This is a genomic window from Alicycliphilus denitrificans (assembly GCF_044792555.1).
Classification (GTDB): domain Bacteria; phylum Pseudomonadota; class Gammaproteobacteria; order Burkholderiales; family Burkholderiaceae_C; genus Alicycliphilus; species Alicycliphilus denitrificans_A.
Map to the genome: position 1 here is coordinate 4,023,876 of NZ_CP126238.1, position 112,804 is coordinate 4,136,679.

The 112,804-nt window shown below is 68.6% G+C and carries 100 protein-coding genes (1 of these 100 running past the window's edge); 41 read left to right on the top strand and 59 right to left on the bottom strand.

What is annotated here, in order from left to right; genetic code table 11:
• Positions 1–89, bottom strand: partial view of a nucleotidyltransferase family protein gene (locus tag P7644_RS19125; protein ID WP_404300827.1) — the start only. The gene continues 664 nt to the left of window position 1, outside the view; only the first 89 of its 753 coding nucleotides appear in the window; the start codon lies at positions 87–89; its stop codon lies beyond the left edge, outside the window.
• A gap of 117 nt (positions 90–206) precedes the next feature.
• Between P7644_RS19125 and tkt the strand changes: the two genes are divergently transcribed.
• Entirely contained in the window at positions 207–2,264 is a 2,058-nt protein-coding gene (gene tkt / locus P7644_RS19130; RefSeq protein ID WP_404300828.1) for a transketolase, read from the top strand.
• 42 nt (positions 2,265–2,306) lie between these two features.
• Entirely contained in the window at positions 2,307–3,308 is a 1,002-nt protein-coding gene (gap, locus tag P7644_RS19135; protein ID WP_404300829.1) for a type I glyceraldehyde-3-phosphate dehydrogenase, read from the top strand.
• Between the two features lie 53 nt (positions 3,309–3,361).
• Here gap and P7644_RS19140 read toward each other — a convergent pair whose 3' ends face one another.
• The 14 genes from P7644_RS19140 to P7644_RS19205 all read right to left on the bottom strand — a co-directional run bounded on the left by P7644_RS19140 (position 3,362) and on the right by P7644_RS19205 (position 15,838).
• Entirely contained in the window at positions 3,362–4,615 is a 1,254-nt protein-coding gene (locus P7644_RS19140; protein WP_404299644.1) for an IS4 family transposase, read from the bottom strand.
• A 287-nt stretch (positions 4,616–4,902) separates the two neighbouring features.
• On the bottom strand, positions 4,903–5,247 hold the full coding sequence (locus P7644_RS19145; RefSeq protein WP_404300830.1) for an HPF/RaiA family ribosome-associated protein: 345 nt from the start codon (positions 5,245–5,247) through the stop codon (positions 4,903–4,905).
• A gap of 101 nt (positions 5,248–5,348) precedes the next feature.
• Positions 5,349–5,822 (bottom strand): peptidylprolyl isomerase, encoded by a 474-nt coding sequence (locus P7644_RS19150; protein WP_404300831.1) that lies wholly within the window; start codon positions 5,820–5,822, stop codon positions 5,349–5,351.
• A 100-nt stretch (positions 5,823–5,922) separates the two neighbouring features.
• Positions 5,923–6,981 (bottom strand): pirin family protein, encoded by a 1,059-nt coding sequence (locus tag P7644_RS19155; RefSeq protein ID WP_404300832.1) that lies wholly within the window; start codon positions 6,979–6,981, stop codon positions 5,923–5,925.
• Between the two features lie 195 nt (positions 6,982–7,176).
• On the bottom strand, positions 7,177–7,653 hold the full coding sequence (locus tag P7644_RS19160; protein WP_404300833.1) for a GyrI-like domain-containing protein: 477 nt from the start codon (positions 7,651–7,653) through the stop codon (positions 7,177–7,179).
• 118 nt (positions 7,654–7,771) lie between these two features.
• Complete coding sequence (locus P7644_RS19165; protein WP_404300834.1) at positions 7,772–8,776, bottom strand: SDR family oxidoreductase; 1,005 nt, start codon at positions 8,774–8,776, stop codon at positions 7,772–7,774.
• 150 nt (positions 8,777–8,926) lie between these two features.
• A complete protein-coding gene (locus P7644_RS19170; RefSeq protein WP_404300835.1) occupies positions 8,927–9,484 on the bottom strand; it encodes a DUF1439 domain-containing protein in 558 nt (185 codons plus the stop codon).
• 62 nt (positions 9,485–9,546) lie between these two features.
• Complete coding sequence (locus tag P7644_RS19175; RefSeq protein WP_404300836.1) at positions 9,547–10,281, bottom strand: tRNA-uridine aminocarboxypropyltransferase; 735 nt, start codon at positions 10,279–10,281, stop codon at positions 9,547–9,549.
• A gap of 6 nt (positions 10,282–10,287) precedes the next feature.
• On the bottom strand, positions 10,288–11,217 hold the full coding sequence (locus tag P7644_RS19180) for an amino acid ABC transporter substrate-binding protein (RefSeq protein ID WP_404300837.1): 930 nt from the start codon (positions 11,215–11,217) through the stop codon (positions 10,288–10,290).
• The gene (locus tag P7644_RS19185; protein WP_404300838.1) at positions 11,214–12,548 is read right to left on the bottom strand and encodes a dicarboxylate/amino acid:cation symporter; all 1,335 of its coding nucleotides are present in this window, start codon (positions 12,546–12,548) and stop codon (positions 11,214–11,216) included. Before P7644_RS19185 ends, P7644_RS19180 begins: the two co-directional genes overlap by 4 nt.
• 32 nt (positions 12,549–12,580) lie before the next feature.
• Positions 12,581–13,273 (bottom strand): glutathione S-transferase N-terminal domain-containing protein, encoded by a 693-nt coding sequence (locus tag P7644_RS19190; protein WP_404300839.1) that lies wholly within the window; start codon positions 13,271–13,273, stop codon positions 12,581–12,583.
• A 13-nt stretch (positions 13,274–13,286) separates the two neighbouring features.
• The gene (locus tag P7644_RS19195; RefSeq protein WP_404300840.1) at positions 13,287–14,048 is read right to left on the bottom strand and encodes a 3-oxoacyl-ACP reductase; all 762 of its coding nucleotides are present in this window, start codon (positions 14,046–14,048) and stop codon (positions 13,287–13,289) included.
• A 19-nt stretch (positions 14,049–14,067) separates the two neighbouring features.
• Complete coding sequence (locus P7644_RS19200; protein ID WP_404300841.1) at positions 14,068–14,460, bottom strand: VOC family protein; 393 nt, start codon at positions 14,458–14,460, stop codon at positions 14,068–14,070.
• 136 nt (positions 14,461–14,596) lie between these two features.
• A complete protein-coding gene (locus P7644_RS19205; protein ID WP_404300842.1) occupies positions 14,597–15,838 on the bottom strand; it encodes a Fic family protein in 1,242 nt (413 codons plus the stop codon).
• Here P7644_RS19205 and P7644_RS19210 point away from each other — a divergent pair.
• Positions 15,837–15,977 carry a hypothetical protein gene (locus tag P7644_RS19210; RefSeq protein ID WP_404300843.1) on the top strand — a complete coding sequence of 47 codons (141 nt, stop codon included), beginning with the start codon at positions 15,837–15,839 and terminating at the stop codon, positions 15,975–15,977. The two genes, P7644_RS19205 and P7644_RS19210, sit on opposite strands and share 2 nt — an antisense overlap.
• A gap of 572 nt (positions 15,978–16,549) precedes the next feature.
• Here the strand turns inward: P7644_RS19210 and P7644_RS19215 are convergent.
• The gene (locus P7644_RS19215; RefSeq protein ID WP_404300844.1) at positions 16,550–19,471 is read right to left on the bottom strand and encodes a DNA topoisomerase III; all 2,922 of its coding nucleotides are present in this window, start codon (positions 19,469–19,471) and stop codon (positions 16,550–16,552) included.
• Between the two features lie 107 nt (positions 19,472–19,578).
• On the opposite strand from P7644_RS19215, the gene P7644_RS19220 reads away from it, so the two are divergent.
• The 3 genes from P7644_RS19220 to P7644_RS19230 are packed head-to-tail and all read left to right on the top strand — an operon-like array spanning position 19,579 to position 21,662.
• Positions 19,579–20,118, top strand: a complete 540-nt coding sequence (locus tag P7644_RS19220; RefSeq protein WP_404300845.1) for an SET domain-containing protein — start codon at positions 19,579–19,581, stop codon at positions 20,116–20,118.
• Positions 20,115–20,954, top strand: coding sequence for a biotin--[acetyl-CoA-carboxylase] ligase (locus tag P7644_RS19225; RefSeq protein ID WP_404300846.1), 840 nt, complete (start codon positions 20,115–20,117; stop codon positions 20,952–20,954). Before P7644_RS19220 ends, P7644_RS19225 begins: the two co-directional genes overlap by 4 nt.
• Positions 20,955–20,963: 9 nt before the next feature.
• The gene (locus tag P7644_RS19230; RefSeq protein ID WP_404300847.1) at positions 20,964–21,662 is read left to right on the top strand and encodes an SPOR domain-containing protein; all 699 of its coding nucleotides are present in this window, start codon (positions 20,964–20,966) and stop codon (positions 21,660–21,662) included.
• A 13-nt stretch (positions 21,663–21,675) separates the two neighbouring features.
• Here the strand turns inward: P7644_RS19230 and P7644_RS19235 are convergent, their stop codons facing one another.
• The 10 genes from P7644_RS19235 to badH form a co-directional block, all read right to left on the bottom strand.
• Complete coding sequence (locus P7644_RS19235) at positions 21,676–21,822, bottom strand: hypothetical protein (RefSeq protein WP_404300848.1); 147 nt, start codon at positions 21,820–21,822, stop codon at positions 21,676–21,678.
• Between the two features lie 134 nt (positions 21,823–21,956).
• Complete coding sequence (locus tag P7644_RS19240) at positions 21,957–22,736, bottom strand: enoyl-CoA hydratase (RefSeq protein WP_404300849.1); 780 nt, start codon at positions 22,734–22,736, stop codon at positions 21,957–21,959.
• A 22-nt stretch (positions 22,737–22,758) separates the two neighbouring features.
• Complete coding sequence (aliA, locus tag P7644_RS19245; RefSeq protein WP_404300850.1) at positions 22,759–24,399, bottom strand: cyclohexanecarboxylate-CoA ligase; 1,641 nt, start codon at positions 24,397–24,399, stop codon at positions 22,759–22,761.
• A 134-nt stretch (positions 24,400–24,533) separates the two neighbouring features.
• The gene (gene aliB, locus P7644_RS19250; protein WP_404303254.1) at positions 24,534–25,703 is read right to left on the bottom strand and encodes a cyclohexanecarboxyl-CoA dehydrogenase; all 1,170 of its coding nucleotides are present in this window, start codon (positions 25,701–25,703) and stop codon (positions 24,534–24,536) included.
• A gap of 180 nt (positions 25,704–25,883) precedes the next feature.
• On the bottom strand, positions 25,884–26,864 hold the full coding sequence (locus P7644_RS19255) for a tripartite tricarboxylate transporter substrate binding protein (RefSeq protein ID WP_404300851.1): 981 nt from the start codon (positions 26,862–26,864) through the stop codon (positions 25,884–25,886).
• A gap of 12 nt (positions 26,865–26,876) precedes the next feature.
• Complete coding sequence (locus P7644_RS19260; protein ID WP_404300852.1) at positions 26,877–27,356, bottom strand: MaoC family dehydratase; 480 nt, start codon at positions 27,354–27,356, stop codon at positions 26,877–26,879.
• 74 nt (positions 27,357–27,430) lie between these two features.
• Positions 27,431–28,579 (bottom strand): CaiB/BaiF CoA transferase family protein, encoded by a 1,149-nt coding sequence (locus P7644_RS19265; RefSeq protein WP_404300853.1) that lies wholly within the window; start codon positions 28,577–28,579, stop codon positions 27,431–27,433.
• A gap of 91 nt (positions 28,580–28,670) precedes the next feature.
• Positions 28,671–29,039 (bottom strand): acetyl-coenzyme A synthetase N-terminal domain-containing protein, encoded by a 369-nt coding sequence (locus tag P7644_RS19270; protein WP_404300854.1) that lies wholly within the window; start codon positions 29,037–29,039, stop codon positions 28,671–28,673.
• A 20-nt stretch (positions 29,040–29,059) separates the two neighbouring features.
• The gene (gene badI, locus P7644_RS19275) at positions 29,060–29,842 is read right to left on the bottom strand and encodes a 2-ketocyclohexanecarboxyl-CoA hydrolase (RefSeq protein ID WP_404300855.1); all 783 of its coding nucleotides are present in this window, start codon (positions 29,840–29,842) and stop codon (positions 29,060–29,062) included.
• A 37-nt stretch (positions 29,843–29,879) separates the two neighbouring features.
• Positions 29,880–30,647: a 2-hydroxycyclohexanecarboxyl-CoA dehydrogenase gene (gene badH, locus P7644_RS19280; protein WP_404300856.1), complete on the bottom strand. Its 768-nt coding sequence runs from the start codon at positions 30,645–30,647 to the stop codon at positions 29,880–29,882.
• A 135-nt stretch (positions 30,648–30,782) separates the two neighbouring features.
• On the opposite strand from badH, the gene P7644_RS19285 reads away from it, so the two are divergent.
• Positions 30,783–31,289, top strand: coding sequence for a MarR family winged helix-turn-helix transcriptional regulator (locus tag P7644_RS19285; protein WP_404300857.1), 507 nt, complete (start codon positions 30,783–30,785; stop codon positions 31,287–31,289).
• A gap of 112 nt (positions 31,290–31,401) precedes the next feature.
• On the opposite strand, the gene P7644_RS19290 is transcribed toward P7644_RS19285, so the two are convergent.
• The 6 genes from P7644_RS19290 to P7644_RS19315 all read right to left on the bottom strand — a co-directional run bounded on the left by P7644_RS19290 (position 31,402) and on the right by P7644_RS19315 (position 38,309).
• Positions 31,402–32,475, bottom strand: a complete 1,074-nt coding sequence (locus P7644_RS19290) for an NAD/NADP octopine/nopaline dehydrogenase family protein (protein ID WP_404300858.1) — start codon at positions 32,473–32,475, stop codon at positions 31,402–31,404.
• Positions 32,472–33,452, bottom strand: coding sequence for a Bug family tripartite tricarboxylate transporter substrate binding protein (locus tag P7644_RS19295; RefSeq protein WP_404300860.1), 981 nt, complete (start codon positions 33,450–33,452; stop codon positions 32,472–32,474). The genes P7644_RS19290 and P7644_RS19295 overlap by 4 nt, the downstream gene beginning before the upstream one ends.
• 141 nt (positions 33,453–33,593) lie before the next feature.
• Positions 33,594–35,039 carry a sensor histidine kinase gene (locus tag P7644_RS19300; RefSeq protein ID WP_404300861.1) on the bottom strand — a complete coding sequence of 482 codons (1,446 nt, stop codon included), beginning with the start codon at positions 35,037–35,039 and terminating at the stop codon, positions 33,594–33,596.
• Between the two features lie 65 nt (positions 35,040–35,104).
• Entirely contained in the window at positions 35,105–35,779 is a 675-nt protein-coding gene (locus tag P7644_RS19305) for a response regulator (RefSeq protein ID WP_404300862.1), read from the bottom strand.
• A gap of 161 nt (positions 35,780–35,940) precedes the next feature.
• Positions 35,941–37,002 carry an alanine racemase gene (gene alr, locus P7644_RS19310; protein WP_404300863.1) on the bottom strand — a complete coding sequence of 354 codons (1,062 nt, stop codon included), beginning with the start codon at positions 37,000–37,002 and terminating at the stop codon, positions 35,941–35,943.
• Positions 36,999–38,309: a D-amino acid dehydrogenase gene (locus tag P7644_RS19315; RefSeq protein ID WP_404300864.1), complete on the bottom strand. Its 1,311-nt coding sequence runs from the start codon at positions 38,307–38,309 to the stop codon at positions 36,999–37,001. The genes alr and P7644_RS19315 overlap by 4 nt, the downstream gene beginning before the upstream one ends.
• 126 nt (positions 38,310–38,435) lie before the next feature.
• On the opposite strand from P7644_RS19315, the gene P7644_RS19320 reads away from it, so the two are divergent.
• A complete protein-coding gene (locus tag P7644_RS19320; protein ID WP_404300865.1) occupies positions 38,436–38,909 on the top strand; it encodes a winged helix-turn-helix transcriptional regulator in 474 nt (157 codons plus the stop codon).
• Between the two features lie 11 nt (positions 38,910–38,920).
• Here the strand turns inward: P7644_RS19320 and P7644_RS19325 are convergent, their stop codons facing one another.
• Entirely contained in the window at positions 38,921–39,403 is a 483-nt protein-coding gene (locus tag P7644_RS19325) for a MarR family winged helix-turn-helix transcriptional regulator (protein WP_404300866.1), read from the bottom strand.
• A 140-nt stretch (positions 39,404–39,543) separates the two neighbouring features.
• Between P7644_RS19325 and recA the strand changes: the two genes are divergently transcribed.
• Both recA and recX read left to right on the top strand, forming a co-directional pair.
• Positions 39,544–40,650, top strand: coding sequence for a recombinase RecA (gene recA / locus P7644_RS19330; RefSeq protein WP_404300867.1), 1,107 nt, complete (start codon positions 39,544–39,546; stop codon positions 40,648–40,650).
• 80 nt (positions 40,651–40,730) lie between these two features.
• Complete coding sequence (gene recX, locus P7644_RS19335) at positions 40,731–41,198, top strand: recombination regulator RecX (RefSeq protein WP_404300868.1); 468 nt, start codon at positions 40,731–40,733, stop codon at positions 41,196–41,198.
• Between the two features lie 97 nt (positions 41,199–41,295).
• On the opposite strand, the gene P7644_RS19340 is transcribed toward recX, so the two are convergent.
• The 5 genes from P7644_RS19340 to P7644_RS19360 form a co-directional block, all read right to left on the bottom strand.
• Positions 41,296–43,593 carry a DUF1631 family protein gene (locus P7644_RS19340; protein ID WP_404300869.1) on the bottom strand — a complete coding sequence of 766 codons (2,298 nt, stop codon included), beginning with the start codon at positions 43,591–43,593 and terminating at the stop codon, positions 41,296–41,298.
• Between the two features lie 56 nt (positions 43,594–43,649).
• Positions 43,650–44,603 carry a protein translocase subunit SecF gene (secF, locus tag P7644_RS19345; protein ID WP_404300870.1) on the bottom strand — a complete coding sequence of 318 codons (954 nt, stop codon included), beginning with the start codon at positions 44,601–44,603 and terminating at the stop codon, positions 43,650–43,652.
• Positions 44,604–44,696: 93 nt separating this feature from the next.
• Positions 44,697–46,595, bottom strand: a complete 1,899-nt coding sequence (secD, locus tag P7644_RS19350; protein ID WP_404300871.1) for a protein translocase subunit SecD — start codon at positions 46,593–46,595, stop codon at positions 44,697–44,699.
• An 88-nt stretch (positions 46,596–46,683) separates the two neighbouring features.
• Complete coding sequence (gene yajC / locus P7644_RS19355) at positions 46,684–47,016, bottom strand: preprotein translocase subunit YajC (protein WP_404300872.1); 333 nt, start codon at positions 47,014–47,016, stop codon at positions 46,684–46,686.
• A 193-nt stretch (positions 47,017–47,209) separates the two neighbouring features.
• Complete coding sequence (locus P7644_RS19360) at positions 47,210–50,839, bottom strand: indolepyruvate ferredoxin oxidoreductase family protein (protein WP_404300873.1); 3,630 nt, start codon at positions 50,837–50,839, stop codon at positions 47,210–47,212.
• A 177-nt stretch (positions 50,840–51,016) separates the two neighbouring features.
• Here P7644_RS19360 and P7644_RS19365 point away from each other — a divergent pair, with 177 nt between their 5' ends.
• On the top strand, positions 51,017–51,523 hold the full coding sequence (locus tag P7644_RS19365) for an Lrp/AsnC family transcriptional regulator (RefSeq protein WP_404300874.1): 507 nt from the start codon (positions 51,017–51,019) through the stop codon (positions 51,521–51,523).
• 142 nt (positions 51,524–51,665) lie between these two features.
• On the top strand, positions 51,666–53,393 hold the full coding sequence (locus tag P7644_RS19370) for an MFS transporter (RefSeq protein ID WP_404300875.1): 1,728 nt from the start codon (positions 51,666–51,668) through the stop codon (positions 53,391–53,393).
• Between the two features lie 108 nt (positions 53,394–53,501).
• Here the strand turns inward: P7644_RS19370 and P7644_RS19375 are convergent, their stop codons facing one another.
• Positions 53,502–54,647, bottom strand: a complete 1,146-nt coding sequence (locus tag P7644_RS19375; protein WP_404300876.1) for a murein transglycosylase A — start codon at positions 54,645–54,647, stop codon at positions 53,502–53,504.
• Between P7644_RS19375 and P7644_RS19380 the strand changes: the two genes are divergently transcribed.
• Both P7644_RS19380 and P7644_RS19385 read left to right on the top strand, forming a co-directional pair.
• Positions 54,646–54,768, top strand: coding sequence for a hypothetical protein (locus tag P7644_RS19380; RefSeq protein WP_404300877.1), 123 nt, complete (start codon positions 54,646–54,648; stop codon positions 54,766–54,768). The two genes, P7644_RS19375 and P7644_RS19380, sit on opposite strands and share 2 nt — an antisense overlap.
• A gap of 110 nt (positions 54,769–54,878) precedes the next feature.
• Positions 54,879–55,523: an OmpA family protein gene (locus P7644_RS19385; RefSeq protein ID WP_404300878.1), complete on the top strand. Its 645-nt coding sequence runs from the start codon at positions 54,879–54,881 to the stop codon at positions 55,521–55,523.
• A 49-nt stretch (positions 55,524–55,572) separates the two neighbouring features.
• Here the strand turns inward: P7644_RS19385 and P7644_RS19390 are convergent, their stop codons facing one another.
• The 4 genes from P7644_RS19390 to P7644_RS19405 are packed head-to-tail and all read right to left on the bottom strand — an operon-like array spanning position 55,573 to position 63,171.
• A complete protein-coding gene (locus P7644_RS19390) occupies positions 55,573–56,220 on the bottom strand; it encodes a response regulator transcription factor (protein ID WP_404300879.1) in 648 nt (215 codons plus the stop codon).
• A complete protein-coding gene (locus P7644_RS19395; protein ID WP_404303256.1) occupies positions 56,220–58,295 on the bottom strand; it encodes a nitrogen regulation protein NR(II) in 2,076 nt (691 codons plus the stop codon). The genes P7644_RS19390 and P7644_RS19395 overlap by 1 nt, the downstream gene beginning before the upstream one ends.
• Before the next feature lie 2 nt (positions 58,296–58,297).
• Complete coding sequence (locus tag P7644_RS19400) at positions 58,298–59,113, bottom strand: carbon-nitrogen hydrolase family protein (RefSeq protein WP_404300880.1); 816 nt, start codon at positions 59,111–59,113, stop codon at positions 58,298–58,300.
• The gene (locus P7644_RS19405) at positions 59,110–63,171 is read right to left on the bottom strand and encodes a YhdP family protein (RefSeq protein WP_404300881.1); all 4,062 of its coding nucleotides are present in this window, start codon (positions 63,169–63,171) and stop codon (positions 59,110–59,112) included. The genes P7644_RS19400 and P7644_RS19405 overlap by 4 nt, the downstream gene beginning before the upstream one ends.
• A 68-nt stretch (positions 63,172–63,239) precedes the next feature.
• Between P7644_RS19405 and glnE the strand changes: the two genes are divergently transcribed.
• Positions 63,240–65,969 carry a bifunctional [glutamate--ammonia ligase]-adenylyl-L-tyrosine phosphorylase/[glutamate--ammonia-ligase] adenylyltransferase gene (gene glnE, locus P7644_RS19410; RefSeq protein WP_404300882.1) on the top strand — a complete coding sequence of 910 codons (2,730 nt, stop codon included), beginning with the start codon at positions 63,240–63,242 and terminating at the stop codon, positions 65,967–65,969.
• Between the two features lie 77 nt (positions 65,970–66,046).
• Here the strand turns inward: glnE and P7644_RS19415 are convergent, their stop codons facing one another.
• Both P7644_RS19415 and P7644_RS19420 read right to left on the bottom strand, forming a co-directional pair.
• Positions 66,047–66,964: a LysR family transcriptional regulator gene (locus tag P7644_RS19415; protein WP_404300883.1), complete on the bottom strand. Its 918-nt coding sequence runs from the start codon at positions 66,962–66,964 to the stop codon at positions 66,047–66,049.
• Between the two features lie 20 nt (positions 66,965–66,984).
• A complete protein-coding gene (locus tag P7644_RS19420) occupies positions 66,985–67,116 on the bottom strand; it encodes a hypothetical protein (protein WP_404300884.1) in 132 nt (43 codons plus the stop codon).
• Here P7644_RS19420 and P7644_RS19425 point away from each other — a divergent pair.
• From P7644_RS19425 to P7644_RS19445, 5 genes are all read left to right on the top strand, one after another.
• On the top strand, positions 67,115–67,270 hold the full coding sequence (locus tag P7644_RS19425) for an NAD(P)-binding domain-containing protein (RefSeq protein ID WP_404300885.1): 156 nt from the start codon (positions 67,115–67,117) through the stop codon (positions 67,268–67,270). The genes P7644_RS19420 and P7644_RS19425 overlap by 2 nt on opposite strands.
• Before the next feature lie 33 nt (positions 67,271–67,303).
• Positions 67,304–67,714, top strand: a complete 411-nt coding sequence (locus tag P7644_RS19430; RefSeq protein WP_404300886.1) for a DoxX family protein — start codon at positions 67,304–67,306, stop codon at positions 67,712–67,714.
• A gap of 217 nt (positions 67,715–67,931) precedes the next feature.
• A complete protein-coding gene (locus P7644_RS19435; RefSeq protein WP_404300887.1) occupies positions 67,932–69,083 on the top strand; it encodes an efflux RND transporter periplasmic adaptor subunit in 1,152 nt (383 codons plus the stop codon).
• 9 nt (positions 69,084–69,092) lie between these two features.
• Positions 69,093–72,158: an efflux RND transporter permease subunit gene (locus P7644_RS19440; protein ID WP_404300888.1), complete on the top strand. Its 3,066-nt coding sequence runs from the start codon at positions 69,093–69,095 to the stop codon at positions 72,156–72,158.
• Between the two features lie 6 nt (positions 72,159–72,164).
• Positions 72,165–73,376 (top strand): HD-GYP domain-containing protein, encoded by a 1,212-nt coding sequence (locus P7644_RS19445; RefSeq protein ID WP_404300889.1) that lies wholly within the window; start codon positions 72,165–72,167, stop codon positions 73,374–73,376.
• A 487-nt stretch (positions 73,377–73,863) separates the two neighbouring features.
• Here P7644_RS19445 and P7644_RS19450 read toward each other — a convergent pair whose 3' ends face one another.
• Positions 73,864–74,478 (bottom strand): glutathione S-transferase N-terminal domain-containing protein, encoded by a 615-nt coding sequence (locus P7644_RS19450; protein ID WP_404300890.1) that lies wholly within the window; start codon positions 74,476–74,478, stop codon positions 73,864–73,866.
• A 113-nt stretch (positions 74,479–74,591) separates the two neighbouring features.
• Between P7644_RS19450 and purB the strand changes: the two genes are divergently transcribed.
• Both purB and P7644_RS19460 read left to right on the top strand, forming a co-directional pair.
• On the top strand, positions 74,592–75,971 hold the full coding sequence (purB, locus tag P7644_RS19455) for an adenylosuccinate lyase (protein ID WP_404300891.1): 1,380 nt from the start codon (positions 74,592–74,594) through the stop codon (positions 75,969–75,971).
• A gap of 70 nt (positions 75,972–76,041) precedes the next feature.
• Entirely contained in the window at positions 76,042–76,602 is a 561-nt protein-coding gene (locus P7644_RS19460) for a YaeQ family protein (RefSeq protein WP_404300892.1), read from the top strand.
• A gap of 27 nt (positions 76,603–76,629) precedes the next feature.
• Here P7644_RS19460 and P7644_RS19465 read toward each other — a convergent pair whose 3' ends face one another.
• From P7644_RS19465 to P7644_RS19480, 4 genes are all read right to left on the bottom strand, one after another.
• Positions 76,630–77,049 (bottom strand): DUF3717 domain-containing protein, encoded by a 420-nt coding sequence (locus P7644_RS19465; protein WP_404300893.1) that lies wholly within the window; start codon positions 77,047–77,049, stop codon positions 76,630–76,632.
• Between the two features lie 64 nt (positions 77,050–77,113).
• The gene (locus P7644_RS19470; protein WP_404300894.1) at positions 77,114–78,481 is read right to left on the bottom strand and encodes a sensor histidine kinase; all 1,368 of its coding nucleotides are present in this window, start codon (positions 78,479–78,481) and stop codon (positions 77,114–77,116) included.
• Complete coding sequence (locus P7644_RS19475) at positions 78,478–79,149, bottom strand: response regulator transcription factor (protein ID WP_404300895.1); 672 nt, start codon at positions 79,147–79,149, stop codon at positions 78,478–78,480. The genes P7644_RS19470 and P7644_RS19475 overlap by 4 nt, the downstream gene beginning before the upstream one ends.
• Positions 79,149–79,454, bottom strand: coding sequence for a PepSY domain-containing protein (locus tag P7644_RS19480; protein WP_404300896.1), 306 nt, complete (start codon positions 79,452–79,454; stop codon positions 79,149–79,151). Before P7644_RS19480 ends, P7644_RS19475 begins: the two co-directional genes overlap by 1 nt.
• A gap of 131 nt (positions 79,455–79,585) precedes the next feature.
• Here P7644_RS19480 and P7644_RS19485 point away from each other — a divergent pair, with 131 nt between their 5' ends.
• From P7644_RS19485 to P7644_RS19510, 6 genes are all read left to right on the top strand, one after another.
• The gene (locus tag P7644_RS19485) at positions 79,586–79,894 is read left to right on the top strand and encodes a PepSY domain-containing protein (RefSeq protein ID WP_404300897.1); all 309 of its coding nucleotides are present in this window, start codon (positions 79,586–79,588) and stop codon (positions 79,892–79,894) included.
• An 87-nt stretch (positions 79,895–79,981) separates the two neighbouring features.
• Positions 79,982–81,304 carry a ferric reductase-like transmembrane domain-containing protein gene (locus P7644_RS19490; protein ID WP_404300898.1) on the top strand — a complete coding sequence of 441 codons (1,323 nt, stop codon included), beginning with the start codon at positions 79,982–79,984 and terminating at the stop codon, positions 81,302–81,304.
• Positions 81,305–81,356: 52 nt separating this feature from the next.
• The gene (locus P7644_RS19495; RefSeq protein ID WP_404300899.1) at positions 81,357–81,665 is read left to right on the top strand and encodes a PepSY domain-containing protein; all 309 of its coding nucleotides are present in this window, start codon (positions 81,357–81,359) and stop codon (positions 81,663–81,665) included.
• Between the two features lie 93 nt (positions 81,666–81,758).
• The gene (locus tag P7644_RS19500) at positions 81,759–82,235 is read left to right on the top strand and encodes a DUF2271 domain-containing protein (RefSeq protein ID WP_404300900.1); all 477 of its coding nucleotides are present in this window, start codon (positions 81,759–81,761) and stop codon (positions 82,233–82,235) included.
• Positions 82,235–84,421, top strand: a complete 2,187-nt coding sequence (locus tag P7644_RS19505) for a PepSY domain-containing protein (protein WP_404300901.1) — start codon at positions 82,235–82,237, stop codon at positions 84,419–84,421. The genes P7644_RS19500 and P7644_RS19505 overlap by 1 nt, the downstream gene beginning before the upstream one ends.
• Complete coding sequence (locus tag P7644_RS19510) at positions 84,402–85,361, top strand: FAD:protein FMN transferase (protein WP_404300902.1); 960 nt, start codon at positions 84,402–84,404, stop codon at positions 85,359–85,361. The genes P7644_RS19505 and P7644_RS19510 overlap by 20 nt, the downstream gene beginning before the upstream one ends.
• A gap of 12 nt (positions 85,362–85,373) precedes the next feature.
• On the opposite strand, the gene P7644_RS19515 is transcribed toward P7644_RS19510, so the two are convergent.
• Positions 85,374–85,826, bottom strand: a complete 453-nt coding sequence (locus tag P7644_RS19515; RefSeq protein WP_404300903.1) for a hemerythrin domain-containing protein — start codon at positions 85,824–85,826, stop codon at positions 85,374–85,376.
• Between the two features lie 78 nt (positions 85,827–85,904).
• Between P7644_RS19515 and P7644_RS19520 the strand changes: the two genes are divergently transcribed.
• Positions 85,905–88,445: a cation-translocating P-type ATPase gene (locus P7644_RS19520; protein ID WP_404300904.1), complete on the top strand. Its 2,541-nt coding sequence runs from the start codon at positions 85,905–85,907 to the stop codon at positions 88,443–88,445.
• Here the strand turns inward: P7644_RS19520 and P7644_RS19525 are convergent, their stop codons facing one another.
• The 4 genes from P7644_RS19525 to P7644_RS19540 form a co-directional block, all read right to left on the bottom strand.
• On the bottom strand, positions 88,446–89,975 hold the full coding sequence (locus P7644_RS19525) for a catalase (protein WP_404300906.1): 1,530 nt from the start codon (positions 89,973–89,975) through the stop codon (positions 88,446–88,448).
• A 271-nt stretch (positions 89,976–90,246) separates the two neighbouring features.
• Positions 90,247–91,269: an SPFH domain-containing protein gene (locus P7644_RS19530; protein WP_404300907.1), complete on the bottom strand. Its 1,023-nt coding sequence runs from the start codon at positions 91,267–91,269 to the stop codon at positions 90,247–90,249.
• A gap of 85 nt (positions 91,270–91,354) precedes the next feature.
• Positions 91,355–91,657: a flagellar basal body protein gene (locus P7644_RS19535; RefSeq protein ID WP_404300908.1), complete on the bottom strand. Its 303-nt coding sequence runs from the start codon at positions 91,655–91,657 to the stop codon at positions 91,355–91,357.
• 8 nt (positions 91,658–91,665) lie between these two features.
• Positions 91,666–92,625, bottom strand: coding sequence for a LysR family transcriptional regulator (locus P7644_RS19540; protein WP_404300909.1), 960 nt, complete (start codon positions 92,623–92,625; stop codon positions 91,666–91,668).
• 87 nt (positions 92,626–92,712) lie between these two features.
• On the opposite strand from P7644_RS19540, the gene P7644_RS19545 reads away from it, so the two are divergent.
• Together P7644_RS19545 and P7644_RS19550 are read left to right on the top strand one after the other, a co-directional pair.
• The gene (locus tag P7644_RS19545) at positions 92,713–94,071 is read left to right on the top strand and encodes an aspartate aminotransferase family protein (protein WP_404300910.1); all 1,359 of its coding nucleotides are present in this window, start codon (positions 92,713–92,715) and stop codon (positions 94,069–94,071) included.
• 68 nt (positions 94,072–94,139) lie between these two features.
• Positions 94,140–95,657, top strand: coding sequence for a CoA-acylating methylmalonate-semialdehyde dehydrogenase (locus P7644_RS19550; protein ID WP_404300911.1), 1,518 nt, complete (start codon positions 94,140–94,142; stop codon positions 95,655–95,657).
• Between the two features lie 90 nt (positions 95,658–95,747).
• On the opposite strand, the gene P7644_RS19555 is transcribed toward P7644_RS19550, so the two are convergent.
• Positions 95,748–96,611 (bottom strand): FadR/GntR family transcriptional regulator, encoded by an 864-nt coding sequence (locus tag P7644_RS19555; RefSeq protein ID WP_404300912.1) that lies wholly within the window; start codon positions 96,609–96,611, stop codon positions 95,748–95,750.
• Positions 96,612–96,822: 211 nt separating this feature from the next.
• Here P7644_RS19555 and P7644_RS19560 point away from each other — a divergent pair, with 211 nt between their 5' ends.
• The 10 genes from P7644_RS19560 (at position 96,823) to P7644_RS19605 (ending at position 107,906) form a co-directional block, all read left to right on the top strand.
• Entirely contained in the window at positions 96,823–98,028 is a 1,206-nt protein-coding gene (locus P7644_RS19560; protein ID WP_404300913.1) for an ABC transporter substrate-binding protein, read from the top strand.
• 163 nt (positions 98,029–98,191) lie between these two features.
• Complete coding sequence (locus P7644_RS19565) at positions 98,192–99,052, top strand: branched-chain amino acid ABC transporter permease (protein ID WP_404300914.1); 861 nt, start codon at positions 98,192–98,194, stop codon at positions 99,050–99,052.
• A gap of 5 nt (positions 99,053–99,057) precedes the next feature.
• Complete coding sequence (locus P7644_RS19570) at positions 99,058–100,062, top strand: branched-chain amino acid ABC transporter permease (protein WP_404300915.1); 1,005 nt, start codon at positions 99,058–99,060, stop codon at positions 100,060–100,062.
• A complete protein-coding gene (locus P7644_RS19575) occupies positions 100,059–100,838 on the top strand; it encodes an ABC transporter ATP-binding protein (protein WP_404300916.1) in 780 nt (259 codons plus the stop codon). Before P7644_RS19570 ends, P7644_RS19575 begins: the two co-directional genes overlap by 4 nt.
• The gene (locus tag P7644_RS19580) at positions 100,835–101,548 is read left to right on the top strand and encodes an ABC transporter ATP-binding protein (RefSeq protein ID WP_404300917.1); all 714 of its coding nucleotides are present in this window, start codon (positions 100,835–100,837) and stop codon (positions 101,546–101,548) included. Before P7644_RS19575 ends, P7644_RS19580 begins: the two co-directional genes overlap by 4 nt.
• Positions 101,549–101,561: 13 nt before the next feature.
• The gene (locus P7644_RS19585; RefSeq protein WP_404300918.1) at positions 101,562–102,818 is read left to right on the top strand and encodes a Zn-dependent hydrolase; all 1,257 of its coding nucleotides are present in this window, start codon (positions 101,562–101,564) and stop codon (positions 102,816–102,818) included.
• Positions 102,815–104,281, top strand: a complete 1,467-nt coding sequence (locus tag P7644_RS19590; RefSeq protein ID WP_404300919.1) for a M81 family metallopeptidase — start codon at positions 102,815–102,817, stop codon at positions 104,279–104,281. Before P7644_RS19585 ends, P7644_RS19590 begins: the two co-directional genes overlap by 4 nt.
• 195 nt (positions 104,282–104,476) lie before the next feature.
• Entirely contained in the window at positions 104,477–106,786 is a 2,310-nt protein-coding gene (locus tag P7644_RS19595) for an NADP-dependent malic enzyme (RefSeq protein WP_404300920.1), read from the top strand.
• A 152-nt stretch (positions 106,787–106,938) separates the two neighbouring features.
• Complete coding sequence (locus P7644_RS19600; RefSeq protein WP_404300921.1) at positions 106,939–107,343, top strand: ribonuclease domain-containing protein; 405 nt, start codon at positions 106,939–106,941, stop codon at positions 107,341–107,343.
• Positions 107,344–107,480: 137 nt separating this feature from the next.
• Entirely contained in the window at positions 107,481–107,906 is a 426-nt protein-coding gene (locus P7644_RS19605; protein WP_404300922.1) for a barstar family protein, read from the top strand.
• Positions 107,907–108,099: 193 nt separating this feature from the next.
• On the opposite strand, the gene rsmA is transcribed toward P7644_RS19605, so the two are convergent.
• From rsmA to P7644_RS19620, 3 genes are read right to left on the bottom strand one after another with little or no spacing between them, the layout of a single operon-like run.
• Positions 108,100–108,867 carry a 16S rRNA (adenine(1518)-N(6)/adenine(1519)-N(6))-dimethyltransferase RsmA gene (gene rsmA / locus P7644_RS19610; protein WP_404300923.1) on the bottom strand — a complete coding sequence of 256 codons (768 nt, stop codon included), beginning with the start codon at positions 108,865–108,867 and terminating at the stop codon, positions 108,100–108,102.
• A gap of 8 nt (positions 108,868–108,875) precedes the next feature.
• Positions 108,876–110,258: a peptidylprolyl isomerase gene (locus P7644_RS19615; protein ID WP_404300924.1), complete on the bottom strand. Its 1,383-nt coding sequence runs from the start codon at positions 110,256–110,258 to the stop codon at positions 108,876–108,878.
• A gap of 50 nt (positions 110,259–110,308) precedes the next feature.
• On the bottom strand, positions 110,309–112,762 hold the full coding sequence (locus tag P7644_RS19620; protein ID WP_404300925.1) for an LPS-assembly protein LptD: 2,454 nt from the start codon (positions 112,760–112,762) through the stop codon (positions 110,309–110,311).
• Positions 112,763–112,804 lie beyond the last annotated feature (42 nt).

Below are 112,804 nucleotides of genomic sequence, written 5' to 3' on the forward strand. Positions count from 1 at the left end.
AGCAGGGGCTTGGGGGTGTGGTCGGTGAGCGGACGCATGCGCTCGCCGCGGCCGGCGGCCAGCAGCAGGGCGGGGGGCTGGGTGTGCATGGGCCGCACTGTAGTGCATCGCCCTACCCCCAGCGCCCCCATGACGGGGGGCATCCGGGGCAGGCCGGTAAAATGGCGGGCTTTGCCCCAGCCCCTTTTCCAGTGGAGCCACCCTACATGGCCAATGCACAACAAATGGCGAATGCGATCCGCGCACTCGCAATGGATGCCGTTCAACAAGCCAACTCCGGCCACCCCGGCGCCCCGATGGGCATGGCCGACATGGCCGTCGCGCTGTGGGGCCAGCACCTGAAGCACAACCCCGCCAACCCGCTGTGGGCGGACCGCGACCGCTTCGTGCTGTCCAACGGCCACGCCTCGATGCTGCTGTACTCGGTGTTGCACCTGACGGGCTATGACCTGCCGGTCAGCGAGCTGAAGAACTTCCGCCAGCTGCACAGCAAGACCGCCGGCCACCCCGAGCACGGCATCACCCCGGGCGTGGAGACCACCACCGGCCCGCTGGGCCAGGGCGTGACCAACGCCGTGGGCTTTGCGCTGGCCGAGAAGCTGCTGGCCAAGGAATTCAACCGTGACGGCCACAAGGTGGTGGACCACCACACCTACGTGTTCCTGGGCGACGGCTGCCTGATGGAGGGCATCAGCCACGAAGCCATCGCGCTGGCCGGCGCCTGGCGCCTGAACAAACTCATCGCGCTGTACGACGACAACGGCATCTCCATCGACGGCCAGGTCGCCCCCTGGTTCATCGACGACACGCCGGCGCGCCTGCGCGCCTGCGGCTGGAATGTGATCGGTCCCGTGGACGGCCATGACGCCGGCGCCGTGGCCGACGCCATCCGCCTGGCCAAGGACAGCCTGGACAAGCCCAGCTTCATCGTCTGCAAGACGGCCATCGGCCAGGGCTCGCCCAACCGCGCCAATACCGCCAAGGCCCATGGCGAGCCGCTGGGCGCGGACGAAATCACGCTGACGCGCAACGCCATCGGCTGGAGCCACGCGCCGTTCGAGCTCCCGGCCGACATCTACGCCGACTGGAGCGCCCGCGACGCCGGCGCCCAGGCCGAGGGCGAGTGGCGCCAGCGCTTCGACGCCTATGCCGCCGCCTATCCCGAGCTGGCCGCCGAGTTCACGCGCCGCATGGCCGGCGACCTGCCCCGGCATTTCGCCCAGACCGCCGTGGACGCCGTGGTGGCCGCGCACACCAAGGCCGAAACCGTGGCCAGCCGCAAGGCCAGCCAGATCACGCTAGAGGCCTTCACCGCCGCTCTGCCCGAGTTGCTGGGCGGCAGCGCCGACCTGACGGGCTCCAACCTCACCAACACCAAGAGCACGCCCGCGCTGCGCTTCGACGAGGCCGGCGAGGTGGTGCAGGCCGAGGTCACGCTGGGCGAGCAGACCGTCAAGGTCGGCGGGCGCCACATCAACTACGGCGTGCGCGAGTTCGGCATGGCCGCCATCATGAACGGCCTGGCACTGCACGGCGGCTTCATCCCCTACGGCGGCACCTTCCTCACGTTCAGCGACTACAGCCGCAACGCCATCCGCATGGCGGCGCTGATGAAGCAGCGCGTGGTGCATGTCTTCACGCACGACTCCATCGGCCTGGGCGAGGACGGCCCCACGCACCAGTCCATCGAGCATGCCGCCAGCCTGCGCCTGATCCCCGGCCTGGACGTGTGGCGCCCGGCGGACACCACCGAGACCGCCGTGGCCTGGAGCGTGGCCCTGTCCAACCGCAACAAGCCCACGGCGCTGCTGCTGTCGCGCCAGAACCTGCCCTACGCGCCCAAGAGCGACCTGGGCGACATCTCGCGCGGTGCCTACATCCTCTCCGAGCCCAAGGACATCGGCCTGAAGAAGAAAGCGCAGGCCGTGATCATCGCCACCGGCTCCGAGGTGCAGCTGGCCCTGGCCGCGCAAAAGCTCCTGGCCGAGAAAAAGATCGCCGTGCGCGTGGTCTCCATGCCCAGCACCACCACCTTCGACCACGAGGACGTGAAATACAAACAGCTGGTGCTGCCCGCCGGCCTGCCGCGCATCGCCGTGGAAATGGGCGTGACCGACTTCTGGTGGAAGTACGGCTGCGCCGCCGTGGTCGGCATCGACAGCTATGGCGAGTCGGCACCGGCCGGCGTGCTGTTCAAGCACTTCGGCTTCACCGCCGAGAACGTGGCCGACACCGTGCGCGTGGCGCTTTCGCGCAAGCGCTGACCCCTACAGGTTTTCTTTTCATCCATCCCTAGAGGCTTCATCATGACCATCAAGATTGGCATCAACGGCTTCGGCCGCATCGGCCGCAACGTGCTGCGCTCGGCGCTGCAGAACTTCTCCGACATCGAAGTCGTTGCCATCAACGACCTGCTGGAGCCCGACTACCTGGCCTACATGCTGCGCTACGACAGCGTGCACGGCCGCTTCAAGGGCGAGGTCGCGGTCGAAGGCAACACGCTCATCGTCAACGGCAAGAAGATCCGCCTGACGCAGGAGCGCGACCCCGCCAACCTGAAGTGGAACGAGGTCGGCGCCGACATCGTGATCGAGTCCACCGGCCTGTTCCTGGACAAGGCCAGCGCCGAGAAGCACATCGCCGCCGGCGCCAAGAAGGTGTTGATGTCGGCCCCCTCCAAGGACGACACGCCGATGTTCGTCTTCGGCGTGAACCACAAGACCTACGACGGCCAGGCCATCATCAGCAACGCCAGCTGCACCACCAACTGCCTGGCCCCCGTGGCCAAGGTGCTGCATGACAAGTGGGGCATCAAGCGCGGCCTGATGACCACCGTGCACGCCGCCACCGCCACGCAGAAGACCGTGGACGGCCCCAGCAACAAGGACTGGCGCGGCGGCCGCGGCATCCTGGAGAACATCATCCCCAGCAGCACCGGCGCCGCCAAGGCCGTCGGCGTGGTCATTCCCGCGCTGAACAAGAAGCTCACCGGCATGTCCTTCCGCGTGCCCACCTCCGACGTGTCGGTGGTGGACCTGACGGTGGAGCTGGAGAAGGAAGCCAGCTACGACGAGATCAAGGCCGAGATGAAGGCCCAGTCCGAAGGCGCGCTCAAGGGCGTGCTGGCCTACACCGAGGACAAGGTGGTGGCCACCGACTTCGTCGGCGAGACCCACACCTCGGTGTTCGACGCCGACGCCGGCATCGCCCTGGACAAGACCTTCCTCAAGGTCGTGGCCTGGTACGACAACGAGTGGGGCTACTCCAACAAGTGCCTGGAGATGGTGCGCGTGATGGCCGGCAAGTAAGCCGCCTTCTCCCCAGCTCTGCAAAAACGCGCCTTCGGGCTAATGCCAGTCAGTTAAGAGCTTGCTGGCATTTTCTTTGTGGGGAACTTGCTGCGAGATCGCTTGACCTCACGCGGGAAGCTTCGCCCGCTACGGCGTGCAGGAAGTACGAAGTAGCGTGCCTGTTCAAGCAGCAGTTGCAGGTGTCTCGGCAATGCTCCCGCGCGAGCCAGATGCACGGTGTTGAGTGCGCCAATGATGGCATGCTTGGCTGTGTGGAAGCTGATGCGTACCGGCTCAACCTTCACATGCTGGGCCATCAAGCGCATCCAGCGCCTGAGCAAGGTATGCGCAATCAATACGCCCCAGACCTCCTGTTTGACCAACTCCGGCTGCTTGCTGCGCAGCACGCCTGCGCCCTGTTGCAGCGACTGCTTGATCTCACGAAAGCCAAGTTCAATCTCCCAGCGCTGGCAATACATCTGTGCCAGTTGCGATGCGCCAAAGCGTTCGGAGTCGAGCATCGAGGTGATGAAGCGCCTGCTCTTGCCTTGCACCTCGGTCTGGATCAGGCGCGCTTGCCAGTGGCTTGGCAGTTCGGGGCAAAGTTTCCTGGCACGCTGCGAGATGGGCATGCGGATCAACCAGTCGCCCGCGCCCAGACATTGCACGACTTCATGGCGCAAGTTGTCTCTGGCCCGCATGAGCCAGTGGCGTTGCTCGCCTGCGCCCTGCCAGTCGAGCAGGAATGCCGCAGAGAAGTACGCCCGGTCAAACAAAGTGATGGAGTGATCCAGGCCACGCAGCCCAGCAGCAAGCGTCAGCTCCCCTTGGGTGTAGTCACCCAGTTGTGCATCGAGTAGTTCGTGGCTATCGGTGTCCAGCAGGCACACAGCCCGCACCATGGGCCAGGGCTGGGGACCGTACTGCGTCTGACCACTTCCCAGCACTTGGCGGTTGTCTGCGCTGTTGGGCGCAGACCAGACAACGCCATCGACGGCCAGCACGCGCAAGCGCTCTTCGTGCACGGGATGCGATCTGCCCCAGGCCTGCGTGAGCAGCGCAAACAAGTGCTCCAAGGGTTGCGAGCCCAGCCGCTGGCGAACCTGCACGCTGCTGCTGGGAGCTGGTAACTCTTGCCCCTCAAGGGTCAAGGCCATCTCCTGCACCACCTGCCACATGGGCATGTGGCGAAACAAGGCCAGTCCAATGACCAGCCAGATGGCGTGATCTGCAGGCAGCTTGCGCCGACGTATGGATGCCTTGCCGCTGGCATGCAGTGCTTGCTCGATCCACAGTGGATCAATCAGCGCGCCCAACTCAGTCATCGCGTGAGCGGGCAACCCTGCCCAGCTCTCATCCAAGGAGTTTTGCAGTACGGAAGTCAAACGAAAAAGGGAGCATGACGAACATGCTCCCTTTTTACCCGCCTGTGGCGATCTGCTGTCTTAACTGACTGGCATTAGCCTTCGGGCGCGTTTTTTCTGCGGCGCCCCACGGTGCGGGCAGAACGCAAAAAAGGCCGCAGGCACATGACATGCCTGCAGCCTTTTATGCCAAATAGCACTTAAAACCTTACGCAGAAAGCGCAGGCAGCTATCTATTCAATAGTGAATTACTCCGCGGTACGGATGGTTTCGCGCCCCTGACGGTCCTTGGCGCGCGTGATGTCGTCGCCCAGCGAGCGCACCAGCTTGTCCAGCGCGGCGGCAACGGCGTCGGCCACCTTGGCGGCCTCGGCGGTGGCGGCCACGGGCTGGCGGCCTGCGGGGCGGGCCTCGATCACGCAGCGCTTGTCGGCCGTACCGGACTTGCCCGCGTCCACATCGGACAGGAACACCTCCACGCGCGTCACATGCTCGCGAAAGCGGGCCAGGCGGGTGGCGGCCTCTTCCTGCGTCCAACGGATCAGCGAATCACCGCCCTGGATATGGTCGTTGGTGTGCACTTGGATCTGCATGTTTTCCTCCTTGGGTTGAAACCGGGCCTGCATGTCGGCCCTCGCTGTTCATCATGCCTCAGTCCGAGGGCTGCGGCTTGATTCGCATCAATCGTCAGATGTCAATGATGGTGCCCATGACCGCCATGCACATGGCGGTGGGCGATCTCCTCGGCCGTGGCGGCGCGCACCTCGGTGACCTTGCAGGCAAAGCGCAGGGCTTTGCCGGCCAGCGGGTGGTTGCCGTCCAGATGCACCACGGGGCCCTTGATCTTGACCACATGGAACATCTGCGGCTGGCCATCGGCGCCCGGCCCCTGCAGCTGGCCGCCCACCTTCACGCCGGGCGGGAATTCGCTCTTGGGGATGGTGCGCACCAGGGACTCGTCGCGCGCGCCGAAGGCGTCCTCCACGGCCAGGTCCACGGTGGCGGCATGGCCTGGGGCCTGGCCTTCGAGGGCGGCCTCGACCTTGGGGAAGAGGTTCTCGTAGCCGCCATGCAGGTAGGCCACATGGCCGGCGTCCAGCGGCTTGCCGGTGGCGGGGTCGGTGATCTTGTAGCTCAGCGTGACGGCGGTGTCTTTGGTGATGTTCATGGCTTAGGTGCAGTGATGACGGCGGCGCACCCGGGCGCCGCCGCGGGAAAGAGCGCCATTGTCCCGCACGCGGGCGGGGGCCCGCGCATCAGGCAGTGCATCAGGCCACGGGCAGCTCGTCCACCTGGCTGCCCGGATGGCGCGCAAAGCGCCGGTGCTCGGCCCCGTGCACCGGGTCGCTTGCGCCCCAGGGCCAGCCGCCGAACTGCGTGCGGCGGTAGTCCTGCAGGGCCTGCATGATTTCCTGCTGGCTGTTCATGACGAAGGGGCCGTACTGCACCACCGGCTCGGCTATGGGCCGGCCCTGCAGCAGCAGGCATTCGACGGTGTCGGCGCCGCTGTTGAGCAGCTCCAGCGCCCGTTCGGCCACGACCTCCAGCGCGGCGTGGCCGGCCTGCGGCTCGCCCGCGATCGTCAGGCCCGTGCCCACGAACCAGTAGAGCATGCGGCGCGTGCCCTGGCCGCACGCGGGCGGCAGGGTCCAGCGCGCGCCGGGTTCGAGCCTCAGCGTCCAGATGGCCACGTCGGCGTCGTCCTGCGCGGCCCAGGATTCGGGCGGCGGCGGCAGCGGCGCGCCCGCACCCTGAAGCGCGCCGGCGATCACGGTGACCGTGGTGCGCCGGCCGGCATCGTCCACATGTTCCAGGCGCGGGATACGCTCGTTCCACAGCATGGTGAAGTGCGGCTGCACCATCTTGCGGCTGGCGGGCAGGTTCAGCCAGATCTGGAACAGCTCCAGCGGGTTCGGCGCGTCGCTGGCCAGCAGCGGGAACATCTCCGAATGCTGTATGCCCCGGCCCGCGGTGAGCCACTGCACGTCGCCGCCGCCAAAGCGCGCGGCCGCGCCGAGCGAGTCGGCATGGTCGATGAGGCCCTTGCGCACCAGCGTCACGGTCTCGAAGCCGCGGTGCGGGTGGCCGGGAAAGCCGGGCACGCTGTCGCCGTGGTACATGGAAAAGCCGTCCTTGCGGCTGAAGTCGCTGCCTATCTGCCGCCCCTCCAGCGCCACGGCCTGCACGCCCATGGCGCCGTTGCCGGCGGGATAGGCGTCGTCGTGGTGGGCGCAGAACAGGAACGGGTCCAGCGTGGGCCACAGGGGGCCCAGCGGCTGGCGGTTCAGGACGGGACTGGCGGTACTGTTCACGGGGGTGCTGTTCATGGTGCGGGGCTTTCCGGGTCTGGGTATCGGCGGCACGCGGCGCGCCATAAAGTACATATGGGGCCGGCCGGCGCCTTGCCCAGCCACCAGTTGTGCAACACTGCGGCCCATGGCTGGAACGCTGGCACAAAAAATTCAAAGAAATATGCCTTAAATTCTTATCCAGCAAGCGCATAAAGCTCATTTTCAAGAGCATCAGGCGCGCTCTCCGGACAACGGCAGGTAGAGCTCGGTGCGCCAGGCGCTGGCATCGGAGCCGATCTCGGGGCCGGTGATGTAGCACTCCCACTGCTCGCCGGTGCTGGCCAGGCCCTGGGCCGCGATCCAGGCGCGCAGGTCGGCCCAGGCCTTCGGCAGGTCTTCGTAGTGGCCGCGGTACAGGGTGCGCGCCATGCGCATCGCCGGCCATTGGCCCGGGTAGACATGGCCCGCCGGTCGCACGGGGTGGTCCACGACCACGCCGACCTCGCAGTCGAAGCTGTCGGTCGGGCGGCGCAGGTGATGCGTGAACAGCGGGCCCATGGCCTGTGCGCCCTGGGCCTTGATGCGGTCGAGCAACTCGCGCACGCCGCGGCACATGGTGCATGACAGTTCTTCGCGCGGACAGCAGACATGCACCACGGCCGTGGTACGCGCGGGAGCCAGGTCGATGATCTGCGGTACGTCGATCATGATCGTCTCCTGCGCGCACGGAACAGTGCCGGGCGGCGGCGGTGCCCCCCGGGGCCTGCACTATCGTAGACCGCCAGCCTGCCTCACGTCTGTAGGAAAACGCCGGGCGCTTGTAACGTCAGCGCCTGCTGCGCCCCAGCCACCAGCCCGCGGCCAGGCCCACGGCGCCCAGCAGGGCCCACAGGCCGGCAGACCCGCGCCGGCGCCGGCGGTGGCCGCCGTCGATGGCGGTCTGCAGCGAGGGGTGAAACAGGTTGCCCTCGGTAAGAGGCGCGGGCGCGGCGTGGCGCAGCCCCTGGTCGCTGAGCCAGCGCAGGGCGCGCGCCGTACCCTGGGGCGCGAGCGCATGGGCCAGCCGCCCGGGCAGCGCGCCCAGGCCCAGCCAGGTGACGGCGCGCGGCTGCGGGCTGTCGGCCAGATCGACGATGGCCTGGGCCACGGCGCGCGGGTCCACCATGGGCAGCGGCGCGCCCAGGCGCCGGCCCGTGTAGTTGGCGCCGTGCGACAGGCCGGGGGTGTCCACCACCGTCGGCGCCACGTCGCAGACATGCACGTGCGGCAGGTCGGCCATCTCGGCGCGCAGGCTCTCGGACAGGCCGCGCAGGCCGAACTTGCTGGCCGCATAGGCCGCGGCATAGGGCGTGGGCAGCCAGCCGCCCAGCGAGATCAGGTTCACCAGCAGGCCGCGCCCCTGGGCACGAAAGCGCGCCAGGGCCGCGTGCGCGCCATGCACATGGCCGAGCAGGTTGGCCTCGATCACGCGGCGGTGCGCCGCCAGCGGCACGCCCTCAAAGCGCCCCACGGCCCCCACGCCCACGGCGTTGACCCAGATGTCGATGCGCCCGAAGTAGCGCACGGCCTTGTCGGCCAGGGCCAGCACGGCATCGGCGTCGGTCACATCGGTGGGAATGCCCAGCGCCTGGCCGCCCTCGGCGCGGCAGGCCAGCGCCACGGGGGCCAGGGTGTCGGCATTGCGCGCCGCCAGCACCAGGCGCGCGCCACGCCGCGCAAAGGCCAGCGCCGTGGCATGGCCTATGCCGCTGGAGGCACCGGTGATGACCACCACCGGCTCGGGCGGGGCTGCGGGCAAACGGATCGGTGCGGCGGATGGGATCTGCGTCATATGCGGTGCGAGTGGCAGTGGCAAACCCCTTCTTTGTAACTGCTGCACCACGGCCACGGCGTAGGACAGTACCCGCGCCTATGGTTTTCAAGCCAAAACCGATTCCAGCGCATATGCGACAAGCGCCAAAAGCTATCAATACAAGAGTATTCAGGACAAGGGCTTGGGCCCGAAGCGCACCTGCAGCCCGCGCGGCGTGACGCTGATGCTCTCGGGCTGCAGGCCCAGGCGGTCGATGGGCGCGAGCTCCTTGTCACGCAGCTGGTGCAGCACCACCCCGCGCAGCGACTGGTCCGCCAGCTGCCGGGCGTAGCGCTGCAGCAGCGCCCCCGCCTGGGGCGCCAGGCCGTCCAGGCGCAGCGCGTTCACCTGCAGCCCGTGGGTGCGGATGCTGCGGTCCTCGGGCTCGTAGCGCAGGCCGAAGTCCACGTCGAGCCAGCCCGTGTAGCGGCGCGCCAGCAGGGGGCCGGTGGCCGCCAGGTCGAGCACGGCGTTGAGCTGGTTGCGCTCGGGCAGCAGGGTCAGGTGCGGCGCCTGCAGCTCCAGGTCCAGCAGGCCGGCGAGCGGATAGCTGCGCGGAAAGCGCCCGGCCAGGGCCTGCTGCAGCTGCTGGCGGCTGATGGCGTAGCCGGGCTGGGCGCTGGCGCAACCGGCCAGCAGGGCCAGGGCGGCGCCGGCCATGTGGTTCAAAAGAAGTCTGCGGCGCATGGTGGTGCAGGTAAAACGCCCGATTGTGCTGGCGTCTGCGCCGCGCAGTGCAAGCAGTTGCGTCAAGCCTGTGCGGCCATGAGCGCACGCAGCTGCTGGTGCGCGCTGCTGTCCAGATCCACGGGGCGCTGGTTCTTGGCGAGCAGGTAGCGCTCGCTGTAAACCTCCAGCCAGGCCTGCAGCAGCGCCCCCGCCGGCGCCTCTCCGGCCTGCTCCAGGCACAGCGCCGCCACCTCGGCGGTGCAGAAATGCGCGCCGCACCGGGAGCGGCGCAGCCGGTAGCGCGAGGCCTGGTCGCCGTGCAGGCTGAGCACCGGAAAGCGCTCCAGGTAGGGGCTCTTGCGGAACATCTTGCGCGCCTCGGGCCAGGTGGCGTCCAGCAGCACGAACAGCGGACGCCGCAGCACCGGGCCGGCCGCGGGCGCCAGCTCATGCAGCACGCGCCCGGGGTCGACGAACTCGCCCGGGAACACCACATAGGGTTGCCACTGCGGATCGGCCAGCAGCGCCAGCAGGGCGGGATCGACCTCGGTGCGCGCCCAGCCAAAGGCGTAGGTGTCGGCCACCACGTCGGCCACCAGCCAGCCGGTGTTGCTGGGTTTGAGCGGCTCGGTGTCGTGCATCAGCAGGCACAGGCCGGCGCGCGTGGCAAGCTGCTGGCGCAGCGCGCACTGGCAATGGCTGGTGACCAGGCGGCAGTCCGGGCAATGCACCAGGCGCGAGCCGCCGCGTGCCTGGAAGGGTTTGGCGCTGCGCGCCAGGCGCTCGGCGCGCAGCCGGGAGACGGCGTGGGGCATGGAGGGCTACTCGACCTGCGCCGCCGCCAGGCTTTGCACGATGGCCTCAAGCTGCGCGCTCATCGGCAGGTTCAGGCGTTGCTGGCTGCCGGGCAGCTTCTGCAGGAACCAGCGCCGGTACTGGCGGTCGATCTCGCCGTCCCGCGCCAGCAGGCGCAGGCTGTCGGTCACGAGCTTGGCCAGCTGCGGGTCGCCGCGCCGGAACATGATGGCGTAGGGCTCATAGGACAGCAGCTCGCCCACCACGGCCAGGCGCCTGGCCGCGCCCGGGGTTTGCGCCACCAGCCCGTGCAGCAGCACGTCGTCGGTGGCGAAGGCGTCGGCGCCGCCGCTCTCCACCAGCGCAAAGGCCTGGGCATGGTCGGGCGCGACAACGATGACCATGGGAATCCTCAGGCGCTGCGACAGGCGGCGCATGACCTGCTCGTTGGTGGTGCCGGCCGTCACGGCCACCTTCTTGTGCGCCAGGTCGCGCCAGTCGCGCAGGCCCTCGCCCTTGCGCACCAGCAGGCGCGTGCCGGCGACAAAGATGGTGGGCGAGAAGGCCACGCTCTTCTGCCGCTCCAGGTTGCTGGTGGTGGAGCCGCATTCCAGGTCGGCCTGGCCCGAGATGATGGCCTGCATGCGCGTGGCCGGGGTCACCGGCACCCAGCGTATCTGCAGGGGTCGCTGCACCGCGGCTTCCACGGCGCGCACCAGGGACTTGCACAGCTCGATGGAGTAGCCGATGGGCTGGCCGCGCGCGTCCAGGTAGGAAAACGGCACCGAGCTGTCACGGTAGGCCAGCGCAATCGAGCCGCTGGCACGCACCTGGGCCAGCGTGCCCGTGAGCGCCTGGGGCCCGGGGTTGGAGGGGCTGCTGTCGGCGTCCTGCGCCTGCGTGGCCAGGGCCGCCAGCAGGGGCGCCGCGCACAGAAAGCTGCGTAAGGCCTTCATGCGAGGTCCGGCCCGGGAATGGGGTGGGCGCGCGCGGCGGCTTCCTCGTCCATGCGGCGCGCATGCTCCTCGGCCTCGGCCTCGGGCAACAGCTGGTCCTCCCACTTGGCCACGACGGCGCTGGCAATCGAGTTGCCCACGGCGTTGGTGGCCGAGCGGCCCATGTCCAGGAAGGTGTCCACGCCCAGGATCAGCAGCAGGCCGGCCTCGGGAATGTCGAACTGGTTCAGCGTGGCGGCGATCACCACCAGCGAGGCGCGCGGCACGCCAGCCATGCCCTTGGAGGTGAGCATGAGGATCAGCAGCATGGTGATCTGCGTGGCCAGCGACAGGTGGATGTCGTACGCCTGGGCGATGAACAGCGTGGCGAACGTGCAGTACATCATGGAGCCGTCCAGATTGAACGAGTAGCCCATGGGCATGACGAAGCTGGAGATCTTGCGCTTGACGCCGAAACGGTCCAGCGCGTCCAGGATCTTGGGGTAGGCGGCCTCGGAGCTGGCCGTGGCGAAGGACAGCATGAAGGCCTCCTTGATCAGCACCATGAGCCTGAAGATGCGCGGCCCCAGGAAGGTGAAACCCGCCAGGATCAGCAGCGCCCACAGAATGAACAGGCCCAGGTAGAAGTCGCCCATGAACACCGCAAACTTCAGCAGGATGCCCAGGCCGTTCACGGCCACCGTGGCCGCCATCGCCGAGAGCACGGCCAGGGGCGCGAGCTTCATCACGTAGCCGGTGATCTTGAGCATGACATGCGCCAGCTCGTCGATGGCCGCCACCAGGGTCTTGCCCTTTTCGCCCAGCGCCGCCAGGGCCACGCCGAAGAACATGGAGAACACCACGATCTGCAGGATCTCGTTGTTCGCCATGGCCTCGGCAAAGGACTTCGGCACCAGGTGGTTGATGAACTCCTTGAGCGTGAACTTGGCGGTGGCCAGATTCGTGGCCGCGCCCACGTCGGGCAGCGGCAGGCCCAGGTTGTGGCCCGGCTGCAGCCAGTTGGCCAACACCAGGCCCAGCACCAGCGAGATCAGCGAGGCGGTGACGAACCACAGCATGGCCTTCATGAACACGCGCCCGACCGAGGCCGCATCGCCCATGTGCGCAATGCCCACCACCAGCGTGGAGAACACCAGCGGGCCGATGAGCATCTTGATCAGGCGCAGGAACACGTCGGACAGGATGGAGAGGTAGCCCGCGACCTCCTTGGCGGCCTGCTTGTCGGGGAAGTTGACGAAGACGAAATAGCCCACGGCTATGCCCACCAACATGGCGACGAGTATCAAATATGCAGGCGGAATACCCCTTTTCTGCGGAATGCTGGCGGTCATGGTGAATCCTTGTGGGATGCGATAAGGTTTTACTAAATGGGGATCTGCAGCCCGCGCTGCACGGCAGGACGCGCCGCAAAGGCGTCAAGCGCGCGCTGCACCCGGGGAAAGTCGGCCCAGCCGACCAAAAGGGCGGCATTGTAAAAACCCACGAGGTTGCGCACCCAGGGAAAGACCGCCATGTCGGCAATGGTGTAGTCGCTGCCCATGATCCAGTCGCGCCCCGCCAGGCGCTGCTCCAGCACGCCCAGCAGGCGCTTGGATTCCGCCACGTAGCGGCCCAGCGGGCGCTTGTCCTCCCAGTCCTTGCCGGCGAACTTGTGGAAGAACCCGAGCTGCCCAAACATGGGCCCCACGCCGCCCATCTGCCACATCAGCCACTGCAGCGTCTCGTAGCGCGCGGCCGCGTCCTGCGGCAGGAACTGGCCGGTCTTCTCGGCCAGGTAGATCAGGATGGCGCCGGACTCGAACAGCGCCAGCGGCCGGCCGCCAGGCCCATTCGGGTCGAGGATCGCCGGGATCTTGTTGTTGGGGTTGAGTGCCAGGAACTCCGGCGAGAGCTGGTCGTTGGTCTCGAAGCTCACCAGGTGCGCCTCGTACGGCAGGCCCGTCTCCTCCAGCATGATCGACACCTTCACGCCGTTGGGCGTGGGCAGGGAATACAGCTGCAGCCGGTCGGGGTGCGCAGCCGGCCATTTGGCCGTGATGGGGTGGGTCCATGCCATGGGCAACTCCTTTTCAGTCCTTCACGAGGCCGCAGTCCACCACCAGGTTCTGCCCGGTCACGGCGCGGCCCCAGGGCGAGAGGAAGAACAGCACCGCGTCGGCAAACTCGGCAGGCGTGGTCACGCGGCGCAGCGGGGTCAGGCCGGCGATCAGGTCGAACACCGCCGCGGGCGTGGCGCTGCTGGCGTCGGTGGTGCGCAGCAGCCCGCCCGAGACCATGTTCACCGTGATGCCGTCCGGCCCCAGGTCATGCGCAGCCGTGCGCGTGAGCGACAGCAGCGCGGCCTTGGCCGCCGTGTAGTCGTGGTAGGGCACCACCGGGTTCTGGAACAGGTTGGTGCCCACGTTCACGATGCGCCCGAAGCCCTGCGCGCGCATGGCGGGCAGCGCCGCCTGCATGGTGTTGAGCGCGCCCTTGACCGCGCCCTCGATCTGCTGGCTGAAGCGCTCCCAGGCAATGTCACCCAGCTTGGGGCGCGCATCGCCGTCGAACGAGAACTGCGCCAGCGCGTTGTTCACCACGGCGCTGACCGGCGCGCCGGTGCGCTCGCGCGCGGCGGCAAACAGGCGCTGCACGGCGGCGGCATCGGTCACATCGGCCTGCAGCGCGATGGCGCGCGGACCGAGTTCGTCGGCCAGCGCCTGCGCGGCGGCATCGCTGCGGTGGTAGTTGATGACCACACCCGCGCCCTCGCGCGCCAGCGCGCGGGTGATGGCCTGGCCCAGCCCCCGGGCGCCGCCCGTGACCAGCACCCATTGTTCAGACAGTTGCATGCGTGAACGCTCCGGGGGCTCAGGCGGCCTTGGGCGGGCGGTGCAGCAGGCAGAGCTTGTTGCCGTCGGGATCGCGCAGGTAGGCCAGGTACACGCCACCGGCGCCGTGCTCGCCGCGCCAGCCGGGCGGGTCTTCACAGGTCACGCCGCCAGCGGCCACGCCCGCGGCGTGGGCGGCATCGGCCTGGGCGGGCGACTGGGCCACGAAGCCGAGGGTACTGCCATTGCCGTGGCTGGCCGGCTCGCCGTTGATGGGCGCGGTAATGCCAAAGGTGTTGCCCGCGTGGCTCCAGAAGGTGCGGCCCCTTTTGTCGGTAAACCCAGGCTTGGCACCCAGCGCGCCCAGAAAGGCGTCGTAGAACTTCTTGGATTGGTCGAGGTCGCTGGCGCCCAGCATGACGTGGTTGAACATGGTCTATCGGTCTCCTGTGGGGTGAATCCACCATCGGCATGGTGGGCCCCTATCGTAGTGGCCCACGCCGGCGGCTGCAGGTCGCCCGGCGGACAGCCTGCGCTTTGGGGGCCCTTTACGTGGCGGGACAAGCGGGTCACTCCACCGCGGGCTGCGTCCACCCCGGCACGGCGATGCCATAGCGCGTGGCCTTGCCTTGTCCGCTGACCCACAGCAAACCCTTCGCCACCAGATCGGCCAGATCCCGCGTGGCCGTGGGCTTGCTGGTGCTGGCAAGCCTGGTGTACTTGTCGGCCGTGAGGCCGCCCAGAAAGCCGCCGCCCAGCTCCACGCTGCCAGCGGCCAGCAGGCGCTCCAGCACCTTGACCTGACGCGGATTCACCCCGGCCTGCACCATGCGGACACGGAACGCGGCCTTGTCCACCACCTGCCGCACCACGGCCTGCGATGCGATGCAGCCCTGCACGAACGTCTGCACAAACCACAGCACCCAGGCCGTCACATCGGTGGTGCCGCGCTGCGCGGCGTTGAGGGCATCGTAGTAAGCGCCCCGGTTCACCAGCATGCGGAGCGCCACGCCGAAGATGGGCGCGGAGAAGGGCTGCGGTGCAGCCTGGCGGTGCGCCAGGTCTTGTGCCAGCGCCATGTCTGCCAGCGCACGCCCCAGGCGGCCGTTGCCATCCTCGAACGGGTGCACCGTTTCAAACCACAGATGCGCGAGCGCGGCGCGCACCAGGCCATTCACCCCCGCGCCGCTGCCACTTGGCGCACCCGGCGCTGCCGGCCGGGTGGCTTCAAACCAGGCCAGGAACCGCCCCATCTCGGCCGCTACCTGGCGCGATGGCGGCGCCTCGTAATGCACCACCTCGCGCCCCAGCGGGCCGCTCACGATCTGCATGGGGTCTGCGTGATCGCGCCAGCGCCCTACGGCAATCCGCTGGATGCCCGACGTGCCCCCAGGAAACAGTGCCGACTGCCAGCGCCACAGCCGGTCGGCATCCAGCGGCGCAGCGCATTGCGCCACCGCATCCTGCATCACATCCACCAGCCCCTCCACCGAACGATCTGGCGCAGAGGCCGCCGCATCATCCAGCCCCAGCCGCCGCGCCACGGACGAACGGACGGCCTGCAGCTCGAACCGCTGCCCCTCGATCTGCGCCGTGGCCAACGCCTCTTGCGCCCACAGATCGCGTGCAACCTCCTGCGCGGGCACCAACCCAATGGCATCCAGCAACCCCAGCAGGCGGCCCTGCTCCACCCGCGCGGATTCCAGAGCGGGCGCCAGCACGGCCCCGTCAACCACCAAGGCAGGCCAGTCGGGCTGCTGCCACAGGTAGCGTGGCCGGGATGGGGAGTGGGGGGTGGAGTCTGGTGTCATGAGCCGCATTCTAGGAAATACGGCTCAAATTGCGAGCCGAAATCCTCAATATGCGGATCATGAAGGGCAAGAAAGCGGCAACCAACGAGTGCAATCAGCGGGCGGTGAGTACCAAGCAATCATGGTTCAAATTGCCTGATTAGGCACATGCCTCAGATCACCGTCATTCCGGCGAAAGCCGGAATCCAGGAGCCTCGCAGCACTCAAACCGCTGGATTCCGGCTTTCGCCGGAATGACGTGGCGTTTGTTGACCGAGTGCTGTCTGAGATATGTCGCTAATCAGATCAAATTGCCTCTGTCGCTCATGGGGTGAGCGCTGAACGCCATCAATAGCGAAGCATTGGCGCGAAACGCCCGAGTACAACGCCAGCAGCCCCGTCAGGATCAGGGCCTCCTTGTTGCATGAAGGCTCTGAGCAGTTGATGGGATCTGCAGCGACAGGATTTGGCGCGATTCGAGAAATCGCGCCAAGTAGAAGGCGCAATTTTCTGCAGCAGGCTGGCTGGTTGCCCAATGATGCTGCTCCCCCTATCGGCCAGAAGCGGGCGTAGGCTCGGGGACGAGGCGGGTGATCCTGCACCAGACCTGCGCGACCCAGGGGCGGCGTGGGGCGCCCACCGGTCGGCCGTCCATCAGGCCGCTGCAGCGCCCGCGATGGCCATGGCCGCCATGGGTGCCCCAGACGATGCGCTCGCCGCGGCTGCGCGGCGTCAGGCCAGGTGCTGGCCCAACACCCCGGCCAGCTCGAACATGCCGATGCGGTCCTTGCCGAACACCGCCCGCAGCTTGTCGTCGGCGACGATGGTGCGCTTGTCCTGCGGGTCCTGCAGGTTGTGGGCCTTGATGTAGTCCCACATCTTCTTCACGGCCTCGGGGCGTGCCACGGGCTCGGCGCCGATCACGGCGGCCAGCTGGGCGCTGGGGGCCTTGCCGGCGGCGGCGCTGGCCTTGCGCGGGGCCTTGGCCGCGGCCGTCTTCTTGGCGGCGGGTTTTGAGGTTTTTTGCGCTGTAACGCCCGTACCACGCGCGCTGGCAGCTCCTGTTTTTGCAGCAGCCGTCTTGCGCGGCGGGTACTTGGATTCGCGCTGCTCGAACTCGAAGTTGACCTTGCCCGCCTCCTTGTCCCAGGCCAGGAAGGCCTTGAACGCGCGGCGCGTGCGCATGCTGACGAACTTGTCCAGCAGGTCGGTCTTGCCGGTGGCCAGCAGCTTTTCCATCTGCGCGCGCTCCACGGGCTGCTGCAGGATGATCTTGCCGCTCTTGAAGCTGCAGGACGACGTGGGCTGCTGCGCCGTGGGCACGGACTTGGCGCACACATAGTTGGCGCCATGCTCGTACACGGGGGCGCCGCAGCTGGGGCAGGCACCTAAGCTTTGCTGGCCGGCAAAGTCCACCAGCTCGCCCGATTCCTCGGCGTTCTTATCGTCGCCGAAGTCGAATTCGAGCTTGTAGTTGCCCGCCTCCTCGTCGCGCGCGATGGTGACCTCGGCGGTGAAGGGCCAGCCGGCCTTGGAGCGGAAGCCCTCCAGCGGGCCGATGCGGCGGTCACGCAGGAGTTGTTCCGCTTCGGCGGTTTCAAACGTGCGTCCCGCGGGCGACTTGCCGAACGAGAAGCCGCAGCCCTCGCCGCTGCCGCCGGCCCCGGTGCAGGCATAGCGGCGGTAGTTCTCCTTGACCACGCCGCCGCAGTTGGGGCACGGCGTGGCCAGGGTGGCGTAGTCGCCGGGGATGGTATCGCGGTCGTATTCCTTGGCCTTCTTGACCAGCTTCTCGGTCATGGCCTGGATCTGCTGCATGAAGGCCTCGCGGCTCAGTTGCCCCTTTTCCATCTGCGCGAGCTTGTACTCCCACTCGCCGGTGAGTTCGGCGCGGCACAGCTCCTGCACATCCAGGCCGCGCAGCAGCGTCATGAGCTGGAAGGCCTTGGCCGTGGGGATCAGCTCGCGGCCCTCGCGCAGCATGTATTTCTCGGTCAACAGGCCTTCGATGATGGCCGCGCGCGTGGCGGGCGTGCCCAGGCCCTTTTCCTGCATGGCGCTGCGCAGTTCCTCGTCGTCGATCTGCTTGCCGGCGCTCTCCATCGCGCCCAGCAGCGTGGCTTCGCTGTAGCGGGCGGGCGGTTTGGTCCGCAGGCCCTTGGCCTCGGCGAACTCGGTGTGCGTCATCTCGCCGGGCTTCACGGGCACCAGCGGCTGGCCCTTGTCGCCGGCCTTGCCGTCTTCGACCTCATTGGCCGCTTCCTTGCCGTAGATGGCCAGCCAGCCGGGCCTGACCAGCACCTTGCCCTCGGTCTTGAACGAGTGGCCCACCACCTGGCTGATGCGCGTGGTGACCTGGTACTCGGCACTGGGGAAGAACACCGCCATGAAGCGGCGCACCACCAGGTCGTAGAGTTTCTGCTCGGCCTCCGACAGGCCGTGCGGCGCCTGCGTGGTGGGGATGATGGCGAAGTGGTCCGACACCTTGCTGTTGTCGAAGATGCGCTTGCTGGGCCGCACATAGCCGTCGTCCAGCGCCTGCTGGGCATAGGGCGCCAGGTGGCGCATGCCGCTCGTCGCCAGCATGGCGAAGGTGTTTTGCGCCACGGGCAGGTAGTCCTCGGGCAGCGCGCGCGAGTCGGTACGCGGGTAGGTCAGGGCCTTGTGGCGCTCGTACAGCGCCTGGGCCAGGGCCAGCGTGGTCTTGGCCGAGAAGCCGAACTTGCCGTTGGCCTCGCGCTGCAGGCTGGTCAGGTCGAACAGCAACGGGCTGGCCTGCGTGGTGGGCTTGCTCTCCTCGGTGACCGTGGCGGCCTTGCCGCGCACGGCGTCGGCGATCTCCTTGGCCTGGTGGTGCGACCAAAGCCGGTCGGCGCGGGCCTCGGGGTCTTCGCTCTTCTTCCACTTCGGGTCGAACCACTTGCCCAGGTATTCGCCGGCCTCGGCGTGGAAGCCGGCGTGGATTTCCCAGTAGTCGCGGCTGACGAACTTGCGGATCTTTTCCTCGCGCTCCACCACCAGCGACAGCGTGGGCGTCTGCACGCGGCCCACGGTGGTCAGGAAGAAGCCGCCGTCGCGCGAGTTGAAGGCCGTCATGGCGCGCGTGCCGTTGATGCCCACGAGCCAGTCGGCCTCGGAGCGGCTGCGCGCGGCATGCGCCAGGCCCTGCATCTGCGCGTCGCTGCGCAGGTTGTCGAAACCGTCGCGTATGGCCTGCGGCGTCATGCTCTGCAGCCACAGGCGCTTGACCGGCTTGCCCAGCCCGCCCTTGGCGCCGCCGGCGTACTGCTCGATCAGGCGGAAGATCAGCTCGCCCTCGCGGCCCGCGTCGCAGGCGTTCACCAATTCCGTCACGTCCTTGCGCTTGGCCTGCTTGACGACCGCGGCCAGGCGGCTCTTGGTCTTGTCCACGGGCTTCAAGTCGAAGTACGGCGGGATCACCGGCAGGTGGGCAAAGCTCCACTTGCCGCGCTTGACGTCGAACTCCTCGGGCGCCTGGATTTCCACCAGGTGGCCCACGGCGCTGGTGACCACGTAGCGTTCATTCTCGAAATGGTCCTCGTGCTTGTCGAACTTGCCGGCGACCGGCGTGAGGGCGCGCACGATGTCCTGCGCCACCGAGGGTTTTTCTGCAATTACCAGGGTCTTGGTCATTTGTGGGTCAATTCCGCCATACCGCGCCATATCGGCGCTTCTACAATCCGCTGCTTGCGCGCGCACGCGCACGCATGTGTGCCTATTCAAATTAACAGAGTTTCGCCATGCCTCGCTCCACCGTCACCGCAGTGCCCCCGACAGCCACAGGGCGGCGCATCCAGACGCGCCGCTCGGGCGTGCACGGCAAGGGCGTGTTCGCCGTGCAGGATATCGCCGAGGGCGAGGTCATCATCGAATACAAGGGTCAGGTCATCAGCTGGCAGGAGGCGCAGGACCGGCACCCGCACGACCCGGCGCACCCCCAGCACACCTTCTACTTCCATGTGGATGACGATCATGTGATCGACGGCAAGTACGGCGGCAACTCGGCGCGCTGGATCAACCACAGCTGCGACCCGAACTGCTTTGCCGACGAGCAGGATGGCCGCATCTTCATCACCGCGCTGCGCAACATCCGGGCCGGCGAGGAGCTGAACTACGACTACGGCCTGATCATCGAGGAGCGCTACACCAAGAAGCTCAAGGCCGAATACCCCTGCTGGTGCGGCAGCCCGAATTGCCGCGGCACGCTGCTGGCCCCCAAGCGCGGCTGGGCACCGCCGGGCCTGGAGCAGAGCCCACAGCACAAGGGCCGGCGCACATGACAACGACACCCGCGCAATGGCCGGCCGAGGCCATCTGGCAGGCGGTGGCGCCGCTGCTGCCCGGCTTCACCGTGGAGGTGCTGCCCACGGTGGACTCCACCAGCAGCGAACTCATGCGCCGCGCACGCGCAGGCCGGCAGGAGCCCACGCTACTCGTGGCCGAGGCGCAGACCGCCGGGCGCGGCCGCCTGGGCCGCGACTGGCACAGCAGCGCCTACGAGGGCACGGGCGTGGTGCCGGCCCTCACCTTCTCGCTGGGCCTGCCGCTGGCGCCGCGCGACTGGTCGGGACTGTCGCTGGCCGTGGGAATCAGCGTGGCCGAGAGCCTGCAGCCCACGCTGCCCGATGTCGGCAGCGGCCGCCCCCGCATCCTGCTCAAGTGGCCCAACGACCTGTGGCTGCAGGACGAGCGCAAGCTGGGCGGCATCCTGGTGGAGACCGCCTCCTTTGGCCAGCAGGCCGGCGCCTCGGACAGCCAGCGCTACGTGGTCGTGGGCATAGGCCTGAACGTGCTGCCCGTGCTGGCCCAGGGGCTGCGCACGCCGCCCGCCTGCCTGCGCGAGGTGGACGCCACGCTCACGGCGGCCAGCGCCCTGCAGCGCATCGCCGCCCCGCTGGTGCAGGCCCTGCTGGGCTTTGCCGAGGCCGGCTTTGCGCCCTTTCAGGCGCGCTTTGCACAGCGCGACCTGCTGGCCGGGCGCGCGGTCACCCTGAGCGACGGCTGCCAGGGAACGGCCCATGGCGTGACCGAGGACGGCACGCTGCTCGTGCACACCGCGCGCGGCATGCAGGCCGTCAACAGCGCCGAGGTCAGCGTGCGCCCCGCGGAAGGTTGAGAGGCCGGGATGTTGCGCCTTGCCGTCGTGCTCCTGCTGCTGGCCAACGCCGGCTATTACGCCTGGTCGCATGGCCTGCTGCAGGCCTGGGGCCTGGGCCCGGCCAGCCAGGCCGAGCCGCAGCGCCTGCAGCAGCAGATAGCGCCGCAAAACCTGCGCCTGCTGCCGCCCGAGCACATGGTGCCCGAGCCCAGCGCACCACCGGCCAGCAGCGCACCGCCGGCCAGCACAGCCAATGACAGCGCCGCGTCCGCCGAGCCCCTGGCCTGCCTGCAGGCCGGCGTCTTCGACGCGCGCCAGGCCGACGCGCTGCGCCAGGCCGCGGCCAGCCTGCCTGCGGGCAGCTGGAGCCTGGAGCCGGTGCCGGTGCCCGGCCGCTGGATGGTCTACATGGGCCGTTTTGCCGACGAAGACGCCCTGGCCAAGAAGCGCGCCGAGCTGCGCGCGCTCAAGATCGCCTACGACCGCCCTGGCCCGGCACTGGAGCCCGGCCTGTCGCTGGGCCGCTACTCGACCGCGGAAGGCGCGCTGCGCGCCCTGGCACAGCTGGGCGAGCAGGGCGTGCGCAGGGCCCGCGTGGTGCAGGAGCGTGGGGACACGCCGAACTATACGCTGCACCTGCCCGCCGTGAGCGAGGCGCAGCGCGCCCAGGCGGAGGCCGCGCTGCGCACCGTGCTGGCCGGCAAGACACTGCGCCCTTGCGGGTGAACGGGCATAGGGGCTAGCCGATATAGGCGCCCAGCATGTACAGCGCGCCGTGGGCGAAGTTCACCACGCGCCGCAGGCCGTAGATCAGCGCCAGGCCCGAGCTCATCACGATGAGCAGCGCCCCGTACACCAATCCGTTGAAGAGATTGATCGTCAGCATGTTCTTGTCTCCTGGTCTGGACTCTCGTGGCGCGCACCGCGGCCATCGGAGCTCCCTTCGTTTGCTATGCTATTTGTAGCTATTGGCGCTTTATTTCATTGGCTTTTAAACATGAAACACTTGGAAAAAACGCCTCAGCGGTGCGCGAAGGCCGGCTTGCGCTTGTCCAGGAAGGCGTGCATGCCCTCGTGCGCGTCGCTGCTGGCGAAGCGCCCGTAGAGCGCGCGGCGCTCGAACAGGATGCCCTCGGTCAGCGGGCTTTCCCAGGCGCGATTCACCGACTCCTTGATCGCCACCAGCGCGGGCAGCGAGAACGCGGCGATCTGCGTTGCCAGGACCAGGGTGCGCTCCAGCAGTTCGGCGTCGGGCACCACGCGCGAGACCAGGCCGTAGCGGTCGGCCTCCTGCGCGTCGAGCATGCGGGCCGAGAGGCACATGTCCATGGCCTTGGCCTTGCCGATGGCGCGCGGCAGACGCTGCGTGCCGCCCGCGCCGGGCAGCATGGCCAGCTTGATCTCGGGCAGCGCGAAGCGCGCCGACTCGGCCGCCACGATGACGTCGCAGGCCAGCGCCAGCTCGCAGCCGCCGCCCATGGCGTAGCCGGCCACGGCGGCGATCACGGGCTTGCGCACGCTGCGGATGGTTTCCCAGTTGCGCGTGATGAATTGGCCCTGGGTGACGTCCATGAACGTCAAGTCAGCCATGGCCTCGATGTCGGCACCGGCGGCGAAGGCCTTCTCGCTCCCCGTGATGACGATGGCGCCGATGCCGGGGTCGGCGTCGAAGGCCAGGAGGGCCTCGCCCAGGGCGTCCATCAGGGCGTCGTTCAGGGCGTTGAGCTGCTGGGGCCGGTGCAGGGTGATCAGGCCCACGCGGCCTTGCGTTTCCACGCGGAGGGGGCGGTCGTCCGTCATGCGGTGTCTCCGGTGGGGCGGGTCAGCCCTGGGCGCGCATCAGCTCGCGCAACTTGAACTTCTGGATCTTGCCGGACGGCGTGGCCGGCATGGCGTCGGTGACCTCCAGGCGCTCGGGGATGTACTGCAGGGCCACCTTCTGGCCCTTGAGGTACTCCACCATGGTGGGCAGGTCGAAGGTCTGGCCCGGTTTCGTCACCACCACGGCGCAGGCGCGTTCGCCCAGGCGCTCGTCGGGGTAGGCCACGATGGCGGCCATGGCCACGGCGGGGTGGCGGTACAGCAGCGACTCGATCTCGACGACCGGGATGTTCTCGCCGCCACGGATGATCACGTCCTTGCTGCGGCCGGTGATGCGGATATAGCCCCGTGCGTCGATGCGCGCCAGGTCGCCGGTGTCGAACCAGTCGCCGGCATCGGTGCCGTTGAGGTGCGCGCGCTTGAGGTAGCCGCCGAAGTTGGAGCACGAGCACAGCATCAGGCGGCCGGCCTCGCCCACGGGCAGATCCGTGCCGTCGCCATCGACCACTTTCACTTCCACGCCGGGCAGCGGGCAGCCGTCGGTGGAGAACGAGCGCTCGTCGTCGTCGTCGAGCTGGGTCAGCGTGACCGCGCCGTTTTCCGTCATGCCCCAGGCGGAGACGATTTTCGCGCCGAGAGCGGCACGCGCCTGCTCCACCAGCGGCCCCGGAATGGGCGCGCCGGCACACAGGAAGATGCGCAGCGTGGGCACGGCCTGCTGGGTCTCGGTCACCGTCTTGGCCAGGTCGGTCAGGAACGGTGTCGAGGCCATGGTGAAGGTCACGCCCTCCTTCTGGATCAGTTCGATCGCCTTCCTGGGCTCCCAGATGTCCTGCAGCACCACGCTGGCCTTGAGCATGACGGGCATGATCAGCCCGTACATGAAGCCGGTCTGGTGGGCCATGGGCGAGGCCATCAGGATGACGTCCTCGGCATCCAGGTGCAGCCGCTGGGCGTAGGGGATGATGTTGGCCATCACGGTGTTGGCCGTGTGCATCACGCCCTTGGGCTCGCCGGTGGTGCCCGAGGTGTAGATGATCTGGGGCACGTCGTCCGGGCCGGGGCGGTGGCGCGTGAGGATGTCCTGCGCGTCCGGCGCGTTCTCCCACTCGGGGCCGCTGAGCAGCGCCTCGAAGCTGTTGGGGCCGGTGCCGTCCACCACCACCAGGTGCTGCAGGTGCGGCAGGCTGGGCCGCAGGTCGGTGATCATCTTCTCGAAGTCGAAACCCCGGAACACCTTGGGCGCGATCATGACCTTGGCCTCGCCATGCTTGAGCATGAACGACAGCTCGCGCTCGCGGAAGATGTGCATCAGCGGGTTCATCACCGCGCCGATGCGCGAGCAGGCCAGGTAGACCAGCGTGAACTGCCTCCAGTTGGGCAACTGGCAGGCCACGATGTCGTTCTTGCCCACGCCCAGCCGCGCCAGGCCCACGGCGATGCGGTCGGCCATGCGCGCCAGCTCGGCATAGGTGAAACGGCGCATTTCGCCGGTCTCGACCCGCAGCGCAGTCAGCGCGAGCTTGTCGGGGCAGGCGGCGGCGCAGGCATCGAGATCATTGTTGATGGTGCGGTCGTGCCAAAGGCCCTGGGCGATCATGCGCTCACGGCGCGGGGGCAGCCGTACGGCGTCGAATTCCATGGTGTGTTTCCGGTGGTGTGTCTTAAAAACAGGAGCGCTTCGCGCTTGTCAATAAAGGATTTCAGGCACTTTTCTTATTTAAAACCTGCTAATACAAGCTCTGTCAGCTATCTTTTTTGATAGCGCCGGTGGCCTCATGCCGGCACGAACTTCCGCCCCGCCCGCGTGCGGGCGATGATGGTCTTCATGATCTGGGCCGTGCCGTCGCCGATCTGGAAGCCCAGCACGTCGCGCAGGCGCTGCTCCATCAGGCCCCGGTCGTAGCCGCCGTGGCCGAAGCACAGCAGGCACTGGTGGATCACGTCGTAGGCCAGCTTGGGGCCCCACCACTTGGCCATGCCGGCCTCGGCGGTGTGGGGCAGGCCCTGGTCCTTGAGCCACAGGCCCTGCAGGCACAACAGGCGTGCGCCCTCGACCTCGGTGTCGTACTGCGCGAGCGGGTGCGTCACGCCCTGGAAGGCCGAGAGCGGCTGGCCGAAGGCCTGGCGCTCGGTGATGTATTTCCAGGTTTCCTCCAGCGCCACGCGCGCCACGGCCAGGCACTGCAGGCCGATGAGCGAGCGCGAGAAGTCGAAGCCGTGCATCACCTGCACGAAGCCCTTGTTCTCGTCGCCCAGGCGGTGGCTAACGGGCACGCGCACGTTCTCGAAGAAGATGGAGCCACGCCCGATGGCGCGCTGGCCGTGGCAATCGAAGCGGTTGGTGGTGATGCCGGACGTGTTCATGGGCACCACCAGAGCCGTCACGCCGTGGGCGCCGTCCTCGGGTTTGCCGGTGCGGCCGAACACGACCGCGATGTCGGCCTGGTCGGCGGCGGAGATGGAGGTCTTTTCGCCATTGAGCACGTAGTGGTCGCCGTCGCGCTCGATGCGCAGGCGCAGGTTGGCGGCATCGGACCCGCCGCGCGGCTCGGTCAGCGCGATGCAGCAGATCGCCTCGCCCCGCGTGAGCTTTTGCAGCCAGGGGCCGACCACCTCGGGGTTGCCGTACTTGGACAGGATCTGGCCGTTGAGCGACGCCAGCAGGTTCAGGTACGAAAAGCTCAGGTCGGCGCGGGCGATTTCCTCGTGAATCACGCCCGCCGCGAGACAACCCAGCCCCAGGCCGCCGAACTGCTCGGGCAGCTCGGGGCAGATAAAGCCCAGCTCGCCCATCTCGCGCAGCAGTACGCGGTTCAGGTCACGGGTCTGGTCGCGCTCCAGGAAGCCGGGCTTGACGCGTTCTTCGGCGAAGCGGCGGGCCGTGTCGGCCAGGGCCTGCAGGTCTTCGTCGATGTAGGGGTTCGGGTTCCTAGGGGTCTCCAGGTCTGGTGCGTGATTTCGCGTACTGGCGCAACTCGGGCTGGGGCTGGCTTTTCAGCGCATCGGCGCCTTCGTGCGCTTCTTCGGCACCACGCTGCCCGCGTGGCGTGGCGTAGCGGACCGGGCAGAGGGGCTGCGTTTCCTGCATCTGGGCGCTGCCAAAGTCCGCCGTTCAAAGGTGCCTCAGTTGGCAGACGCACCCGACAACACGATGACGCGCTTCCATTTGTCGATCTCGGTGGCCATGTAGGTTTTGAATGCCTGTGGCGTCGTGATGGTTTTTTCGATCGCCAGCCCTTGCGCGGCCAATTGGTCGACGACGGATTTGTCGAGCAGGATTTCCTTGACGGCCTTTTCCACGCGTTCGGTAATCTCGGGCGGGGTATTGGCGGGCGCCAAAATGCCATACCAGGTCGTGGCCGAATAACCGGGTTGGCCCGATTCGGCGACGGTCGGAATGTCGGGAGCGGCCGCCAGGCGCGACGGGCTGGTGACCGCCAGCGCACGCACCTTGCCGGACTTCACGTGCGGCAGCAGGGTGACGAAGCTGGACACCATGACCTGGACTTCTCCCGACAACAGCGCCGGCAAGGCCTGGCCCGCGCCTTTGTAGGGAATGCGGACCATTTTCACATCCGCGTTCATGTTCAGCATCTCGGTGGCCAGATAGGTGATGCTCGAACTGGAGCCATACGCTAGTTCCGGGGTTTTGGTTTTGGCGTAGGCGACCAGTTCCGAGATGGTTTTGGCCGGAACAGACGGGTGAACGGCCACGATGTTCGGAGAGTCGCCGATCAAGACAATGGGGGTGAAATCCTTGAGCGAATCGTACGGAGCGGTTTTGTAGAGCGTGGCATTGATGGCGTGGGTGGCTGGGGCCAGCAAAAGCGTGTAGCCATTGGCGGGGGATTGCGCGACTTTGGTGGCGGCAATGACGCCATCGGCCCCAGGGCGGTTGTCGATGACGATGGGCGTTCCCAGCACTTTGCTCAGCGGCTGCGACAGGATGCGGGCAATCGCATCGGCGGGGCCGCCCGCTGAAAAGCCGATGACCAACTGGATGGGCTTGGACGGGTAATCGGATGCGGAGTGGCTTGGGCCCGCCAGTCCCAGAAGCAAGCCGAGGTAAATGGGAGTGCGGCGGAAAATACGGGTGAATTTCATTTATCTCTCCAATCAATGGCTTTCCACGGTGATCTTTTGGGGATCTCCTGCGAGCAGGCGTTTTGCGGTATAGGTGCTTACGGTCACATCGTGCTGATTTACAATGGAGACGGTAGAGGTAACCACCGCGCGTCCATGTTTGGAGGTCGGTCGGATATGCTCGATGCGCACATGGCCGTGAATGGTGTCGCCCACGCACACGGGCGCTAAAATCTTTTTTTCTATTTCGAGCAAGGCCATGCCCGTGCCCTGGATCATGCCCTGGACCAGCAGCCCCTCAATCAAGGTATAGGACAATGCGCCGGGCACCACGCGGCCCTGCATCGCGCCTTTGTGTTGGATGTCGGTGAAGATGATTTCTGTCATTCCGGTCAGAGTGATGAAATTCATCAAATCGGTTTCGGTAATGCTTCTTCCGTAGGTGATAAATTCTTGGTCGACATGCAGGTCGTGCCAGTAATATCCGCGACCGAGCAAAATAGGGGATGCCATGGTTGTCTCCTTTGTATTTAAGTAAATGGGCAAATTGTTATTTCGGAATGACGATTCCGAACAAATCGAAAAACTCAGTTCAATGGATGGAAAATGCCATCGAGCACTTCGCGCGTGTGTTCTCCCAGTCGGGGAGGCGGGCCGTTGTGGGCCCTCACTCCATCGAAAAGCACCGGTGCACCTGGGAAGCACAGCGCGCCCATGGACGGGTCGTTGAGGTGCTGGAAAAAACCCACGGCCTGCAAATGCGGGTCGCTCAATAAATCCTCGGGTTGGTTCACGACGGCGCCGGGCACCTGCAGTTCTTCCAGGATCGCCAGCCACTCTGCCGTGGTTTTCTGCCACAACACGGTTCCCAGCGACTGGTAGACAAAGCCGGAGTGCTCGCTGCGCGCCGAAATGCTAGCAAAACGCGGGTCGGCCGCAAGATCCGCATGCCCTGTGGCGGTCAGCAGTTCTTTCCAGTGCCTGTCGGTATAGGGCATGACGCAGATATAGCCATCCAGGGTGGCGAACGGTTTACGCCATGGGGCCAGTGCACGGGGATAACCCATTTTCTGGTCGTGCGCCGGAAAGTTGGCGCCGTACATGTGCTCCACCAGGGTAAATGCCACCATCGACTCGAACATGGGCACTTCCACGGTGCTGCCGACCCCGAAACGTTCGCGTTTGACCACCGCCGCCAGAATCGCACTGGCCGCCAGGGTTCCGACGGTCTTGTCGGCCAGGATGGTCGGGGTGTAGCGCGGCTCGTCCGCGCCATGGCGTTGCGCAAGGGCCGCCATTCCCGACATTCCCTGAATGACATCGTCATAGGCCGGTTTTCCGCCATAGGGCCCATCCTGGCCAAAACCATTCAGGCTCACATAAATCAAGGTGGGATTGTGCGAGAGAAGTTCGTCGGGTGTGATGCCCAGCGCCTGGAGTTTCTGCGGGCGGATATTGTGGACAAAAACATCCGCGGACCGCACTAGGGCATAGAAATCTTCTTTGCTGGCAGGGTCCTTGAGGTTCATGGTGACGCTTCTTTTCCCCCGGTTGACCCCCATGAACAAACTGGCCATGTTGTTTTCAACGGAAAACCCTGTGCGGCGGGAATCGTCGCCTTCCGGCGGCTCTATTTTGATGACGTCCGCTCCATATTCCGCCAGGATCTGTGTCGCATAAGGCCCCATGACGACATTGCACAGATCAATAATTCTGATTTTTTCCAGGGGTAACATATATTGTTTTATAGAGTGGGTGGTTATGAAGGTAAATGTGGCGATGCTGCGTCGCAAAGCTTGGGGGTGCATGCCGGACCAGGCTTTGCGCTCAACGCAGCGTTATCGGGGTGCCGTCCTCACCTTCCCAGATCAAAGCCTCTTGCGTGTAGCGCTCCGTGCCCCGGCGCCGGTCGATGCAGTTGAGCACCACGTTGGTGGTGCCGCCCACGCACCAGCGGGCGAAGGGCAGCCCCTCGCCCAGGTCCAGCACCTGTTCGCAGGGCTGTTCAAACCGGTAGTCGAGGAAGCGGATCAGCGCGTCATGGAACCAAGCCGGGTCGGCGCTGGCGCGCTCGTTGAGTGCTTCGAAACTGTCGACCCCGAGCGCCCGCATGAAGCGCGTGAGGTTGGCGTTGTCCACCGTGCGGCGGTCGGGCCACCACACAGCGCCGGACGAAGGGAGGGCATCGGTTGGCATGGCGCGCTTTCCGGTCGGGCTTACTTGGCGTACTTGCGGAACTCGGGCTTGCGCTTGTCCTTGAGCGCGTTGACGCCCTCGCGCGACTCTTCCGTGTCGTAGTACAGCTTGAGCGCGTACATGCCCAGGCCCGCGATGCCGGCCTGGTGGGCTGTGTCGGCGTTGAAGCTGCGCTTGGCGATGGCCAGGGCGGTGGGGCTGCGCTCGCACAGTTCCTCGCCGATCTTCTGCACCTCGGCGTCGAGCTGGTCGTGCGGGAAGCAGAAGTTGGCCAGGCCCATGGCCACGGCCTCGGCGCCGCTGTAACGACGGTTGAGGTACCAGATCTCGCGCGCCTTCTTCTCACCGACCACGCGGGCCAGGAAGGCCGTGCCGTAGCCGGGGTCCACCGAGCCCATCTTGGGGCCCACCTGGCCGAACTGCGCCTTGTCGGAGCAGATGGTGAGGTCGCAGATCGTGGCCAGCACGTTGCCGCCGCCGATGGCGAAGCCCTGCACACGAGCGATCACGGGCTTGGGCACGTCGCGGATGGCGGTGTGCAGCTCTTCCATCGGCAGGCCGATGGTGCCGCGCCCGTCGTAGTTGCCGTTGTGGGCGGACTGGTCGCCGCCCGTGCAGAAGGCACGGTCGCCGGCGCCGGCCAGCACGATGGCGCCCACGCTCTTGTCGTAGCCGGCCTTGTTCAGCGCGCGGATGATTTCGTCGCAGGTCTGGCCACGGAAGGCGTTCATCTTGTCGGCACGATTGATGGTGATCCAGGCCACGCCGTTGCGCACTTCGTACAGGATGTCTTCGAAATTCATGGTGTTCTCCACGGAAGGGGGTAAGGGTGTTGGCTGGTCAGCCGTGCATGGTCAGGCCGCCCGAAACGCTGAGCACCTGGCCGGTGACAAAGCTGGCGTCGTCGCTGCCCATGAAGGCGATTGCCGATGCCAGGTCGTCGCCCTGGCCCAGGCGGCCCAGGGGAATGGCGCTCTTGAACGCCTCGATCAGCTTGGCCGGATCGCGCGCGCCCTCGGCCACGCCCGCCAGCAGGGCGGTGTCGGTCGGGCCGGGGCACACCACGTTCACGGTGATGCCGTGGCGCGCATGCTCGCGCGCCAGCGTCTTGGACAGCGCCACCAGCCCGCCCTTGCAGGCCGAATACACGGCCTCGCCCGACGAGCCGCCGCGCGCCGCGTCGGACGCCACGTTCACGATGCGGCCGTATTGGCGCTCTGCCATGCCTGGCAGCACGGCATGCAGCATGTGCAGCGCCCCGGTCAGGTTGATGGCAATGAGCTTGTCCCACTCCGCCGGTACCGTCTTCACGAAGGGCTTGAAGATGTCCCAGCCGGCGTTGTTCACCAGCACGTCCACGGGGCCCAGCTGCGCCTGCGTGGCCGGCACGGCCGCGTCCACCTGGGCGCGGTCGGTGATGTCGCACTGGAAGGCGGCAGCCTGGCCACCGGCGGTGCGGATCTCGGCCACCACCTTTTCAGCAGCGGCCAGGTTCATGTCGTACACCGCCACCTTCGCGCCTTCCACCGCGAAGCGGCGCGCCGTCGCGCCGCCGATGCCACCACCACCACCCGTCACGACGACGGTCTTGCCTTGAAATCTTTGCATTGCGTTCTCCAGGGGTTGCCAAGCTTGCTATCGTTGGTTTTTGCGCCGCTTCTTGCCTGCGCATTTAAGTAAATGTATTGTCATACCCGCCCCCGAGAACGCGCAAGCGCCGCATGGCGGTTTTTAAAAGAAATAATGGTTTTCCCTATGAAAAAACAGCTGGATACCCGGATGGACCTGGCCAACAGGGTCTTCTTCCGCCTCTATCAATGCGCAAATATGTTGCATAAAACCGGTACACGGGCAGTGGAATCCGAGGGCCTGACGACGCAGCAGTGGGCGGTGCTAGGCGCTTTGTCCAGGCCCCAGGTGGCCGAGGGGATGAGCATTGGCGATCTGGCCCGCTACCTGATGACGAGCCGGCAGAATCTCTCGGGGCTGATCGGCCGCATGGAACGCGACGGGCACATCGCCTGCGCACCCGACCCGCGCGACCGCAGATCACGCCTGGTCACGATGACCGACTCGGGCCGCCAGGTCTGGCTGGTGGAGGCACAGCCCAAGATCCACGGCTATTACGAGCAGGCGCTCGACGGCTTCTCGGTGAACGACATCGCCCACAGCCTGCACTACCTGCTGAAGCTGCTGGAGAACATGCAGCGCATCGACAACGCGCAGGGCGGCAACCGCGAGGGGGAGTGAGCGGTGGGGCGGCGCGCCCCGCGTCGATCGGGGCCCGCCCGGCGCAGGACGAGATGCATGGCGCCGCCGTGACCACGCCCTGTTCGGCGTCGGCTCGGTCGGCGGGATTGCTCTAGCGCAGGCGCGCCAGCAGGCCGTCGAAGGTCTCGGTGCGCAAGCCCAGCGCGTCGATCAGGTCGTTTTCCGCGCGCAAGTTGCGGCCGGTGATCAGGCTGGCGGCCTCGATCATGGTCTCCGTGCACGGCATGGGCATGCCGGCGATGCGCGCCAGCACGCTGGAAAACACCAGGCCGTAGGGCACGTCCTCGCCCAGGAAGCGCGTGCCCACGTCGGTCGGTCCCGGCGGGCCGCCGCGGCTGGCGTGCAGCTCGGCGGCGATGTCGGCCAGTTGCGCGGAGCGGGTGTTGAAGGACTTGGCGAAATGCTCCTCGATGGAGCGCACCTGCAGGCCGAAGGCGCGCGCCAGCGCGCGGCGCTCGGCATCGAGCCGCACGATCACCGACGCCACATGCGGCGTCATGTAGTGGTATTGGGGCCAGTGTTCCGCGCGCTCGATGCGCGTCCAGTTGAACACCGCCAGCGGCGCATGCGCCACGGGGTTGATGTTCGTGAGCGCGCTGGCCAGCGCGTTCGCGTCCTCGTCGAACACGTCGCCGAACAGCGCCTGGCACAGCTGCCTGGCCTGCGGCAGGGCCGACTGCGGCAGCGTGGAGATACCCAGGCGCGTGCGCCGCGTCATGACCTTGACCTCGGTGGGCGCGGCGCGGCGCGCCGTCAGCGTGGTCGTGCCCATGCTGACCACGGTGATGTCCACGCCCCGGCCCTTGGCCAGCTCGTACACATACAGCGCCGACAGCGAACTCATGGAGCTCACCAGCAGCGTCTGGCCGCTCTTCAGGTGCGGCGCCAGGGCGTCGAAGACCGCCTTGTGGCCGTTCACGGGCACGGCGATCAGCAGCATGTCGGCATGCCGGGCCAGTTCGGCGGCCGATTGCGCGAGCTGCACCTCGAAGCCGCCCTGGACCACGCCCGTGGCCTGCAGAGCGCAGCGCGCCGGGCCCGCAAGCCCCGTGCCGCGCGGCGACCACAGCGTGACGCCAAAGCCCGCCTGCCGCAGCCAGGCGGCGCTCGCCAGGCCAATGCCGCCGACCCCGGCGACGCCTACATGGACGCCTTCGCGCCTCACTCCTGGATTCCTCCCTGCTTGATCACCTCGGCCCAGCGCTGGGTGTCCGTCTTGATCATGCGCTCCAGCTCGGGCGCGCCGGCGCAGATGGACAGGGCGCCGAGCTTGTCGAACTGCTCATGGATCGCGGGCGACTGGCAGACGGCGAGCAGCTCGGCCTCCAGCCGCTTGAGCATGGCCGGCGGCGTCTTGGCGGGGGCCAGCAGGCCGGCCCACACCGGCACCTCCATGTGGCCCAGGCCCGTGGCCTCGGTCACCGTGGGAGCGCCCTGCAGGCTGGCGATGCGGCGGCCGGTGAACGTGCCCAGCACGCGCATCTTCTTGCCGGTGACCATGGCCTCGGCCGAGGCCACGCTGGTCACGATGAAGTCCACCTGCCCACCCATCACATCGGTGATTGCCGGGCCCGCGCCACGGTAGGGCACGTGCAGCAGTTTCACGCCGGCGCGCTGCGCCAGGTACTCGCCCGTCAAATGGGTGATGGTGCCGTTGCCCGTGGAGGCAAAGCTGACCTTGCCCGGATTCTTCTTGGCGGCATCGAGCAGCTCGGCCAGGGTCTTGAACGGGCTGGCGGTGCGCACCGCCACGGTCATCGGCGTATCCACCAGCATCGCCACCGGGGCGAAATCCTTGGCCGCGTCGTAGGGCAGCTTGCTCAGCAGGCTGGGGGCGATGGAAATCGCGCCGCCGCTGGCCAGGAACAGCGTGGTCCCGTCCGGCGCCGCCTTGGCCACCGAATCGGCAGCGATCACGCCGCCCGCGCCGGGCTTGTTATCGACGATGACCGGGATGCCAATGCGCTCGGCCAGCTTGCTACCGATGGCGCGGCCGACGATGTCCTGGGCCCCGCCCGGCGTGAACGGCACGACGATGTGGATCGGCTTGGTGGGCAGGTCCTGGGCCTGCGCGGTGGAGACTCCGCCGGCGGCCATGACGGACAGGGCGGCAAATACTGAGACAAGGGTTCTCTTCTTCATGGTCATCAGGGTCCGGGAAGCACGATTGAGGAGGCGGGGGCCCGCAGGCCGGAGGGTTGGAGCGTGATTGCGCTCTTACAAAAAGGCGCAATTTTGCGTCACGGCAACCCATGGCAGAAACATTTTTTCTCCCATTCGACGTCACCCACCGGAGCTGCTGGCGGCAAAGCGCACGCTGAAGCGCGCACCCGGCATGGCTGCGCCCGGGCGCACCTCTTCCAGCAGCACCTCGGCGCCATGCTGGCGCGCGATCTCGCGCACGATGGGCAGGCCCAGGCCAGAGCCGTCGGCATCGGTGCCCAGCGCGCGGTAGAACGGCTGGAAGACCAGCTCGCGCTCGGCCTCGGGCACGCCGGGGCCGGAATCCTCCACCTGCAGCAGCACCACCCGGGCGAAGGTATCGGGCAGCACGCGCGCCGTGACCATACCGGGCCGCTGCGCGCTGGAGGGCGTGTAGTTGATGGCGTTGTCCACCAGGTTGCGCACCAGCTCCTTGAGCAGCGTGGGGTTGCCGTCCATCCACACGCCGGGCGTGCCGGGGTCGGCGCCGTCGTAGCCCAGGTCGATGTGCTTGTCCATGGCGCGCGGCACGCTGCCCTCCACCACCTCGATCACCAGGCGCGCCAGGTCCAAGCGCTGGCGCTGCACCACGGCGCTGCCGCCCTCGGCGCGCGCCAGCGCCAGCAGCTGGTTCACGGTGTGCGTGGCGCGGATGGACGAGCGCCCGATCTGCTTGAGCGATTGTTTGAGCTCCTCGGTGCTCGTGCCCTCGCGCTGCGCCAGGTCGGCCTGCATGCGCAGGCCGGCCAGCGGGGTCTTCAGCTGGTGCGCGGCGTCGGCCAGGAAGCGCTTTTGCGTGGCCATGGACTCCTGCAGCCGCTGAAGCAGGTCATTCACCGAGTCCACGAGCGGCGCCACCTCCATGGGCACGGCCTTGTGATCGAGCGGCGACAGGTCGTCGCTCTTGCGCGCGCGGATGCGCTCCTCCAACTGGTGCAGCGGCTTGATGCCGCGCACCAGAGCCAGCCACACCAGCAGCACGGCCAGCGGCAGGATGACGAACTGCGGCAGCATCACGCCCTTGATGATCTCGGTGGCCAGCACGCTGCGCTTGGAGCGCGTCTCGGCGACCTGCACCAGCGCCGCCGGCGCACCGGGCAGGGGCACGCGCACCCAGATATAGGCCACGCGGATGTCTATGCCGCGCAGCTCGGCGTCGCGCAGCCGCACGTCGCCGGAAAACAGGCGCTCCTCGGGCGGCGGCGGCGGCAGCTCGCGCTCGCCCGACAGGTACTCACCATTGGGCCCGAGCACCTGGTAGTAGACGATGTCGGACTCGTCGGCGCGCAGGATCTCGCTGGCGGGCTGGGGCAGGTTGAACAGCACCCGGCCCCCCTGCACGGTGACGAGCTGGGCCAGCGCATGGGCGTTGTATTCGAGCGCCCGGTCGAAGGGCTTGTTCGCCAGGCCCTGGGCCACGAGCCAGGTGAGCGCCAGGCTCACCGGCCACAGCAGCAGCAGCGGGGTGAGCATCCAGTCCAGGATTTCGCCAAAAAGGGAGCGCTGCTCGCGCTGGAAGATTTTCACGATTTGAGTGTTTTTAGCCTAAAACGCCCGTACAACAAGCGCAACAAGCTATCAACATAAGAGCATCAGCCAGAAATCTTTTCCAGGCAGTAGCCCAGGCCGCGCACGGTGGCGATGCGGATCGGGCCTTTTTCTATCTTCTTGCGCAGGCGGTGGATGTAGACCTCGATGGCGTTGTTGCTCACCTCCTCGCCCCACTCGCACAGGCGCTCGACGAGCTGCTCCTTGCTCACCAGGCGGCCGGCGCGCTGCAAGAGCACCTCCAAGAGGCCCAGCTCGCGCGCCGACAGCTCCACCATCTTGCCGTCGATGGTGGCCACGCGCCCGGCCTGGTCGTAGACCAGCGGGCCGTGCTTGATGGTGGCGCTGGTGCCGCCCATGCCGCGGCGCGTGAGCGCGCGCACGCGCGCCTCCAGCTCCGACAGTGCGAAGGGCTTGGCCATGTAGTCGTCGGCGCCCAGGTCCAGGCCCTTGACCCGCTCCTCGATGCTGTCGGCCGCGGTGAGGATTAGCACCGGCAGCGCCGAACCGCGCCCGCGCAGGCGCTTCAAGACCTCCAGCCCGTGCATCCTGGGCAGGCCCAGGTCCAGGATCAGCAGGTCGAACTCGTGGTTGGTGAGCAGCGCGGCATCAGCCTCGCTGCCGCTGGCCACATGGTCCACGACAGCGCCCGAGCCGCGCAGCGTGCGCAGCAGGCCGTCGGCCAGTACCTGGTCGTCTTCGGCGATGAGGATGCGCATGGGTGGTGTCTCCTAGAGTCCGCGGGGCACCGGCAATGCGGCCTGGCCCCATGGCCGATTCTAGGAGCTATGGCCGCGCCCGCCTTCGACCGGCGCCGGCCCGACGAGGGGTGGCTGACACGGGTGCCGCACGGTTTCTGACCGTCGCTTGAACGATGGGGTTACTGGTACTCCCGCCGCACCCGCTTGACATTGCACAGCAGCTCATAGGCGATGGTGCCCGCCGCCGCAGCCACGGTGTTCACACTCACCTGCCGCCCCCACAGCTCGACCTGCGAGCCCGCTCCGGCCTCGGGCAGATCGGTCAAGTCCACCGTCAGCATGTCCATGGCCACGCGGCCAATGATGCGGCTGGCGCGGCCATCGACCGCCACCGGCGTGCCCGTGTGCGCCGCGCGCGGGTAGCCGTCGGCATAGCCCAGGGCCACCAGCCCCACGCGCGTGAGCCGCTCGGCGATGAAGCTGCCGCCATAGCCCAGGGCCTCGCCCGCGGCGATCCAGCGTTCGGCGAAGACCTCGCTGGTCAGCTGCATCACGGGCTGCAGCACATCGGAAGGCGTGCCGCGCGGGTCGGCGCCGTAGAGCATGATGCCGGGCCGCGCCCAGTCCTGGTGCGCACCCTTCCAGCCCAGCACGCCGGCCGAGTTGGCAATGCTGCGCGGCCCGGGCAGGCCCCGCGTGGCAGCCTCGAAGACGGCGAGCTGCCTTTGCGTTGCCGGGTTGTCGGGTTCATCGGCCGAGGCCAGGTGCGTCATCAGCGTGGTGCCGGCCACCTGCCCGCAGTCGGCCAGGCGCTGCCACAGGGCCCGGGCCTCGTGCGGCGCCACGCCGGCGCGGTGCATGCCGGTGTCGATCTTGAGCCAGGCCTGCACGCGTGCACCGCCGCGCAGGGATTCGAGCATGCAGAGCTGCTCTTCCTGGTGCACCACCAGCCACAACCCATGCCGCTGCGCCAGCTCCACATCGCCCATGCCGAAGGCACCCTCAAGCACCAGGATGGGCTGCTGGATGTCCGCCTCGCGCAGCGCCATGGCCTCCTGCACGAAGGCCACGGCAAAGGCGTCGGCCACGCCGGCCAGGGCCTGGGCGCATTCCACGGCACCGTGGCCATAGGCGTTGGCCTTGAGCGTGGCCGCCACCTTGCCGCCATGCGCGGCCTTGGCGTGGGCGTAGTTGGCGCGCAGCGCGGCCAGGTCGAGCTGCGCCAGGGCCGGGCGGCTCATGCCGCGCTGCCGGCCGCAGTCCGCCCATGCAGGGCCGGGGCGCTGCCCAGGTAGCGGTCCACGGACAGGCCTTCGGTGGAGATATCGGTCTTGCGCCCGGTGACGATGTCGGCCAGCAGTTGGCCCGAGCCGCAGGCCATGGTCCAGCCCAGCGTGCCGTGGCCCGTGTTCAGGTACAGGTTCTTATGCGGCGTGCGGCCGACGATGGGCGTGCTGTCGGGCGTCATGGGGCGCAGGCCGGTCCAGAACTCGGCGCGCGCAAGGTCACCGCCGGGGAACAGCTGGCGCGTGACCATCTCCAGCGTGGCGCGGCGCTGCGCCCGCAATGTCTTGTCGAAGCCCGACAGCTCGGCCATGCCGCCCACGCGGATGCGATTGTCAAAGCGCGTCAGCGCGATCTTGTAGGTCTCGTCGAGCACCGTGGAGACGGGCGCCAGCGCCTCGTCCTGGATCGGAATGGTGAGCGAGTAGCCCTTGACCGGGTAGACAGGGATGTCCAGCCCGCTGGAGAGCAGCAGCTGGCGCGAATAGCTGCCCATGGCCAGCACATAGCGGTCGGCCTTGACCACCTCCCGGTCCGGCGTGGCCAGCTGCACGCCATTCACCGCGCCCTGGCCGTCGAACAGCAGCCAGTCGACGCTGGTGCCAAAGCGGAACTTCACGCCCAGTTCCTGCGCCATGCGCGCCAGGGCGTTGGTGAACTTGTAGCAGTCGCCGGTCTCGTCCTGCGGCAGGCGCAGGCCGCCGGCGATGGGAGCGCCGGCCCGGGCCAGCGCCGGCTCAGCCTGGCACACGCCCTTGGCGTCGAGCAGTTCGTAGGCGATGCCGCATTCCTTGAGCACGGCGATGTCGCGCCCGGCCTGCTCCAGCTGTTTTTGCGCGCGGAACAGCTGCAGCGTGCCGGCCTGGCGCCCCTCGTACTCAATGCCGGTGTCGCGGCGCAGCTGGGCGATGCACTGGCGGCTGTAGTTGGACAGGCGCAGCATGCGCTCCTTGTTCACGGCGTAGCGCTCGGCCGAGCAGTTGCGCAGCATCTGCGCCATCCAGCGCAGCTGGAACAAAGAGCCATCGGGGCGGATGGACAGCGGCGCGTGCTTTTCGAACATCCACTTCAGCGCCTTGGTCGGGATGCCGGGCGCGCCCCAGGGCGTGGAGTAGCCGAACGAGACCTGGCCCGCATTCGCAAAGCTGGTATCGAGCGCCGGCCCCTCCTGGCGGTCGATCACGGTCACTTCGGCGCCGGCACGGGCCAGGTAGTAGGCGGTGGTGACGCCGATCACGCCAGAGCCCAGGACTACAACTTTCATGGCTTGTCTCCGATGTTCGATGAATGATCGTGACTTTATGGATTTTCATGCTAATCTTTTGCTGAAATTAAGCCTTTAAACAGCAATGTTTGCTGTTTTGATTCAAAAATTCCCTCCTTTGCAGCAATGTCTGAACTCGACTCCATAGACCGCCGCATCCTGGATCTTTTGCAGCAGGACGGCCGCCTGACCATGACCGAGCTGGGCGAGCGCGTGGGCCTGTCCACCTCGCCCTGCTCGCAGCGCGTGAAGCGCCTGGAGTCCCAGGGCGTGATCACCGGCTACCACGCGCGCGTGAACCCCGCGGCCCTGGGCAAGAACCTGCTGGTGTTCGTGGAGATCACGCTGGCGCAGAAGTCCGAGCAGATCTTCAAGAAGGTGCGCGACGAGCTGCAGAACATGCCCGAGGTGCTGGAATGCCACCTGATCTCGGGCAGCTTCGATTACCTGGTCAAGGCACGCCTGGCCGGCATGTCGGAATACCGCAGCCTGCTCGGGTCGATACTGCAGCAGATGCCCGTGCCGGCGCAGTCCAACAGCTATGTGGTGATGGAGGAGGTCAAGGAGAGCTTCGTCGTGCCAGTGGATCGGGGCCGATAACCGCAGGGCCATCAGCCGTTCGCATAGGCCTCCAACCCCAGCGCCACGACGGTGGCAACCTCATCCCCCACCTCGGCACGGAATTCCGCTTCGGCCTGCGCCACGGCAGCGCGAAAGGCCGCCAGCCAGGCCAGGCCCGCGGGCGTGAAGCACACCCGCCGCGCGCGCGCATCGTGCGCGTCGTCCTCGCGCGTGACCAGGCCCCAGGCCTCGCATTGATCCACCAGCTTGGCCATGGACTGCTTGGCCATGCCCGCGCGCTCGGCCAGGTCGGTCAGGCGGTCACCCTTCAGCGAGAGATGCCGTGTGATGTGAATATGCGCGGCGCTCACCTGCTCGCGCGCCGCCAGGTTGGACAGCGCCAGCGGCACCTGCACATCGCGCGCCATGAGCTGCAGCACGCGCGCGTCAAAACGGCGCAGGGCATGGCCCAGCAGCCGGCCCAGATGGGTCAGGCGCCAATCGTCGCCATGAAGGGGCTGGAGCGGATTCATGGACGCATATTGTCAGGCAAACTGACTAAAAATATCTTCCGGATAGAATGCGAGCACCCTAAACTACTGTTCACACATACAGACTGTTGATCGAAACAGTTTCACCCGAAAGCACTATGGCCACCAAGAGGAGCAATTCCATGGACACCACCGTCAAGACCGCCGTCGACCAGAGCGAAAAGGCCAAGGCCCTGCAGGCCGCGCTGGCCCAGATCGAGAAGCAGTTCGGCAAGGGCACCATCATGCGCCTGGGCGAAGGCGAGCAGGTGCAGGACATCCAGGTCGTCTCCACCGGCTCGCTGGGCCTGGACATCGCCCTGGGCGTGGGCGGCCTGCCGCGCGGGCGCGTGGTCGAGATCTACGGACCGGAGTCCTCGGGCAAGACCACGCTGACGCTGCAGGTGATCGCCGAGATGCAAAAGCTCGGCGGCACCTGCGCCTTCATCGACGCCGAGCACGCGCTCGACACCCAGTACGCGCAGAAGCTCGGCGTGAATCTGAACGACATCCTGATCAGCCAGCCCGATACCGGCGAGCAGGCGCTGGAGATCGTGGACAGCCTGGTGCGCTCCGGCGCGGTGGACCTGATCGTGGTGGACTCGGTCGCCGCCCTGGTGCCGAAGGCCGAGATCGAGGGCGAGATGGGCGACGCCCTGCCCGGCCTGCAGGCGCGCCTGATGAGCCAGGCGCTGCGCAAGCTCACGGCCACGATCAAGAAGACCAACTGCATGGTCATCTTCATCAACCAAATCCGCATGAAGATCGGCGTCATGTTCGGCAGCCCCGAAACCACGACGGGCGGCAACGCGCTCAAGTTCTACGCCTCGGTGCGCCTGGATATCCGCCGCACCGGCACCATCAAGAAGGGCGACGAGGCCATAGGCAACGAGACCCGCGTGAAGGTGGTGAAGAACAAGGTCTCGCCCCCGTTCAAGCAGGCCGAGTTCGACATCCTGTTCGGCGAGGGCATCTCGCGCGAGGGCGAGATCATCGACATGGGCGTGAACGCGCGCATCCTGGAGAAGAGCGGCGCCTGGTACGCCTACAACGGTGAAAAGATCGGCCAGGGCCGCGACAACGCGCGCGAGTTCCTGCGCGAAAACCCCGGCCTGGCCGTGGAGATCGAGAACAAGGTGCGCGACAGCCTGGGCATCGCCCTGCTGCCCACCAGCGGTGCGGCGCAGGCGCCCGAGGACAAGCCCGCGCGCGGCAAGAAGGCCGACAAGGCCGCCGAGGCCGAGGCCTGAACGGTGCCTTTAATTATTGGTAAAAATTACCTCTAACGCTTGCCCATTAAGCGTTAGCAGCTACTTTTTACAGAGCATTCATGGGATTTGCCAGGCTCTCGCTCAAGGCCCGCGCGCTGCGCCTGCTGGCGCAGCGCGAGCATTCGCGCAGCGAGCTGGAGGCCAAGCTCGGCCCCCATGTGCAGGAGGGCGAAGACCTGGCCGCACTGCTTGATGAGCTGCAGGCCAGGGACTTCATCAACGCCGAGCGTGTGGCCGAATCCGTGCTGCACCGCCGCGCCCCGCGCTTCGGCAGCCAGCGCGTACTGCAGGAGCTGCGCCGCAAGGGCCTGGATGAAGAGCTGGTGCGCGCCACCGCCGCGCAGCTGGCCGGCACCGAGCTGCAGCGCGCCCGTGCCGTGTGGCGCCAGCGCTTTGGCGGCGCCCCGCCCGCCAGCACGCCCCAGGAGCGCGCACGCCAGATGCGCTTTCTGGCCGCGCGCGGCTTCGCCGCCGACGTGGTGCGCCGCGTGGTTCAAGGCGCAATGCGGGGCGACGACGGCGAGTAGCCAGCGGCGACTGCGGCCGGGCATGAAACCGCGTGATGCGCCGAAGGCCTCTGTTCAGCGTCGGGAAGAGAGGAGGAGAGCCGGCGGACGGCTGCGTTTACTCGAATAAGCGCTCGGGATTGGCGTCGAGCTTGGTGAGCGCATCGCGCGTGGCGCGCAGGGTCAGGCTTTCCTCCTCCTGCGCCACCAGCAGCCCGGCCTGGAGGTAGGCCCCCAGGCGCTTGAGCTGCAGCAGGTAGCTGCTGCCATCCATGGCCGCAAACAGGTGCAGCTGCTTGCGCCGGCTGTGCCAGACATACTGCACATGCGCCGACGCGCCGTTGTGGTCCACCGTGAACCAGACCCCCAGCGGCAGCCGCTGCGCCCAGGCCAGCACATCCTCCGGCACCGGCACGCCGTTGTCAGCGATGACGTGGATGGCCGAGGCGTCTATGCCCAGCAGCAGCTCGATGTTGTCGGCACTCAGCGGCATGTCGCCCAGCATGTCCTCGCTGATGAAGTCCTCCAGGTTCGCCAGGCGCCTGGCCATGGCGTCGATATGCTCCTGCGCGATGGACGCCGTCTTGGACAGGAAGGCCTCGGCCAGGGTGTCGGTGAGCAGCTTGATCTGCGCATCCTGCGGCGCGCCCGTCACGCCGGTCAGCACCAGGCCCTGGCGCAGGCGCTGCAGCAGCGCGGGCAGCTGCTGTATGACGCGGGTGCGGTCGGCGCGATTGGGCTTGGCGCTGGCGGCCCACACCAGATCCACTGCCGCCTGCTTGTAGGCCACGGTGTCGGCATGCTGCGGGCCGTCGCGCACGGCCGACATGGCCAGCACCTCGGCCCAGGACTTGAACAGGAATTCACGGATCTCGTCGCGCACCGGCATGTCCTTGAGCAGGTTGCGCAGCTCGATGGTGTACTGGATCGCCAGCGTCTCGCGCTGCTCGACCTGCTGGGCCACGCTGACGATGCGCGAGGTGCTCTGGCGCTCGGTCAGGAACTTGGCGAGGAATTTCTCGAACTCGGCGAGCACCAGTTCGAATACGCGCTTGCCGGTCTCTGGGTATTGCTCGATGACCTGCACGATGCGGCGCACCTCGGTCTCCAGCGCCGTGCCGCCGATGGCGCTGGCGTCAAAGCCGAGCACGCAGGAGCCCATGCGGTCGATGAGCTGGCGCGCGGGATGGGCGAGATCGCTGAAGAACTCGGGCTCGGCCAGGGCCACGCGCAGCACCGGCACCTGCAGGCGCGCAAACCACACGCGCACCGCGGGCGGTATGCGGTCCTCGCTCAGGATGCTCTGGAACATCAGCGCCACCACCTCGATGATGGCCTTTTCGCTGGCCGTGCCGGCCTTCTTCTTGAATTCGGCCGCGCGCTCGCGCACCACCTGGGCGACATGCACCACGGCCTGCGGGCTGTAATCCTCCACCAAAGTGGCCATGTCGCTGTAGTACAGGTCGGCCGCCACACGCTCATCGGCCAGCGCATGCACCAGCGCCGGCGAGGCGGGCGGGGCCTGCGCCATGTCGCCGCCCGTGAGCGGCAGCGTCAGCAGGCGGCGCAGCTGCACCATGACCCCCTGGGCGCGCTGGCGCGCGTAGGCCAGCGGGTTGGCCAAGCCGGCCGCCCCGGGCCGCGCACCGGCCTTGGGTGCAGGCATGGCGCCGGGTTGCGCCACCAGGGTGGCGGGGAAGGGCGTCTCGCGCCCGAGCGTGGCCCCGCCACTGTCCGGACCCAGGGCGCCGTGCCGGCTCGCTCCCGTGCCCAGGGGGCGGCGCACCAGCGCACGCAAGCCCTCGGCCGCTGCCACGCCCTGTTGGTCATACAGCCTGGCCAGCGCCTGGTACTGCGCCAGCGCCAGCTCGCCGAGCTGGCGCTGCAGGGGATCGAGCACCAGCTGCATGTCCTCGCGCTTGAGACCCGCCTCCAGCCACGGCTCGACAAGCCTCAGGCACAGGGTCTCGGGGCGCAAAACGTCGCGGCCGGACAGCTCACGGCCCTCCAGGTACTGGGTGCGCTGGCGCGCGGCATCGAAGGGCGCGCCCACATGCTCGACCACGGTGAGCGCGATGCGCGAGGCCAGCAGCTTGTTCTCGACCACATCGTCGCCAACCAGCTCCAGCCCGCCGTCCAGCGGCATGGCCGCGGTGGCGGACTGCGGCAGGAGTGCCTCGCGCCAGGCGCGCGTGACGAGCTCGATCCAGGCCTTGCGGTGGGCCTGGTAGCTCATCCAGGCATCGCGGCGCTGCTGCATCTCGCGCTGCGTCGCGGTCTGGCCCATGAGCTCGGTCAAGAACTCGTGCACCCTGTTGTCCAGCGCCGGCAAACCGGCGCACAAGCCTTCCACGAAGCGTTGGCGCGCCAGCTGGGCCAGGCGCCGGTGATCGGTGGTGGTGGGCTTGAGATCCATAGGCCCTCGATATTAGCCGCAGCGCCTACGCCGCCGTGGTGCGCGCAGGCAGGTGTTCAGACGACGGCGCCGGAATTCGGATCGTTGGGGTCGTCCTCCTTGCGCACCGAGGCCTTGACCAGATCCTCGCGCTTGACGCCCAGCCACATGGCGATGGCCGCGGCCACGAACACCGAGGAGTAGATGCCGAACAGGATGCCGATGGTCAGCGCCAGCGCGAAATAGTGCAGGCTGGGGCCGCCGAAGAAGAACATGGACAGCACCATGGCCTCGGTCGAGGCGTGGGTGATGATGGTGCGGCTCATGGTCGAGGTGATGGCGTGGTCGATGACCTCGTGCGTGCTGAGCTTGCGGAACCTGCGGAAGGTTTCGCGGATCCGGTCGAAGATCACCACCGATTCGTTCACCGAGTAGCCCAGCACCGCCAGCACGCCGGCCAGCACCGAGAGCGAAAACTCCCACTGGAAGAACGCGAAGAAGCCCAGGATGATGACCACGTCGTGCAGGTTGGCGATGATGGCCGCGACGCCGAACTTCCACTCGAAGCGCAGCGCCAGGTAGATGACGATCCCGAGCACCACCATGCCCAGGGCCATCAGGCCGCCGTGCACCAGCTCCTCGCCGACCTGCGGGCCGACGAACTCGGTGCGCCGCAGCGTCACCCCGGGATCCTGCGCCTTGAGCGCCGCCAGTACCTGCTCGCTTTGCTGGGCCGAGGTCACGCCCTTTTGCACCGGCAGGCGGATCATCACGTCGCGCGAGGTGCCGAAGTTCTGCACCACCACGTCGGGATAGCCCAGCGCCGCCACCTGGTCGCGCACCTTGCCCGTATCGGCCGTCTGCTGGTAGGCCACCTCCATGACGGTGCCGCCGGTGAACTCCACCGACAGGTGCAGGCCGCGCGTGACCAGGAAGAACACCGCCAGGGCGAAGGTGATGAAGGAAATCGCGTTGAGCACCAACGCGTATTTCATGAACGGGATGTCTTTTTTGATGCGGAAAAATTCCATGACTTCTTATCCTTGTGCTGGAATTTTCAGAGGAGGCTCATATGCGCGCAGCGCATGTGATGCTGGAACTAAAGATTCCACGATGCCTTCCCCTTAGTCGTTGCTGGAGCGGCCGGCCACGGAACGATGCCCGTCGCCCTCCGGCTTCCAGACCTGGCCGATGGCCACGCTCTTGAGCTTTTTCTGGCGCCCGTACCAGAGGTTGACCAGGCCGCGCGAGAAGAACACGGCCGAGAACATGCTGGTCAGGATGCCGATGCAGTGCACCACGGCAAAGCCGCGCACCGGCCCCGTGCCGAAGGCCAGCAGCGCCAGGCCGGCGATCAGCGTGGTGACGTTGGAGTCCAGGATGGTGGCCCAGGCGCGCTCGTAGCCGGCGGCAATCGCCGCCTGCGGGGCCACGCCCGCGCGCAGCTCCTCGCGGATGCGTTCGTTGATGAGCACGTTGGAGTCGATGGCCACCCCCAGCGCCAGCGCCATGGCGGCGATGCCGGGCAGGGTCAGCGTGGCCTGCAGCATGGACAGCACGGCAATCAGGAGCAGCACGTTCATGCCCAGGGCCACGGTGGAGAACACGCCGAACAGCATGTAGTACACGCACATGAAGGCCGCAATGGCCGCCATGCCCCAGACCACGGAGTGGATGCCGCGGTCGATGTTGTCCGCGCCCAGGCTCGGGCCTATGGTGTATTCCTCGATGATCTCCATGGGCGCGGCGAGCGAGCCGGCGCGCAGCAGCAGGGCCGTGTCGTTGGCCTCGGCGGTGGTCATGCGGCCGGAAATCTGCACGCGGCCGCCACCGATCTCGCTACGGATCACCGGTGCCGTGACGACCTCGCCCTTGCCCTTCTCGAACAGCACGATGGCCATGCGCTTGCCGATGTTCTCGCGCGTCACGTCCTTGAAGATGCGCGAACCCTTGGCGTCCAGCGTCAGGTTCACGGTGGGCTCCTGGGTCTGGCCGTCAAAGCCCGGCTGCGCGTCAGTCAGGTTCTCGCCCGTGAGGATGACCTGCTTCTTGACGATCACGGCCTGGCCGTTCCTGTCCAGGTATTTCTCGGCGCCGAAGGGCACGGGGCCGGTGCCCAGCTCGGCGGCGCGCGCCTCGGTGCCCTCGTCCACCATGCGCACCTCCAGCGTGGCGGTGCGCCCCAGGATGTCCTTGGCCTTGGCCGTGTCCTGCACGCCGGGCAGCTGCACCACGATGCGGTCCAGGCCCTGCTGCTGGATCACGGGCTCAGCCACGCCGAGCTCGTTGATGCGGTTGTGCAGCGTGACCATGTTCTGCTTCAGGGCCTGCTCCTGCACCTTGCGCAGGGCCTCGGGCTTGATGGTGGCGCGCAGCTGGAAGCCCTCGCCATTGGGGCTGCTGACGGCCACCAGGTCCGGGAACTGGTCGGCGATCAGGTTGCGCGCCGCAGTCAGCGTGGCCTCGTCGCGCACGCGGATGTCCACGGCCTGGCCATCGCGGCTGATGCCGCCGTGGCGGATGTTCTTCTCGCGCAGCGTGGTGCGCAGGTCGCCCGCATAGGACTCGGCCTTCTTCGTCAGCGCCGCCTGCATGTCCACCTGCAGCATGAAGTGCACGCCGCCGCGCAGATCCAGTCCCAGGTACATGGGGCGGGCGTTGATGGCGGTGAGCCAGTCGGGCGAGCGCGACACGAGGTTCAGCGCGACGATGTAGGCCGGGTCGGCGGCGTCGGGTACCAGCGCCTTCTGGATCGCATCCTTGGCCTTGAGCTGGTTGTCCGGCGTGTCAAAGCGCGCGCGCACGGAGTTGCCGTCCAGAGACACGGTATCGGGGCTCACGCCCGCGGCCTTGAGCACCTCCTCGACGCGCTGCTTGAGCGCCGCATCGACCTTGATGGAGGTCTTGGCCGAGGACACCTGCACGGCAGGCGCCTCGCCGAAGAAATTGGGCAGGGTGTACAAGGCCCCTATCAGCAGCACGACCACCAGGATCGCGTACTTCCAGACCGGATAACGGTTCATGATCGCGCTCTTCAATACCTATGGGGTGGCGGGCCTGCACCCATCCACCCCAAGAAAGCAGGCCCGCAGGCCTAGGGATAGTGCCGGTTTACTTGACCGTGCCCTTGGGCAGCACCTGGGTCACGGCGCTGCGCTGCACCTGCACCTGCACGCCGCTGGCGATCTCCAGCTGGATATAGCCCTCGGACAGGCCCGTGACCTTGCCCAGCAGGCCGCCGGCCGTGGCCACCTCGTCGCCCTTGGCCAGGGCGTCGATCATGGCGCGGTGCTCCTTCTGGCGCTTCATCTGGGGCCGGATCATGATGAAGTACAGCACCACGAACATCAGCACCAGCGGCAGCATGCCGGTGAGCGAGCCCATCAGGCCCCCCTCGGCGGCGGCGGCGGGTGCGGTCTGGGCAAAGGCGGAAGAAATAAACACGGGAGAAACTCCACTCAAACAGGGGATGGATGGTCCGACACGCCCCGCGGGGCCTGCCGCGAGGGCAACGGGTGATTGTATTCGGCACGCAGCCGCCGCCATGCGGCAAGGCCCGCAGCGCGCCGGGACTTGCATTAAAAATGGCGGCAGCGCTTATCAGTAAAGCGCTGGCAGCTATGAAAAATGATGTACTTCAGGCCGTTTTACGGGGCACCTGGGCCGGGGCGCGCCAGCGGTCCATGAGGGCAAACCACTTCTTGCGCGCCGCCTGCAGGTGGCGCTGCTTCACATGGCCATAGCCGCGGATGTCCTCGGGAGTGCGCGCGATCTCCACTGCCAGCGCCAGCCGCTCGGCCGTCAGGCCCGTCAGCAGCTCGTCGATGCAGGCGCGGTATTCCTGGATCAGGGCGCGCTCCGTCCTGCGCTCCTCGGTCCTGCCGAAGGGGTCGAGCGCCGTGCCGCGCAGGCCCTTGAGCCCGGCCAGCAGGCCCAGGGCCTTGCGCATCCAGGGGCCGTAGGCCTTCTTGATCGGGTGGCCCTGGTCGTCCTTGCTGGCCGTTGCCGGCGGCGCGAGGTGGTGGACGATCCGGTAGTCGCCCTCGAACATGTCACCGATCTTTTGCGTGAAGGCCGCATCGGTGTGCAGGCGCGCCACCTCGTACTCGTCCTTGTAGGCCATGAGCTTGAACAGGTAGCGCGCCACGGCCTCGGCCAGGCGCGTGCCCTGGCCCAGCTTCTCCTCGGCCGCGCGCACCTTGTCCACGAAGGCCTGGTACTCGGCCGCGTAGGCGGCGTTCTGGTAGCCGGTGAGGAAGTCCACGCGCTTGGCGACGATCTCGACCAGGCCGGGCTTTTTCACGAACTGGATCACTTGCGCCGCCTGCTGGGCTGACGAGAAAAGCGCCTGCACCGCGGCCAGGTCGTGCGCGCAGCGCCGGCCCCATTCGAAGGCCGCCTGGTTGTTCTGCACCTGCACGCCGTTGAGTTCCATGGCGCGCATCAGCGCTGCATGGGACAGCGGCACGCGGCCCTTCTGCCAGGCGTAGCCCAGCATCAGCGGGTTGGTGTAGATGCTGTCGCCCAGCAACTGGCTGGCGGCCTGCTCGGCGTCGAACACGCCCAGCAGCTCGGGGCCCACGGCGGCGGCGATCGCGGCCTCGCAGCCCTCGGCAGGGAACTGCCAGTCGGGGTTGTGCACGAAGGCCGCGGCGGGCGTGCCGTGCGTGTTCAGCGCCACGAAGCTGCGGCCCGGCTGCATCACGGCCAGCGTCGCCGGGTTGGCGGCGACGATGGGGTCGCAGCCGATCACCAGGTCGGCCTTGGCCGTGTCCACCTTGGTGGTGTGGATGTCCTCGGGGCGGCGCGCGATCTGCACATGGCTCCAGGTGGAGCCGCCCTTTTGCGCCAGGCCCGCCGCATCCTGCGTGACCACGCCCTTACCCTCCAGGTGCGCGGCCATGCCCAGCAGCGAGCCGATGGTGATCACGCCCGTGCCGCCCACGCCGGCGACGACGATGCCCCAGGCGGCATCCAGCGCCGGCAGCGCGGGCTCGGGGACGGGCGGCAGGCTGGCGAGCTCGCCCCGCTTCTCCTTCTTGGGTTTCTTGAGCGATCCGCCCTCGATGGTGACGAAGCTCGGGCAGAAGCCCTTGACGCAGGAATAGTCCTTGTTGCAGCTGTTCTGGTTGATGCGGCGCTTCCTGCCAAAGTCGGTCTCCACCGGCTCCACCGACAGGCAGTTGGACTGCACGGAGCAGTCGCCGCAGCCCTCGCACACCAGCTCGTTGATGAGCACGGTCTTGGCCGGCGTGGCCAGCTTGCCGCGCTTTCTGCGCCGGCGCTTCTCGGTGGCACAGGTCTGGTCGTAGATCAGCGCGGTGCAGCCGGGGGTGTCGCGCAGCTCGCGCTGGATGCGGTCGAGCTCGTCGCGGTGGAACACCTGCACGCCCGGCGGCAGGTCGTTGAGCAGCTCGGGGTGGCCGGCGCGCGCGGCGTTGGCCGGGTGCGTGCGGCCGTGGTACTTCTCGGGCTCGTCGGTCACCACCACCAGCTTGGCCACGCCCTCGGCGCGCAGGCTGTGGGCGATCTGCGCCACCGAATGGCCCTCGGGCCGCTCGCCCACCTGCTGGCCGCCAGTCATGGCCACGGCGTCGTTGTAAAGAATCTTGTAGGTGATGTTGGCGCCCGCGGCTATCGCTTGGCGGATCGCCAGCAGCCCGCTGTGGAAGTAGGTGCCGTCGCCCAGGTTGGCGAACACATGCCGGTCCTTGGTGAACGGCGCCTGGCCCACCCAGGTCACGCCCTCGCCGCCCATCTGGGTGAAGGTGCTGGTGTTCCGGTCGGGCATCCAGTTGGCCATGTAGTGGCAGCCGATGCCGGCCACCGCGCGCGAGCCCTCGGGCACGCGCGTGCTGGTGTTGTGCGGGCAGCCGCTGCAGAACCAGGGCATGCGCTCGCCGGTGTCGGCAAGCTTGGTGGCCAGGCCGCGTTCGCGCGCGGCGATCACGGCCAGGCGCTGGTCCATGCGCGCAGCGATGTCCTGGGGCACGCCCAGTTTTTTCAGCCGCCGGGCGATGGCCTTGGCGATGATGGCCGGCGTCAGGTCGGCCTGGGGGCGCAGCAGCCAGTTCTGGCTCGGGTTGGGCATGCCCCATTCGCCGCCGCTATGGTCGCCCTCGACCTCGTCGAACTTGCCCAGCACGTCCGGGCGCACGTCGGCGCGCCAGTTATAGAGCTGCTCCTTGATCTGGTATTCGATGACCTGGCGCTTTTCCTCCACCACCAGGATCTCCTGCAGCCCTTGCGCGAAGTCGCGCGTGATGCCGGCCTCCAGCGGCCAGACCACGTTGACCTTGTGCACGCGTATGCCCAGCTGGCGGCAGGTGGCGTCATCCAGGCCCAGGTCCACCAGGGCCTGGCGCATGTCGTTGTAGGCCTTGCCGCTGGCAATCAGCCCGAAGCGGTCGCTCGGACCCTGGACCACGTTGTAGTTGAGCCGGTTGGCACGCACATAGGCCAGGGCCGCATACCACTTGTAGTTCATCAGCCGCGCCTCCTGCTCCAGGGGCGCGTCGGGCCAGCGGATGTGCAGGCCGCCCGGGGGCATGGCGAAGTCCTCGGGCAGCACGATGCGCACGCGCTGCGGGTCCACCGAGATGCTGGCCGACGACTCCACCACCTCCTGCACCGTCTTCAGCCCCGACCACAGGCCCGAGAAACGGCTCATGGCAAAGGCGTGCAGGCCCATGTCCAGGATCTCCTGCACGCTCGATGGAAAGAACACCGGCAGACCGCAGGCCTTGAAGATATGGTCGCTCTGGTGCGCGGCCGTGCTGCTCTTGCTGATGTGGTCGTCGCCGGCCACGGCGATCACGCCGCCATGGCGCGCCGTGCCGGCCATGTTGGCGTGCTTGAACACGTCGCAGCTGCGGTCCACGCCCGGCCCCTTGCCGTACCAGATGCCGAACACCCCGTCGTACTTCTTCTGCTCGGGGTACAGGTCCAGCTGCTGCGTGCCCCAGACGGCCGTGGCGCCCAGCTCCTCGTTCACGCCGGGCTGGAAGACGATGTGGTGCTCCGCCAGATGCTTGCGCGCGCCCCACAGCGCCTGGTCGTAGCCGCCCAGCGGCGAACCGCGGTAGCCGCTGATGAAGCCCGCGGTGTGCAGCCCCGCGGCCGCGTCGCGCTGGCGCTGCAGCATGGGCAGGCGCACCAGGGCCTGCACGCCGCTCATGAAGGCGCGCCCCTGCTCCAGGGTGTACTTATCCTCTAGGGTGACCGTCTCCAGCGCGCGGCGCACATGTTCGGGCAAGGGGGCATTCATGCTTTTGTCTCCGTGGGTGTTTTGTGTTGTTCGGCCTCATGGGCGCGGCGCATCGGCCGGTGGCGGGCGGGCACAGGCCATGGCGCGCAGTGTATGCTTTAGCTATTGATATGTGTTTGCTTTATTTGCCGTGTTTATCCGGATGCAGGAAAGAATCTTTCCTAAAACAATCAAAAAATGGAAACTCTTGATAAATACGACCTGGCCATACTGGGCGAGCTGCAGCAGGACGCGCGCCTGACCAATGCCGAGCTGGCCCAGCGCGTGGGCCTGTCGGCCGCGCCCTGCTGGCGCCGCGTGCGCGCGCTGGAGGAGGCCGGCTTCATCCGCGGCTACCGCGCCGAGATCGATCGCCACAAGATCGGCCTGGGCGTGCTGGCCTTCGTGCGCCTGGATGCCGAGCGCAGCACGGGCGACCTGACGCGCACCATGGAGCAGGCCATAGCGCAGATTCCCGAGGTCGTGTCCTGCCACTACATCAGCGGCACCGGCACCTTCGAGCTGCAGGTGGTGGCGCGCGACCTGGACAGCTTTTCGCAGTTCGCACGCACCGTGCTGCTGAACCTGCCCAACGTGAAGGACATGCACACCAGCTTCTCGCTGGGCGAGGTCAAGGCCGGCGGGGCCCTGCCGCTGGCCCACCTGGAGCCGGCCAAGGCCGCTGCACGCGCCGGCACGGCCTGAAACATCGCTATCAATTACATTGCTTCTTGCGCTTTACAGACAAGCGTTTGAGTCGTTTTTAAACCTGAATTTCCGAGCGCCACCAGTGGCTGCCGGACCAGCCATGGCGCGACCGATCCATCCCCGCGACAATGCTGAACCCATGCCGCCACCACCAGCTTCCGACAGCGGGCCCCAGGCCCCGACCGCCGCCGTCCCTCCCGATGCAGCGCCGGATACGCCCAACTACGCCTCGGACATTGCCGACGCCGCCGAGGCCGCGGCCGCCGCGGCGCTCAAGAGCAGCGCCGCGCAGCGCTCGGACACCTCGGCGCTGGCGCCCCTGTCGGTGCCGGTGTTCCGCATGCTCTGGCTCACCTGGGTGGTGGCCAACATCTGCACCTGGATGAACGATGTCGCCGCCGCCTGGCTCATGACCTCGCTGACCACCTCGCCCACGCTGGTGGCGCTGGTGCAGACGGCCTCCACCCTGCCGGTGTTCCTGCTGGGACTGCCCAGCGGGGCACTGGCCGACATCCTGGACCGGCGGCGCTACTTCATGTTCACCCAGTTCTGGGTGGCCGCCGTGGCGGTGCTGCTGTGCGTGGCCGTGCTGCTGGGTGGCCTGAACGCCTATCTGCTGCTGGGCCTGATCTTCATCAACGGCATCGGCCTGGCCATGCGCTGGCCGGTGTTTGCCGCCATCGTGCCCGAGCTGGTGGAGCGCCACCAGCTGCCCGCGGCGCTGGCGCTCAACGGCGTGGCGCTGAACGCCTCGCGCATCGTCGGCCCGCTGGTGGCGGGCGCCATCATCGCCAGCGCCGGCAGCGCCTGGGTATTCGTGCTCAATGCCGTGCTGTCGCTGCTGGCCGGCTTCACCATCATGCGCTGGCGGCGCCAGCACACCCCCAGCCCACTGGGGCGCGAACGCCTGTTCAGCGCCATGCGCGTGGGCTTGCAGTTCGTGCGCGAGTCGCCGCGCATGCGCGCCGTGCTCTGGCGCATCACCGTCTTCTTCCTGCACTCCACCGCCCTGCTGGCGCTGCTGCCCCTGCTGGCGCGCGAGCTGGACGGCGGCGGCGCCGGCACCTTCACCGTGCTGCTGGCCGCCATGGGCGCCGGGGCGGTGAGCGCGGCGCTGTTCATACCGCGCCTGCGCCAGATGATGTCGGCGGACGCGCTGGTGCTGCGCGGCACCCTGGTGCATGCGCTAGGCATGGGGCTGGTGGCGGTCGCGCCCTCGGTGTACGTGGCGGTGCCCGCCATGGTGCTGGCCGGCGCGGCCTGGGTCAGCACCGCCAACTCGCTCACCGTCCGGGCCCAGCTGGCGCTGCCCAACTGGGTACGGGCGCGTGGCATGTCGATCTTCCAGATGTCCATCATGGGCGCCATGGCCACCGGCGCCGCGCTATGGGGGCAAGTGGCGGGCATGAGCAGCGTGCATGTCAGCGTGGGGCTGGCCGCAGTGACCGGCGTGCTGGCCATGGTCCTGGTGCTGCGCCTGGTGCGTGACCGCCATGGCGACGAAGACCTGAGCCCCTCGCGCGCCTTCAAGGTGCCCCAGGCCGAAACCACGCCGGACGCCGGCCTGCGCCTGGTCACGAGCATCGAGTACCTGATCCACCCGCCACGCGCGGCGGAGTTTCGCGCCGTGATGCAGGAAAGCCGCCGCGCACGCCTGCGCCAGGGCGCCCTGAGCTGGGAGCTGCAGCACGACATCGTCGACCCGCGCCGCTACGTGGAGCGCATCGTGGACGAGTCCTGGACCGAGCACCTGCGTCGCTTCGACCGCGTCACGGCCTCCGACGTGGCGCTACGTGACCGCAAGAACGCCTTCCATGTGGGCGATGCGCCGCCCGTGGTGTCGCGCTACGTGGTCGAGGGCGATTGAGGTGCTCTTCTATCGATAGCTGCCTGCGCTTGCCATTAGGTTATTTCAAGCACATTTACGATTGAAACGACCTGACGGCATGCGTCAGAAGCTGCATTTTCAATAGCATCATCTCGGCCACAGGGCCCACAGACGCAGGTTCTGCTTCAGGCGCCCGGCGATGTCGCCCGCCTCCTGGCCCCAGCCCGTGAAATAGTCGGCGCGCACGGCGCCCAGGATGGCGCTGCCCGTGTCCTGCGCCAGCACCAGGCGCGACAGCTGGGCCGTGGGCCCGCTGGAGGCCAGCCACACGGGCGTGCCGTAGGGGATGCTCTGGCGGTCCACGGCGATCGAGCGCCCGGGCGTGAGCGGCACGCCCTGCGCGCCCTTGGGGCCGAAGGCGGCATCCAGCGCATCCAGCGGCTCCTCGCGGAAGAACACATAGCGCGGGTTGGACCACAGCATCTCGTTCACGCGCTGCGGGTTTTGCGCCACCCAGGCGCTGATGCCGGGCCAGGTGGCGTCGCGCACCAGGCCCTGGTCCAGCAGCCACTTGCCCACGCTCCTGTAGGGCTGGTCGTTGGTGCCGGCATAGGCCAGGCGCACCAGGCGCTGGCTGCCGTCGGCCTCCTGCACGCGCAGCCGGCCCGAGCCCTGGATGTGCAGCACCAGGGCCTCGACCGGGTCGCGCACCCAGGCGATGGCGCGGCCGGCCAGCTGCGCCTGCGCCTCGCGCAGGGTCTCGATCTGCTGGCGCGTGTACCAGGGTTTGCGCGTTGCCAGATCGGCCGGAGGCGCATACAAAGGCACACCAAAGCCATTGCCCGGCTGGCGCGCGGCGTCCAGATACGGCTCGAAATAGCCGGTGAGCAGGCCGTCGGCGCTGCCCTCCAGCGACTCGATGCGATAGGGCTGCAGGCGCTGCATGATCCAGCCGCGCTGCTCCCCGGGGCTGGCGATGCTCAGGCGGCGCACGTCGCCGCACAGCGGCGCAAAGGCCGGCGCCGGACGCTCGCAGCTGCGCAGCCAGGCGTTCCAGGCCTCGTGCAGGGCATCGGCGTCAAAGCCGGGCAGCTCGCTCCAGGCCACGGGCACCCAGCGGCTCTTGGCCTGCGTGAGCGTGCCCGGCACGGCCACGGGCGCAGCCGGCGCGGGCGCCGGCCGCGCGGACGGTGCGGTCGGCGCAGGCGGGGCGACAGGCACGGGCGTGGAGCAGGCCGCCAGGATTCCTACAATCAGTGCGGTAACAAGCAGGCGCGGGAGACAAACATTCATGGGGCTGATTTTGCTTGAGGCGCTGCTGGCGCTGGTGATCCTGGTCGCAATTGTCTGGTGGACCATGTTCTCGGGCCGCAAGCGCGGCGAGCCGCCGTCCTCCCCGGACAACGAGGATTGACCATGGTTGGCGCCCGCCAGGCCCCGCCCGGCACCAAGTCTTACAGCCGGCGCCGGTCGCAGCGGCTACGCTTGCAGGCGATGAACATCCATGCCTACAAGGAGCGTCACATGCGCCACTCTCTTCTCATCATCAGTACCGCCGCCGCCGTCCTGCTGACCACCGGCTGCGCCGAAATGTCCGACACCCAGCGCCGCACGGCCATGGGCGCCGGCGCGGGCGCCCTGGGCGGCGCCGCCATCGGCGCCATGTCCGGCAACGCGGGCCGGGGCGCCGTGATCGGTGCGGGCGTGGGCGCTTTAGGCACCTACATCTGGTCGCAGCACATGGAGAAGCAGAAGCAGGAGATGCAGGCCGCCACGCAGGGCACGGGCGTGACGGTGTCGCAGACGGCGGACAACCAGCTCAAGCTCGATATCCCCAGCGACATCTCGTTCGCCACCAACCGCGCGGACATCGAGGCCAACTTCCGCCCCATCCTGGACCGCTTTGCCGAGGGGCTGCGCAACAACCCGAATGCCGAGGTGCGCATCGTCGGCCACACCGACGCCACGGGCAGCGACGCCATCAACAACCCGCTGTCGCTGGACCGCGCCGAGAGCACGCGCAACTACCTCACGGCCCGCGGCGTGAACGGCACGCGCATCCAGGTCGAGGGCCGCGGCTCACGCGAGCCCATTGCCAGCAACGCCACGGCCGATGGCCGCGCACGCAACCGCCGCGTGGAGATCTACGTCGGTGAAAGACAGGGCTGAAAGGGCTTAAACCCTTGCCAGTCAAGCGCTGACAGCTATCAAAAATACCCTACGCCTGCGGCGCGGCGCGCAACAGGTTGGCCAGCTCCACCGCCGACTTGACCTGCATCTTGTCGAACACGCGCGCGCGGTGCACCTCCACCGTGCGCACGCTGATGTCGAGCTGGTCGGCGATCAGCTTGTTGGGCAGGCCCTCGACCACCAGGCGCATCACGTCACGCTCGCGCTCGGTCAGCTCGGCCAGCCGGTCCTGCAGCTGGTGGCGCGTGCGGCAGGCCTCGATGTGCTGCGCCGACAGTTCCAGCGCCGCCTGCACCCGGTCCACGAGCTGGTTGTCCGAGAACGGCTTCTCGCAGAAGTCGAAGGCACCGCGTTTGACCGTGGCCACGGCCGTGGGCACGTCGGCGTGGCCGGTCAAAAAGATCACCGGCATGCCGGCGGTATCGCCGCGCGCCACCATGTTGTCGAACAGGGCCAGGCCGCTCATGCCGGGCATGCGCACGTCCAGCAGCAGGCAGCAGGGCTGGCGCAGGGCCAGGCCGCGCGTGGCGCGCTCGGCCAGCATGAGCTCGAAGGCCTCGGCGCTGGCGTAGGCCTCGCTGAACACGCGGCGCGAGCGCAGCAGCCAGGCCAGCGCCTCGCGCACCTCGGCGTCGTCGTCCACGATGTACACGGTGGCGTTGGCGGTGGGCTCCATCAGTCGTCGGCTTCCTGAAATGCGGGCAGGGTAAAGGTGAATACGGTACCACGCGGCTGGCGCTCTGCATGGTCCAGAAAGCCGCCATGCTGCTCCACCACGGTACGGCACAGGCTCAGGCCCAGGCCCAGGCCCATGCCCTCGGCGCGCGTGGTGTAGAACGGCGTGAACAGGTGCTCTGCCACGTCCTGCGGTATGCCGACGCCCATGTCGGCCACGGAAAACTCCAGCCAACCCCTGGCGGCATTGGAGGCCGCGCGGCGCACGCGCAGGTCCAGGATGCGCGGGTGGATCTGCGGGTCATCCATGGCCTGCATGGCATTGCGCGCCAGGTTCAGCAGCACCTGCTCGACCATGGTGCGGTCGCACAGCACGGCGGGCAGGCCCGGCCTGATGTCCAGCAGCACGCGCACGCCGATCTTGTGCGCCTGCAGCCGTATCAGCGGCAGCACGGCATCGAACAGCTCCTGCGCCGTGACCGACTCGCGCGACTGATCGCGCCGGCGCACGAAATCATGCACGCTCTTGATGACGCGGCCCGCACGCTCGGCCTGCTGCGCAATGCGCTGCACCCCCACGCGCAGGTCGGCCAAATCCTGCGGCGACGGCGGCTGCGACGCCTGCGCCGAGCCCAGCAGGTTCAGCGAACCCGTGGCGTAGCTGGCAATGGCCGCCAGTGGCTGGTTCAGTTCGTGGCTCAGCAGCGAGGCCATCTCGCCCACGGTGGCCAGCCGCGCCGTGGCCTGCAGGCGCTCCTGCGTGGTGCGCGAGAGCTCCTCCACGCGGCGCTGCTCGGTCACGTCGAGGAACGAGCCCATCCAGCCCGTGTGCAGGCCCTGGGCGTTGATCAGCGGTGCCTCGTAGATCATCACCGACAGGCGCGTGCCATCCTTGCGCATGAAGGTCGCTTCATAGCCCTCGCGCGGCGGATCGTTGCGGCCCGCCATGCGCACGCTCTGGCGCTCAGCATATTCCCGGGCATGCTCCGGGGGCCAATACGGCGGCGAGACCTGGCCCACCAGCTCGGCCGCCGAAAACCCCACCATGTCGCAAAAGGCCGGGTTCACATAGGTGATGCAGCCATTGATGTCGCGCGCGCGCAGGCCGGTGACCAGCGAATCCTCCATGGTCTTGCGAAACGCCAGCGCCTCGCCCAGGTCACGCTCGGCGCTCAGGCGGCGCCGGTTGTCGCGCACCAGCACCACCAGCACCGACACCAGGGCAATCGACATGGCCGTGACCAGCGCCGTGAGCACGTTGGGAAAGACGCTGGGCGCGGCATGCCAGCCGTCCATGCGCAAGATCAGCGTATTGCCCGGCAGGTCGAACAGCTGCTGCGCCGTGAACATGCGCGTGCCGCGGCGCGTGGCGCCCACCATGGCCAGGCGTGTGCCGTCGGCCTCGGTGAACGACACCTCCTGCGTGCGCCGCATCCCGGGCGCCACCAGGTCCTGCAGCACGGTCTGCAGCGAGTAGGTGGCAACGACGAAGCCGCGTGCCTGCCCATCGTTGACCAGCGGCAGGCAGACCTCCATCATCTCGGCGCCCACGCCCTCCGGCAGGGGCTGGAAGTAGCTGCTGGAGTAGGACGGCCCGGTGATGCGCCGTGCGTTGGTGCAGGCCAGCGCGGTTTCGGAATGCATGCTGGCGCCCATGGCCGGGTCGCGGTGCTGCGGACGGTAGGGCGATTCGGCATGGGCACGCAGCTGCAGCAGGCTGTCGCGCCACTCTATGCGCACCAGTTCGCGGTGCGCGGCGAGCAGCACCGCCGCGCGGCTCTCCCACGAGGCCAGGTCCGGATCGCCCGCCTGCAGCGCCTGCAGGTTCTGCAGGTTGTGCGCAAAGGCATTGCGTATGTCGGACACGGCATCCGCCGTGTCGCGCTCGAGCCGGGTTTGCACCTCGCCCGCCTCATAACGGCCGGCCAGCCACACCTGCGTGACCAGCATGCCGGCCACCAGCACGACCAGCAGCGCCCACAGCGACCAGCGCCGCCATGCCCCCGCCCAGCGGCGCCAGCGCCGCGGCAGCTGGCCCAGCGGCTGATCGGTGACGGCATCCTCCTCGTAGTGCATATTCACAGAACGCGATGCGCCAGCGCCGGCAACTGGCTGCGTAGCCGGCGCAGATGCGCGGCGTCCAGATCCCCGAGCACCACCCCGGCGCCTTCGGCCTGCTGCGCCAGCACCTGGCCCCAGGGATCGACCAGCATGCTGTGCCCCCAGGTGCGCCGGCCGTTCTCATGCGTGCCGCCCTGGGCCGGTGCCAGCACATAGGCCAGGTTCTCCACGGCGCGGGCGCGCAGCAGCAGCTCCCAGTGCGCACGCCCCGTGGTGTAGGTGAAGGCGCTGGGCACGAGCAGCAGCTCGACGCCGGCGCGCGCATGCGCGCGGTAGAGCTCGGGAAAGCGCAGGTCGTAGCACACGGAAAGGCCCACCTGCCAGCGCCTGCCGTCGCGCGCCGTGAGGGCAAAGCGCACGCTGTCCGCCCCGGCCTGGATCACGCGGGCCTCGTCGAAATGCTCGCGGCCATTGTCGAAGCGAAACAAATGGATCTTGTCATAGCGCGCCACGCAGGCACCCGCAGGCGAGAACACCAGCGAGCTGTTGTACACGCGCGCCGGGTCGTCACCCGCCAGGGGCAGGGTGCCGCCGACGATCCACAGGCCCAGCTCGCGTGCGGCCACGGCCAGAAAATGCTGGATCGGCCCATCGCCCATGGGCTCGCGCAGGGCCAGCTTGTCTTCGTCGCGCCGCCCCATGGCGCAGAAATACTCGGGCAGCACGGCCAGCTCGGCCCCGGCCCGGGCGGCCTGCTCGAGCAGGCGGCGCGCGGCGTCCAGATTGGCCTGCAGCGCCACGCCCGAGACCATTTGCAAGGCGGCGACTTTCATGGTTTTTCTCCTGGGGCGGGGGGGGGCTTGCGTTGCTGGATGCGCTCCACGCGCGGCTCGTCCCAGGTGCCGTCGATGCGGAACTCCTGCGTGGCCGCCTGGATCAGCGGCCCGCGCAGGAATACCTGCGCCAGGAAGCTGCCCAGGCCCACCACCGGGTTGATGGCCGTGGCCACCAGCGAGGCCGTCATGGCGTTGATCTCGGGCACCACGACCACATGCAGGTCCTGGGTCTCGCGCTCGATGTCGGCGCTGCCCTCCATGAGCACGGCGGCGTTCACACCCTTCATCTGCAGGTTGTTGGTGGTGGCCACGCCCTTGTCCACATGCACGTCGCCGCGCACGAAGTCAAAGGCAAAGCCCTCGCTGAACACATCGCGGAAATCGAGCGCGAAGCGCCGCGGCAGCGACTGCAGGCTGAGCACGCCCAGCAGCTTGGCCAGGCCCGGGTCGGCCTTGAGGAACTGGCCCGCCTCCATGTTCACGTTCATCTGCCCCGTCATGCTGCGGTAGTCGGGCGACAGGGGCGAACCCTGCCAGCCCACCCGGCCCGCAATGCGCCCCTGGCCGCGGCGCAGCACGCCATCCATGCCAAAGCGCGCCAGCAGCGCGCCCGAGTCGCGTATGTCGAGCTCGAAATCCATGCTGGTGCGCCGCCGCGTCTGGCTGCCCGCGCCGCCGAGCAGCGCCCAGTTGCCGCTGGAGGTGAATGTCGCCTCGGGCGCCGCGAGGTTGAACCTGGCCAGCCGCCATTCGCGCTGGCCGTCCTCGGTGGCGCGGTTGCGCGCCTCGATATCCATGCGCCCCAGGCGCCGGCCGCGCAACTCGAAGTCCTGCACCACGATGTCCAGCGCCGGCAGCTTGCCCGGCTGCTGCGCATCGAGCAGTTCATTCACCTGGGCGTCCGCCGCCTGCGGCAGGATCAGGCGCGCCAGGCGGGCGTACAGCAGATCCTGCGACTCCCCGCCCAGGGCGGGGCGGTACTCGACATAGCCATCGAGCTCACGCGCCGCCACGTTGGCGCGCCAGACCGGGCCCGCGTGCGAGATGCCGGCCACCACCTGATGCAGGTTGCGCCCATGCAGCGTGAGCGTGGACGCGCGCAGGGCCAGGCGATCGGGCAGGTAGTCCTGCGCCTCCTGGCCTGGCGCAGCCTCCGGCTGTCCCTGGACCGCGCCGGCTGGCGGCATGTGCTGCGCGAGCAGCGCGCTCCAGGCATCGGCATCGAGCTCATCCAGCACGGCATTTGCCCTCACACCCTGCTCCGGCAGGGGTGTGGCCTGCGCCGCGGGCAGGCCCACGTCCACCGCGCCGCGCAGCACGCGCACCTGCGCGCCATCGAGGGCGCGCACATAGGCCAGGCGCAGCGCATCGCCCAGCTCCAGCGTCATCTGGTCCTGCAGCGGGGCACTGTCCGAGGCCGCCGCCTCGCGCGTCAGCCGCTTGTCAAAACGCACGACCAGCGGCGCCGCCGCCGACTTGCCCAGCGGCGGCGGTGCGGCCAGGGCCATGCCCGCCAGGTCGCTCGTGACCTGGATCTCGGCCACGCCGCGGCGCACGCCCAGGGCCAGGGCATAGGTACTGCTGCCGCTGGCGTGGCGCGCCAGCTGCGACAGCAGCCCCAGCTGCGTGGACTCGCGCAGCCCCTCGGCCGTGGCCGTGCCGCGCGCGCGCACGCGCACCGCCGACTCGCCGGCCGGCGCGACAGCGTTCATGCCGCCCTCCAGCCGCACCTCCCCGCCCAGCGCCCGGCCCTGCACGCCGGCCAGCGTGAAGCCGGTCTCAGTGAACTGCACCACGCCACGCGCGCCGCTCACCGTGGGCGCCTCGGGCACGAAGCGCACTTCGTTGCCGGCCAGGGTCACGCCGCCGCGCACCCTGGATTGGGCCAGCTTGCTCAGGGGCAGGCGCAGGCCCAGCTGCAGGTCGGCCATGCCGGTGGCCGCGGCCTGGTCCAGCGCACCTTCGGTGAGCTGCGCGATCTGCGAGCCGCGCACCAGCCCCAGCATGTCCTGCAGCGGACCGCGCACCTGGGCATCGACCTCGACCACGCTGTGCTCCAGGTCGGCGATCCTGGCGCCCACCTTTTGCACGCGCAGCGCGGGCCGGCCCGCAAAGCTGCCCGTGGCATTGCGCACCAGCATGCTGGCGCGGTCGAAGACCAGCTCGCCGCTCAGCTCCGCCAGGGCCGGCCAGGGGCGGTCGCCGGGTTCCAGCAGGCTGGGCGGCACGTAGCCGTAGACCACATCCTTGACGCGCGCCGCGATGTGGAACTCCCCCAGGCGCGGCGCGTGGCCATAGGGGAAGTCGTGCAGGTCGCCCTTGACGCGAAACTTCACCTCGGTTGCGCTGCCCGCGGCAATGGCGTCGCGCACGTAATGGCGCGTCTCGGCGGGAATGGCCAGCGGCAGGTAGCGGTGCACGCGCGTGCCGTCGGCGCGCGACAGGCTGCCCGACAGTTCCAGCACGCCCGGAAAGCGCGAGCGCGCGGGCGATGCGGCCGGGTCTGCCGTGCGCCAGGCCAGGCGCGCCTCGCCCTGGGCGTCGGCATTGGCAAAACGCAGGTCGCCGGTCTGCACGGCAATGCGCTGGCCCTCGATCTGCCAGCGCACCGTGGCCGAGAGCCGCTGCACGGGCACGACCGGATCCTCGAACACGCCGGGCAGCAGCAGCCGGCCGTCCGCCATGGCCAGCTCCGCCCGCCCGCCCTGGTGCGTCAGGTCCAGCTCCAGGTCGGCGCCGCTCAGGCCCGCCGTCACGGGCACCTGGTCCTGCGCGGCCAGCGTCAGCCCCGTCAGCTTGGCGCGCAGCTGGTACTGCCGGGGCTGCGCCAGGGGCCCGTGCCAGCTGGCCCGCAACTGCTGCGCCACGCCCTGCGGCGCATAGGCCCGCAAGGCCTGGTGCACGGCCGCATCCAGCGGCAGGCGGCCGGCGATCTGCGCCACGGCGGCCAGGTCCAGCCGGTCGGCCTGCAGCTCGCCCTGCTCCCGCCCCGCCTGATCCGCGCCGGTGTGGCGCAGGAACAGCTTGCCACCAGGCCAGCGCAGGCCATCGTCGGCCTGGAACTGCAGGTTGTCGCTGCTGAGCTCGAAGCCGCCCTCCAGCCAGCGCCCGCCCACACGCCCCGTCACCGTGTGCAGCACCAGTGGGCGCAGATCCTGGCCCAGCGTGGCATTCACCTCGCCCAGCGCCATGTCCACCGTGACAGCGGCCGGCTCGCCGCGCTGCACGTCGACCCAGGCGCGCAGCGCGCCATGGCCCCGGGCCACCTCCAGCGCCCCCAGATCGGCATATTGGTTCAGCCGCGAGACATCCACATGCCCGAAGGCCGCATACAGCTGGCCGCTCCAGCGCCGCCAGTTGCCGCCATGGGTGGTGAGCAGCGGCTGGCGGAACCGGCCGCGCAGCGTGAAGCGCTCGCCCCAGTCGGGCGGCGGCGTGGCATCCAGGCGCACGGAATGGCGCCAGGCGCCGTTGCGCAGCACCAGGTCCACCCGGGTCAGCGCCAGCGGCCCGGCCCCGCTCTGCTCGTCACTCCAGCGCAGCGTGCCGCCCCGGATCGCGACCTCAGGCTGCGCAAACAGCCAGTCGGCGGCATCGCTGTCGCCCCGGGCATCCTGGTGCAGCGCCAGCCCGGCGACGGTGATGCGGCCATCCGCCGCGCGGCGTATATCCAGCTCCGGGCCTTCGATATAGATCTGCTCGAAGCCCAGGCGCAGCAGCGAGCGCGGCGACAGCGCCAGCACCACACGCGGCAGCTGCAAGGCCTCGCGCCCCTGGGCATCGAGCAGGGCCACGCCGGACAGCTCCACGGTGGGGAAAATCCCCTCGCTGCGCGCCGTGATGGCGCCAATGCGCACGGGTACCCCCAGGACGCGCCGGGCCTGTGCCTCCAGCTGGGGGCGGTAGTCGCCAATACGCGGCACAATCCAGCCATGCAGCCCCCCCCAGGCCGCCGCCAGCAGCAGCCACAGGGCCACCAGCAACCCGAACCCCCATCGTGCACAGCCCGCCACGAGTCTGAGCAGGCGGGAGGGGTGGGATGGCGGCTCTGTCATGTCAGGTGGAATCGATGGCAGGAATTATGACCCGCACATCCCCCGGGAGTTCAGCCGTAGACGTTGCCATGCAGATGCCTTTGACCGCCCCCGCAGCCTCCCGCGAACCGCTCTCGCAGCATTCGCGCTTTTTCCAGCGCCTGGAGCGCCGCTATGGCGCCGATCTGGCGTTGCTGCCACCGGGCGTGCCCGACCACGCCACCCTGGGCCAGGCCTGCGACGCCCTGCTGGCACGCGGCCATGACCTGGGCGCGGCGCTGCGCATCCTGCGCCAGCTGGTGCTGCAGCGGCTCATCCGCCTGGACTGCGACCAGGGTGCTCCGCTTTCCGACATCACCCTGCCCATGACCGCGCTGGCCGAACTGGCGCTGGACCGCGCCTGCCGCCAGGCGCGCGCGGAGCTGGACGCGCGCCACGGCGCGCCGCGCGGCCCCCAGGGCCAGCCGGTGCAGCTGTGGGTAATCGGCATGGGCAAGCTCGGGGCACGCGAGCTCAATGTGTCCAGCGACATCGACCTGATCTACGTCTACGAGCATGACGGCGATACCGCCGGCCTGGAGGGCGGGCGCGGCAGGCTCTCCAACCACGAATACTTCGCGCGCGCCGTGAAGGCCATCTATGCCCTGGTGGGCGACACCACCGAGCATGGCTTCGTGTTCCGCGTGGACCTGGCGCTGCGGCCCCACGGCAACTCCGGCCCGGCAGCACTGTCGCTCTCGGCGCTGGAGGACTACCTGCAGGTGCATGGCCGCGAGTGGGAGCGCTTTGCCTGGCTCAAGAGCCGGGTCGTGGCACCGCTCGATTGCATTGCCACGGCGAACGTGCAGGCGCTGCGCGGCGTGGTGCTGCCCTTCGTGTTCCGCCGCTACCTGGACTACAGCGTGTTCGATGCGCTGCGCACGCTGCACCACCAGATCCGCGACCATGCGGCCAAACGCAGCGCCGGCCGGCCCGAGCGCGCCAACGACGTGAAGCTCTCGCGCGGCGGCATCCGCGAGATCGAATTCACCGTGCAGCTGCTGCAGGTGGTGCGCGGCGGCCAGTACCCCGAGCTGCGCCGCCGCCCCACGCTGGAGGCGCTCGCGCGCCTGGCGCACGCCGGCCTGATGCCCGCGCAGACGGCCGAGCAGCTGGCCAGCGCCTACATCTTTCTGCGCCGCGTGGAGCACCGCATCCAGTACCTGGACGACCAACAGACCCATGTGCTGCCCACGCGCGACGAGGACCTGGCCTGGATCGCCCACAGCATGGGCCTGGATTGCTGCGATTTTTTGCGCGAACTGGATGCCCACCGCGAGCTCGTGGCGCAGGAGTTCGACACCCTGCTGGGCGGCACGCAGCACCAGCGCTGCAACAACGGCTGCGGCAAGGCACGCAGCGCCGAGACGCCCGCCCCCGACCTGGAGGCGCTGCTGGAGCAGTTGCCGCCCGCCCTGCGCGAGCGCGTCGCCGAATGGCGCGGCAACGCCCGCGTGCAGGGCCTGCGCGACGAGGCGCGCACCAGGCTGCTGCGCATCGTGCAGCGCACCAGCAGCTGGCTGGCCGAGGGCCGGGTGGGCGAGGACGCCGCCGTGCGCCTGGTGGGCTGGCTGGAGCCGCTGCTGCGCCGCGAGAGCTATCTGGCGCTGCTGCTGGAGCGCCCCCTGGTGCACGAGCGCCTGCTGCACCTGCTGGGCGCGGCCAAATGGCCGGCGCGCTACATGCTGCAGCACCCGGGCGTGATCGACGAGCTGGCCAGCGACGCCCTGCTGTCGGAACGCTTCGTGGCCCTGGATTTCGAGCACGAGCTCGCCCTGCGCCTGGCGGCGCTCAAGTCCACGGGCGAGGACGACGACGAGAACCTGCTCGACCTGCTGCGCCGCGCCCACCACGCCGAGACCTTCCGCACGCTGGCGCGCGACGTGGAGGGACGCCTCACCGTCGAGCAGGTGGCGGACGACCTCTCGGCCCTGGCCGACAGCGTGCTGCGCGTCACGGCAGAGTGGTGCTGGAGCCGGCTGAAAAACCGCCACCGCGAGGCGCCGCAGTTCGCCATCATTGGCTACGGCAAGCTCGGCGGCAAGGAGCTGGGCTACGGCAGCGACCTGGACATCGTCTTCGTCTTCGACGACGACCATGATCTCGCCCCCGAGGTCTACGCTGCCTTCGTGCGCAAGCTCATCAACTGGCTCTCGGCCAAGACCGGCGAGGGCGACCTGTTCGAGATCGACACCCAGCTGCGCCCCAACGGCAACTCCGGCCTGCTCGTGACCAGCTTCCAGGCCTATGCCGACTACCAGCAGCAGCGCGGCAGCAACACCGCCTGGACCTGGGAGCACCAGGCCATGACGCGGGCGCGCTTCGTGCTGGGCAGCGAGCAGCTGCGCGCGCGCTTTGACGCCGTGCGCCAGGCCGTCATCAGCGCGCCACGCGACGCCGCGGCCCTGCGCAGCGAGATCACCGCCATGCGCCAGCGCATGCGCGCCGCCAACCCCGTGCCGGCCGGGCAGTTCGAGGTCAAGCACAGCCCGGGCGGCATGCTGGACGTGGAATTTGCCGTGCAGTACCTGGTGCTGGCACACAGCGGCGCCCACCCCGAGTTGCGCGACAACAAGGGCAACATCGCCCTGCTGCAACGCGCCGAGGCTGCCGGCCTGCTGCCCGCGGGCGTGGGCCACGCCGCCGCCGACGCCTACCGCACGCTGCGCCAGGTGCAGCACCGCGCCCGCCTGAACGAGGAACCCACGCGCGTGCCGCCCGAGACCCTGGCCGCCGAACAGGGCGCCGTGCTGGCGCTGTGGCGCGCGGTGTTTGGCTGAGAAAACTCTCTTATTGATAGCTACTAACGCTTACTACATAAGCGTCATAGGCACTTTTATCTATTGATACTGCGCCCTCATGACCCCTGCGCGGCGTCCGGGGCGCCGCCGCGCGCGGCGAAATGGGCCGCCAGAAAATCAATCAGCAGCCGCACCTTGGCCGACAGGTTCTTGCGCGTCGGATAGACCGCGTAGATGCCGAGCTCCGTCGAGCGGTACTCGGGCATGAGCTCGACCAGCGTGCCCGCCGCCAGGTCCTGCCCGACCAGGAAGCCAGGCTGAAGAATCACGCCCTGGTGCGCCAGCGCCGCCGCGCGGCAGGTTTCGCCATTGTTGGTGTGCATCCAGGGGCGGGTACGCACGCTCACCGGCCCGTCCGGCCCCTTGAAATGCCACTCGTCCCGGGTGGCGAAATGGCTGTACGCAACCACCTGGTGCGCCGCCAGGTCCGCCGGGTGCCGCGGCGTGCCATGCTGCTGCAGATAGCGCGGCGAGGCGCACAGGGTCATGCGCGTGCTGGCCAGGCGGCGGCTGACCAGGGAGGAGTTCTCCAGCGCCGCGATGCGGATCGCCAGGTCATAGCCCTCCTCGACGAGATCGACCAGGCGGTCCGCGAGCGTGACCTCCAGGGTCACATGCGGGTGCTGGGCGCGGAACAGCCCCCACAGCGGCGCGAGATGCAGGATGCCGAAGGTGAAGGGGGCGTTGATGCGCAGCACGCCACTGACCGTCTCGCGCCGCGAGGTGACCTCGGCCTCGGCGTCGTCGAGCTCGGCCAGCAGGTCCTTGCTGCGCGCGTGGAACACCCGCCCCTCGGGTGTCAGGGACAGGCGCCGGGTCGTGCGGTGCAGCAGGCGGATGCCCAGGCGGTTTTCCAGCTCCACCACATGCCGCGACACCGCCGCCTTGGACAGGCCCAGCATGTCGGCCGCGCCCACGAAGCTGCCCGCCTCGACCACGGCGTTGAAGCTTTGCATTTCGAGAAATCTGTCCATAGTCTCGTATTTTTAAACAATTAATCAATCAATACGTTATTTATATCCAATTCAATACTCAATACAGTCACGCCATGCACTGAAATCACACGACGGCCTGGGCCGTGCACCCCAACTTCCCACAGGCCGTCACCCGAAAAAGGATTGGTCATGAAAGTCACCGTGATTGGCGCCGGCAACATGGGCGCGGCATTTGTCAAGCAACTCAGCCTGGCCGGGCACGAGGCTCGCCTCGTGGCGCACTACCTGGAACCGCTTGCGGGCCTGGGCACCTCCATCGCTCCGACCTGGATTCGCCGCGCCTGAGGTCGCTGTTTCAGTTTTAGAACGAGGTTCACCATGTCCAACACCCTCCCAAACGCACTGAATCTGCTCGGCCGGCTGATGCTTGTCGCCCTGTTCCTGCCTGCCGGCATCGCCAAGCTGACCGGCTTTTCGGGCACGGCCGGCTACATCGCCTCGGCGGGGCTGCCCGCCCCGGCGCTGGCCGCGGCCGTGGCCCTGCTGGTCGAAATCCTGGGCAGCCTGGCGCTGCTGTTCGGCTTCGGCACCCGCATCGCGGCCCTGGTGCTGGGCTTGTTCACCCTGGCGGCCAGTTTCTTCTTCCATGCCTACTGGAGCGCGCCGGCCGACCAGGCCTACGTGACCCAGTTGCTGTTCTTCAAGAACATCGCCATCGTCGGCGGCCTGCTGGTCCTGGCGGCACAGGGCGCCGGCGGCTGGAGCCTGGACGCCCGCCGCAAAGGCTGATCCGGCCCAACCGGCCCACCCCGCGCCCTGGTGCGGGCGGTGGAGGATGCAAGCTCTCCCGGCCGGGGGAGCTTTTGCTTTGCGCAGACCGCCGATCCAGCGTCGAATGGCGCATGGTGTAATGCGCCGCGACAGCCACCCGGCCAGGGGCCCGTGGGGTGGCGGCCATCGGGCGGCGCGGCCGCCCGCCGGCGCGGCACCCGCACGCAGAGCACACATGAAGCATTCCTCCTTGATCGCCCTGGCTGCGCTGGGCCTGTTGGCCGCCGGCGGCGCGCTGCTGGCCGGCGGCCCCTCCCGCGCCGCGCCGCCTGCCCCCGCCGCCAGCGCACCGCGCCCGGCCCTCACCGTGAGCACCACCGCGCCCCGGCGCGAGACGCTGGCGCGGCGCCTGCCGGCCAATGGCAATGTGGCGCCCTGGCAGGAGGCCAGCATAGGCAGCGAAAGCAATGGTCTGCGCCTGGCCGAGGTGCTGGTGAACGTGGGCGACCCGGTGCGCGCCGGCCAGCTGCTGGCGCGCTTTGCCGCCGACACCGTGCAGGCCGACCTGGCCCAGGCCCGCGCCAGCCTGCAGGAGGCGCGCGCCGCCCTGGCCCAGGCCCAGGCCAACGCCGAGCGCGCCCACGCCCTGAACGCCACCGGCGCCATGAGCCAGCAGGAGATCCAGCAATACGCCAGCGCCGCGCAGGCCGCGCAGGCACGCATGGCCGCGGCGCAGGCGGCCGTGGACACGCAGCGGCTGCGCCTCGCGCACACCGAGGTGCGCGCCCCCGACGCCGGCGTGATCTCGGCACGCCAGGCCACCGTGGGCGCGGTGGCGGGCGCGGGCACGGAGCTGTTCCGCATGCTGCGCCGCGGCCGGCTGGAGTGGCGCGCCGAGGTCGGCTCCAGCGACCTGCCGCGCCTGCGCCCCGGCACCGCGGCCGTGGTGACCGCCGCCAGCGGCGCCCAGGTCGAGGGCCGGGTGCGCGTGCTGGCGCCCACGGTGGACCAGGCCACGCGCAATGCGCTGGTCTACGTGGACCTGCCCGCGCACCCCGACATCCGCGCCGGCATGTTCGCGCGCGGCGAGTTCCTGCTCGGCCGGCATGAGGCCCTGACCGTGCCACTGTCCGCGGTGGTGGTGCGCGACGGCTTCAGCCACCTGTTCGAGGTGGGGGCAGACGGCCGCGTGCACATGCGCCGCGTGCAGACCGGCCAGCGCGTGGACGGCCGCGTGGAGATCACCGAGGGCTTGGCGCCCGAGACGCGCATCGTGCAGCAGGGCGGCGCCTTCCTGAACGACGGCGACCTGGTGCGCGTGGCCACGGAATCAGAGCCAAAACAGGTTCCGGCATCGACCCATAAAGCGCCAACAGCTATTAAATAAGAAGCAATCATGAACCTGTCCGCCTGGTCGATCAGGAACCCCGTGCCGGCGGCCATGCTGTTCGTGCTGCTCACGCTGGCCGGGCTGCTGTCGTTTCGCGCCATGAAGGTGCAGAACTTCCCCGACATGGACCTGCCGGTGGTCGTGGTCACGGCGACGCTGCCGGGCGCGGCGCCGGGGCAGCTCGAATCGGACGTGGCGCGCAAGATCGAGAACGCCATCGCCACCACGCAGCGGCTCAAGCACATCAGCAGCACGCTGGTGGACGGCACGGCCACCATCGCCGCCGAATACCAGCTGGAAAAGCCCGTGCAGGAGGCGGTGGACGATGTGCGCGCGGCCGTCTCGCGCGTGCGCTCCGACCTGCCGGCGGACCTGCGCGACCCCATCGTCACCAAGCTGGAGTTGTCCAGCCAGCCGATCCTGGCGTTCGCCATCGCCTCGGACCGGCTCGACGACCAGGAGCTGTCCTGGTTCGTGGACGACCAGCTCACGCGCCGCCTGCTGGCCGTGCCCGGCGTGGGCGCGGTCAGCCGCGTGGGCGGCGTGACGCGCGAGGTGCGCGTGGCGCTCGACCCGCTCAAGCTGCAGGCCCTGGGCGCCACGGCGGCCGAGGTCTCGCGCCAGCTGCGCCAGGTGCAGCTGGAGAGCGCCGGCGGGCGCGCCGAGCTGGGCGGCGCCGAGCAGCCGCTGCGCACCCTGGCCACGGTGCAGACGGCCGAGCAGGTCGCGGCGCTGCAGATACCGATCTCCGGCGGGCGCAGCATCCGCCTGGACCGGCTGGCCCAGGTCAGCGACACGGTGGCCGATCCGCGCACGGCGGCGCTGCTGGGCGATAAACCCGTGATCGGCTTCGAGGTCTCGCGCAGCCGCGGCGCCAGCGAGGTGGAGGTGGGTGCGGGCGTGCAGCGCGCGCTCGATCGGCTCCAGGCCGAGCAGCCGCACCTCACGCTCACGCGCACGGTGGACTTCGTGGCGATCGCGCAGGACGAGTACGACAGCTCCATGCACCTGCTGTACGAGGGCGCCATCCTGGCCGTGGTGGTGGTGTGGCTGTTCCTGCGCAACTGGCGCGCCACGATCGTCTCGGCCGTGGCGCTGCCGCTATCGGTGATACCGGCCTTCATCGGCATGTACCTGCTGGGCTTTTCCATCAACATCATCACCCTCTTGGCGCTATCGCTGGTGGTGGGCATCCTGGTGGACGACGCCATCGTCGAGGTCGAGAACATCGTGCGCCACCTGCGCATGGGCAAGAGCCCGTACCAGGCGGCGATGGAGGCGGCCGACGAGATCGGCCTGGCCGTCATCGCCACCACCTTCACGCTGATCGCGGTATTCCTGCCCACGGCCTTCATGAGCGGCATCGCCGGTCGCTTCTTCAAGCAGTTCGGCTGGACGGCGGCGCTGGCGGTGTTCGCCTCCCTGGTCGTGGCGCGCCTGCTCACGCCCATGATGGCGGCCTACCTGCTCAAGCCCCTGGTGGCGCCGCAGCACGAGCCGCGCTGGCTCGCCGCCTACATGCGGGCCTCGCGCTGGTGCCTGCGCCACCGCGTGCTGACCCTCATCGGCGCGCTGCTGTTCTTCGCGGGCTCGCTGGCGCTGATCCCGCTGCTGCCCTCGGGCTTCATACCAGCCGACGACAACGCCCAGACCCAGGTCACGCTGGAGCTTGCGCCCGGCACCAGGCTGGCCGACACCCATGCCATGGCCCTGCGCGCCGGGGCGCTGGCCATGGGCGTGGGCCATGTGCAGAGCATCTACACAACAATAGGCGGCGGCACGGCCGGCTCCGACCCGTTTGCCGGCGCCAGCGCCGGCGATCCGCGCAAGGCCACGCTCACGCTGACCATGGCGCCGCGCCAGGAGCGCCCGCGCAAGCAGGAGATTGAGCGGCGCCTGCGCGAGGCCATGGCCGAGCTGCCCGGCGTGCGCGTGAAGGTGGGCCTGGGCGGCTCCAACGACAAGTACATCCTGGCCCTGTCCAGCGAAGACCCGCTGGCGCTGGCGACGGCGGCGCGCGCCGTGGAGCAGGGCATCCGCACCATAGACGGCATCGGCGGCGTCAGCTCCACGGCCAGCCTGGTGCGCCCCGAGATCGCCGTGCACCCCGACTTCGCGCGCGCCGCCGACCTGGGCGTGACTTCGCAAGCCATTGCCGAGACCCTGCGCGTGGCCACCGTGGGCGACTACGAGCAGTTCCTGCCCAAGCTGAACCTGGCGCAGCGCCAGTTGCCCATCGTCGTGCGCCTGGATGACGCGGCGCGGCGCGACCTGTCGGTGCTCGAACGCCTGGCCCTGCCCGGCAGCCGCGGCCCGGTACGCCTGGGCGAGGTGGCGACGCTCTCGCTGGCCGGCGGGCCGGCCGTGATCAACCGCTACGACCGCGCGCGCAACGTGAATTTCGAGATCGAGCTGGGCAGCCGCGGCCTGGGCGAGCTGACCGAGGCCGTGCGCCGGCTCCCCGCCGTGCAGGGCCTACCCGCCGGCGTGCGCCTGATCGACGTGGGCGACGCCGAGGTGATGGGCGAGCTGTTCGCCAGCTTCGGCCTGGCCATGCTCACCGGCGTGGTCTGCATCTACATCGTGCTGGTGCTGCTGTTCAAGGACTTCCTGCAACCCGTCACCATCCTGGCGGCGCTGCCGCTGTCCCTGGGCGGGGCCTTCGTGGCCCTGCTGCTGACGGGCAAGAGTTTTTCCATGCCGTCCCTCATCGGGCTCATCATGCTCATGGGCATTGCCACCAAGAACTCCATCCTGCTCGTGGAATACGCCATCGTGGCGCGCCGCCACGGCATGGGCCGGCTGGACGCCCTGCTGGACGCCTGCCACAAGCGCGCCCGCCCCATCATCATGACCACGCTGGCCATGGGCGCGGGCATGCTGCCCATCGCCCTGGCGCTGGGCGGCGCGGACATGAGCTTTCGCTCCCCCATGGCCGTGGCCGTGATCGGCGGACTCATCACCTCCACCGTGCTCAGCCTGCTGGTGGTGCCCGCGGTCTTCACCTACGTGGACGACTTTGAGCAGTGGCTGCGCCGGCTCTTGCGGCATCGCCCGGACATCGCCAGATAATGGGATATGAACCTCGTTGCGCTGAACATTGATTCAATCCTGCTTGGCCAACCGCTGCCGTTCACGCTGCGCGGTGCCGATGGCGTGTTGCTGGCCCAGAAGGGCTATGTGATTCAACAGCGCGAGGAACTCACCTCGCTGGCGGCGCGCGCCTTCCAGGTGTGCGTGGACACGGAGGAGTCGGAGGACGCCTACCGCTCCTACCTGGCCCAGTTGCAGCAGATGCTGCTGTCGCAGACCTCCCTGGGGCAAATCGCCGCCGTGAAAATCTCCGCGGGGGCGCAGGCCAGCCAAGGCACACCGGGCGCCGCGCCGGCCGGGCCGCCCGACTGGTCCGAGTTGCAGTTGCGCGCCACGCAGTTGCTGCGCTCACCCCCCCCCACCGGCTTCGCGCAACGGCTATGCCTGCTGCAGGCCGACCTGGCGCGCAGCTGCCAGCAGGCCCCAGACGCGACGCTCCTGGCCTTGATCTACCTGTCGGCGCAAGAGACGCGGATGTACAGCGCCACCCATGCCATGCTGGTCGCCTGCGTGTGCATGTTGGTGGCCCAGGATACGCTGCGCTGGCCCCACGCGCGCGTGGAAAGCCTGGGGCTGGCGGCGCTGTCCATGAATATTTCCATGACCGCGCTGCAAGACCAGCTCGCCGTGCAGTCCGAACCTCTGACCTCGCAACAAGTGCACGCCATCCAGGGCCACGCCGAGCGCTCGGAGGCGCAATTGCGTGCGCTGGGCGTCACGGCCCCCGCCTGGCTGGAGGCGGTGCGCCTGCACCACGACCGCGCACCGGGCGCTCTGGCCTCGCGCAGCGAAGGCCAGCAGATGGCCCGGCTCATCCAGCGTGCCGATGTGTTTGGCGCACGCCTGGCGCCACGCGCCACGCGCCACCCCATGACGGTGACGGCGGCCATGCAGGCGAGCTATTACGACGAGGAGCGCCAGGCCGATGAAGCCGGCGCGGCGCTGATCAAGACGCTGGGCATTTATCCACCGGGCACCTTCGTGCGGCTGGCCAGCCAGGAGGTGGCCATTGTGCTGCGGCGCGGCGCGAGCGCCACGACCCCGCGTGTCGCCGTGGTGCTGAATCGCAATGGCATGCCGACCGGCGAGCCGATACCGCGCGACACCGCCCAGCCGGATTGGAAAATCGCCGGCCCCATGGCCCGGCGCGAGGTACGGGTGCAGCTGCAATTAGCGCGCCTGCTGGCGCTTGCCTGAAAAACCGAGCGCCTGAAAGGCAACAAGTCGCAAGCCTTGCTTCGGATTGAGTCAGCGGAAAAACACCACATGCGGCGCGCACCAGCGGAATATGCCGCTGCCGGGCACAATGCCGGCACACAAAGGCCTTGCACAAAAATTATCTCGTAACACCACGACCGCCATCTTCTGCGGAACATACGATCCATGCGGTTCTTGTCTTGTGAGGCATGGCCCGGTAGATTTTTTTGGTGAGGGGCTGGAACTTTTATCGCATGCCCCCACTCTGAAGTCCATGTGCGGTCGTGAAGCTTGATGCCGGGCCGCCAACCGTTTGGTTTGTATTGTTGCGAGGCCTTCCAGGCACTGTCTGGCTGCAACCCTGGGGCGCTTCTCCTCCCTCCCTCTCTTCATTCGTTTCGGGGCGCTTCGCAACATTTTTTATTCCGCAGCAAAAAGCGCGCACTTCCCTAAGGAAGGCGCGCTTTTTTGCGCTTGACGCCGGCTTTCAGCGCGGCTGGGTGTCGCTGAAGCTCTGGCGTTGCATCAGCTTGTCCATCAGCCGGCCCAGATTGGGGTGGTCGGCGCGCCAGGCGATCTGCGGGAAGCGGAACTCCAGCCAGCCCAGTGCGCAGCCCACGGCAATGTCCGACAGGCTCAGGTGGATGCCACTGCAGTAGGGCTTGTCACCCAGGCCCTGGCTCATGGCCGAGAGGCCCGTGCGCACCTTGCCCAGCTGGCGGTCTATCCAGGCCTGGCAGCGCTCGCCGTCCTGGCGGCCGGCCCAGGTGGCCTCCAGCCGCGCCAGCACGCCGGCATCGAGCACGCCATCGGCCAATGCCTCCCAGGTCTTGACCTCGGCGCGCTCGCGCCCCGAGGCGGGAATCAGCTTGCCCACGGGGGACAGGGTGTCCAGGTATTCCACGATGACGCGCGAATCGAACACCGCCTCGCCCCCCTCCATGATCAGGCAGGGCACCTTGCCCAGCGGGTTGGCGCCGTGGATGGCCGTGTCTTCGGACCACACGTTGTCCTCCTGGAAACGGTAGTCCAGCTTTTTTTCCGCCATCACCACGCGCACCTTGCGCACATAGGGGCTTGTGGTGGATCCGATCAGCTTCATGGTGGCCTTTGCTTGTCTGTGCGCCGCGCGCGCCTTCGGGAGGGGGTGGCGGCTGATTCTAGTGTGGCCCCAGGGCGGCACGGGCAGGGGCCGCCCACCTACAATTGCGCCCCATGAGCCTGTCCACCATTACCGCCCTTTCGCCGCTCGACGGCCGCTACGCCGCCAAACTCTCCGCCCTGCGCCCCATCATGAGCGAGCATGGCTACATGCACCGCCGCGTGCAGGTGGAGGTGGCCTGGTTCATTGCCCTGTCGGACGCAGGCTTTGCCGAATTCAAGCCCTTGTCGGCCGGCGCACGCGCCTATCTGCAGGGCCTGGTGACGAATTTCAGCGAGGCCGACTGCACCGCCATCAAGCACATCGAGAAGACCACCAACCACGACGTGAAGGCCGTGGAGTACTGGATCAAGTCCAAGTTCGAGGCCCGCCCCGAGCTGGAGAAGGCCGCCGAGTTCGTGCACTTCGCCTGCACCAGCGAGGACATCAACAACACCAGCCATGCGCTGCAGATCCGCGCCGGCCGCGACCAGGTCATCCTGCCTGGCCTGGACCGCATCCTGCTGAAGCTGCGCGAGATGGCCCGCACCTATGCCGCCGTGCCCATGCTCAGCCGCACCCATGGCCAGACCGCCAGCCCCACCACGGTGGGCAAGGAGCTGGCCAACGTGGTCATGCGCCTGCAGGGCGCGGTGGAGCGCATCGCGGCCGTGAAGATCCTGGCCAAGATGAACGGTGCCGTGGGCAATTACAACGCCCACCTGGCGGCCTGGCCCGACTTCGACTGGGAGGCCTTCTCCCGGCGCGTCGTGGAAACGCACGAGCCGCAGGGCCTGGGCCTCGCGTTCCAGCCCTACAGCATCCAGATCGAGCCGCACGACTACATGGCCGAGCTGTTCGACGCCATCGCACGCGCCAACACCATCCTGGTGGACCTGTCGCGCGACATCTGGGGCTATGTGAGCCTGGGCTACTTCAAGCAAAGGCTCAAGGCGGGCGAGATCGGCTCCTCCACCATGCCGCACAAGGTCAACCCCATCGACTTCGAGAACGCCGAGGGCAACCTGGGCCTGGCCAACGCCCTGCTGCGGCATCTGGCGGAAAAGCTGCCCATCTCGCGCTGGCAGCGCGACCTGACCGACAGCACGGTGCTGCGCAACATCGGCGTGGCCATGGGCTACACGGTGCTGGCCTACAGCTCGCTGATGACGGGCCTGGGCAAGCTCGAGCTGAACGAGGAGGCCCTGGCCGCCGACCTCGATGCCAGCTGGGAAGTGCTGGCCGAGCCCATCCAGACCGTGATGCGCCGCTACGGCGTGGCCGGCGCCTACGAGAAGCTCAAGGAAGTCACGCGCGGCAAGACCGTCAGCGCCGAGGCGCTGCACCAGTTGATCCACAGCCTGGAAATCCCCCAGGCCGACAAGGAGCGCCTGCTGGCGATGACGCCGGCGAGCTACACCGGCAAGGCAGCCGAGCTCGCACGCCGCGTATAAACATTCAGTCTTTTTGGCTGCCCGCGTTTGTCAGGCAAGCGCGGGCAGCTCTCATTTTCAAAGCAATACCATGGCCCTCAAGTCCACTATCTTCAAGGCCAATCTGTCCATCGCCGACATAGACCACGGCTACTACGCCGACCACCAGCTGACCCTGGCGCGCCACCCGAGCGAGACCGACGAGCGCATGATGGTGCGCCTGGTGGCGCTGGCGCTGCAGGCGCACGAGCTGCAGGACACCTGCCGCGGCGACGGCACCCTGGCCTTTGGCGCCGGCCTGTCCGACCCCGACGACCCGGACGCATCGCTGACCGACTTCACGGGCCGCAAGCGCCTGTGGATCGAGGTCGGCCAGCCCGAGGACAAGCCACTGGCCAAGGCCTGCAGCAAGGCGGACGCGGTGGTGGTCTATGCCTTCCATCACGCGGCCGAAGTGTGGTGGAAGGGCATAGAGAACAAGCTCACGCGCCTGGACAGGCTGCAGGTGTGGCGCGTGCCCGCCGAGGCCGCGCAGCAGCTGGCCGGCCTGGCCGAGCGCAGCATGCAGCTGCAGGCCACGGTGCAAGAGGGCGCGCTGACCCTCAGCAGCAATCTGGGCAGCGTGCATGTGGAGCCGCTGCGCTGGAAATAGCCCTATCACGGCGCTTTCAGCGCGGCATCAGCCAGCGGCGCCCTGCCCGGCCCCGCGTTCGGCATAGCGCGTGAAGCGCAGGGCGCGCCCCTCGCGCGTGATGCGCCGCCACACGGCGCGCTTGGCGGCCGGACTCATGGACAGCCAGTGCTGCACCTCGGCAAAGCTGCGCCCGCAGCCCTTGCACCAGTCATCGCCCTGGCTGGTGGAGCAGATGGCGATGCAGGGCGTGTCCGGCTGAGTCTGGTACCAGGCCAGCCACGCAGCCAGGGCCGGGGGCGGCAGGCGCTCGGGGTCTATCGCCTCGGCGCGCGCGAACACCATGCGGCCATAGACCTGGGCCAAGGCGCCAAGCTCGGGCGCCAGCGCCACGCCGTCGGGCGAGGGCGCGCGGGCGCGCCAATGGTTGATGGCGGCCTCGATGTCGGTGATGTGAATGGCACTCATGCGCGGGGCGCGGGCAAGGATGGGGGAGCAAAGAGGCGGCCATGATAGTGCGGCTGCCAGGCTCTCAGGCCGCCGGCAGGCACAGCCGCAGGCGCGCGCCGCCCAGCGGGGACGGCAATGCCTGCACGCTGCCGCCATAGCTGTCGGCCAGCGCACGCACGATGTCCAGGCCCAGGCCGGAGCCGGGGCGGCGCTCGTCGAGCTGCACGCCGCGCTCGAACATGCGCTGGCGCTGCTCCTCGGGAATGCCGGGACCATCGTCGTCCACGGTGATGCACAGCTCGCCAGCGGCGCGCTGCACATCGACCACAACGCGCGTGCGGGCCCATTTGCCGGCGTTGTCGATGAGGTTGCCCAGCAGTTCGTACAAGTCTTGCGGCTCGCCGCGGAATGCCAGGTCCTGCGCCTGCGGCGCGATTTCAAAGGACAGGTCGCGCGCGTCGTGCAGCCGCGTCATGGTGCGCAGCAGCGCCCGCAGGGGTTGCAGTACCGGGGTGCGCAGCCCGGTGGCGCGCACGGCGGCGGCGGCGCGCGCGCGCGCCAGGTGCCAGTCCACCTGTCGGCGGGCCAGCACCACCTGCTCTTGCACCAGCCGCGCCAGGGGCGTGCCCTCCTGCGCGGCGGCGTTGGCCAGGATGGTCAGCGGCGTGTGCACCGCGTGCGCCAGGTTGCCGGCCTGGGTGCGCGCGCGCTGCACCATGTCGGCGTTCTCGGCCAGCACATGGTTGAACTCGGCCACCAGGGGTTCGAGCTCCTGCGGGAAGCGGCCGCCCAGCTGCGCCGCGGCGCCGCTGCGCACCTGGCTCAGCCGCTGGTGCAGCAGCTTCAAGGGCCGCAGCGCCAGCTGCAGCTGCAGCGCCACGGCCGCAGCCAGGCCCAGCGCCAGCATGCCCAGGGCCATGAGCAGCATGTGCGTGAAGCTTTTGAGCGGCTCGGCCAGCAGCTGCTGGTCGCCGGCCACCACCAGGCGCAGCGGCGGGGCCTCGTCCTCGGGCAGCCGCAGGGTGCGTGCCACGGCCAGCAGGGCGTGGCCCTGGGCGTCGTGCAGCTGCAGCGTGCTGTGGCCCTGGACGGTGCCGGGCGCGGCGGGCAGCGTGAGCTGCTGGTCCCACAGCGAGCGCGAGCGCGCCACTGCCGCCCGGGGCGGCTCGCCCGGCCGGGCGCTCAGCTGGTCAATTTGCCAGTACAGGCCCGACAGGGGCTGCTCCATGCGCCCGTCCGCGGCCGGGTGGGCAACGCTGATGCCCCGGCCCGGCTGCCAGTCCACGGCGCCGCTCAGGTGGTCGAGCTGCAGCACCAGCTGCTCCTCAAACTGCCGGGTGATGTGCTCCTGGAACAGCGTGCGCAGCCCCCAGCCCGCCAGGGCGATGGCGGCCAGCATCCACGCCAGCGTGCCGGCCAGCAGGCGCAGGCGCAGCGAGCCCCCCTTCATGCGCTGGCGCCGGTATCGACCAGCCGGTAGCCCAGGCCGCGCACGGTCTCTATGCTGCCGGCCGGCAGCTTCTTGCGCAGGCGGCCGACGAAGACCTCGATGGTGTTGGAGTCGCGGTCGCTGTCCTGGGGGTAGAGGTGCTCGGAGAGTTCGGTGCGCGACAGCACCTCGCCCTTGCGCTGCATCAAGAGCGACAGCAGCTTGAATTCATGGCTGGTCAGATCCAGCGGCTGGCCGGCCACCGACACGCGCGCGGCGCGCGTATCGAGCCAGATGCTGCCGCAGCGCCACTCGGCGCTGGCATGCTCGCCCCGGCGGCGCAGCAGGGCGCGCAGGCGCGCCAGCAGCTCCTCCATGTGAAAGGGCTTGGCCAGGTAGTCGTCGGCGCCGGCGTCCATGCCGGCCACCTTTTCCTGCCAGCTGCCGCGCGCGGTGAGGATCAGCACCGGCATGTTGCGCCCGGCCGCGCGCCAGCGGCGCAGCACCGACAGGCCGTCGAGCTGGGGGAGCCCTAAGTCCAGCACCACGGCGTCGAAGTCCTCCACATCGCCCAGATAATGCGCCTCGCCGCCGTCCGCGGCCGCCTCCAGCGTGTGGCCCGCGGCGGCGATGGCCTGCACCAGCTGGACGCGCAGCGTGGGCTCGTCCTCCACGACCAGAATCCGCATCAGTCCCCCTTGCGTTTGATCTTCAGCACGCGGCCATCGACGGCATCGACCTTGAGCTTGGCCATGCGGCCGTCCTTTTGCAGCAGGCGGATCTCGTAGATGTAGCGGCCATCATCTTCCTCGAACTCGATTTTCAGCACCTGGCCCTGGTGTTCGCGCTCGATCTTGTCCAGCACCTGGCGCAGCGGCAGCACCTGGCCCTGCTGCAGCGCCTGGCGCGCCAGTTCGTGGTCGCCGGCGGCCTGGGCGCTGGCGGCACCCAGGGCCCAGGCAAGCAGGACGATGATGCGAAAGATGCTGTGCATAGGGCGGCTTTATACGCATGGCGCGATGAACCGCAGATGAACGTCTCCTTCAGCAAGGGTTCAGGGTGGGTTTCTCAGAATTCCCCTCAAGCCAGGCATGGTGCCGGGCTGAGAACCAAGGAGTCATCCCCATGCGCAAGATCACCACCCGCTTCATCCTCCCCGCGGCCGCCGCTGCCGCCCTGGCGCTGGGCCTGGCCCAGGCGCAGACCCCCACGGCGGCGCAGGCCCCGGCAGCCGCCAGCACACCGGCTGCGCCGCAGCTGAACCTACGCGACATCTACGACCGCCTGGAGGCCGCGGGCTACCGCGACATGCGCGAGATCGAATGGGACGATGGCCGCTATGAGGTCAAGGCCAGCAACGCCCAGGGCCAGCGCGTGAAGCTGTACGTGAACGCCAGCACCGGCGCGGTGGAGCACACCCGCACCGGCCGCTGAAACACCGCCCCATTCACGACAAGGAGAACGTCATGCGCATCAAAGCCGTCCTGGGCGCCTGGTTGCTGATCATCGGCCTGGCTGGCCGTGGCGCCGGCCAACCTCGGCGTGCAGCCGCTGGTGGATGCGCGTGGCGCGGCCACGGGCTGGTGGCAGCTGCGCCAGCACCTGCTGTACCTCACGGGGCTGTGGAGCATCGGCATGATGGCCCTGGCCATGCTGCTGGCGCTGCGCCTGCCCTGGCTGGAGCGCCCGCTGGGCGGCATGGACCGGGTCTACCGCCTGCACAAGTGGGCCGGCATTGGCGCGGCGCTCACGGCCATCGCGCATTGGGGCGCCAAGGAGTCGAGCGGCTGGATCAAGGCCCTGTGGGGGCGCGCCGGCAGGCCCGAGCATGACGCCGTGCTGCCCTGGTTCACCGACACGCGCGGCTTTGCCAAGGACCTGGGCGAATGGGCCTTCTACCTGCTGCTGGCCATGGTGGCCATCACGCTGCTGACGCGGCTCTTGTCCTACCGCCCCTGGCGCCTGCTGCACCGCGCCATGCCGGTCCTGTTCCTGGCGCTGGTGCTGCACACGCTGGCCCTGATGCCGCTGGCCTTCTGGGCGCTGCCGCTGGGCCTGCTCATGGGCACGCTGCTGGCGCTGGGCAGCCTGGCGGCGGTCTGGTCGCTGGCGGGCTGGATTGGCCGCTCGCGCAGCCACCAGGGGCGCATCCATGCCGTGCGCGTGCTGGGCGACGGCGGCGCGCAGGCCCCCATTGAGGTGGTCTGCGCCCTGCCCGCCAGCTGGCCGGGCCATCGCGCCGGGCAGTTCGCCTTCGTGCGCTTTGACCGCGCCGAGGGCCAGCACCCCTTCACCATCGCCAGCGCCCCCGGCAGCCTGGGGCAAAGCGACCAGGGCGAACCGCTGCTGCGCCTGGTCATCAAGCCGCTGGGCGACTACACAAGCAGCCTGGGCCGGCGCCTGCGCGTGGGCCAGCGCGTGGACATCGAAGGCCCCTACGGGCGCTTTCACGGCCGCGGCCAGCGGCGGCGCCAGCAGGTGTGGGTGGCGGGCGGCGTGGGCGTGACGCCCTTCCTGGCACTGCTGGAGGCGCGCCAGCCGGGGGCGGCCCCCACACGCACGCCCCTGCAGCCGGTGCACATGCACTACTGCACCCGCGATGCGGCGCGCGACCCGCTGCTGGCGCGCCTGCACCGGCTGTGCGCACAGGCCGAACCGCCCGTGCGGCTCAGCGTGCACGACGACGCCCAGGGCCAGCGCCTCACGCCCCAGGCCCTGGAGGCCGAGGCCGGGCCGCTCGACATCTGGTTCTGCGGACCGCAGGGCCTGGGCGAGCAGCTCGCCGCGCACGCCGGCGGCGCGCGTGCCTGGCGCCTGCACCGCGAATCGTTTGCCATGCGTTAACTGGCATGCTGCGGCGTATGCTGCCGAGGCGTTGAAACGAAGGGACTTAGCCATGAAAACCATCGCCCCCTGCCTGCTCGCCCTGACCCTGGGCACCAGCGCGCTGCCGGCCCTGGCCGGCGACGACTGCGACGCGCCCGTGGACCGCTGGCAGCCGCGCGACGCCGTGCTGCGCATGGCCGCTGCGCAGGGCTGGCAGGTGCAGCGCCTGAAGATCGACGATGGCTGCTACGAGATCCGCGGCAGCGACGCCGAGGGCCGCAGCTTCAAGGCCAAGATCGACCCGCAGACCCTGGCCATCGTCAAGCTCAAGCACCAGGGCCAGCACGAACGCAAGCGCCTGCGCGAACACCAGCCATAGCCACGCGCCCCTGCCGGCGAGCGGAATAGTAAAAAAATCGGCTTAAACCATTACCCATAAAGCGCTTAAAGCTATTAAAACAGGAGTACAACCATGTCAAAACCCCTGCTGACCACCGTTGCCGCCGCCTGCGCTCTGGCGCTGCCCGCGCTGGCGCAGGCACGCCAGCTCACCCTGTCCACCCAGCTCAAGAACTACGGCGGCAACGGCGCCTACCTGGCGCTCTACCTGGTGGATGCCAAGGGCGCCTACGCGCGCACGCTGTGGGTGGCCGGCGGCAAGGCCAAGTACTACAAGCACCTGGCGGACTGGAACCGCCTCTCGGCCGGCGACGCCAGGCGCCTCGCTGGCGTGACCGGCGCCAGCGTGGGCGCCGGCCGCAGCCTGACGGTGACGGCCGAGCTGGCCGACGCGCTGATCGACGCCGGCTACGAGATCCGCATCGACGCCGCCGCCGAAGACATGCGCGACAGCCCCGCTGAAGTGCGCGTGCCGCTGTCCGCCGCCAACGCCGGCAAGGCGCAGGCGGGCAGGCAGTACATCCAGTCGTTCAGCTACCAGTTGCGGTAATGGCCTGGAAGTGGCTGCACCGCTGGCTGGGCCTGGTGGCGGGCACGCTGGCGCTGGTGCTGGGTATCACGGGCGCGGCGCTGTCGCTGGACCCGCTGCGCAATGCCTGGCTGGCGGCACCGGCCGCGCCCGGCCTGTCCGTGGCCACGCTGGCGCAGCGCGTGCAGGCCCAGGTGCCGGGTCTGGAGGAAATCCGCCGCCTGCCCTCGGGCATGGTCGTGGCCTTTGCCTTTGACGGCGACCAGCCCCAGGCCTGGCGCATAGACCCGGCCACGGGCGCACGGCTGGGCGCCTACCAGCCCTCCATGCTGCCGCGCTGGCTGAAGAACCTGCACCGCTCCTGGCTCGCGGGCGATGCCGGGCGCATCGGCTCGGCCGTGCTGGCGCTGGCCATGCTGGGCTTGTCGGTCACGGGCCTGACGCTGCTGCTGCGGCGCATGGGCGGCTGGCGGCAGCTGGCCGGCGCCGTGCGCGGCACGCTGGCGCAGCGCCTGCATGTGCTGACCGGGCGCGTGCTGCTGCTGGTGCTGGCGCTGTCTGCCATCACCGCGCTGTGGCTCAGCGCCACCACCTTCGGCCTGGTGCCGCTCGATGCCTGGCCGGAGCCGGATGTCCACTCCGTCCCCAACGGCCGGCCCGACCTGGCGCCCGGCCAGCTGCCGCTGCTGCAGCGCCTGCGCGTGCAGGAGCTGCGCAAGCTCAACCTGCCCGCCGCGGACGACCCGCAGGACAGCTGGCAGGTCAGCACCGGCGCGGGCCAGGGCTGGGTGGAGCGCTACAACGGCCAGACCCTGGCCTGGCAGGACGCCACGCCCGCGCAGCGCGTGCAGGACTGGGCGCTGCTGCTGCACACGGGCGACGGCGCCTGGGCCTGGGCGCTGCTGCTGGGCGCGACGGGCCTGTCCATCGTGCTGTTCTGGACCACGGGCGTGCTGCTGTGGTGGCAGGCGCGGCGCCTGGCGCCGCGCATCGCCGACAACAGCCCGCTGGCCCAGGCGGACACGCTGCTCTTCGTCGCCAGCGAGGGCGGCAGCACCTGGGGCTTTGCCCAGGCCCTGCACGCGGCGCTGGTGCGGGCCGGCCGGCGCGTGCACAGCACCGGCCTGGAGCATTTCTGCGCCCCGCCCGGCGTGCGCCAGGTCTTGGTGCTGGCCGCCACCTATGGCGATGGCCAGGCGCCGGCCCATGCCGCCAGGGCGCTGGAGCGCATCGCGCGCACCCCGGCCGGCGCCGCCCCGGTGGCGGTGCTGGGCTTTGGCGACCGGCAGTTCCCGGCCTATTGCGCGTTTGCCGAGGCGCTGGCACAGGCCCTGCGTGAGCGCGGCTGGCCAGAGCTGCTGCCACTGGAGCGCATCCACCAGCAGTCGCCGCAGGAGTTTGCGCGCTGGGGCGAGGCGCTGGCCCAGGTGCTGGGGCACACCCTGGTGCTGGACTACCGCCCGCGCCTGCCGCCCATGAGCGAGCTCACGCTGCGCTCGCGCCAGGACTTCGCCGGTGGTGCGGGCGACCCCGCCGTCATCCTGCGCCTGAGCCTGCCCCAGGCGGGCCGGCGCCTGCCGCGCTTCGTCGCCGGCGACCTGCTGGCCATCGTGGCGCCGGGCACGGCCGTGCCGCGCTACTACTCGCTGGCCTCGGGCACGGCCGACGGGTTTGCCGAACTCTGCGTGCGCCGCAGGGCGGGCGGCCTGTGCTCGACCTTCCTGCACGGCCTGCAGCCGGGCGACAGCGTGCAGGCCTTCGTCCGCCCCAACCCGGGCTTTGCGCTGGCGGGCGGCAAGGCGCCCCTGCTGCTGATCGGCGCGGGCACGGGCGTGGCGCCGCTGGCGGGCTTCATACGCGGCAACGCGCGGCGCCGGCCCATGCATTTGTTCTACGGCGCGCGCGCGCCGGAGCGTGACTTCTTCTTCGGCCAGGAGCTGCAGGACTGGCAGGCCGACGGCCGGCTGCACAGCCTGCACACCGCGTTCTCGCGCGCACCCGGGGGCGGCGGTCATGTGCAGGACGCGCTGCAGCGCAACGCCGCCCAGGTGGGCGCGCTGCTGGCCGGCGGCGCCCATGTGCGCGTCTGCGGCAGCCGCGCCATGGCGCACGGCGTGGCCCAGGTGCTGGAAACCCTGCTCGCCCCGCTGGGCCTGAGCCTGGCGCAACTCAAGGAGCGTGGGCGCTATGCCGAAGACCTGTTTTGAGCGCCTGACACTGCATGGCCCCACCATGGGCACGCGCTGGTCGGTCACCATGGACGCGGCGCCGGGCCTGGACGTGCAGGCGCTGCGGCAGGCACTGGCCGCCGCCGTGCAGCAGGTGGACGCCCTCATGTCGCCCTGGCAACCGGGCAGCGCCATCAATCAGCTGAATAAGGCCGAAACCGGCTGCTGGATTACGCTTCAAGCTCCTATTTTGGAAGTGCTGGCGGCCGCCCTGGAGGTCAACCGCCTGAGCGATGGCGCCTTCGACCCGGCCGTGGGCGCGCTCGTCGATGCCTGGGGCTTTGGCCCGGTGCGCGACGCGCCCGACGCCGCGGCGATCCGCGCCGCGGCCAGGCCCGCATCGCGCCCCACGCACGAACTGCTGGAGCTGGACCCGGCCACGCGCCGTGCGCGCAAGCATGCGGCCATGCAGCTGGACCTGTGCGGCATCGCCAAGGGCTACGCGGTCGATCGCATGGCGGCCGTGCTGCAGGGCCATGGCGTGGCCCATGCACTGGCGGCGCTCGATGGCGAGCTGCGCGCCCTGGGCGGCCAGGCCGGCGGGCCAGCCTGGGCCGTGGCCCTGGAAAGCCCCCAGGCCGGGCGCCGCGCCGCACAGGGCGTGATCGAGCTGCGGGACCTGGCGGTCGCCACCTCGGGCGACTACCGGCGCTTCTTCGACATCGCCGGCCAGCGCCTATCGCACACCATGGACGCACGCCGCGCGGCGCCCGTGCGCGGCGAGGTGGCGTCCGTCACCGTGCTGGCCCGCGACTGCATGAGCGCCGACGCCTGGGCCACGGCGCTGCTGGTGGCCGGTCCCGGCGCGGGCCTGGCGCTGGCGCAGCGCCTGGGGCTGGAGGCGCTGTGGCTGCTGCGCCGCAGCGGGCAACTGGTGCAGCTGGGGTTGGGGCGCTTCGGGGCCGCAGGCGCGGCGTAGGCGCGGCCCGCGTTATTCGCCAGCCCAGGCGGTTTTTTGCAGCTCCAGCGGCAGCTCATGGGCCAGGGCCTGGTGCTCGCGTTCGTTGTGGTGCTCCAGCACATGGCGCAGGGCGTGGGCCGCGTCCAGCAGCAGCAGCACCGCGCGGCGCCGCGCCAGCTCGCCCTGCGGGGGCTGGGCGACGACGGCGCGCACGCGCTGCTCGTATTCATCGGCCAGCAGGCCGATGCGCTCATGCTCCAGCAGGTAGACGCGCGCGGCCCAGCGCGCGCCTGGCGGCACATGGGGCAGCAGGAGGGTGTTTTCTATCTCCGTGTGCCGGTCCAGGTCGCGCCGCCAGTGCTCCAGGCGCTCCAGGGCGCTGCCAAAATCCGCGCCCGCCACGTCCAGCAAATGGGCCTGCAGCTGTGCGTCCAGCCGTTCGTGCTGGCGTTCGAAATAAGCGGGGGGGGCGGTCGTGGTCATCGGGCAAGGTGTTTGCATCAAGGGCGGACGGCACTTATACACTGTCCCCAAACCCCTACCGCCGCGCCGCGCTGCCCCATGCCAGACCAAGCATCTGCCGCCGCCAGCCTGCCGCAAGGCCTGAGCAGCCAGGAGGCCGCCGCGCGCCTGGCGCAGGACGGTCCCAACCAGCTGCCCGGCAGCGCGCCGAAGTCCACCGCCGCCATCCTGCGCGAGGTGCTCACCGAACCCATGTTCCTGATGCTGCTGGCCGCGGGCGGCACCTATCTGGCGCTGGGCGACCGGGGCGAGGCGCTGTTCCTGCTCGGCTCCGTGGCCGTGATCATCGCCATCACACTGCTGCAGGAGCGGCGCACGCAGCGCGCGCTGGAGGCGCTGCGCGACCTGTCGGCCCCGCGCGCGCTGGTCGTGCGGGACGGCGCCGAGCAGCGCATCGCCGGGCGCGAGGTGGTGTGCGGCGACCTGCTGGTGCTGCACGAGGGCGACCGCATCGCCGCCGATGCCCTGCTGCTGGACGGCCAGCTGGAGGTGGACGAATCCCTGCTCACCGGCGAATCCGTGCCCGTGGCCAAGCTGCCTGCGGCCCAGCTGTTCGCCAGCACCGTGGTCACGCGCGGCGTGGGCCTGGCGCGCGTGCAGGCCACGGCCGGCCGCACCGCCGTGGGCCGCATTGGCGCCGACCTGGCGGCCACCGAGGCGCCGCCCTCGCCGCTGCAGCAGCGCTCGCGCCGCCTGGTGCGCGCCCTGGGGGCGCTGGCCCTGCTCCTGGCCGTGGCCCAGGTGCTGCTGGGCTGGTGGTGGAACGGCCGGCCGCTGCTCGATAGCCTGCTTTCCGGCATCGCCCTGGCCATGGCCCTGCTGCCCGAGGAGATACCGGTCATCCTCACCGTGTTCCTGGCGCTGGGCGCCTGGCGCATTGCGCAGCTGCAGGTGCTCACGCGGCGCATCACGGCCGTGGAGACCCTGGGCGCCATCACCGTGCTGGCCGTGGACAAGACCGGCACCCTGACGCAGAACCGCATGGCCGTGACCGGGCTGGTCACGCCCGCACGGCACTGGCATGCCGAAGGCGCAGCCGAGCTGCCCGAGGACTTCCACCGCCTGGTCGAGTTCGCCATGCTGGCCACGCCGGGCGACCCGTTCGACCCGATGGAGCAGGCCATACAGCGGTTCGGCCATGACTGGCTGCGGGGCACGGAGCATGTGCACGACGGGCGCGAGCCAGTGTTCGAGTACGCCCTGTCGGGCGAGATCCTGGCCATGACGCGCGTCTACACCAGCACCGCGCCCGCCCTACACCTGCTGGCCACCAAGGGCGCGCCCGAGGCCGTGGCCGACCTGTGCCACCTGGACGAGGCGCGCCGCGGCGCCATCCGCGCCCAGGTCGAGGCCCTGGCCGAGTGCGGCCTGCGCGTGCTGGGCGTGGCCTGCGGGCGCTGGACGGGCCAGCCGGGCCGGGCGCAGGCCTGGCCGCCCAGCCAGCATGACTTCGACTTCGAGTTCCTGGGCCTGCTGGCGCTGGCCGACCCGCCGCGCCCCGAGGTGCCCGAGGCCCTGGCGCAATGCCGCGCCGCCGGCGTGCGCGTGGTGATGATGACCGGCGACCACCCGGCGACGGCGCGCGCCATCGCGCGCCAGGTGGGCCTGTCCGAGCGCCCCGAGGTGCTCACCGGGGGCGACCTGGAGGCGCTGGACGACGCCACGCTGCGCGAGCGCCTGCGCCGCGTGGATCTGTGCGCGCGCCTGAAGCCCGCGCACAAGCTGCGCCTGGTGCAGCTGCTGCGCGCCGAGGGCGCGGTGGTGGCGATGACCGGCGACGGCGTGAACGACGCCCCCGCGCTCAGGGCCGCGCATGTGGGCATCGCCATGGGCGAGCGCGGCACCGACGTGGCGCGCGAGGCGGCGGCGCTGGTGCTGCTCAAGGACAGCTTTGCCCACATCGTCGCCGCCGTCGCCCAGGGCCGGCGCATCGACGACAACCTGCGCAAGGCCACGCGCTTCGTGTTTGCCGTGCATGTGCCCATCGTCACGCTGGCGCTGGCGCCCACGCTGCTGCAATGGCCGGCGCTGCTGCTGCCGGTGCACATCGTGCTGCTGCAGCTGCTCATCGACCCGGCCTGCGCCATCGTCTTCGAGGCCGAGCCCGAGGCCGCGGACCTCATGCGCCGCCCGCCCCGGCCGGTGACGGACTCGCCCTTTGCGCTTAAAGCGCTGCGGCTGCCGCTGCTGCAGGGCCTGGGCATCGCCGCGCTGCTGCTCGCGGCGCAGGCCTGGCTGCTGGCCCAGGGCTGGAGCGCGGCCCAGGGGCGCGCCGTGATGCTGGGCGCCCTGGTGCCTTGCGTGCTGCTGCTGATCCTGGCGCAGCGCGACCCGGCCCGGCCGCTGTGGCGGCGCGCACCGGCCGCCAACCCCTGGCTGCGGCCCATGCTGGCGGCCGTGGGCCTGCTGCTGGCGGCCCTGCTGGGGCTGCCCGGCCTGCGCGATCTGATGCGCGTGGAAGGCGCCGGCCTGCCAACCCTGGCAGCCATTGCCGCCGTGCTGGCGCTGTGCCTGGCATGGCTGGAACTGCTACGGCTACTGGGGCCAGGCCGCGCGGCCCGGCGGCGCCGGCCCTGCTGATCAGGCCGGCAGCGCCACCAGCGGGTTGCCGAACATCGGATCGTCCTTCTGCGACGCCAGCGCCTGGGCCAGATCCAGCCCCAGCGCCTGCGCCACGCCGGCGGCGTAAGCCGGGTCGGCCGCGTGGCAGTTGCGGATGTGGCGCTGCTTGACGAACAGTGGCGCGTCGCCCATGGCGCGGGCGGTGTTGCCGAACAGCGCCTGTTTCTGCGCATCGCTCATCAGCTGGAAGAGCTTCCTCGGCTGCTCGAAGTAGTTGCTGTCATCCGCGTGGAAGCTCCAGTGCCGGGCGTCGCCGTCGATCTTCAGCGGCGGCTCGGCAAACTCGGGCTGGGCCTGCCACTGGCCAAAGCTGTTGGGCTCGTAGTGCAGCGCGCTGCCGTAGTTGCCGTCCACGCGCCCCGTGCCGTCGCGGTGGTTGCTGTGCACCGGGCAGCGCGCGCGGTTCACCGGGATCTGCTGGTGGTTCACGCCCAGGCGGTAGCGCTGCGCGTCGGCGTAGTTGAACAGGCGCGCCTGCAGCATGCGGTCGGGCGATACGCCAATGCCGGGCACCAGGTTGCTGGGCGAAAACGCGCTTTGCTCCACGTCCAGGAAGAAGTTCTCGGGGTTCTTGTTGAGTTCAAACTCGCCCACCTCGATCAACGGGTAGTCGCCATGCGGCCAGATCTTGGTCAGGTCGAACGGGTGGTAGGGCACCTTGTCAGCATCCCGCTCGGGCATGACCTGCACGTACATGGTCCACTTGGGGAAGTCGCCGCGCGCTATCGCCTCGTACAGGTCGCGCTGGTGGCTTTCGCGATCCTTGCCGACGAGGGCCTCGGCCTCGGCGTCCGTCAGGTTCTTGATGCCCTGCTGCGTCTTGAAGTGGAACTTGACCCAGAAGCGCTCGCCCGCAGCGTTCCAGAAACTGTAGGTGTGCGAGCCAAAGCCGTGCATGTGGCGGTAGCTGGCCGGAATGCCGCGCTCGCTCATGACGATGGTGATCTGGTGCAGGGCCTCTGGGAGAAGCGTCCAGTAGTCCCAGTTGTGCGTGGCGCTCCTCAGATTGGTGCGCGGGTCGCGCTTCACGGCCTTGTTCAGGTCCGGGAACTGGCGCGGGTCGCGGATGAAGAACACCGGGGTGTTATTGCCCACCATGTCCCAGTTGCCCTCCTCGGTATAGAACTTGAGGGCAAAGCCGCGGATGTCGCGCTCGGCGTCGGCCGCGCCGCGCTCGCCGGCCACGGTGGTGAAGCGGGCGAACATCTCGGTCTGCTTGCCCACCTTCTCAAAGATCTTGGCGCGCGTGTATTGCGTGATGTCCTGGGTCACCGTGAAGGTGCCAAAGGCACCCGAGCCCTTGGCGTGCATGCGCCGCTCGGGGATCACCTCGCGCACGAAGTTGGCCAGCTTTTCATTGAGCCAGACGTCCTGCGCCAGCAGCGGCCCGCGGGCGCCTGCCGTGAGACTGTCGCGGTTGCTCGCCACCGGGGCACCGAAGTCGGTGGTCAGGTGGGTGACGGGGCATTTCGGGCTGTGATCGGTCATGGCGTGCTCCTGGCGGGTTGAGGAAGGGGTTGAAACTACAGACGAAGCATAAAAATGTCTTACATATTTTGAAAATCAATCGTCTTTATGCGTGCGATTGGAAATTTCATGCTGGTGCCAGCCCCGCCGCACGGCCGCGCGTGAAGGCCTCCTCGAACACCGAATCGCCCGACCAGGGTGCATGCGCGAAGGCTTCGCTTCGCAAAAAATATCTGATTTTTCCGGCCCTAGCGCTTATCCAGCAAGCGTTAGAAGCTATCAAAAAAGTGTCTCAGACGAGTTTCTTCAGCAGCTCGGTCTTCTTCGCGTCGAACTCTTCCTGGGTCAGGATGCCCTTGGTCTTGAGTTCGGCCAGCTTTTCCAGCGTGGCCATGACCTCGTCGGGCCGCACGCCCGCGGCCGGTGCGGCCTGCGCGCCCTGCAGGCCGGCCTGCAGGTTCTGCGCCAGCACCTGGCCCAGCGCCACGCCGGCGCCCAGGCCCATGGCGTCGCCGGCCACGCCGCCGCCCTGCCCTGCGCCTTCGGCAAACTTGGGGATGGCCTGTGCCGCCTGGTACTGCATGAACCGGCCCATGTCGCCGCCGACCATGCCCATGCCGATCTTCTGGTCCAGCACTTTTTGCAGCTCTTCGGGCAGCGAGAGGTTCTGCACCGTCATGGCTTCGAGCTTCAGGCCGATCTTGGCGAACGCCGGCTGCAGCTCATGGGCCAGGGCCTCGGCAAACATCTGCTGGTTGGCCGCCAGGTCCAGGAACGCCACGCCGCTGCCGGCGATGGCGTTGCTGATGTTCTGCAGCACCAGGCCGCGCAGCTGGCCGTCCAGGTCGGCCGCGGGGTAGCTCTCGCGCGTGCCGGAAATCTCGGTATGGAACCGCTTGGGGTCGACCACGCGGTAGGCATAGTTGCCAAAGGCGCGCAGGCGCACGGCGCCAAAGTCCGGGTCGCGGATGGCGATGGGCTGGGGCGTGCCCCATTTCTGGTCCACCTGCTGGCGCGTGCTGAAGAAATACACGTCGCTCTTGAAGGGCGACTGGAACAGCTTGTCCCAGTTCTTCAGGTAGGTCAGCACCGGCAGGGTCTGCGTGCTGAGCCTGTAGCTGCCGGGGCCGAACACGTCGGCCACCTGGCCCTCGTTGACGAACACGGCCATCTGCGACTCGCGCACCACCAGCGCGGCGCCGGTCTGGATTTCCATGTCCGCCATCGGGAAGCGCCAGGCGAGCGTGCCGTCGCCCTCCTCGGTCCACTGCAGGATGTCGATGAACTGCTTCTTGATGAAGTCCATGAGGGCCATGGGCACGCTCCCGGGCGGGTTTGGAAGGGTAAAAACAGGAGCACGCATCATAGCGGCGAGGCATGCATGCACCCCATGCCCCAGCTCAGGCGCGCTCGTCCAGCAATGTCCCCGCCATGTCCTGCGCCACGCGCAGCACCAGCACATTGGCCTTGAAGGCATAGCTGGCGACCACCTGCTCCACGGCCTCGGCCTCCAGGGCCACGCCGGCCTGGGGCGCCTGTGCGGTTTGGGCCTGCACGCCGCCCAATGCCGGCACGGCCTGCTGCTGCACCTGCTGGCTCCTGAAGCCCGGGGTGTGCAGGTTGGCCACGTTGTGGGCGCTGCTGGCGAGGCGCAGCTGCGCGGCCTGCAGGCCGGATTGGGCGGTGGCGGCGATGGTGCTCATAGGCCCTGTTATCGGCCAGCGGCGTGCGCACTTGAGGAATGCGCCTGCACCAGGCAGCGCTGCAGCAGCTGCGCCGCACGGCTGGGCGCGGGCGAGCGGCGCACCAGGCTCACGAACTGGCAGCGGTAGTGGAACAGGTCTGGCCGCACGGCCTGCATGCGGCCCTGGCGTTCGAAGGCCTCGGCATAGTGGTCGGGCAGAAAGCCCAGGAAGCGCCCCGACAGCACCAGCGTGGCAATCGATTCCTGGTCGAAGCCGGTGGCGGCGCGCGTCAGGCGCGCCTCGTGGGAGAGCTCCATGTTAGGCGAGTGGTAGCCCAGGCCGGCAAACGGGTGGCGCCGCACCGCCTCCCAGTCCAGGCCGTCGTGCGCCGCGCCGAACAGCGCGTGGCCCGCGCCGCAGTACAGCAGCATGGTCTCGCCGAACAGCTCGGTGTAGACCAGGCTCTGCGAGCTGCGGTGCGCGGGGATGATGCCCACCTGGTAGCCGCCGTCGATCACGCCGCGCTCGATGGCGTTGATGCTGGCCACATGCAGCTGCAGCTGCACATGGGGCGCCTGGTCGGTGAAGGCGGCGATGGCGGCGCCGATGCGCGCGGCCGGGTTGCAGGCCGTCTTGTCGAACACCGCAACGGCCAGCTGCCCGCCCATGCGCGCGTGGATGTCGTCCACGCCGTCCAGGAAGCCGCGCACCGAGGCCAGCAGGCGCAGCGTCTCCTCATACACGCGCTGGCCCTCGGGCGTGAGCGCGAAGCCCGCGCGCCCGCGCCGGCACAGGGTCAGGCCCAGGCGCGTCTCCAGGTCCTTGACATGGCGGCTCACGGTGCTGGTGCCGATGTTCAGCTCCAGCTCGGCTGCGGCCATGCCGCCGCATTCCACCACGGCCTTGAAGACCTGCAGCAGACGCAGGTCCATGTCGGAGAGCTGGCCCAGCACGGCGCGCTGGCGGGGGGCGGTTTTTACTTGCATGAATTGGCAAGTGAATGTGGATATTTGTTGCTTCAACGGATTATCGCCCTGGCCAACAATCGCCGCATACCCATCAAGGAGGCCGCCATGTCTTTTGCCGTGATCGACGACACCACCCCCACCGCCGTGCGCCAGGACGCCGCCTGGCTCGACGCCCACTGGATGCCCTTCACCGGCAACCGCAACTTCAAGGCCCAGCCGCGCATGATCGTGGGCGGCCAGGGCGCGTACTACACCACTTCGGAAGGGCGCAAGATTTTCGACGGCCTCTCGGGCCTGTGGTGCTCGGGCCTGGGCCATGGCCGCAAGGAGGTGGCCGAGGCCATTGGCAAGGCCGCCGCCAACCTGGACTACGCACCGGCGTTCCAGTTCGGCCACCCGGCCTCGTTCGAGCTGGCCAACCGCATCAAGGATCTGACCCCCGCGGGCCTGGACTATGTGTTCTTCACCGGCTCGGGCTCCGAGGCCGCCGACACCTCGCTGAAGATGGCGCGCGCCTACTGGCGCGCCAAGGGCCAGGGCGGCAAGACGCGATTGATCGGGCGCGAGAAGGGCTACCACGGCGTGAACTTCGGCGGCATCTCGGTCGGCGGCATGGTGGGCAACCGCAAGCTATTCGGCCAGGGCGTGGAGGCCGACCATATCCCGCACACCCAGCCGCCCGCGGGTGGATTCCACCGGGGCATGCCCGACATTGACGGCCGGGCGCTGGCGGACAAGCTGCTGGATCTGATTGCCCTGCACGACGCGAGCAACATCGCCGCCGTGATCGTCGAGCCCTTCTCGGGCTCGGCCGGCGTGGTGATTCCGCCGGCGGGCTATCTGCAGCGCCTGCGCGAGATCTGCACGCAGAACAACATCCTGTTGATCTTCGACGAAGTCATCACCGGCTTTGGCCGCTGCGGCGGCTGGACCGGGGCCGAGGTGTTCGGCGTGACGCCCGACATCATGAACTTCGCCAAGCAGGTGACCAACGGCGCCCAGCCCCTGGGCGGCTGCATCGCCAGCAAGGAAATCTACGACACCTTCATGGCCGCCGGCGGCCCCGAGTACATGCTGGAGTTTGCCCACGGCTACACCTACTCGGCCCACCCCGTGGCCTGCGCGGCGGGCAATGCGGTGCTGGACATCCTGCAAAAAGAGGACATGCCCGGCCGCGTGAAGACCCTGGCGCCCTACTTCGAGAACGCCGTGCACGGCCTCAAGGGGGCCAAGCATGTGGCCGACATCCGCAACTACGGCCTGGCCGCGGGCTTCACCATCGAATCCCTGCCGGGCGAACCGGCACGCCGCCCCTACGAGGTGGCGATGAAGTGCTGGGACAAGGGCTTTTACGTGCGCTACGGCGGCGACACGATACAGATCGCACCGCCCTTCATCAGTACCGAGGCCGAGATCGACCGCCTGGTCAGCGCCCTGGGCGATGCGCTGGCAGAGACCGCCTAAAAATCATTTTTCATAGCTGCCAGCGCTTGATGGAAAAGCGCTGGAGCCACTTTTTCCTTGTAATTGCCATGCACCACGACAAGACCGTCACCAGCACCGTCGGCCACCTGATCGCCGGCCGGATCGTCACCGACACCGAGCGCACCCAGCCGGTGTTCAACCCCGCCACCGGCCAGTCCACCTCCAGCGTGGCACTGGCCAGCCAGGCCACGGTGGAGGCCGCCATCGCCGCGGCCGAGGCCGCCTTCCCCGCCTGGCGCAATACGCCGCCGCTCAAGCGTGCGCGCGTGATGAGCAAACTCAAGGTACTGCTGGAAGAGCACGCCGACCAGATCGCCGCGATGATCACCGCCGAGCACGGCAAGGTGCTGGCCGACGCGCATGGCGAGATCCAGCGCGGCATAGAGAACGTGGAATACGCCAGCTACGCTCCCGAACTGCTCAAGGGCGAGATGAGCCGCAACGTGGGCCCGGGCATCGACAGCTGGAGCGAGTTCCAGCCCCTGGGCGTCACCGCCGGCATCACGCCGTTCAACTTCCCGGCCATGGTGCCGCTGTGGATGTGGCCCATGGCCGTGGCCTGCGGCAATACCTTTGTCCTGAAGCCCAGCGAGCGCGACCCGAGCAGCACGCTGTTCATCGCCCAGCTGGCGCTCGAAGCCGGCCTGCCGCCCGGCGTGCTGAACGTGGTCAACGGCGACAAGCTGGCCGTGGACACGCTGCTCACCGACCCGCGCGTGAAGGCCGTGAGCTTTGTCGGCTCGACGCCGATCGCCGAATACATCTACGCCGAGGGCTGCAGGCATGGCAAGCGTGTGCAGGCCCTGGGTGGGGCCAAGAACCACGCCGTGCTGATGCCCGACGCCGACATCGCCAACGCCGTGAGCGCGCTCATGGGCGCGGCCTACGGCAGCTGCGGCGAGCGCTGCATGGCCATTCCGCTGGTGGTGGCCGTGGGCGACGAAACGGCCGAGGCCGTGATCGCCGGGCTGAAGGCCGAGATTGCCAAGATGAAGGTCGGCCCCGGCACCGACAACGGCAACGACATGGGGCCGCTGGTGACGAAGCAGCATTTCGAGAAAGTGCGCGCCTACGTGGACAGCGGCGTGGCTGAAGGAGCGCAGCTGCTCGTCGATGGCCGCAACGTGAAGCTCGCAGGCCACGAGGACGGCTACTTCCTCGGCCCCTGCCTGTTCGACCATGTCAAGCCCGGCATGAAGATCTACCAGGAGGAAATCTTCGGCCCCGTGCTCGGCGTGGTGCGCGTGCAGAACCTGCAGGAGGCGATGCAGCTCATCGACGAGCACGAGTACGGCAACGGCACCTGCATCTTCACACGCGACGGCGAGGCCGCGCGCTACTTCACCGACCATATCCAGGTCGGCATGGTGGGCGTGAACGTGCCCCTGCCCGTGCCCGTGGCCTACCACTCGTTCGGCGGCTGGAAGCGCAGCCTGTTCGGCGACCTGCATGCCTACGGCCCCGACGCCGTGCGCTTCTACACCAAGCGCAAGACCATCACCCAGCGCTGGCCCAGCGCGGGCGTGCGCGAGGGCGCGGTGTTCAGCTTCCCGAGCAGCCGCTGAGCCGCACGGCCGGGCCCCAGCCCGGCCACCCCGGCAAAAAGCCCCTGGGCCGCGAGGCCGCAGGGGCTTTTTGCCGGTGGACGGTGAGGGCTACTCGGCTTTGGCAGTACGGCTGGCGCGCTGGCGCGCTGGCTTGACGGCGGCTGCCTTGGGCGCGGCCGGCGCCGCGCGCGGGCGGCGCAGCGTGTCCGCATCAAGGATCAGCCGCCCCTGGATGCGCCCCTTCATGCGCTTGACGCTGCTGGCCGCATCGCGCATGTGCCGCTCCATCAGCGCACGCACGGCAGCGGCGTCGCGCGCGCGCGCGGCCTGCACGATCTCGCGGTGGATCTGCGCATTGGCCTCGCCAAAGCGCCGGTGCTCGGACTGCGGCGTGCGGTTGCCGAAGACGATGAGCTGGCGAATCATCTCGTTGATCAGCTCGCAGGAAAAGCGCAGAAAGGGGTTGGGGTTGGCGGCGGCGAGGATGTCGTGGAAGTTCACGTCCTCGCGCCGCTGCGTGACCAGGTCCTCATCGCTCTGCGTCGGGTCGCAGCAGCTGATGCTGCGCTCCAGCGCCTCAAAGTCGGCCTCGGTCAGGTGTGGCACGGCGCCCGCCGCCAGCTCGGGTTCGAGCATCTGGCGCACGGTGTAGATGTCGTCGATCGTCACCTCCTGGAAGAACAGGTAGTTCTGCATGAACTGCAGCGTGCGGTCCAGCGGCACCTCGACGATGGTGCCGCCGCCCGTGGGCCCGGTGGAGATGGTGATCAGGCCCTGCACCTCAAGCGCCTTGAGCGCCTCGCGGATCGTGCCCTTGCTGACCTGGAACTGCGCCTGCAGCTCGCTCTCGCGCGGCAGGCGGTCGCCCGGGCTGAGGTTTTTCTCGGTGATCAGCCGCTTGATTTCCTGCGCCACAAGGTCGGAGCGCTTGAGTTGCCTGATCGCCAGGGAGGCGGACTGTCTGGTGGCCATGGTGATGCTTTTCTTGGAATGCTGCTGCAGTATGAAGGCGCGGACAAGCGTGCGATGACTAGGGTTTTTACTTGTCCTATTTATTCAATTTATCACTATAAATTGAACCAAGGACATAGATGCGTTGTTTTGCCCATGCGCGGCAACGCCACATGTTCCGAAGCCCGCCCCGGGCCATCCACCCCGTGTTTCCCCCCACCGGAGTTCCTTCATGCAACGTCGCCATCTCCTGCAACTTTCAGCGCTCGGCGCACTGCCCTCCTCCCTGGGCCTCGCGTCCAGCGCCTGGGCCCAGTCCAAGGACGTGATCCAGTTCGGCTGCCCGGTGCCCATGTCGGGCCCGTTCGCGGCCAACGGCAAGTTCGCCGACCTGGGGATGAAACTGGCCATAGAGCAGTACGGCAAGGCCCTGGGCCGGCCGCTGGCCTACACGCTGCTCGATACCGAGGGCAAGCCCGCCACCGCCGTGCGCAAGGTGCAGGAGGCGGCCCAGCAGCAGGGCGCGCGCTTCTTCGCCGGCGGCATCCTGTCGTCCGAGGCGCTGGCCATGGGCAAGGAGGCCGAGAAGGTCGGCGGCGTGTTCATCACCACCGCGGGCGCCGACGAGATCACGGGCAAGGACTGCAACAGCGCCACCTTCCGCTGGTCCGTACCCACCTTCGGCGCCATCGAGCAAACCGTGCGCCCGCTAGTCGATGCCATGCCGAAGGCCAAGCGCTGGTACACGATCACGCCGCAGTACGTGTTCGGCGACGGCCTGCTGTCGGCGGCCAAGAACATCTTCAAGGAAAAGGGCATAGAGCATGTGGGCAACAGCTACCACTCGCTGACCGAGAAGGAGTTCAGCGGCTACCTGACCAACGCCGTGGCCGCCAAGCCCGACGTGCTGCTGCTGCTGAACTTCGGCGCGCAGTCGTCCGACACGCTGCGCCAGGCCATCAGCTTCGGCATGCACAAGAACATGACCATCCTGATCGCCTGGGCCTCGGGGCTGGAGCAGTTCGAGTCGCTGGGCGCCGACCTGTGCGATGGCGTGTACTTCGGCGCGCAGTACTGGCACACGGCCGACGCGCCGCTGAACCTGGACCTGGTCAAGCGCTGCCAGGACAAGTTCAAGGCCAATCCCAACTACAGCCTGGCGGGCTCGTACATCTGCACCAAGCTGCTGATCGACGCCGTCATCAAGGCCGGCTCGGTGGAGCAGAAGGCCGTGATTGCCGCGCTGGACGGCATGAAGTACCAGGGCCTGACGGGCGACGAGGAGGTGCGCAAGGCCGACCACCAGGTGCTCAAGAACTACTACCTGCTCAAGGGCAAGGCCAAGGCCAGGATGAAGAACAAGGACGACTACGTGGACGTGGTCAGCTCCGGCAAGTCCTTCCTGCCCGTGGACCAGACCGGCTGCAAGCTGGCCTGACAAAGATGATGATTTCGCCTTCGTCGATAAATGGACTCCGTCACCCCGGCGAAGGCCGGGGTCCAGGGCCCGTACTCTGGATTCCGGCTTGCGCCGGAATGACGCTGCGTAGCCCGTTGCTCCACGCAAACAACCCACACGCAGCTCCTCCTGGAACCTCCGTATGAGCATCTATCTGCTACAGACCATCAACGGAATCGGCATCGGCATGCTGTATTTCCTGTTGGCCGTGGGCCTGTCCATCGTCTTCGGCCTGCTGCGCTTCGTGAACTTTGCGCATGGCGCGTTCTACCTGATAGGCGCGTATTTCTGCTACCAGATGACGCGCTGGGGCTGGAGCTTCTGGTGGACGCTGCTGCTCGCACCGTTGGCCGTGGGGGCCATCGGCTGGGCCACCGAGAAGCTGCTGCTGCGCCATGTCTACGCCAAGCCGCACGAGTTCCACATCCTCGTCACCGTGGGCCTGGCGCTCGTGGTGCAGGAGCTGGTGATTCTGCAGTGGGGGCCGCTGGGCGACAGCGTGGCGGTGCCGGACCTGCTGCAGGGGGTGGTGATGTGGGGCGGCTTCGTGTATCCGAAGTACCGGCTGTTCGTGATCGGCTTCACGGCCGTGCTGGCGGTGCTGCTGTGGTGGGTGCTGGAGGGCACGCGCCTGGGCAGTGCCGTGCGCGCGGGCAGCGAATCGACCGAGATGGTGTCGCTGCTGGGGCTGAACGTGTTCGCCATCTTCAGCCTGGTGTTCGCGCTGGGCGCGGCCACGGCGGCACTGGCCGGTGTGCTGGCCGCACCGATCCGCGGCGCCGAGCCCTTCATGGGCATCGAGGCGCTGGGCGTGGCCTTCGTCATCGTGGTCGTGGGCGGGCTGGGCAGCTTCAGCGGCGCGCTCGTCGGCGGCCTGCTGATCGGCATCGTGCAGAGCGTGATGAGCACGCTGTGGCCCGAGGGCGCACGCCTCATGATCTACGTGGCCATGGCCGCCGTGCTGTTGCTGCGCCCCCATGGCCTGCTGGGCCGCAAAGGATGACCGCCATGACCAGGCATTCGCATTTCCTCCTCGCGCTGGCCATCGTCGTGGCCATGCCGCTGTTCATGCACTCGGGCTCGCTGGCCAGCGAGGTGCTGATCTTCGCGCTCGCCGCCATGGGCTGCAACCTGCTGCTGGGCTACACCGGGCTGCTGTCGTTCGGCCAAGGCATCTTCTTCGGGCTGGGCAGCTACACCATCGCGCTGCTGCTCACGCGCTGGCCGCTGCCCATGCCGCTGGCGCTGCTGGCGGCCATTGCCATGGGGGCCGCGGGCGCGGCCATCGTCGGCTGGATCGCGATCCGCCAGCGCGGCACCTACTTCGTGATGCTGACGCTGGCGTTCGCGCAGATGTTCTATTTTCTGGCCTACTCGGCTCCCGGCCTCACGGGCGGCGACAACGGCCTGCTGGACATCCCGCGCCCGTCGCTCTCCATCGCCGGCCAGACGCTGTGGCCGCTGGCCTCGCCCTGGCAGTACTACGGCTTCGTCGCCGTGCTGTTCCTGCTGGCGTTCTGGCTGCTGCGGCGCGTGTGCGACTCGGTGTTCGGCCGCACGCTGCTGGCCGTGCGCGACAACGAGGAGCGCGCCGCCGCCGTGGGCTACGACCTGCGCCTCTTGAAGCTCCAGGCCTTCGTGATCTCGGGCGCCATCACCGGTCTGGCCGGGGCGCTGCACGCCATGATGACCGGCATTGCGCCGCTGTCGAATGCCGAGTACCACACCAGCGAGATGATCATCGTCATGACCGTCATCGGCGGCACCGGCAACCTGCTGGCCTCGGTGCTGGGCGCGGCGTTCTACGTGCTGCTGGGCGACTGGCTGTCCACGCTGTGGCCACGCTGGCTGCTGCTGCTGGGCGTGGTGCTGATGGTGGTCAGCCTGGGCCTGCAGCGCGGCCTGTGGGGCCTGGGCGAGAGCCTGTGGGCGCTGCTGCGTCGCAAGGAAGCCCTGCCGCCCGCCCCTGCTCCCGCAGCCACTGCACCCAACGCCAACGGAGGCCAGGCATGAGCACCACCACATCCCCGGTCCTGCTGGAAGCCCAGGGCGTGGCCAAGCACTACGGCAAGTTCGTCGCCCTGGGCGGCGTGGACCTGAAGGTGCGCGCCAACACCGTGCACTCGGTGATCGGCCCCAACGGCGCGGGCAAGACCACGCTGTTCCACATGCTCACCGGCACCAAGACCGTGAGCGGCGGGCGCATCCTGTTCGACGGCCACGACGTGACGCGCGAGCCCGACCACCGGCGCGTGCGCCGCGGCATGGCGCGCTCGTTCCAGGTCACCAGCCTGTTCCTGACCCTGCCGGTGCGCGAGAACCTGCGCCTGGCCGCGCAGGGCGTGGCGCCGGCCAAGGCGCTGGACTGCTGGAACGCGCCCACGGGCGCGCGCTCCTGCGCCGACACCGTGACCCAGGTGCTGGAGCGCGTGGGCCTCGCACGCCATGCCGGCACGCCGGCGGGCAATCTCTCGCACGGCCAGCAGCGGCGCCTGGAGGTGGGCATGGCGCTGGCCGCGCGGCCTAAGGCCATCTTCCTGGACGAGCCCACCTCGGGCATGGGCATAGACGACCTGGACGACATGAAGCGGCTGATCCAGAGCCTGAAGCACGAGCACACCGTGGTGCTCATCGAGCACAACATGGGCATCGTCATGGACATCTCCGACACCATCACCGTCATGCAGCAGGGCCGCGTGCTGGCCGAGGGCGTACCCGCCGAGATCCGCAGCGACGAGCGCGTGCGCAGCGCCTACCTGGGCAACATGATCACCGGAGGCAAGGCATGAGCACCACACCACTGCTGTCCGTGGAGTCCGTCCACGCCCACTATGGCAAGAGCCATGTGCTGCAGGGCGTGTCGCTGCAGGTGCATGAGGGCGAACTCGTCACCCTGCTGGGCCGCAATGGCGCGGGCAAGACCACCACGCTCAAGACCATCGCCGGCGTCATGGCGCCCACACAGGGCCAGGTGCGCTTTGGCGGCAAGCCGCTGCAGCGCCTGGCCACGCACCAGGTGGCCCAGCGCGGCATCTGCCTGGTGCCCGAGCACCGCGGCATCTTCAAGCTGTTGACGGTGGAGGAAAACCTGCTGCTGGCCCAGCGCAAGAAGTCGCCCTGGCAACTGCAGGACGTGTACCGCATCTTCCCGCGCCTGAAGGAGCGGCGCACGAACGGCGGCGGCCAGCTTTCGGGCGGCGAGCAGCAGATGCTGGCCATAGGCCGCGCGCTCATGAACGCGCCGCGCCTGCTGATGCTCGACGAACCCGTCGAGGGGCTGGCGCCGGTCATCGTCGAGGAGATCGTGGCCCAGCTCAGGACCATCAAGGCCGCGGGGGTCACCATCCTGCTCGTGGAGCAGAACCTCGAGGTCTGCACCCAGTTGGCGGACCGCCACTACATCATCGAACAGGGCCTGGTCGCACACCAGGCGACGAACGCCGAATTCCTCTCGGACGACGCCGTCAAGGACCGCTACCTCGGCGTCGGCCTGGTATGACAAGGAGTCTCTCATGGACATGAAATCTTCACCCTGCTCCGCGCTGCGCATCGACGGTGCGCGCCTGTGGCAATCCCTCATGGAGCTGGCGCGCATCGGCGCCACGGCCAAGGGTGGCGTCTGCCGCATCGCGCTCACCGAGCTCGACCGCCAGGGGCGCGACCTGTTCGTGCGCTGGGCGCGCGAAGCCGGCTGCAGTATCCGCGTCGACGCCATCGGCAACATCTTCGCGCGCCGCACCGGCACCGACGAGGCCCTGCCGCCGGTGATGACCGGCAGCCACATCGACACCCAGCCCACGGGCGGCAAGTTCGATGGCAACTACGGCGTGCTCGCCGGCCTGGAGGTGCTGCGCACGCTCAACGCCGCCGGCGTGCGCACGCGCGCGCCCATCGAGGTGGCGGTGTGGACCAATGAGGAGGGCTCGCGCTTCGTGCCGGTGATGATGGGCTCGGGCGTGTTCGCCGGCGCGTTCACGCTGGAGCATGCGCTGGCGCAGCGCGACGCGCAGGGAATCAGCGTGGGCGAGGCGCTGCGGTCCATAGGCTATGCCGGACAGGCCGGGCCGGCGCCGGCGGTGGGCGCATATTTCGAGGCGCATATCGAGCAGGGCCCGGTGCTGGAGAACCACGGCCGCGTGATCGGCGTGGTGACCGCCGCGCTGGGCCAGCGCTGGTACGACGTCACCGTGCAGGGCATGGAGGCGCATGCCGGCCCCACGCCCATGGAGCTGCGCCGCGACGCGCTGCTGGCGGCGAGCGAGCTGGTCCTGGAGGTCAACCGCATCGCCGTAGAGCGCAAGCCCCACGCGCGCGGCACCGTGGGCACGCTCGAGGTGTTCCCGAACTCGCGCAATGTGATCCCGGGCCGCGTCAAGTTCAGCGTGGACCTGCGCGCACCCGACGACGCCCAGCTGCTGGACATGGACCAGGCGCTGCGCGCGGCCTGCGCGCGCAGCGCCGCCGAGCGCGGGCTCGCCATCGACGTGGAGCAGGTGGTGTACTTCCCGCCCCAGCCCTTCACGCCACGGCTGGTGCAGGCCGTGCGCGCCAACGCCGACGACCTGGGCTACAGCAGCATGGACGTGGTCAGCGGCGCCGGCCACGATGCGGTGTATGTGGCGCGCGTGGCGCCCGCGGCAATGATCTTCGTGCCCTGCGACGACGGCATCAGCCACAACGAGATCGAGAGCGCCGAGCCCGCGCACCTGGAGGCCGGCTGCAACGTGCTGCTGCGCGCCATGCTGGCGGCTGCGGAGGTCGTGGCATGAAGGTGCTGATCGCGCGGCTGAACCACGAAACCAACACCTTCTCGCCCGTGCCCACGCCGCTGGCGGCCTTCAACCCCAGCTACGGCGACGAGGCCTACCGCGCCAACAAGGGCATGCGCACGGCCATGGCGGCCTTCATCGACCTGGCCGAGGACCTGGGCGCGACCCTGGTCACGCCCGTGTCGGCCACGGCCAATCCCAGCGGCCCGGTGCATGCCCCCGCCTATGACGAACTGACACGGTGCATCGTCGAGGCCGCACCGGGCTGCGACGCCATCCTGCTGGACCTGCACGGCGCCATGGTGGCCGAGAACAGCGCCGACGGCGAGGGCGACTTGCTGGCACGCGTGCGCGCCGCAGCGCCCGGCGTGCCCCTGGGCGTGGCGCTGGACCTGCACGGCAACATCACCGAAAAGATGGTGCACCACGCCGACGTGATGGTGGGCTTCAAGACCTACCCGCACATCGACATGTACGAGACCGGAGAGCATGCCGGCCGCCTGCTGCTGCAGATGCTACGCGGCGAGGCGCACTACTGCGTCTGCTGGCACCGACTGCCGCTGATGAGCCACACGCTGCGCAGCACCACGCTCGAAGGCCCCATGCAGGGCGCCGTGGCTGCCGCACGCACGCTGGAGGCGCAGGGTCTGCCCGCGGTGACGGTGTTCGCCGGCTTCGCGCTGGCCGACATTGAGGCGCCCTGCATGAGCGTGGTGGCCACCTGCCGGGCCGATGGACTGGATGCGGCCCAGGCCGCGGTGGACGGGCTGGCGCGGCAAATCTGGGGCCGGCGCGATGACTATGTTTACCGCAGCGAACCGCTGGCCGATTCGCTGCGCCGCGCCCAGCAGCTCGCCGCGGACGCCACGCGCCCCGTGCTGCTGCTCGACCATGGCGACAACTGCATGTCGGGCGGCACCTGCGACACCATGGACGTGCTGCAGGCCGCGCTGGACCTGGGCCTGTCGGACATCGCCGTGGGGCCGCTGTGCGACCCCGAGGCCGTGCACACGCTCGCGGCGGCTGGCATGGGCGCCGAAGTGGAGATCGCCCTGGGCAACAAGGTGGCGCTGGACCACATCGGTCGGCACAAGCAGCCGCTGCGCCTGCGCGGCACGGTGCGCGCCGTCAGCGACGGCAGCTACACCGTCACCGGCCCGATCTACACCGGCCAGCTCTGCCACATGGGCCGCTCCGTGTGCTTCGACATTGGCGCTGCACAAATCGTGGTCACCGAGCAGACACACGAGCCCTGGGACCTGGGCGTGTTCCACTGCGTAGACATCGATCCCACGCAATTTCGCTACCTGCTGCTCAAGTCGCGCATGTACTGCCGGCCGGTTTTCGTGCCGCTGTCTGCGGGGCTGGTGGAATGCGACAGCCCCGGCGTCACCACCTCGGACTTCGGGCGGTTTCCATTTGCCAAGGTGAACCGCCCGGTACATCCGCTCGACGTCCTCTGACTTGGCCTGGCGCCAGCACGGGCGCAATCTTGCCTCCCCCGTCATTCACCGCGGCCACGGCAAAACTGTTTCGCCCCGCAAACGCCTTGCCGGTATGGGTGCATACAGAGGGCAGTCCTACAATCGCGGCTCAATGCGCCGCTGACATTCCACCCGGCGGTTCGGGTTTGGAATGGTTTGCGCTGGAGAATCACAATGCCCAACGATCAAGCTCCCGCACCCGCCGACAAACGTGCCCTGCTGCGCCAGGCGGCGCTCGAGTACCACGAGTTTCCTCAGCCCGGCAAGATCACGATCGCCGCCACCAAGCAGATGGTCAACCAGCACGATCTGGCGCTGGCCTATTCGCCCGGCGTGGCCGCGCCCTGCGAGGAGATCGTCAAGGACCCCAACGCCGCCTTCCGCTATACCGCACGCGGCAACCTCGTCGGCGTGGTGACCAACGGCACGGCAGTGCTCGGCCTGGGCGACATCGGACCGCTGGCCGGCAAGCCCGTCATGGAGGGCAAGGCGGTGCTGTTCAAGAAGTTCTCGGGCATCGACGTGTTCGACATCGAGATCAACGAGAAGGACCCGGAAAAGCTCGTGGAGATCATTGCCGCGCTCGAGCCCACCTTCGGCGGCATCAACCTGGAAGACATCAAGGCGCCCGACTGCTTCTACGTCGAGCGCAAGCTGCGCGAGCGCATGAAGATACCGGTCTTCCACGACGACCAGCATGGCACGGCCATCGTCGTCGGCGCGGCCATCCTCAACGGCCTGAAGGTGGCGGGCAAAGACATCAAGCAGGTCAAGCTGGTGGTCTCGGGCGCGGGCGCGGCAGCGCTGGCCTGCCTGGGCCTGCTGGTCAAGCTGGGCCTGCCGCGCGAGAACATCTGGGTGACCGACATTGCCGGCATGGTCTACAAGGGCCGCACCGAGCTCATGGACGAGGACAAGGCGCAGTTCGCGCAGGACACGGCGCAGCGCACGCTCTCCGAGGCCATCGCAGGCGCCGACATCTTCCTGGGCCTGTCCGCCGGCGGCGTGCTCAAGAAGGACATGGTGGCCAGGATGGCCCCCCGCCCGCTGATCTTCGCGCTGGCCAACCCCAACCCCGAGATCGCGCCCGAGGACGTGAAGTCCGTACGTGACGACGCCATCATCGCCACGGGCCGCACCGACTATCCGAACCAGGTCAACAACGTCCTGTGTTTCCCCTACATCTTCCGCGGCGCGCTGGACTGCGGCGCGACGACCATCACCACCGAGATGGAGATCGCCGCCGTCCACGCCATCGCCGAGCTGGCCCAGGCCGAGCAAAGCGAGGTAGTGGCCGCCGCCTATGCGGGCGAGCCGCTGGCCTTCGGCCCCGAATACCTGATCCCCAAGCCGTTCGACCCGCGCCTGATGATGAAGATCGCGCCGGCCGTGGCCCAGGCCGCGGCCGACAGCGGCGTGGCCCTGCGCCCGGTGGCCGACATGGACGCCTACCGCGACCACCTGCAGACCTTTGTCTATGCCTCGGGCACGACCATGAAGCCCATCTTCACGGCGGCCAAGCTGGGGGCGAAAAAACGCATCGCCTACTCCGAGGGGGAGGAAGAGCGTGTGCTGCGCGCCGCGCAGATCGTGGTTGACGAGCGCATCGCCCGCCCCACACTGATCGGTCGCCCGGCGATCATCGCTCAGCGCATCGAAAAATTCGGCCTGCGTCTGAAGGAGGGGCAGGACTATGACGTGGTCAACGTCGAGAACGACCACCGCTACCGCGACTTCTGGCAAAGCTACCATCGCATGACCGAGCGCAAGGGCGTGACGGTGCCGATTGCCAAGATCGAGCTGCGCCGACGCCTGACGCTGATCGGCACCATGCTGCTGCACAAGGGCGAGGTGGACGGCCTGATCTGCGGCACCTGGGGCCACACCTCGCATCACCTACAGTACATCGACCAGGTCATAGGTCGGCGCGCCGGTGTGCACACCTATGCCTGCATGAATGCCCTGCTGCTGCCCCAGCGTCAGGTATTCGTGGTGGACACCCATGTGAACTACGACCCCACGGCCGAGCAGTTGGCCGAAATCACCATCCTGGCGGCCGAGGAAATGCTGCGTTTTGGCTTCAAGCCCAAGGCCGCCCTGCTGTCGCATTCCAACTTTGGCAACAGCAACCAGCCCAGCGCCGTGAAGATGCGCCAGACCCTGGAACTGCTGCGCGTGCAGGCCCCCTGGCTGGAGGTGGACGGCGAAATGCACGGCGACCTGGCCCTGGACGGCAAGTCGCGCATGGCGCTCATGCCCCACAGCACGCTGACGGGAGATGCCAATCTGTTGGTTATGCCCAACATCGATGCCGCCAATATTGCCTACAACCTGCTCAAGACGGCAGCGGGCGGCAACATCGCCATCGGACCGGTGCTGCTGGGCGCGGGCCAGCCGGTGCACGTCCTCACCCCCAGCGCCACCGTGCGCCGCATCGTCAACATGACAGCGCTCACGGTGGCCGACGCCAACGCCAGCCGGTAAATCCCGCCGTAGGGGGTAGAGGACAAGCACTCCTCCCAAACCCTTACGCGCCTGCCCATTTTTTGGGCAGGCGCTTGCCTTTTGGTGGCTTTTTTGTCACACTAGCCGGTCGAAATTTCGGGTAAACCCGTAATTTCTGAAAGGTGTAGTGAATGTTCAAGGCTGTCGCCAACCGGGCGTACAAGTCAATTGTGGCGTGCGTCCTGGGTGCTGCGGTCGTGTTTGCACCGGTGGCTGCGTGCGCGCGACAGGCGCCGGACACCCCCGCCTCCTCTCCCATCGCGCAGGCCGATCTGCCCCCCCAGGGGCGGGCCACCTACGCGCTGATTCGTGAGGGCGGGCCGTTTCCGTACGACAAGGACGGTTCGGTGTTCGGCAACCGCGAGCGGCTGCTCCCACCGAAGAAGCGCGGCTATTACCGGGAGTACACCGTGCGTACGCCGGGGGTGGCGCACCGCGGCGCGCGGCGCATCGTCTGTGGCGGCGCCATGCGCACGCCCGATGCCTGCTACTACACCAGTGACCACTACGCGAGCTTTCGAGAAATCAGGCAATAAACATGGTGATGTCTTCGAGTGCAGATTTCATGGTGAGGGCCGACGCGCCGCACCTTTCGCTTTTTCATCCGCAGGCGGCCGGTACCGGGCCTGCGGGTATTTCAGTTCGTGGATTTCTAACAGAAAGAGCAACGGAGATGGAAACGCCACTTCGTAAAGACCAGGACACGCTGTTGCGTGGCGTGCGCCCCAACATCGTGCAATCGATCCGCGCCTTTCGCGTGCACGACCTGCAGGAGACGGCGCGCGCGCTCGGCCATCACTTCCTGTACGCCAACCTGGCCCATGCCCAGACGAAACCGGACGTGCTGGAGCTGATTGCCACGCAGTTCACCTTTCCGGCGCATTTCGGCAAGAACTTTGACGCGCTGTACGACTGCATGACCGACCCGCTGCACAAGTCGGGGCCGCAACCGGGTTTCGTCGTCGTGCTGGAGCAGATCCCAGCCACGGTGAAGTTCGACAAGGAGGCACGCGAGCAACTGCTGGACATCTTCCGCGACGCCGCCGACTACTGGAGCGACCGCAAGATCGCCTTCCGCTGCTTCTATTCTTTTCTGTAGCCCGTTCTGCAACCGTCGGCCAGGCGGAACGGGCTGATGAGGCGCTGCAAGGCGCCGCATCCCAGGCCATAGAGATAGAGATCGCCGCCGCCGGCGGGAAGCTGCCCACGGACAAGCTGGTGGACGTGTCGCCCCTGGCGCTGCGCATGAGCAGCCCGTTCAATTCGGGCTACTGGCTCGCCGTAGCCTGATTTCACGCGGGCGCCAGCTCCTGCGCCAGCGCCACGTAATCTGACACCGCCACCTCCTCGGCTCGGCGCTGGGTGTCAAAGCCCCCGGCATAAGCGCGCGCCTCCAGCCAGCGGCCCAGGCTATGGCGCAGCAGCTTGCGGCGCTGGCTGAAGGCCACCTGCACCAGCTCGGACAGCAGCGCCACGTCCACGGCCGCGGGCTGCTCGTAGGGCAGCATGCGCACCACGGCGCTGTCCACGCGCGGCGGCGGATCGAAGCTCTCGGGCGGCACGAACAACACATCCTCCATGGCGTAGCGCCACTGCAGCATCACCGACAGCCGGCCATAGGCGGCCGTGGCGGGCGCCGCCACCATGCGGTCTATGACCTCCTTCTGCAGCATGAAGTGCTGGTCCTCTATGACCCGCACATGCTCCAACAGATGGAACAGGATGGGCGTGGAGATGTTGTAGGGCAGGTTCCCCACCACTCTGATTTTAGGAGCTGCAAGCGCTTTTGCCACCTGCGTAAAGTCCACTTTTAATACATCGGATTCGATAACGTCGAGCTGGCCATGCTGGCGCAGGCGTGCGGCCAGGTCGCGGTCCAGCTCGATCACCGTGAGCCGGCCCAGGCGCTCGACCAGCGGCTGGGTGAGTGCGGCCAGGCCGGGGCCGATCTCCACCATCGGCTGGCCCGGGCGCGGCGCGATGGCACGCACGATGGCATCGATGATGCCGGGGTCGCTCAGGAAATGCTGGCCGAAACGCTTGCGGGCGATGTGCTTCATGGCGGGCATCACTGCGGTGCTTCGCGGTATTCCACGTAGGCGCGGCCGCGCGCCTCCTGGATCCAGGTGGTGAAGGCCTCGTCGAGCTTCTTCTCGCGCACGGTATCGCGCACCATGTCGCGCTGCTCGCGCTGCGTCAGCCTGGCCTCGCGGCGCTCCAGCAACTCGATCAGGTGCACGCCAAAGCGCGACACCACGGGCTGGCTGATCTCGCCGGGCTTGAGGGCATTGAGCACCTGCTCGAACTCGGGCACATAACGGCCCGGCCCGGCCCAGCCCAGGTCGCCCCCGCTCTTGGCGCTGCCGTCCTGCGAATACTCGCGCGCCAGCGTGGCGAAGTCGGCCTGGCCACGCAGCACGCGCTGGCGCAGATCCTCCAGGCGCTCGGCCGCCTGGCGCTCGGACAGGCCGGCACCCACGCGCAGCAGGATGTGGCGCGCATGGTTTTGCAGCGCCACCGTGGGCACGCCGCCATGGGTCCTGTCCACCACCTTCAGGATGTGCAGGCCCGCGGGCGAGCGCAGCGGCCCGACCACCGTCCCCACGGCCGCCTGCTGCACCGCGTTCACGAACAGCTCGGGGTAGCGATCGGCCGGGCGCAGGCCCAGCACGGGGCCGTTCGGCCCTTCCGGGGCATCCGAATATTCACGCGCCAGGACGGCAAAGTCGCCCCCGTCCCGCAGCTTGCCCAGCACCTCCTGGGCGCGCGCCTGGCGCCGCGCCACCTCCTCGGGGCCGGCGTTCTCGGCCACCTTGACCAGGATATGCCCCAGGTTGAGTTCCGTCTTGCCCGGCGCAGCATCCCTTTGCTGCTCGCGCAGGTACTGATCCACCTCCAGGTCGCTCACGCGCACGCGCGCCTCGACCTCGCGCTCGCGCACACGCAGGGCCAGCAGCTGGTTGCGCAGGTCCTCGCGAAAGCGTTGCTTGCTGATGCCGTCCTGCGCCAGGCGCCGGTGCATCTCGTCCACGCTGACGTCGTTCTGCCGGGCCACGGATTGCTCGGCCTGGTCCACGGCGTAGTCATCGACCTTGATGCCGCTTTCCTTGGCCAGCTGCACCTGGATCTTTTCCAGGATCAGGCGTTCCAGCACCTCCTTGGCCAGCTGCTCGTGCGGGGGCACGCCGGCGCCCTGGCCCATCAGCTGCTGCAGCACGCGCTCGGTGCGCAGGCGCACCTCGTTGTTGGTGATGGGCTCGGAGTTGACCACGGCGACGATGTAGTCGGCCTGGCGCAGCTCGGCGCCGGTTGCCGCACCCGTCGGCGCCAAGGCGGTGGCGGCGGAGGGCAGGCGCGGCAGGCCGGCGCCGCCCGAAGGCCTGAGCCCCTGGGCCTGGGCTGCGAGGGCCGTCAGGCAGGCCAGGGCCAGGGGCAGAACGCGGTGTTTCATGGCGTAGGGAGGATTCATGGGGCAAGGCGCGCCGCGGCAGCGGGATGTGGTTAATCGTATTGGCTGAAACGGCTGGGCTGGCTGACGTTGTCACGCAGGAAGCGGTAGCCCGGCACATGCCGCTGCAGGGTGGCCAGCGGATTGGAGCCCAGCGACAGGCGCGAGAACCCGGTGAACTCCAGCTGCAGCAGCAGCCTGGTGTTGGCCGTGACCAGGCTGCTTTGCAGGCGCTCCAGCACCACGCGGCCAATCCAGCAGCAGCTCTCGTATTCCAGGCCGACGATGGTGTCCACCAGCTTGCGGTCCTGCAGGCTGTAGTTCAGGCGGCCCACGCTGTACCAGCGCCCGCCCGTGGCACGGCCCTTGTCGCCGCGCTCGCCCCACAGGTCGCTCAGGGGCCATTGCCAGCCCAGGTCGATCTGCTCGCTGGGCAGGGCGATCAGGTTGGTCACCTTCTGCATGCGGTAGGCCGCGCTCAGCGTGCGGTAGCTGCCCGGCGCGTAGCGCACGGCCACCGTGGTGCGCTGCGAACGACCGGTGCTGGGGTTGTACTGCACGGTGGAGTCCAGGCCCCACTGCGGCGTCCAGTTGATGCCCGCGCCCAGCAGCACATCGGACACCCGGTCGGTGATGGGCAAGGCGCCGGGCATGGTGACGCGCTGGTCGGCAAAGCGCAGGCGCTGCGCCACACCAAAGCGCGCAGCCTCGGCGCCCGTCCCGGGGTGCAGCAGGCGCGTGGTCACGCCCAGCGTCAGCAGGTTGTTGTCCGCCAGCCGGTCGTTGCCGCCGAAGGCGTTCTCGGTGTAGATGGAGGCGAAGTTGAAGTCGTTGGGCGCCGTGTCGTACACCGGCAGCAGGCTCTGGTCGCTGTATGGCGTGTAGGCGTAGAAGGCCCGCGGCTCCAGGGTCTGCAGGTAGTCGCCGCCAAAGAAGCGTGCATCGCGCTCGAACACCAGGCCGCTGTCCAGGCTGAAGGTGGGCAGGGTGCGACTGGCCTGGCGCTGGCCGTTGGCCAGCGGGTCGTCGAACTCATACTGCGTGCTGTGCAGCTGCACGCGCGGCGTGATGAAGCCGGCCGGCGCCAGAAACGGCCGGCCGATCTGGGCCATGGCATAGCTGCGCCGGCCGTTGGGCTGGGCGTAGTAGCGACGGTCGGCATGAAAGACGGTGGTGTCGGCCTCCACGCTGACGTCAAAACCCCCGGCCAGCGGCAGCGGCTGGTAGCGCCAGCGCAGCTGCGGCATGCGGTCGTAGGGCGGGGTAATGGGCGAGGTCACGTCCTGCAGCGTCTGCCATTTGAGCGTGCTCAGGCTCACCGAATGCTCGCCGCGCGTCCAATTCAGCGAGGCCTGGCCCGGCAGCAGGCGCTGCGCATTCTGGGGCTGGGCGCCGCTCACGCCGCCGTGGCTGAACAGGCGCGACGAGAAGTCGCGCCAGTAGTCGTCGTCACTCACCCGCCGCACGTCCAGCCCCAGGGCCACATCACCCGCAGGGGTATCGAGCGCCGCGCGGTGCCTGATGCCGTAGGACCAGCGCTGGCGCTCGCGCAGCGCATCCTTGGGCATGTAGTCGGCGCTGAGCTCGCCGCTGTAGCGCGGCTCCAGATAGCGGAACTCGCTGCCCACGGCGACGCCGCGCCGGCTCATGAGCACGGGGGTGATGGTGGCATCGCGGTTCGGGGCGATGTTCCAGTAATAGGGCTGGGCGTATTCCACCCCGCTCACGCTGTTCAGGCCTACGGTGGGCGGCAGCAGGCCGGACTTGCGCCGCTCCGACAGCGGAAAGCTGATACTGCCCACGGGCAGGATGGGTACGCCCTTGAACTCCAGCACGCCGCCCTCGGCCGTCCCCACGTCCTCGGCCTGGTCCAGGTGAATGGTCTTGGCGCGGATGATCCAGTCGGGCTGCCAGCTGGCCTCGTCGCCGCGCTGGCAGGTGGTGTAGGTGGCGTCATGCACCACCGAGCGGTCGCGGTCGATGAAGTCCACGCGCGTGGCCTCGCCGTGGGCCTGCGTTTGCAGAAAGCGGTAGCGCGCGTCGCTGAAAAAACCGTTGAAGGCATCCACGCGCAGGTCCAGCAGGGTGCCGTCGTACAGATTGCCCGCGCGGTTGATGCGCACCTGGCCGCTGGCCTTGGCGCGGTCCTCGGCCACGTCGTAGTCCATATGGTCGGCACGGATCACCGTGTCGCCGCGGCGCAGCTCGGCATTGCCCTCGATGGTGGCGCGAATGTCGGGCTGGCCCGTGACCCTGTCGCCACGCACGAACACCGGCAACTGCTGGCGTATGCCGGCGGGCAGCTCCTCCTGCAGCCGCGGGCTGGTGCGCAGCACGGGCGCGGGCGCCTGCGGCTCCTCGTCGCCGTCCGCCGCCTGGGCCAGCACGGCCAGCGGTGCACCGCACAGCATCAGGGCCGCCAGGCGCGCCAGCGTGCGGCGCGGCGGCGCGGCAATGGCCAAGGACTGGCGGACGGGCAGGGCGTGGGGCAAGAAGAAGCGATCCATGGATTGCGAGGGGCGGCGGCGCACAGCACGCCGGCGCCGCGG

Excerpts from the sequence above, each read along its gene's own strand:
- tkt (WP_404300828.1), top strand. The coding sequence starts at position 207 with ATGGCCAATGCACAACAAATGGCGAATGCGATCCGCGCACTCGCAATG.
- gap (WP_404300829.1), top strand. The coding sequence starts at position 2,307 with ATGACCATCAAGATTGGCATCAACGGCTTCGGCCGCATCGGCCGCAAC.
- P7644_RS19140 (WP_404299644.1), bottom strand. The coding sequence starts at position 4,615 with ATGACTGAGTTGGGCGCGCTGATTGATCCACTGTGGATCGAGCAAGCA.
- P7644_RS19145 (WP_404300830.1), bottom strand. The coding sequence starts at position 5,247 with ATGCAGATCCAAGTGCACACCAACGACCATATCCAGGGCGGTGATTCG.
- P7644_RS19150 (WP_404300831.1), bottom strand. The coding sequence starts at position 5,822 with ATGAACATCACCAAAGACACCGCCGTCACGCTGAGCTACAAGATCACC.
- P7644_RS19155 (WP_404300832.1), bottom strand. The coding sequence starts at position 6,981 with ATGAACAGCACCCCCGTGAACAGTACCGCCAGTCCCGTCCTGAACCGC.
- P7644_RS19160 (WP_404300833.1), bottom strand. The coding sequence starts at position 7,653 with ATGATCGACGTACCGCAGATCATCGACCTGGCTCCCGCGCGTACCACG.
- P7644_RS19165 (WP_404300834.1), bottom strand. The coding sequence starts at position 8,776 with ATGACGCAGATCCCATCCGCCGCACCGATCCGTTTGCCCGCAGCCCCG.
- P7644_RS19170 (WP_404300835.1), bottom strand. The coding sequence starts at position 9,484 with ATGCGCCGCAGACTTCTTTTGAACCACATGGCCGGCGCCGCCCTGGCC.
- P7644_RS19175 (WP_404300836.1), bottom strand. The coding sequence starts at position 10,281 with ATGCCCCACGCCGTCTCCCGGCTGCGCGCCGAGCGCCTGGCGCGCAGC.
- P7644_RS19180 (WP_404300837.1), bottom strand. The coding sequence starts at position 11,217 with ATGAAGGCCTTACGCAGCTTTCTGTGCGCGGCGCCCCTGCTGGCGGCC.
- P7644_RS19185 (WP_404300838.1), bottom strand. The coding sequence starts at position 12,548 with ATGACCGCCAGCATTCCGCAGAAAAGGGGTATTCCGCCTGCATATTTG.
- P7644_RS19190 (WP_404300839.1), bottom strand. The coding sequence starts at position 13,273 with ATGGCATGGACCCACCCCATCACGGCCAAATGGCCGGCTGCGCACCCC.
- P7644_RS19195 (WP_404300840.1), bottom strand. The coding sequence starts at position 14,048 with ATGCAACTGTCTGAACAATGGGTGCTGGTCACGGGCGGCGCCCGGGGG.
- P7644_RS19200 (WP_404300841.1), bottom strand. The coding sequence starts at position 14,460 with ATGTTCAACCACGTCATGCTGGGCGCCAGCGACCTCGACCAATCCAAG.
- P7644_RS19210 (WP_404300843.1), top strand. The coding sequence starts at position 15,837 with ATGAGCCGCATTCTAGGAAATACGGCTCAAATTGCGAGCCGAAATCCT.
- P7644_RS19205 (WP_404300842.1), bottom strand. The coding sequence starts at position 15,838 with ATGACACCAGACTCCACCCCCCACTCCCCATCCCGGCCACGCTACCTG.
- P7644_RS19215 (WP_404300844.1), bottom strand. The coding sequence starts at position 19,471 with ATGACCAAGACCCTGGTAATTGCAGAAAAACCCTCGGTGGCGCAGGAC.
- P7644_RS19220 (WP_404300845.1), top strand. The coding sequence starts at position 19,579 with ATGCCTCGCTCCACCGTCACCGCAGTGCCCCCGACAGCCACAGGGCGG.
- P7644_RS19225 (WP_404300846.1), top strand. The coding sequence starts at position 20,115 with ATGACAACGACACCCGCGCAATGGCCGGCCGAGGCCATCTGGCAGGCG.
- P7644_RS19230 (WP_404300847.1), top strand. The coding sequence starts at position 20,964 with ATGTTGCGCCTTGCCGTCGTGCTCCTGCTGCTGGCCAACGCCGGCTAT.
- P7644_RS19235 (WP_404300848.1), bottom strand. The coding sequence starts at position 21,822 with ATGCTGACGATCAATCTCTTCAACGGATTGGTGTACGGGGCGCTGCTC.
- P7644_RS19240 (WP_404300849.1), bottom strand. The coding sequence starts at position 22,736 with ATGACGGACGACCGCCCCCTCCGCGTGGAAACGCAAGGCCGCGTGGGC.
- aliA (WP_404300850.1), bottom strand. The coding sequence starts at position 24,399 with ATGGAATTCGACGCCGTACGGCTGCCCCCGCGCCGTGAGCGCATGATC.
- P7644_RS19255 (WP_404300851.1), bottom strand. The coding sequence starts at position 26,864 with ATGAAATTCACCCGTATTTTCCGCCGCACTCCCATTTACCTCGGCTTG.
- P7644_RS19260 (WP_404300852.1), bottom strand. The coding sequence starts at position 27,356 with ATGGCATCCCCTATTTTGCTCGGTCGCGGATATTACTGGCACGACCTG.
- P7644_RS19265 (WP_404300853.1), bottom strand. The coding sequence starts at position 28,579 with ATGTTACCCCTGGAAAAAATCAGAATTATTGATCTGTGCAATGTCGTC.
- P7644_RS19270 (WP_404300854.1), bottom strand. The coding sequence starts at position 29,039 with ATGCCAACCGATGCCCTCCCTTCGTCCGGCGCTGTGTGGTGGCCCGAC.
- badI (WP_404300855.1), bottom strand. The coding sequence starts at position 29,842 with ATGAATTTCGAAGACATCCTGTACGAAGTGCGCAACGGCGTGGCCTGG.
- badH (WP_404300856.1), bottom strand. The coding sequence starts at position 30,647 with ATGCAAAGATTTCAAGGCAAGACCGTCGTCGTGACGGGTGGTGGTGGT.
- P7644_RS19285 (WP_404300857.1), top strand. The coding sequence starts at position 30,783 with ATGGTTTTCCCTATGAAAAAACAGCTGGATACCCGGATGGACCTGGCC.
- P7644_RS19295 (WP_404300860.1), bottom strand. The coding sequence starts at position 33,452 with ATGAAGAAGAGAACCCTTGTCTCAGTATTTGCCGCCCTGTCCGTCATG.
- P7644_RS19305 (WP_404300862.1), bottom strand. The coding sequence starts at position 35,779 with ATGCGCATCCTCATCGCCGAAGACGACCAGGTACTGGCCGACGGCCTG.
- alr (WP_404300863.1), bottom strand. The coding sequence starts at position 37,002 with ATGAGCCGCCCGGCCCTGGCGCAGCTCGACCTGGCCGCGCTGCGCGCC.
- P7644_RS19315 (WP_404300864.1), bottom strand. The coding sequence starts at position 38,309 with ATGAAAGTTGTAGTCCTGGGCTCTGGCGTGATCGGCGTCACCACCGCC.
- P7644_RS19320 (WP_404300865.1), top strand. The coding sequence starts at position 38,436 with ATGTCTGAACTCGACTCCATAGACCGCCGCATCCTGGATCTTTTGCAG.
- P7644_RS19325 (WP_404300866.1), bottom strand. The coding sequence starts at position 39,403 with ATGAATCCGCTCCAGCCCCTTCATGGCGACGATTGGCGCCTGACCCAT.
- recA (WP_404300867.1), top strand. The coding sequence starts at position 39,544 with ATGGACACCACCGTCAAGACCGCCGTCGACCAGAGCGAAAAGGCCAAG.
- recX (WP_404300868.1), top strand. The coding sequence starts at position 40,731 with ATGGGATTTGCCAGGCTCTCGCTCAAGGCCCGCGCGCTGCGCCTGCTG.
- P7644_RS19340 (WP_404300869.1), bottom strand. The coding sequence starts at position 43,593 with ATGGATCTCAAGCCCACCACCACCGATCACCGGCGCCTGGCCCAGCTG.
- secF (WP_404300870.1), bottom strand. The coding sequence starts at position 44,603 with ATGGAATTTTTCCGCATCAAAAAAGACATCCCGTTCATGAAATACGCG.
- secD (WP_404300871.1), bottom strand. The coding sequence starts at position 46,595 with ATGAACCGTTATCCGGTCTGGAAGTACGCGATCCTGGTGGTCGTGCTG.
- P7644_RS19360 (WP_404300873.1), bottom strand. The coding sequence starts at position 50,839 with ATGAATGCCCCCTTGCCCGAACATGTGCGCCGCGCGCTGGAGACGGTC.
- P7644_RS19365 (WP_404300874.1), top strand. The coding sequence starts at position 51,017 with ATGGAAACTCTTGATAAATACGACCTGGCCATACTGGGCGAGCTGCAG.
- P7644_RS19370 (WP_404300875.1), top strand. The coding sequence starts at position 51,666 with ATGCCGCCACCACCAGCTTCCGACAGCGGGCCCCAGGCCCCGACCGCC.
- P7644_RS19380 (WP_404300877.1), top strand. The coding sequence starts at position 54,646 with ATGGGGCTGATTTTGCTTGAGGCGCTGCTGGCGCTGGTGATCCTGGTC.
- P7644_RS19375 (WP_404300876.1), bottom strand. The coding sequence starts at position 54,647 with ATGAATGTTTGTCTCCCGCGCCTGCTTGTTACCGCACTGATTGTAGGA.
- P7644_RS19385 (WP_404300878.1), top strand. The coding sequence starts at position 54,879 with ATGCGCCACTCTCTTCTCATCATCAGTACCGCCGCCGCCGTCCTGCTG.
- P7644_RS19390 (WP_404300879.1), bottom strand. The coding sequence starts at position 56,220 with ATGGAGCCCACCGCCAACGCCACCGTGTACATCGTGGACGACGACGCC.
- P7644_RS19395 (WP_404303256.1), bottom strand. The coding sequence starts at position 58,295 with ATGCACTACGAGGAGGATGCCGTCACCGATCAGCCGCTGGGCCAGCTG.
- P7644_RS19400 (WP_404300880.1), bottom strand. The coding sequence starts at position 59,113 with ATGAAAGTCGCCGCCTTGCAAATGGTCTCGGGCGTGGCGCTGCAGGCC.
- P7644_RS19405 (WP_404300881.1), bottom strand. The coding sequence starts at position 63,171 with ATGACAGAGCCGCCATCCCACCCCTCCCGCCTGCTCAGACTCGTGGCG.
- glnE (WP_404300882.1), top strand. The coding sequence starts at position 63,240 with ATGCAGATGCCTTTGACCGCCCCCGCAGCCTCCCGCGAACCGCTCTCG.
- P7644_RS19415 (WP_404300883.1), bottom strand. The coding sequence starts at position 66,964 with ATGGACAGATTTCTCGAAATGCAAAGCTTCAACGCCGTGGTCGAGGCG.
- P7644_RS19425 (WP_404300885.1), top strand. The coding sequence starts at position 67,115 with ATGAAAGTCACCGTGATTGGCGCCGGCAACATGGGCGCGGCATTTGTC.
- P7644_RS19420 (WP_404300884.1), bottom strand. The coding sequence starts at position 67,116 with ATGACCAATCCTTTTTCGGGTGACGGCCTGTGGGAAGTTGGGGTGCAC.
- P7644_RS19430 (WP_404300886.1), top strand. The coding sequence starts at position 67,304 with ATGTCCAACACCCTCCCAAACGCACTGAATCTGCTCGGCCGGCTGATG.
- P7644_RS19435 (WP_404300887.1), top strand. The coding sequence starts at position 67,932 with ATGAAGCATTCCTCCTTGATCGCCCTGGCTGCGCTGGGCCTGTTGGCC.
- P7644_RS19440 (WP_404300888.1), top strand. The coding sequence starts at position 69,093 with ATGAACCTGTCCGCCTGGTCGATCAGGAACCCCGTGCCGGCGGCCATG.
- P7644_RS19445 (WP_404300889.1), top strand. The coding sequence starts at position 72,165 with ATGAACCTCGTTGCGCTGAACATTGATTCAATCCTGCTTGGCCAACCG.
- P7644_RS19450 (WP_404300890.1), bottom strand. The coding sequence starts at position 74,478 with ATGAAGCTGATCGGATCCACCACAAGCCCCTATGTGCGCAAGGTGCGC.
- purB (WP_404300891.1), top strand. The coding sequence starts at position 74,592 with ATGAGCCTGTCCACCATTACCGCCCTTTCGCCGCTCGACGGCCGCTAC.
- P7644_RS19460 (WP_404300892.1), top strand. The coding sequence starts at position 76,042 with ATGGCCCTCAAGTCCACTATCTTCAAGGCCAATCTGTCCATCGCCGAC.
- P7644_RS19465 (WP_404300893.1), bottom strand. The coding sequence starts at position 77,049 with ATGAGTGCCATTCACATCACCGACATCGAGGCCGCCATCAACCATTGG.
- P7644_RS19470 (WP_404300894.1), bottom strand. The coding sequence starts at position 78,481 with ATGAAGGGGGGCTCGCTGCGCCTGCGCCTGCTGGCCGGCACGCTGGCG.
- P7644_RS19475 (WP_404300895.1), bottom strand. The coding sequence starts at position 79,149 with ATGCGGATTCTGGTCGTGGAGGACGAGCCCACGCTGCGCGTCCAGCTG.
- P7644_RS19480 (WP_404300896.1), bottom strand. The coding sequence starts at position 79,454 with ATGCACAGCATCTTTCGCATCATCGTCCTGCTTGCCTGGGCCCTGGGT.
- P7644_RS19485 (WP_404300897.1), top strand. The coding sequence starts at position 79,586 with ATGCGCAAGATCACCACCCGCTTCATCCTCCCCGCGGCCGCCGCTGCC.
- P7644_RS19495 (WP_404300899.1), top strand. The coding sequence starts at position 81,357 with ATGAAAACCATCGCCCCCTGCCTGCTCGCCCTGACCCTGGGCACCAGC.
- P7644_RS19500 (WP_404300900.1), top strand. The coding sequence starts at position 81,759 with ATGTCAAAACCCCTGCTGACCACCGTTGCCGCCGCCTGCGCTCTGGCG.
- P7644_RS19505 (WP_404300901.1), top strand. The coding sequence starts at position 82,235 with ATGGCCTGGAAGTGGCTGCACCGCTGGCTGGGCCTGGTGGCGGGCACG.
- P7644_RS19510 (WP_404300902.1), top strand. The coding sequence starts at position 84,402 with ATGCCGAAGACCTGTTTTGAGCGCCTGACACTGCATGGCCCCACCATG.
- P7644_RS19515 (WP_404300903.1), bottom strand. The coding sequence starts at position 85,826 with ATGACCACGACCGCCCCCCCCGCTTATTTCGAACGCCAGCACGAACGG.
- P7644_RS19520 (WP_404300904.1), top strand. The coding sequence starts at position 85,905 with ATGCCAGACCAAGCATCTGCCGCCGCCAGCCTGCCGCAAGGCCTGAGC.
- P7644_RS19525 (WP_404300906.1), bottom strand. The coding sequence starts at position 89,975 with ATGACCGATCACAGCCCGAAATGCCCCGTCACCCACCTGACCACCGAC.
- P7644_RS19530 (WP_404300907.1), bottom strand. The coding sequence starts at position 91,269 with ATGGCCCTCATGGACTTCATCAAGAAGCAGTTCATCGACATCCTGCAG.
- P7644_RS19535 (WP_404300908.1), bottom strand. The coding sequence starts at position 91,657 with ATGAGCACCATCGCCGCCACCGCCCAATCCGGCCTGCAGGCCGCGCAG.
- P7644_RS19540 (WP_404300909.1), bottom strand. The coding sequence starts at position 92,625 with ATGCAAGTAAAAACCGCCCCCCGCCAGCGCGCCGTGCTGGGCCAGCTC.
- P7644_RS19545 (WP_404300910.1), top strand. The coding sequence starts at position 92,713 with ATGTCTTTTGCCGTGATCGACGACACCACCCCCACCGCCGTGCGCCAG.
- P7644_RS19550 (WP_404300911.1), top strand. The coding sequence starts at position 94,140 with ATGCACCACGACAAGACCGTCACCAGCACCGTCGGCCACCTGATCGCC.
- P7644_RS19555 (WP_404300912.1), bottom strand. The coding sequence starts at position 96,611 with ATGGCCACCAGACAGTCCGCCTCCCTGGCGATCAGGCAACTCAAGCGC.
- P7644_RS19560 (WP_404300913.1), top strand. The coding sequence starts at position 96,823 with ATGCAACGTCGCCATCTCCTGCAACTTTCAGCGCTCGGCGCACTGCCC.
- P7644_RS19565 (WP_404300914.1), top strand. The coding sequence starts at position 98,192 with ATGAGCATCTATCTGCTACAGACCATCAACGGAATCGGCATCGGCATG.
- P7644_RS19570 (WP_404300915.1), top strand. The coding sequence starts at position 99,058 with ATGACCAGGCATTCGCATTTCCTCCTCGCGCTGGCCATCGTCGTGGCC.
- P7644_RS19575 (WP_404300916.1), top strand. The coding sequence starts at position 100,059 with ATGAGCACCACCACATCCCCGGTCCTGCTGGAAGCCCAGGGCGTGGCC.
- P7644_RS19580 (WP_404300917.1), top strand. The coding sequence starts at position 100,835 with ATGAGCACCACACCACTGCTGTCCGTGGAGTCCGTCCACGCCCACTAT.
- P7644_RS19585 (WP_404300918.1), top strand. The coding sequence starts at position 101,562 with ATGGACATGAAATCTTCACCCTGCTCCGCGCTGCGCATCGACGGTGCG.
- P7644_RS19590 (WP_404300919.1), top strand. The coding sequence starts at position 102,815 with ATGAAGGTGCTGATCGCGCGGCTGAACCACGAAACCAACACCTTCTCG.
- P7644_RS19595 (WP_404300920.1), top strand. The coding sequence starts at position 104,477 with ATGCCCAACGATCAAGCTCCCGCACCCGCCGACAAACGTGCCCTGCTG.
- P7644_RS19600 (WP_404300921.1), top strand. The coding sequence starts at position 106,939 with ATGTTCAAGGCTGTCGCCAACCGGGCGTACAAGTCAATTGTGGCGTGC.
- P7644_RS19605 (WP_404300922.1), top strand. The coding sequence starts at position 107,481 with ATGGAAACGCCACTTCGTAAAGACCAGGACACGCTGTTGCGTGGCGTG.
- rsmA (WP_404300923.1), bottom strand. The coding sequence starts at position 108,867 with ATGAAGCACATCGCCCGCAAGCGTTTCGGCCAGCATTTCCTGAGCGAC.
- P7644_RS19615 (WP_404300924.1), bottom strand. The coding sequence starts at position 110,258 with ATGAAACACCGCGTTCTGCCCCTGGCCCTGGCCTGCCTGACGGCCCTC.
- P7644_RS19620 (WP_404300925.1), bottom strand. The coding sequence starts at position 112,762 with ATGGATCGCTTCTTCTTGCCCCACGCCCTGCCCGTCCGCCAGTCCTTG.